Origin of the sequence: Bradyrhizobium sp. CB1717 (assembly GCF_029714325.1) — a bacterium.
In the GTDB taxonomy this organism is placed as follows: Bacteria; Pseudomonadota; Alphaproteobacteria; order Rhizobiales; family Xanthobacteraceae; genus Bradyrhizobium.
The window spans coordinates 1-115,013 of record NZ_CP121666.1 but is presented as its reverse complement, the minus strand read 5'-3'; the positions used below and the strand labels follow the sequence as shown (position 1 = coordinate 115,013).

97 protein-coding genes, 1 tRNA gene and 1 pseudogene are annotated in these 115,013 nt (G+C 65.5%); 31 read left to right on the top strand and 68 right to left on the bottom strand.

Annotated elements, in window-relative coordinates; all coding sequences use genetic code 11:
• Nucleotides 1-165 precede the first annotated feature (165 nt).
• Complete coding sequence (locus QA649_RS00495; RefSeq protein WP_283022505.1) at nt 166-1,368, bottom strand: CaiB/BaiF CoA-transferase family protein; 1,203 nt, start codon at nt 1,366-1,368, stop codon at nt 166-168.
• Between the two features lie 179 nt (nt 1,369-1,547).
• Complete coding sequence (locus QA649_RS00490) at nt 1,548-1,973, bottom strand: organic hydroperoxide resistance protein (protein ID WP_018645071.1); 426 nt, start codon at nt 1,971-1,973, stop codon at nt 1,548-1,550.
• A 156-nt stretch (nt 1,974-2,129) separates the two neighbouring features.
• On the opposite strand from QA649_RS00490, the gene QA649_RS00485 reads away from it, so the two are divergent.
• Entirely contained in the window at nt 2,130-2,588 is a 459-nt protein-coding gene (locus tag QA649_RS00485) for a MarR family transcriptional regulator (protein WP_283022504.1), read from the top strand.
• 108 nt (nt 2,589-2,696) lie between these two features.
• On the opposite strand, the gene QA649_RS00480 is transcribed toward QA649_RS00485, so the two are convergent.
• Together QA649_RS00480 and QA649_RS00475 are read right to left on the bottom strand one after the other, a co-directional pair.
• Nucleotides 2,697-2,772, bottom strand: a tRNA-Ala gene (locus QA649_RS00480).
• Nucleotides 2,773-2,868: 96 nt separating this feature from the next.
• Nucleotides 2,869-3,276 carry a TIGR02300 family protein gene (locus QA649_RS00475; protein WP_183250106.1) on the bottom strand — a complete coding sequence of 136 codons (408 nt, stop codon included), beginning with the start codon at nt 3,274-3,276 and terminating at the stop codon, nt 2,869-2,871.
• Between the two features lie 170 nt (nt 3,277-3,446).
• Here QA649_RS00475 and aroA point away from each other — a divergent pair, with 170 nt between their 5' ends.
• From aroA to QA649_RS00410, 13 genes are all read left to right on the top strand, one after another.
• Entirely contained in the window at nt 3,447-4,784 is a 1,338-nt protein-coding gene (gene aroA / locus QA649_RS00470) for a 3-phosphoshikimate 1-carboxyvinyltransferase (protein WP_283022503.1), read from the top strand.
• Nucleotides 4,781-5,419, top strand: a complete 639-nt coding sequence (cmk, locus tag QA649_RS00465) for a (d)CMP kinase (protein ID WP_283022502.1) — start codon at nt 4,781-4,783, stop codon at nt 5,417-5,419. The genes aroA and cmk overlap by 4 nt, the downstream gene beginning before the upstream one ends.
• 267 nt (nt 5,420-5,686) lie before the next feature.
• Entirely contained in the window at nt 5,687-7,393 is a 1,707-nt protein-coding gene (gene rpsA / locus QA649_RS00460) for a 30S ribosomal protein S1 (protein WP_026312314.1), read from the top strand.
• A 281-nt stretch (nt 7,394-7,674) separates the two neighbouring features.
• A complete protein-coding gene (gene sppA, locus QA649_RS00455; RefSeq protein ID WP_283022501.1) occupies nt 7,675-8,655 on the top strand; it encodes a signal peptide peptidase SppA in 981 nt (326 codons plus the stop codon).
• A 171-nt stretch (nt 8,656-8,826) separates the two neighbouring features.
• The gene (locus QA649_RS00450; RefSeq protein WP_007598410.1) at nt 8,827-9,132 is read left to right on the top strand and encodes an integration host factor subunit beta; all 306 of its coding nucleotides are present in this window, start codon (nt 8,827-8,829) and stop codon (nt 9,130-9,132) included.
• Nucleotides 9,133-9,203: 71 nt separating this feature from the next.
• Complete coding sequence (locus tag QA649_RS00445) at nt 9,204-9,596, top strand: lipopolysaccharide assembly protein LapA domain-containing protein (RefSeq protein ID WP_283022500.1); 393 nt, start codon at nt 9,204-9,206, stop codon at nt 9,594-9,596.
• Nucleotides 9,597-9,661: 65 nt separating this feature from the next.
• Complete coding sequence (locus QA649_RS00440) at nt 9,662-10,333, top strand: phosphoribosylanthranilate isomerase (RefSeq protein ID WP_283022499.1); 672 nt, start codon at nt 9,662-9,664, stop codon at nt 10,331-10,333.
• The gene (gene trpB / locus QA649_RS00435; protein WP_260387289.1) at nt 10,330-11,544 is read left to right on the top strand and encodes a tryptophan synthase subunit beta; all 1,215 of its coding nucleotides are present in this window, start codon (nt 10,330-10,332) and stop codon (nt 11,542-11,544) included. The genes QA649_RS00440 and trpB overlap by 4 nt, the downstream gene beginning before the upstream one ends.
• Nucleotides 11,541-12,377 carry a tryptophan synthase subunit alpha gene (gene trpA / locus QA649_RS00430; RefSeq protein WP_283022498.1) on the top strand — a complete coding sequence of 279 codons (837 nt, stop codon included), beginning with the start codon at nt 11,541-11,543 and terminating at the stop codon, nt 12,375-12,377. The genes trpB and trpA overlap by 4 nt, the downstream gene beginning before the upstream one ends.
• A 110-nt stretch (nt 12,378-12,487) precedes the next feature.
• Nucleotides 12,488-13,429: an acetyl-CoA carboxylase, carboxyltransferase subunit beta gene (gene accD / locus QA649_RS00425; RefSeq protein ID WP_018644157.1), complete on the top strand. Its 942-nt coding sequence runs from the start codon at nt 12,488-12,490 to the stop codon at nt 13,427-13,429.
• Nucleotides 13,426-14,769 (top strand): folylpolyglutamate synthase/dihydrofolate synthase family protein, encoded by a 1,344-nt coding sequence (locus tag QA649_RS00420; protein ID WP_283022497.1) that lies wholly within the window; start codon nt 13,426-13,428, stop codon nt 14,767-14,769. Before accD ends, QA649_RS00420 begins: the two co-directional genes overlap by 4 nt.
• Before the next feature lie 102 nt (nt 14,770-14,871).
• A complete protein-coding gene (locus tag QA649_RS00415) occupies nt 14,872-15,612 on the top strand; it encodes a metallophosphoesterase family protein (protein ID WP_283022496.1) in 741 nt (246 codons plus the stop codon).
• 154 nt (nt 15,613-15,766) lie between these two features.
• A complete protein-coding gene (locus tag QA649_RS00410) occupies nt 15,767-16,195 on the top strand; it encodes an SRPBCC family protein (RefSeq protein WP_283022495.1) in 429 nt (142 codons plus the stop codon).
• 72 nt (nt 16,196-16,267) lie between these two features.
• On the opposite strand, the gene trxA is transcribed toward QA649_RS00410, so the two are convergent.
• The 11 genes from trxA to ubiE form a co-directional block, all read right to left on the bottom strand.
• A complete protein-coding gene (gene trxA, locus QA649_RS00405) occupies nt 16,268-16,588 on the bottom strand; it encodes a thioredoxin (protein ID WP_008540017.1) in 321 nt (106 codons plus the stop codon).
• A gap of 69 nt (nt 16,589-16,657) precedes the next feature.
• The gene (gene addA, locus QA649_RS00400; protein WP_283022494.1) at nt 16,658-20,167 is read right to left on the bottom strand and encodes a double-strand break repair helicase AddA; all 3,510 of its coding nucleotides are present in this window, start codon (nt 20,165-20,167) and stop codon (nt 16,658-16,660) included.
• Nucleotides 20,161-23,307 carry a double-strand break repair protein AddB gene (gene addB / locus QA649_RS00395; protein ID WP_283022493.1) on the bottom strand — a complete coding sequence of 1,049 codons (3,147 nt, stop codon included), beginning with the start codon at nt 23,305-23,307 and terminating at the stop codon, nt 20,161-20,163. The genes addA and addB overlap by 7 nt, the downstream gene beginning before the upstream one ends.
• Before the next feature lie 221 nt (nt 23,308-23,528).
• A complete protein-coding gene (locus tag QA649_RS00390; protein WP_283022492.1) occupies nt 23,529-24,251 on the bottom strand; it encodes a nucleotidyltransferase family protein in 723 nt (240 codons plus the stop codon).
• 141 nt (nt 24,252-24,392) lie between these two features.
• Entirely contained in the window at nt 24,393-24,710 is a 318-nt protein-coding gene (locus tag QA649_RS00385) for a PilZ domain-containing protein (protein ID WP_018644163.1), read from the bottom strand.
• 87 nt (nt 24,711-24,797) lie between these two features.
• Nucleotides 24,798-26,330 carry a tRNA (adenosine(37)-N6)-threonylcarbamoyltransferase complex ATPase subunit type 1 TsaE gene (tsaE, locus tag QA649_RS00380; RefSeq protein ID WP_283022491.1) on the bottom strand — a complete coding sequence of 511 codons (1,533 nt, stop codon included), beginning with the start codon at nt 26,328-26,330 and terminating at the stop codon, nt 24,798-24,800.
• Entirely contained in the window at nt 26,327-28,831 is a 2,505-nt protein-coding gene (locus tag QA649_RS00375; RefSeq protein ID WP_283022490.1) for a PAS domain-containing sensor histidine kinase, read from the bottom strand. The genes tsaE and QA649_RS00375 overlap by 4 nt, the downstream gene beginning before the upstream one ends.
• 363 nt (nt 28,832-29,194) lie before the next feature.
• Entirely contained in the window at nt 29,195-29,653 is a 459-nt protein-coding gene (gene dut, locus QA649_RS00370; protein ID WP_283022489.1) for a dUTP diphosphatase, read from the bottom strand.
• On the bottom strand, nt 29,650-31,098 hold the full coding sequence (coaBC, locus tag QA649_RS00365) for a bifunctional phosphopantothenoylcysteine decarboxylase/phosphopantothenate--cysteine ligase CoaBC (protein WP_283022488.1): 1,449 nt from the start codon (nt 31,096-31,098) through the stop codon (nt 29,650-29,652). The genes dut and coaBC overlap by 4 nt, the downstream gene beginning before the upstream one ends.
• Before the next feature lie 57 nt (nt 31,099-31,155).
• Nucleotides 31,156-32,730, bottom strand: a complete 1,575-nt coding sequence (ubiB, locus tag QA649_RS00360; RefSeq protein ID WP_283022487.1) for a 2-polyprenylphenol 6-hydroxylase — start codon at nt 32,728-32,730, stop codon at nt 31,156-31,158.
• Complete coding sequence (gene ubiE, locus QA649_RS00355) at nt 32,727-33,488, bottom strand: bifunctional demethylmenaquinone methyltransferase/2-methoxy-6-polyprenyl-1,4-benzoquinol methylase UbiE (protein ID WP_283022486.1); 762 nt, start codon at nt 33,486-33,488, stop codon at nt 32,727-32,729. The genes ubiB and ubiE overlap by 4 nt, the downstream gene beginning before the upstream one ends.
• Nucleotides 33,489-33,569: 81 nt before the next feature.
• Between ubiE and mutM the strand changes: the two genes are divergently transcribed.
• Nucleotides 33,570-34,451, top strand: coding sequence for a bifunctional DNA-formamidopyrimidine glycosylase/DNA-(apurinic or apyrimidinic site) lyase (gene mutM / locus QA649_RS00350; protein WP_283022485.1), 882 nt, complete (start codon nt 33,570-33,572; stop codon nt 34,449-34,451).
• Between the two features lie 256 nt (nt 34,452-34,707).
• On the opposite strand, the gene QA649_RS00345 is transcribed toward mutM, so the two are convergent.
• Nucleotides 34,708-35,451, bottom strand: a complete 744-nt coding sequence (locus tag QA649_RS00345) for a ParA family protein (protein WP_283022484.1) — start codon at nt 35,449-35,451, stop codon at nt 34,708-34,710.
• Nucleotides 35,452-35,691: 240 nt separating this feature from the next.
• Between QA649_RS00345 and ggt the strand changes: the two genes are divergently transcribed.
• The gene (gene ggt, locus QA649_RS00340; RefSeq protein ID WP_283022483.1) at nt 35,692-37,365 is read left to right on the top strand and encodes a gamma-glutamyltransferase; all 1,674 of its coding nucleotides are present in this window, start codon (nt 35,692-35,694) and stop codon (nt 37,363-37,365) included.
• A 203-nt stretch (nt 37,366-37,568) separates the two neighbouring features.
• On the opposite strand, the gene QA649_RS00335 is transcribed toward ggt, so the two are convergent.
• Nucleotides 37,569-38,930, bottom strand: coding sequence for a peptidoglycan-binding protein (locus QA649_RS00335; protein WP_283022482.1), 1,362 nt, complete (start codon nt 38,928-38,930; stop codon nt 37,569-37,571).
• A 228-nt stretch (nt 38,931-39,158) separates the two neighbouring features.
• Between QA649_RS00335 and moeB the strand changes: the two genes are divergently transcribed.
• A complete protein-coding gene (gene moeB, locus QA649_RS00330; RefSeq protein ID WP_283022481.1) occupies nt 39,159-39,962 on the top strand; it encodes a molybdopterin-synthase adenylyltransferase MoeB in 804 nt (267 codons plus the stop codon).
• 323 nt (nt 39,963-40,285) lie between these two features.
• Here moeB and QA649_RS00325 read toward each other — a convergent pair whose 3' ends face one another.
• Nucleotides 40,286-41,287 (bottom strand): D-glycerate dehydrogenase, encoded by a 1,002-nt coding sequence (locus QA649_RS00325; protein ID WP_283022480.1) that lies wholly within the window; start codon nt 41,285-41,287, stop codon nt 40,286-40,288.
• Nucleotides 41,288-41,616: 329 nt separating this feature from the next.
• On the opposite strand from QA649_RS00325, the gene QA649_RS00320 reads away from it, so the two are divergent.
• Nucleotides 41,617-42,147, top strand: a complete 531-nt coding sequence (locus tag QA649_RS00320; protein WP_283022479.1) for an SH3 domain-containing protein — start codon at nt 41,617-41,619, stop codon at nt 42,145-42,147.
• A gap of 176 nt (nt 42,148-42,323) precedes the next feature.
• On the opposite strand, the gene irrA is transcribed toward QA649_RS00320, so the two are convergent.
• Complete coding sequence (irrA, locus tag QA649_RS00315) at nt 42,324-42,815, bottom strand: iron response transcriptional regulator IrrA (protein WP_027546833.1); 492 nt, start codon at nt 42,813-42,815, stop codon at nt 42,324-42,326.
• 352 nt (nt 42,816-43,167) lie between these two features.
• On the opposite strand from irrA, the gene fabA reads away from it, so the two are divergent.
• From fabA to fabI, 3 genes are all read left to right on the top strand, one after another.
• Nucleotides 43,168-43,689 carry a bifunctional 3-hydroxydecanoyl-ACP dehydratase/trans-2-decenoyl-ACP isomerase gene (gene fabA, locus QA649_RS00310; RefSeq protein WP_018644178.1) on the top strand — a complete coding sequence of 174 codons (522 nt, stop codon included), beginning with the start codon at nt 43,168-43,170 and terminating at the stop codon, nt 43,687-43,689.
• 41 nt (nt 43,690-43,730) lie between these two features.
• Nucleotides 43,731-44,954 carry a beta-ketoacyl-ACP synthase I gene (fabB, locus tag QA649_RS00305; protein ID WP_018644179.1) on the top strand — a complete coding sequence of 408 codons (1,224 nt, stop codon included), beginning with the start codon at nt 43,731-43,733 and terminating at the stop codon, nt 44,952-44,954.
• A 121-nt stretch (nt 44,955-45,075) separates the two neighbouring features.
• Entirely contained in the window at nt 45,076-45,873 is a 798-nt protein-coding gene (gene fabI / locus QA649_RS00300) for an enoyl-ACP reductase FabI (RefSeq protein ID WP_283022478.1), read from the top strand.
• A gap of 118 nt (nt 45,874-45,991) precedes the next feature.
• Here fabI and QA649_RS00295 read toward each other — a convergent pair whose 3' ends face one another.
• From QA649_RS00295 to QA649_RS00280, 4 genes are read right to left on the bottom strand one after another with little or no spacing between them, the layout of a single operon-like run.
• Nucleotides 45,992-46,588, bottom strand: a complete 597-nt coding sequence (locus tag QA649_RS00295; RefSeq protein ID WP_283022477.1) for a glutathione S-transferase family protein — start codon at nt 46,586-46,588, stop codon at nt 45,992-45,994.
• Between the two features lie 12 nt (nt 46,589-46,600).
• The gene (locus QA649_RS00290; RefSeq protein ID WP_283022476.1) at nt 46,601-47,449 is read right to left on the bottom strand and encodes a hypothetical protein; all 849 of its coding nucleotides are present in this window, start codon (nt 47,447-47,449) and stop codon (nt 46,601-46,603) included.
• A 47-nt stretch (nt 47,450-47,496) separates the two neighbouring features.
• The gene (locus QA649_RS00285; protein WP_283022475.1) at nt 47,497-47,964 is read right to left on the bottom strand and encodes a GNAT family N-acetyltransferase; all 468 of its coding nucleotides are present in this window, start codon (nt 47,962-47,964) and stop codon (nt 47,497-47,499) included.
• A gap of 9 nt (nt 47,965-47,973) precedes the next feature.
• Nucleotides 47,974-48,900, bottom strand: a complete 927-nt coding sequence (locus QA649_RS00280; protein ID WP_283022474.1) for a hydrogen peroxide-inducible genes activator — start codon at nt 48,898-48,900, stop codon at nt 47,974-47,976.
• Nucleotides 48,901-49,013: 113 nt separating this feature from the next.
• Between QA649_RS00280 and katG the strand changes: the two genes are divergently transcribed.
• A complete protein-coding gene (katG, locus tag QA649_RS00275) occupies nt 49,014-51,179 on the top strand; it encodes a catalase/peroxidase HPI (RefSeq protein ID WP_283022473.1) in 2,166 nt (721 codons plus the stop codon).
• Between the two features lie 115 nt (nt 51,180-51,294).
• Here katG and pnp read toward each other — a convergent pair whose 3' ends face one another.
• The 4 genes from pnp to rbfA form a co-directional block, all read right to left on the bottom strand.
• Nucleotides 51,295-53,457 (bottom strand): polyribonucleotide nucleotidyltransferase, encoded by a 2,163-nt coding sequence (gene pnp / locus QA649_RS00270; protein WP_283022472.1) that lies wholly within the window; start codon nt 53,455-53,457, stop codon nt 51,295-51,297.
• A 374-nt stretch (nt 53,458-53,831) separates the two neighbouring features.
• Entirely contained in the window at nt 53,832-54,101 is a 270-nt protein-coding gene (rpsO, locus tag QA649_RS00265) for a 30S ribosomal protein S15 (protein ID WP_018644188.1), read from the bottom strand.
• 2 nt (nt 54,102-54,103) lie between these two features.
• Nucleotides 54,104-55,222 carry a tRNA pseudouridine(55) synthase TruB gene (truB, locus tag QA649_RS00260; protein ID WP_283022471.1) on the bottom strand — a complete coding sequence of 373 codons (1,119 nt, stop codon included), beginning with the start codon at nt 55,220-55,222 and terminating at the stop codon, nt 54,104-54,106.
• Entirely contained in the window at nt 55,219-55,662 is a 444-nt protein-coding gene (gene rbfA / locus QA649_RS00255) for a 30S ribosome-binding factor RbfA (protein WP_283022470.1), read from the bottom strand. Before rbfA ends, truB begins: the two co-directional genes overlap by 4 nt.
• On the opposite strand from rbfA, the gene QA649_RS00250 reads away from it, so the two are divergent.
• On the top strand, nt 55,582-55,809 hold the full coding sequence (locus QA649_RS00250) for a hypothetical protein (RefSeq protein WP_283026257.1): 228 nt from the start codon (nt 55,582-55,584) through the stop codon (nt 55,807-55,809). The genes rbfA and QA649_RS00250 overlap by 81 nt on opposite strands.
• 9 nt (nt 55,810-55,818) lie before the next feature.
• Here the strand turns inward: QA649_RS00250 and infB are convergent, their stop codons facing one another.
• From infB to rimP, 4 genes are all read right to left on the bottom strand, one after another.
• A complete protein-coding gene (infB, locus tag QA649_RS00245; protein ID WP_283022469.1) occupies nt 55,819-58,527 on the bottom strand; it encodes a translation initiation factor IF-2 in 2,709 nt (902 codons plus the stop codon).
• Nucleotides 58,528-58,596: 69 nt separating this feature from the next.
• A complete protein-coding gene (locus QA649_RS00240) occupies nt 58,597-59,280 on the bottom strand; it encodes an RNA-binding protein (RefSeq protein WP_283022468.1) in 684 nt (227 codons plus the stop codon).
• A gap of 23 nt (nt 59,281-59,303) precedes the next feature.
• Nucleotides 59,304-60,914 (bottom strand): transcription termination factor NusA, encoded by a 1,611-nt coding sequence (nusA, locus tag QA649_RS00235; protein ID WP_080133769.1) that lies wholly within the window; start codon nt 60,912-60,914, stop codon nt 59,304-59,306.
• A 2-nt stretch (nt 60,915-60,916) separates the two neighbouring features.
• Nucleotides 60,917-61,672, bottom strand: a complete 756-nt coding sequence (gene rimP, locus QA649_RS00230) for a ribosome maturation factor RimP (protein ID WP_283022467.1) — start codon at nt 61,670-61,672, stop codon at nt 60,917-60,919.
• Between the two features lie 373 nt (nt 61,673-62,045).
• On the opposite strand from rimP, the gene QA649_RS00225 reads away from it, so the two are divergent.
• Nucleotides 62,046-63,128, top strand: coding sequence for a DUF2336 domain-containing protein (locus QA649_RS00225; protein ID WP_283022466.1), 1,083 nt, complete (start codon nt 62,046-62,048; stop codon nt 63,126-63,128).
• 88 nt (nt 63,129-63,216) lie between these two features.
• Here the strand turns inward: QA649_RS00225 and trmB are convergent, their stop codons facing one another.
• From trmB to murJ, 16 genes are all read right to left on the bottom strand, one after another.
• Nucleotides 63,217-63,927: a tRNA (guanosine(46)-N7)-methyltransferase TrmB gene (gene trmB, locus QA649_RS00220; protein WP_283022465.1), complete on the bottom strand. Its 711-nt coding sequence runs from the start codon at nt 63,925-63,927 to the stop codon at nt 63,217-63,219.
• Nucleotides 63,924-65,081, bottom strand: coding sequence for a M20 family metallopeptidase (locus QA649_RS00215; protein WP_283022464.1), 1,158 nt, complete (start codon nt 65,079-65,081; stop codon nt 63,924-63,926). The genes trmB and QA649_RS00215 overlap by 4 nt, the downstream gene beginning before the upstream one ends.
• An 83-nt stretch (nt 65,082-65,164) precedes the next feature.
• On the bottom strand, nt 65,165-65,578 hold the full coding sequence (locus tag QA649_RS00210) for a helix-turn-helix transcriptional regulator (protein WP_008131807.1): 414 nt from the start codon (nt 65,576-65,578) through the stop codon (nt 65,165-65,167).
• Nucleotides 65,579-65,799: 221 nt separating this feature from the next.
• The gene (gene lnt, locus QA649_RS00205) at nt 65,800-67,413 is read right to left on the bottom strand and encodes an apolipoprotein N-acyltransferase (protein ID WP_283022463.1); all 1,614 of its coding nucleotides are present in this window, start codon (nt 67,411-67,413) and stop codon (nt 65,800-65,802) included.
• Nucleotides 67,410-68,528 (bottom strand): hemolysin family protein, encoded by a 1,119-nt coding sequence (locus QA649_RS00200; RefSeq protein WP_026312175.1) that lies wholly within the window; start codon nt 68,526-68,528, stop codon nt 67,410-67,412. The genes lnt and QA649_RS00200 overlap by 4 nt, the downstream gene beginning before the upstream one ends.
• A 1-nt stretch (nt 68,529) precedes the next feature.
• On the bottom strand, nt 68,530-69,039 hold the full coding sequence (ybeY, locus tag QA649_RS00195) for an rRNA maturation RNase YbeY (RefSeq protein WP_283022462.1): 510 nt from the start codon (nt 69,037-69,039) through the stop codon (nt 68,530-68,532).
• 61 nt (nt 69,040-69,100) lie between these two features.
• Complete coding sequence (locus QA649_RS00190; RefSeq protein ID WP_283022461.1) at nt 69,101-70,096, bottom strand: PhoH family protein; 996 nt, start codon at nt 70,094-70,096, stop codon at nt 69,101-69,103.
• Between the two features lie 64 nt (nt 70,097-70,160).
• Complete coding sequence (gene miaB / locus QA649_RS00185) at nt 70,161-71,555, bottom strand: tRNA (N6-isopentenyl adenosine(37)-C2)-methylthiotransferase MiaB (protein ID WP_283022460.1); 1,395 nt, start codon at nt 71,553-71,555, stop codon at nt 70,161-70,163.
• A gap of 190 nt (nt 71,556-71,745) precedes the next feature.
• Complete coding sequence (locus QA649_RS00180; protein WP_283022459.1) at nt 71,746-72,426, bottom strand: HAD family hydrolase; 681 nt, start codon at nt 72,424-72,426, stop codon at nt 71,746-71,748.
• A gap of 4 nt (nt 72,427-72,430) precedes the next feature.
• Nucleotides 72,431-72,886, bottom strand: coding sequence for a Fur family transcriptional regulator (locus QA649_RS00175; RefSeq protein ID WP_283022458.1), 456 nt, complete (start codon nt 72,884-72,886; stop codon nt 72,431-72,433).
• Between the two features lie 37 nt (nt 72,887-72,923).
• The gene (gene rimI, locus QA649_RS00170; protein ID WP_283022457.1) at nt 72,924-73,409 is read right to left on the bottom strand and encodes a ribosomal protein S18-alanine N-acetyltransferase; all 486 of its coding nucleotides are present in this window, start codon (nt 73,407-73,409) and stop codon (nt 72,924-72,926) included.
• On the bottom strand, nt 73,406-74,098 hold the full coding sequence (tsaB, locus tag QA649_RS00165) for a tRNA (adenosine(37)-N6)-threonylcarbamoyltransferase complex dimerization subunit type 1 TsaB (protein WP_283022456.1): 693 nt from the start codon (nt 74,096-74,098) through the stop codon (nt 73,406-73,408). The genes rimI and tsaB overlap by 4 nt, the downstream gene beginning before the upstream one ends.
• A 193-nt stretch (nt 74,099-74,291) precedes the next feature.
• Nucleotides 74,292-74,861, bottom strand: coding sequence for a NifU family protein (locus tag QA649_RS00160; RefSeq protein WP_283022455.1), 570 nt, complete (start codon nt 74,859-74,861; stop codon nt 74,292-74,294).
• Between the two features lie 284 nt (nt 74,862-75,145).
• A complete protein-coding gene (locus QA649_RS00155) occupies nt 75,146-75,640 on the bottom strand; it encodes a universal stress protein (RefSeq protein WP_283022454.1) in 495 nt (164 codons plus the stop codon).
• A gap of 105 nt (nt 75,641-75,745) precedes the next feature.
• A complete protein-coding gene (trpS, locus tag QA649_RS00150; protein WP_283022453.1) occupies nt 75,746-76,798 on the bottom strand; it encodes a tryptophan--tRNA ligase in 1,053 nt (350 codons plus the stop codon).
• An 81-nt stretch (nt 76,799-76,879) separates the two neighbouring features.
• Nucleotides 76,880-78,412 (bottom strand): murein biosynthesis integral membrane protein MurJ, encoded by a 1,533-nt coding sequence (gene murJ / locus QA649_RS00145; protein ID WP_283022452.1) that lies wholly within the window; start codon nt 78,410-78,412, stop codon nt 76,880-76,882.
• Between the two features lie 124 nt (nt 78,413-78,536).
• Here murJ and QA649_RS00140 point away from each other — a divergent pair, with 124 nt between their 5' ends.
• The gene (locus QA649_RS00140) at nt 78,537-79,538 is read left to right on the top strand and encodes an adenosine kinase (RefSeq protein ID WP_283022451.1); all 1,002 of its coding nucleotides are present in this window, start codon (nt 78,537-78,539) and stop codon (nt 79,536-79,538) included.
• 258 nt (nt 79,539-79,796) lie between these two features.
• Here the strand turns inward: QA649_RS00140 and QA649_RS00135 are convergent, their stop codons facing one another.
• On the bottom strand, nt 79,797-80,990 hold the full coding sequence (locus QA649_RS00135) for a serine hydrolase domain-containing protein (RefSeq protein ID WP_283022450.1): 1,194 nt from the start codon (nt 80,988-80,990) through the stop codon (nt 79,797-79,799).
• Nucleotides 80,991-81,334: 344 nt separating this feature from the next.
• On the opposite strand from QA649_RS00135, the gene QA649_RS00130 reads away from it, so the two are divergent.
• The gene (locus tag QA649_RS00130; protein ID WP_157337101.1) at nt 81,335-81,655 is read left to right on the top strand and encodes a hypothetical protein; all 321 of its coding nucleotides are present in this window, start codon (nt 81,335-81,337) and stop codon (nt 81,653-81,655) included.
• A gap of 110 nt (nt 81,656-81,765) precedes the next feature.
• On the top strand, nt 81,766-83,259 hold the full coding sequence (locus QA649_RS00125; RefSeq protein WP_283022449.1) for an NAD-dependent succinate-semialdehyde dehydrogenase: 1,494 nt from the start codon (nt 81,766-81,768) through the stop codon (nt 83,257-83,259).
• A gap of 262 nt (nt 83,260-83,521) precedes the next feature.
• Here QA649_RS00125 and QA649_RS00120 read toward each other — a convergent pair whose 3' ends face one another.
• The 3 genes from QA649_RS00120 to QA649_RS00110 all read right to left on the bottom strand — a co-directional run bounded on the left by QA649_RS00120 (nt 83,522) and on the right by QA649_RS00110 (nt 88,090).
• Nucleotides 83,522-85,738, bottom strand: coding sequence for a SulP family inorganic anion transporter (locus QA649_RS00120; protein ID WP_283022448.1), 2,217 nt, complete (start codon nt 85,736-85,738; stop codon nt 83,522-83,524).
• Between the two features lie 442 nt (nt 85,739-86,180).
• The gene (locus tag QA649_RS00115) at nt 86,181-87,095 is read right to left on the bottom strand and encodes a phosphoribosylaminoimidazolesuccinocarboxamide synthase (protein ID WP_283022447.1); all 915 of its coding nucleotides are present in this window, start codon (nt 87,093-87,095) and stop codon (nt 86,181-86,183) included.
• Nucleotides 87,096-87,172: 77 nt separating this feature from the next.
• A complete protein-coding gene (locus QA649_RS00110; protein ID WP_283022446.1) occupies nt 87,173-88,090 on the bottom strand; it encodes a pirin family protein in 918 nt (305 codons plus the stop codon).
• Nucleotides 88,091-88,372: 282 nt separating this feature from the next.
• Between QA649_RS00110 and QA649_RS00105 the strand changes: the two genes are divergently transcribed.
• From QA649_RS00105 to QA649_RS00095, 3 genes are all read left to right on the top strand, one after another.
• Entirely contained in the window at nt 88,373-89,434 is a 1,062-nt protein-coding gene (locus tag QA649_RS00105; protein WP_283022445.1) for a helix-turn-helix domain-containing protein, read from the top strand.
• 362 nt (nt 89,435-89,796) lie between these two features.
• The gene (locus tag QA649_RS00100; RefSeq protein WP_283022444.1) at nt 89,797-91,224 is read left to right on the top strand and encodes a serine hydrolase; all 1,428 of its coding nucleotides are present in this window, start codon (nt 89,797-89,799) and stop codon (nt 91,222-91,224) included.
• A gap of 96 nt (nt 91,225-91,320) precedes the next feature.
• Nucleotides 91,321-92,286, top strand: coding sequence for an IS5 family transposase (locus QA649_RS00095; protein ID WP_283020138.1), 966 nt, complete (start codon nt 91,321-91,323; stop codon nt 92,284-92,286).
• Between the two features lie 269 nt (nt 92,287-92,555).
• Here the strand turns inward: QA649_RS00095 and QA649_RS00090 are convergent, their stop codons facing one another.
• Nucleotides 92,556-93,923: an MmgE/PrpD family protein gene (locus QA649_RS00090; protein WP_283022443.1), complete on the bottom strand. Its 1,368-nt coding sequence runs from the start codon at nt 93,921-93,923 to the stop codon at nt 92,556-92,558.
• A 125-nt stretch (nt 93,924-94,048) separates the two neighbouring features.
• Between QA649_RS00090 and QA649_RS00085 the strand changes: the two genes are divergently transcribed.
• Nucleotides 94,049-95,164 carry an FUSC family protein gene (locus QA649_RS00085; RefSeq protein WP_283022442.1) on the top strand — a complete coding sequence of 372 codons (1,116 nt, stop codon included), beginning with the start codon at nt 94,049-94,051 and terminating at the stop codon, nt 95,162-95,164.
• Nucleotides 95,165-95,168: 4 nt separating this feature from the next.
• On the opposite strand, the gene QA649_RS00080 is transcribed toward QA649_RS00085, so the two are convergent.
• From QA649_RS00080 to dnaA, 16 genes and pseudogenes are all read right to left on the bottom strand, one after another.
• Entirely contained in the window at nt 95,169-96,482 is a 1,314-nt protein-coding gene (locus tag QA649_RS00080; protein ID WP_283022441.1) for an SMI1/KNR4 family protein, read from the bottom strand.
• A gap of 66 nt (nt 96,483-96,548) precedes the next feature.
• A complete protein-coding gene (locus tag QA649_RS00075; RefSeq protein ID WP_283022440.1) occupies nt 96,549-97,214 on the bottom strand; it encodes a 2-hydroxychromene-2-carboxylate isomerase in 666 nt (221 codons plus the stop codon).
• Entirely contained in the window at nt 97,211-97,702 is a 492-nt protein-coding gene (locus QA649_RS00070) for a DUF2867 domain-containing protein (protein ID WP_283022439.1), read from the bottom strand. The genes QA649_RS00075 and QA649_RS00070 overlap by 4 nt, the downstream gene beginning before the upstream one ends.
• Entirely contained in the window at nt 97,699-99,093 is a 1,395-nt protein-coding gene (locus tag QA649_RS00065; protein WP_283022438.1) for an MATE family efflux transporter, read from the bottom strand. The genes QA649_RS00070 and QA649_RS00065 overlap by 4 nt, the downstream gene beginning before the upstream one ends.
• A 453-nt stretch (nt 99,094-99,546) precedes the next feature.
• Nucleotides 99,547-100,512 carry an IS5 family transposase gene (locus QA649_RS00060; protein ID WP_283020138.1) on the bottom strand — a complete coding sequence of 322 codons (966 nt, stop codon included), beginning with the start codon at nt 100,510-100,512 and terminating at the stop codon, nt 99,547-99,549.
• Nucleotides 100,513-100,710: 198 nt separating this feature from the next.
• On the bottom strand, nt 100,711-102,006 hold the full coding sequence (gene murA, locus QA649_RS00055; RefSeq protein WP_283022437.1) for a UDP-N-acetylglucosamine 1-carboxyvinyltransferase: 1,296 nt from the start codon (nt 102,004-102,006) through the stop codon (nt 100,711-100,713).
• Between the two features lie 261 nt (nt 102,007-102,267).
• Entirely contained in the window at nt 102,268-102,732 is a 465-nt protein-coding gene (locus tag QA649_RS00050) for a hypothetical protein (RefSeq protein WP_283022436.1), read from the bottom strand.
• A gap of 79 nt (nt 102,733-102,811) precedes the next feature.
• On the bottom strand, nt 102,812-103,450 hold the full coding sequence (locus tag QA649_RS00045) for a phospholipid scramblase-related protein (RefSeq protein ID WP_283022435.1): 639 nt from the start codon (nt 103,448-103,450) through the stop codon (nt 102,812-102,814).
• A 275-nt stretch (nt 103,451-103,725) separates the two neighbouring features.
• A complete protein-coding gene (gene gyrB, locus QA649_RS00040; RefSeq protein ID WP_283022434.1) occupies nt 103,726-106,161 on the bottom strand; it encodes a DNA topoisomerase (ATP-hydrolyzing) subunit B in 2,436 nt (811 codons plus the stop codon).
• Nucleotides 106,162-106,443: 282 nt separating this feature from the next.
• Entirely contained in the window at nt 106,444-107,130 is a 687-nt protein-coding gene (locus QA649_RS00035; protein WP_283022433.1) for a hypothetical protein, read from the bottom strand.
• 117 nt (nt 107,131-107,247) lie between these two features.
• Nucleotides 107,248-109,404 (bottom strand): hypothetical protein, encoded by a 2,157-nt coding sequence (locus tag QA649_RS00030; RefSeq protein ID WP_283022432.1) that lies wholly within the window; start codon nt 109,402-109,404, stop codon nt 107,248-107,250.
• A gap of 159 nt (nt 109,405-109,563) precedes the next feature.
• Nucleotides 109,564-110,306 (bottom strand): annotated as a pseudogene (locus QA649_RS00025) (hypothetical protein).
• Nucleotides 110,307-110,419: 113 nt separating this feature from the next.
• A complete protein-coding gene (gene recF, locus QA649_RS00020) occupies nt 110,420-111,556 on the bottom strand; it encodes a DNA replication/repair protein RecF (RefSeq protein ID WP_283022431.1) in 1,137 nt (378 codons plus the stop codon).
• A gap of 89 nt (nt 111,557-111,645) precedes the next feature.
• The gene (locus QA649_RS00015; protein ID WP_283022430.1) at nt 111,646-112,011 is read right to left on the bottom strand and encodes a DUF559 domain-containing protein; all 366 of its coding nucleotides are present in this window, start codon (nt 112,009-112,011) and stop codon (nt 111,646-111,648) included.
• Nucleotides 112,012-112,221: 210 nt separating this feature from the next.
• A complete protein-coding gene (gene dnaN / locus QA649_RS00010) occupies nt 112,222-113,340 on the bottom strand; it encodes a DNA polymerase III subunit beta (protein WP_018644236.1) in 1,119 nt (372 codons plus the stop codon).
• Nucleotides 113,341-113,600: 260 nt separating this feature from the next.
• A complete protein-coding gene (dnaA, locus tag QA649_RS00005) occupies nt 113,601-115,013 on the bottom strand; it encodes a chromosomal replication initiator protein DnaA (RefSeq protein ID WP_283022429.1) in 1,413 nt (470 codons plus the stop codon).

Genomic DNA, 115,013 nt, shown 5'->3' with positions numbered 1-115,013 from the left:
CGGCATTGGATATTTGAAGCGGACGATCGGCTCCGGTCTTCCTTAACCTCTCCCGCTTGCGGGAGAGGTGATCCGGGTGAGGGCTCTATCCTCTGGGGGTTGTCCCGTTGCGGAGACAGCCCTCTCCCCGACCCTCTCCCGCAAGCGGGAGAGGGAGTGCACCGTCTAGCGCTTGCGCTCGGGGCCGCAGACCGTGCCCTTCTCGACCATCGCGTCGATCTCGGACTTGGAGTAGCCGAACTCGCCCAGCACCTCGGCTGCGTGCTGGCTGAACTTCGGCGGCACGAGGCGCAGGCTCGGCTTGCTGCGATCGAGCCGGATCGGCGAGGCCACGCCCTTGTACCAGTCCTTCTCGATAATATCGCCGCGGTAGATCGTGTGCGGGTTCGTCAACGCCTGGTCGATCTTCTGCACCGGACCTGCGGGCAGGCCGGCCGCGAGCAGGCGATTGCACAGCGGCTCGGCCTCGTGCTGGCTGAACACCGCGGCAAGCTCGGCGCGCAGCGCCTCGCGATTGGCGATGCGGTCCTTGTTGCGGGCAAAGCGCGGATCGGTGCCGAGCTCGGGCTTGCCGATCTCCTTGGCGAGCTTGCGGAAGGTGCCGTCATTGCCGACGCCGATGAAGATGTTGTCGGTCTTGGTCGGGAAGATCGCATAGGGCACGAGGTTGGGATGCTCGTTGCCGGTGAGGCCAGGCGGCTTGCCATGCATGAAATAGTTCGCGGTGTGCGGATGCATGATGGCAAGGCCGGTCTCGTACAGCGTGGTCTCCAGGAACTGGCCCTTGCCCGAACGCTGTCGCTCCGACAGCGCCATCAGGATGCCGATCGCGGCGTAAAGGCCCGTGGTGATGTCGACCAGCGGCACGCCGATCCGCATCGGCCCGCTCTCGGGCGAGCCGGTTGCCGCGATCATGCCGGTCATGGCCTGGATGATGGCGTCATAGCCGGGATTGCCGCCGCGTGGGCCGTCGGCGCCGAAGCCGCAGATCCGGCAATGCACGAGGCGCGGAAATTTCTCGCGCAACACCTCGTTGCCGATGCCCCATTTCTCCAGCGTGCCCGGCTTGAAATTCTCAATGAGGACGTCGGCCGTCTCCAGCATCTTCAGCAGCACGACGCGGCCGCCCTCGGAGGCGAGGTCGAGGCCGATCGAGCGCTTGTTGCGGTTGATGCCGACGAAATAGGCTGCGTCCTCCTCATGGAAGGGAGGGCCCCATTCGCGCACCTCATCGCCCGCGGGCGGCTCGACCTTGATGACGTCGGCGCCGTGGTCGGCGAGGATCTGGGTGCAGTAGGGACCGCCGAGCACGCGCGTGAGATCGATGACGCGCAGTCCGCTCATTGCGCCCGTTGCTGCTTCAGTCATGCCTTCGCTTCCCCTGTGTCGATCATTGGATCACAGGCCTAGCGAGGTTTGTTTGCGCCAGCAATGGGCCCTCGCGTGGAGCCGTATGCGCCGCCGCGCTGCCATCCCGCGGGATGGCAAATTCAATCGGAGGCGGCCGGCCCGAGGGGGATCCCGGGCCAGCCAATCCGCACCGCCGATCAGACGACCGTCAGGCGAACGTCGACATTGCCGCGCGTGGCATTGGAGTACGGGCACACCTGGTGCGCCTTGGCGACCAGTGCCTCGGCCTCCGCGCGGGCAAGGCCCGGCAGCGAGACGGCGAGGTCGATGTCGAGGCCGAAGCCGCCCTCGGAGCGCGGGCCGATTCCGACCGTCGAGGTGACGGAGGCATCGGCCGGAACCTTCGGGCCGCCCTGGGAGGCCACGAACTTCATGGCGCCGATGAAGCAGGCGGCATAACCGGCCGCGAACAGCTGCTCGGGATTGTTGCCGGCGCCGCCGCCGCCACCGAGCTCCTTCGGCGTGGTGAGCTTGACGTCGAGCGCGCCGTCGAGGGTCGCAGCATGGCCGTCGCGGCCGCCGGTGGCCTTGGCGCTGGTCTTGTAGAGGACGTTCACGGACATTTTCGTCTCCTCGGGTCTTTCCGGGTTGGGGTGCGATCTTTATCGCAGGCAATTAGATTGTGCGCAATCTAAATCGGCATGCCTCACATTTAATTGTTCGCAATTGAATGTGTCGCCGGCCGGCCCCAGAATGGAGCAAACGATGTGAGATTCTCGATGGCCCGGAAATTATCGGCGCTGGACCCGCAGCGCCTCGACAACCAGATCTGCTTCGCAGTCTATTCCGCCGCGCATGCCTTCAACCGCGTCTACAAGCCGCTGCTCGACCGGCTCGGCCTGACCTATCCGCAATATCTGGTGATGCTGGTGCTGTGGGAGCGCGACGACGTGCCGGTCAAGGAGATCGGCGAAAAGCTGTTCCTGGATTCGGGCACGTTGACGCCGCTGCTCAAGCGCCTCGAGGCCGCCCATCTGGTCAAGCGCACCCGCTCGCGCGAGGACGAACGCCAGGTCCTGATCGCGCTGACGTCACAGGGCCATGCGCTGAAGGAGAAAGCGCGCAGCGTGCCGCAGTCGATCCTCGCGGCATCGGACTGCTCGGTATCGGAACTGGTGACGATGAAAGACGAGATCGTCGCGCTACGCGACCGGCTGAATGCAGTGATCGGGGAGTAGTTGGGATTTAATTCAAAGCCCGTCGCCCTTCGGGCTATGGCGGGGCGGCCTTCGCTCACTTCGCTACGAGGGACTTCCCGGGCTTGCCGAGCCGAAGCTGGCGAAGGTTGGTGGAGCCAGGCGGGATCGAACCGCCGACCTCTTGCATGCCATGCAAGCGCTCTCCCAGCTGAGCTATGGCCCCTTAGTCCTTAAATGGGACGATCCCGGAGGATCCCCCACAGACCGGCGAGCCTGGTGACTCGCGCGGTGCACCCTTTTTCACAGATCAGGACTGATCTCAAGTCTCTTCATCACCTCCGACATCACCAATGATGTCGGTCACGTCCTCATCGCCCTCTTCTTCGTCGGCAATGAAGGTCGAATCATCGTCATCGTCGTCGTCGAGGGTCTCGTCGACCTCGATATCGTCCTCCGATTCGGGCACGGCGGCCTTGACCTTGCCGGTGTTCTCCTCGGCGTCGGCCTCCTCGAGCGAGACCTCCTCGACCTCTGCCGGCTCCGGCGCGGTATCCGCTGTCGCGGCGTGCCGGGCTTCGGCGCCGCGGGGGACGCGAGCGGGCGCCACCGGGGCGATCGGCACCACTTCGCCGGTATAGGGCGAGATCACCGGATTCTTGTTGAGGTCGTAGAACTTCTTGCCCGTGGTCGGGCAAATACGTTTGGTTCCGAGTTCGGACTTGGCCACGGCAGGAATCCTGGGAATGTCTGAAAAGCGGTGCTTCACTTGGCTAGTTGGCGGCCCGCTGTCAATAGCGCATTACGGGAGAACGACATGCCCGTGACGGGGGCCAGACCATGTGGTACCTGCGCGCCAGCCCAAAGGATGCATCCAAGGGCCTATCCAAGGACACAATCTTGACCCATTCCGACCAACCGAGACCGCTCCAGTCTCGCGCCAGCGGCCCCCTGACCGGGAAAGTACGGGTGCCCGGGGACAAGTCGATCTCCCACCGCGCCCTCATCCTGGGTGCGCTCGCGGTCGGCGAGACCAGGATTTCGGGCCTGCTGGAGGGCGAGGACGTCCTCAACACCGCCAAATCGATGCAGGCGCTGGGCGCCAGGGTCGAGCGCACCGGTGATTTTGCGTGGAAGGTCAATGGCGTGGGCGTCGGAGGCTTCGCCCAGCCCAAGGCGCCGCTGGATTTCGGCAACTCTGGCACCGGCTGCCGGCTGGTCATGGGCGCCGTCGCCGGCTGCCCGATCTCGGCGGTGTTCGATGGCGATGCCTCGCTGCGCAGCCGTCCCATGCGTCGGATCCTCGATCCGCTCGAAAAGATGGGCGCGAAGGTCGTCTCCGGCAGCGAGGGCGGGCGTCTGCCGCTGACCCTCCTGGGCGCGCGCGATCCGCTGCCGATCACCTACAAGACTCCCGTTGCCTCGGCCCAGATCAAATCGGCCGTGCTGCTGGCGGGCCTCGCCGCGCCGGGCACGACCACTGTCATCGAGAGCGAGGCCAGCCGCGACCACACCGAGCTGATGCTGAAGCATTTTGGCGCCGACATCACGTCAGTGCAGGAAGGTCAGCACGGCCGCCGCATCACGCTGGTGGGCCAGCCCGAGCTGCATGGCGCCAACGTCGTCGTGCCCGCCGATCCCTCTTCGGCGGCGTTCCCGATCGTCGCAGCACTGATCGTCGAAGGCTCCGACATCGTGCTGTCCGACGTCATGACCAATCCGCTGCGCACAGGCCTGTTCACGACGCTGCGCGAAATGGGCGGCTTCATCGAGGAGAGCGAAGTGCGCGGCGATGCCGGCGAGCCGATGGCGCGCTTGCGCGTGCGCGCGTCAAAGCTGCGCGGCGTCGAGGTGCCGCCGGAGCGCGCGCCCTCTATGATCGACGAATATCTGGTGCTGGCGGTGGCAGCCTCCTTCGCCGAAGGCACGACCATCATGCGCGGCCTGCAGGAGCTGCGCGTCAAGGAATCCGATCGCCTGGAGGCGACCGCCGCCATGCTCCGCGTCAATGGCGTGAAGGTCGAGGTGTCCGGCGACGATCTGATCGTCGAGGGCCGCGGCCATGTCCCCGGCGGCGGCACCGTCGCCACCCACATGGACCATCGCATCGCGATGTCGGCGCTGGTGATGGGCTGCGCCTCCGACCATCCGGTGACCGTCGACGACACCGCCTTCATCGCCACCAGTTTCCCGGATTTCATTCCGATGATGCGTTCGCTAGGGGCCGAGTTTTCATGATTATCGCCATCGACGGGCCCGCGGCCTCGGGCAAGGGGACGCTCGGCAAGCGTCTCGCCCACCATTACGGCTATCGTCATCTCGATACCGGCGTGATCTATCGCGCGGTCGCCTATGCCCTGATGCAGTCCGGTCATGATCTCCGGGACGAGGCGGCCGCGGTGCAGGCCGCCTTGGAGCTCGATCCCGAAAAGTTCGGCAATCCCGCCCTGAAGACCCAGGAGGCCGGCGAGGGCGCCTCGATCGTCTCGGCGATCCCGAGGGTTCGCGAGGTCCTGGTCAATTTCCAGCGGCAATTCGCCGCCGATCCGCCCGGCGCCGTGCTCGACGGCCGGGATATTGGAACCGTGATCTGCCCTCATGCCGACGTGAAGATCTTCGTTGTGGCCGACCCCAGGGTGCGCGCGCGCCGCCGCACCATGGAGGCCAAAGCCAGGGGCGAGGAGGCCGATGAGGCAGCCGTGCTCGCCGACATCATCCGGCGCGACGAACGCGACAAGAACCGGCCGATTGCGCCTTTAAAACCGGCCTCGGATGCTTACTTGCTAGATAACTCCCAACTGGATATAGAAGGCGGCGTCCGGGCCGCCATCGACATTATCGAGGCCGTCCGAGCGGGCCGGTCGCGGGGTTAAGCCGCAGCCGTCATTGGAGGAAGCGCCCGCTCCCGCTCTTTGAGGTCGATACTTCCGGTCCCTGTTTTGGGGCCGGCGCGATCCAGGCTCCGGACATAAGATTTTCACGTATCGAACGCGCGGGCTCAGCCGGCCCGCTTCCGCTGTTCCGCCTTTGAGGCCGGAGCAGCGAGCGGTCGCTCGAAGGTTTTGCGGACCTTCCGACACTGCGTGTGCGATGCGCCCATGAACCCAACGGCCGGCAAGACTTCCGCAACTGGAGAACAAATGGCTTCGACTTCTGCTGATACCTATAGCCCGTCGCGTGACGATTTCGCCGCGATGCTCGACGAGTCCTTCGCAGGTGGCAACCTGCAGGAAAGCTCCGTCGTCAAGGGCAAGGTGGTTGCAATTGAAAAGGACATGGCCGTCATCGACGTCGGCCTGAAGACCGAGGGCCGCGTTGCCCTTCGCGAATTTTCCGGCCCCGGCCGTGACAGTGAGATCAAGGTCGGCGACGAGGTGGAAGTGTTCCTCGATCGCATCGAGAACGCCCTCGGCGAAGCCGTGCTGTCGCGCGACAAGGCGCGCCGCGAAGAGAGCTGGGGCAAGCTCGAGAAGGCGTTCCAGAACAACGAAAAGGTCAACGGCGTCATCTTCAACCAGGTCAAGGGCGGCTTCACCGTCGACCTCGACGGTGCCGTGGCCTTCCTGCCGCGCTCGCAGGTCGACATCCGTCCGATCCGCGACGTTGCGCCGCTGATGAACAACTCGCAGCCGTTCCAGATCCTCAAGATGGACCGCCGCCGCGGCAACATCGTCGTGTCTCGCCGCACGGTTCTCGAAGAGACCCGCGCCGAGCAGCGTCAGGAGCTGGTACAGAACCTCGAAGAGGGTCAGGTGATCGACGGCGTGGTCAAGAACATCACCGATTACGGTGCGTTCGTTGACCTCGGCGGCATCGACGGCCTGCTGCACGTCACCGACATCGCGTGGCGCCGCGTCAACCATCCGACCGAGGTGCTCTCGATCGGCCAGACCGTGAAGGTCAAGATCATCAAGATCAACCACGAGACGCACCGCATCTCGCTGGGCATGAAGCAGCTGCTGGACGATCCGTGGCAGGGCATCGAAGCCAAGTACCCGCTGGGTGCCCGCTTCACCGGCCGCGTCACCAACATCACCGACTACGGTGCGTTCGTCGAGCTCGAGCCGGGCATCGAAGGCCTGATCCACGTCTCCGAGATGTCGTGGACCAAGAAGAACATGCACCCCGGCAAGATCGTGTCGACCTCGCAGGAAGTCGACGTGCAGGTGCTGGAAGTCGATTCCGTCAAGCGCCGCATCTCGCTCGGCCTCAAGCAGACCATGCGCAACCCCTGGGAGGTCTTCGTCGAAGGTCACCCGACCGGGTCGGTGGTCGAGGGCGAGGTCAAGAACAAGACCGAGTTCGGTCTGTTCCTGGGTCTCGAGGGCGACGTCGACGGCATGGTCCACCTCTCCGACCTCGACTGGAAGCTTCCGGGCGAGCAGGTGATCGACAACTACAAGAAGGGCGACATGGTGAAGGCCGTGGTGCTCGATGTGGACGTCGAGAAGGAGCGTATCTCGCTTGGCATCAAGCAGCTCGAAGGCGACCCCTTCGCCGAGCCGGGCGATGTCAAGAAGGGCGCGGTCGTGACCTGCGAAGTGCTCGAAGTGAAGGAGAGCGGTATCGAGGTGAAGATCGCCGGTACCGACTTCACCACCTTCATCAAGCGCTCGGAGCTCGCCCGTGACCGCAACGACCAGCGCGCCGAACGCTTCGCCGTCGGCGAGAAGGTCGATGCCCGCGTGATCCAGTTCGACAAGAAGGCCCGCAAGGTCCAGGTGTCGATCAAGGCGCTCGAAGTCGCCGAAGAGAAGGAAGCCATCGCGCAGTACGGCTCCTCGGATTCGGGTGCGACGCTGGGCGACATCCTGGGCACCGCGCTCAAGAACCGCGACAACAAGTAAGCGAAACTTCCGTTTCGCTGGCAATCGAAGCCCCGGCGCAAGCCGGGGCTTTTTTGTTTGGCTTGGCGCCCGTATTGCCCGTAGCCCGGATGGAGCGCAGCGCAATCCGGGAAAGTCTTTCCGCGACGTGAAGGCCCCGGATTACGCTTCGCTCCATCCGGGCTACGAGGGTTTCCAAGCCTTCATTTCTTCAAATTGCGCCGCAATTGATGTATCCAGACAAGCCAATGCTTACGTTGTGACGGCACAACGCCTCTGGCCTTTCATTTGGAGATATTCCGATGTCGCTCGATTCGGACATCATCGTCGATCGCCGCAGGATCCGCCGCAAGCTGACGTTCTGGCGCGTCATGGCCGCGCTCATTGCGATTGCGGCGATTGCGAGCTTTGCGCTGATCGCGACACCCGGTGCGCGCGGCACGTTCGCATCCGCCGGCTCGATCGCGCGGGTCCAGATCGAAGGACTGATCCGCAGCGATTCCGATCGCACGCAGGCGCTGGAGCGGCTGGAGAATTCGCAGGCCGCCGCCGTCATCGTTCACATCAATTCGCCGGGCGGCACCACCGCCGGCTCCGAGCAGCTCTATGACTCGCTCGTGCGGCTCAAGGCGAAGAAGCCGCTCGTCGTCGTGGTCGAAGGTCTCGCCGCCTCCGGCGGCTACATCACGGCGATCGCGAGCGATCACATCATCGCCCAGCAGAGCTCGCTGGTCGGCTCGATCGGCGTGCTGTTCCAGTACCCCAACGTCACCGAGCTCTTGAAGACCATCGGCGTCAAGGTCGAGGAGGTGAAATCCTCGCCGCTGAAGGCTGCGCCCAACGGATACGAGCCGACAAGCCCCGAAGCGCGCGCCGCACTCGATGCGCTGGTGAAGGACTCCTACGCCTGGTTCAAGGGACTGGTGAAGGAACGGCGTGGCATGGATGACGCACAGCTCGAAAAAGTGGCTGACGGCCGCGTCTTCACCGGACGCCAGGCAATCGATCTCAAGCTGATCGACCAGATCGGCGACGAGAAGGCTGCGGTGACCTGGCTGGTCGAGCAGAAGGGCGTCAAGAAGGGACTTCCCGTTCGCGATTACAAGCTCCAGCCGCGCTTTGGCGATCTGCCGTTCCTCAAGACTGCAGCCGCCGTCACGCTGGAAGCGCTTGGTTTGGGCTCGATCGCGCATCAAATCGGGCAAACCGGCGTCGCGCAGGCGGTCGACCGCCTCGGAATGGATGGAATGCTGGCGTTGTGGCAGCCGGCCGCATCGAACTGACGGGGGCGGGCGAGTTCCCGAAGTTTTTCTCGCACTGCGAGTGTCGGGGCAGCCCGCTTTTTCGGCATTTGTCACGCACTTTCACGACGCTCAACCTTGATTTAGCGTCTTGACAGATCACGGTATTTTCACGGAAATGGTCATCCGCACGCTTCCGGGTCCTATCTCTCGATGATCAAATCCGAACTTGTTCAGCGTATCGCCGAGCACAACCCGCATCTGTACCAGCGGGATGTCGAGAACATTGTGAATGCGATTCTCGAAGAGATCGTAGCGGCCCTCGCACGCGGTGACCGCGTCGAGCTGCGCGGCTTCGGTGCCTTCTCGGTCAAGCATCGCCCGGCGCGCGCCGGGCGCAATCCACGCACTGGCGCCCATGTGCCCGTCGACCAGAAGAGCGTTCCGTTCTTCAAGACGGGCAAGGAAATGCGCGAGCGGTTGAACCGCGACCATCCGGATCCCGGCGCGCCGGACTGAGGCCGGCGCCAGGGTTTTTCGCGGCTGCACAAGACGCGGCCGGCAGCTTGATTCAAGGCGAGCGAAGCGAGATGCGAAAGTTCCTGACCGCGCTGATCGTGATTCCGCTGGCCCTGATCCTGGTGACCTTTGCGGTGGCCAACCGGCATTTCGTCACGGTCTCCTTCGATCCCTTGATCTCCGACGACCCCTCGTTCTCGGCCACAATGCCGCTGTTCCTGCTCCTGATCCTGGTGGCGGCGCTGGGCGTCGTGGCGGGCGGCTGTGCGGTCTGGCTCGCGCAGCGGCACTGGCGGCGGGCCGCGCGCCGGCACGAGGCCGATGCCAGGGCTGCGCGGGGCGAACTGGCCGATCTGCGCGCTCAGGTGACCGCGGCAAGACCCGAGGCGCAGCGGCTTCCCGTTCCCTCCGGGGTCGGCCTTTACGGGCCCATCGGGCGAGACAAGCAGCGCGCGACGTTGTAGAAGCGGCCCCGACCGAAAACCCCGTTTTCCGGCCGCACCCTGCGGCCGCTACCCGCTTCGAGACCATGTCCCTGCTCGTCAAAATCTGCGGCCTGTCCACGCGCGAGACGCTTCAAACAGCGCTCGACGCCGGCGCCGACATGGTGGGGTTCGTGTTCTTTCCGCCGTCGCCCCGACATCTCTCTTTGGAGCTTGGCCGGGACCTTGGCCGGCAGGTGAAGCAGCGCGCGCTTAAAGTGGCGCTCACGGTCGATGCCGACGACGCCACGCTCGACAACATCATGGACGCGCTCTCGCCGGATATTTTCCAGCTCCACGGCAAGGAGAGCGTCGCCCGGCTGCGCGACATCAAGCAGAAGTACGGCCGCCCGGTGATGAAGGCCGTGCCGGTCGCAATCGCCGCCGATCTTGCCGTGCTGCCCGGCTATGCCGCGGTCGCCGACCGCATCCTGTTCGATGCCCGTGCGCCGAAAGACGCGACCCGTCCCGGTGGCCTCGGCGCGCCCTTCGACTGGCACCTGCTGGAAAATCTCGATCTGAAACTGCCCTACATGGTCTCGGGCGGGCTGCACGCCGACAACGTCGCGGAAGCGCTTCGCGTCACCGGCGCCGGTGGCGTCGACGTGTCCTCCGGTGTCGAGAGCGCCCCTGGCGTCAAGGACCCCGAGATGATCAAGGCCTTCATTCGCGCCGCGCGCGCTACCCAAGATGCAAGTCAAGAGTTGAGCGTTCGATGAACATCGCCAAACCCAATTCCTATCGCAGCGGCCCCGACGAGCGCGGTCATTTCGGCATCTTCGGCGGACGCTTCGTCGCCGAAACCTTGATGCCGCTGATCCTCGATCTGGAGAAGGCGTACACCGCGGCCAAGGCCGATCCGGCCTTCCAGGCCGAGATGAACGGCTATCTCAAGAACTATGTCGGCCGGCCCTCGCCGCTGTATTTCGCGGAACGTCTGACTGAGCATCTCGGCGGCGCCAAGATCTATCTGAAGCGCGAAGAGCTCAACCACACCGGCTCGCACAAGGTGAACAACGTGCTCGGCCAGATCATGCTGGCGCGGCGCATGGGCAAGAAGCGCATCATCGCCGAGACCGGCGCGGGCCAGCATGGCGTCGCCACCGCGACGCTGTGCGCGCGCTTTGGCCTCGAATGCGTGGTCTATATGGGCGCCGTCGACGTCGAGCGGCAGCAGCCCAACGTCATCCGCATGGAGATGCTGGGCGCAACGGTGGTCCCGGTGCAGTCCGGGACCCGCACGCTGAAGGACGCCATGAACGAGGCGCTGCGCGATTGGGTCACCAACGTGCACAACACGTTCTATTGCATCGGCACGGTGGCGGGACCGCATCCCTATCCGACGCTGGTGCGCGACTTCCAGTCCATCATCGGCAACGAGACCAAGGCGCAGATGCAGGAGATCGAAGGCCGCCTGCCGGACTCGCTGGTCGCCTGCATCGGCGGCGGCTCGAACGCGATGGGCCTGTTCCATCCGTTCCTCGACGATTCCTCGGTCGAGATCTTCGGCGTCGAAGCGGCCGGCCACGGGCTCACGCAGCTGCATGCGGCGTCGATCGCGGGCGGCCGCCCCGGCGTGCTCCATGGCAACCGCACTTATCTCTTGATGGATGCGGACGGCCAGATCCAGGACGCGCATTCGATCTCCGCCGGCCTCGACTATCCCGGCATCGGCCCCGAGCATTCCTGGCTGCACGAGGTCGGCCGCGTCAATTATCTCTCCGCGACCGACGACGAGGCGCTCGCTGCGTTCCAGCTGCTGTCGAGGCTCGAAGGCATCATCCCCGCGCTCGAACCGGCGCATGCCATCGCCAAGGTGATGGAGCTCGCACCGAAGCGGCCGAAAGATCACCTGATGGTCGTCAATCTCTCCGGCCGCGGCGACAAGGACGTCCCGCAGGTCGGCGACATCCTGAGGGGCAAGAAGTGACCACGCGTATCGATACCCGTTTTGCCGAGTTGAAGAAGCAGGGCCGCTCGGCCTTCGTCACCTATGTGATGGCCGGCGATCCCGATCTCACAACGTCGCTCGAGATCGTCAAGGCGCTGCCCAAGGCAGGCGCCGACGTCATCGAACTCGGCATTCCCTTCACCGATCCGATGGCGGATGGTCCCTCGATTCAGGCCGCAGGTCTGCGCGCGCTCAAGGTCGGCATGACCTTGAAGAAGACGCTGGAACTGGTGCGCGACTTCCGCAAGGACGACAACGTCACGCCGCTGGTGCTGATGGGCTATTACAATCCGATCTACATTTACGGCGTCGACAAGTTTTTGGCTGATGCCAAGACATCAGGCGTTGACGGCCTGATCATCGTCGATTTGCCGCCGGAGGAAGACGATGAGCTCTGCATTCCCGCGCTGAAGGTGGGTCTGAACTTCATTCGCCTCGCGACCCCGACCACCGACGACAAGCGCCTGCCCGCGGTGCTCGCGAACACATCAGGCTTTGTCTATTACGTCTCTATCGCCGGCATCACCGGTGCAGCGGCGGCAGACGCCAATGCCGTTGGCGAAGCTGTCGCGCGCATCAAGCGGCATACCAAGCTGCCGATCTGCGTTGGTTTTGGCATCCGCACGCCGGAGGCGGCGCGCGCCATTGCCGAGAAGGCCGATGGTTCGGTGGTCGGCACCGCGCTGGTGGATGCGCTCAAGAACAGCCTCGACGCCGAGGGGCGTGCGACCGCCAAGACCGTTAACGCCGTCGCAGAGCTGACGGCGGCCCTGGCCCAGGGCGTCAAGGGTGCGAAACAGGCGGCGGAATAGGTCATAATTCCGCTTCCGGGGCGGGCGACACGGCGGCTTGCCGGGCAGGGGCCCGGCCGCCATATATTCCTTCAGGCGATTCCCAGCGGGATCGCACATCGGAGCAAACCATGAACTGGCTTACCAATGTGGTCCGGCCGAAGATCCGCAACATGCTGCGGCGGGAGACGCCGGAGAATCTTTGGATCAAGTGCCCGGATTCCGGACAGCTCGTGTTCTACAAGGACGTCGAGGCCAACCAGTTCGTCATCCCCGGCTCGAACTACCACATGCGCATGAACTCGGTGGCGCGTCTGAAGTCGATCTTCGACAACGAGACCTGGTACGACGTCGCGCTGCCCGAGGTCTCGCCTGATCCGCTCAAGTTCCGCGACGAGAAGAAATACGTCGACCGCATCAAGGATGCGCGGGCGCGCACCAACCTCAACGACGCGATCAAGGTCGGCTACGGCAAGCTCGAAGGCGCCGCCGTCGTCGTCGCCGTGCAGGATTTCGATTTCATGGGCGGCTCGCTCGGCATGGCCGCGGGCGAGGCCATCGTGCGTGGGCTGGAGCTCGCAGTCGAGAAGAAATCGCCCTTCATCGTGTTCGCCGCATCCGGCGGCGCGCGCATGCAGGAAGGCATCTTGTCGCTGATGCAGATGCCGCGCACCACCGTCGCGGTGCAGATGCTGCGCGAGGCAAAGCTGCCCTACATCGTCGTGCTGACCAACCCGACCACCGGCGGCGTCACCGCCTCCTACGCTATGCTCGGCGACGTGCAGATCGCCGAGCCCGGCGCGCTGATCGGTTTTGCCGGCGCGCGCGTGATCGAGCAGACCATCCGCGAGAAACTGCCTGAGGGTTTCCAGCGCGCCGAGTACCTGAAGGAACACGGCATGGTCGACATGGTCGTGCATAGGCACGATCTGCGCCCGACCCTGGCGCGGCTCTGCCGCCTGCTGACCAAGGCGCCGGCTCAGGAAGGCGCATCGAAGCCAGCGCAGCCGGTGACGAGCCCGGCGCAGATCGTATCGGCCGCCGAGACGGCGCCGGCCGCGCCGCACGCGTGAACGCCTCCTCTGACAGTGCAAAGACACCGCTCGACGAAGTGATCGGGCGGCTGTCGGCCCTGCATCAGAAGCGCATCGATCTCGGGCTGGAGCGGATGCACCGCCTGCTCGAGCGGCTCGGCCACCCCGAACGCAAGCTGCCGCCGGTGATCCACATCGCCGGCACCAACGGCAAGGGCTCGACGGTCGCCTATCTGCGCGCGACGCTGGAGGCCGCTGGCCTGCGCGTCCACACCTACACCTCGCCGTATCTCGTCCGCATCAACGAATGTTTTCGCCTTGGCCGCGTCGGTGGCGGCGTGCTGGTCAGCGACGACGAACTGCGCGCCGCGCTGGAGGAGGTCGAGCGCGTCAATGCGGGCGAAGCCGCAACCGTGTTCGAGCTGAAGACCGCTGCGGCGTTTCATCTGTTCGCGCAGAACCCGGCCGACGTCGTGCTGCTCGAAGTCGGCCTTGGCGGCCGGCTCGATTCGACCAACGTGGTCGATCAGCCTGCGGCCTGCGTGATCACGCCGGTCAGCATGGACCACATGGATTTCCTAGGGGACACGCTCACATCGATCGCCGGCGAAAAGGCCGCGATCATCAAGCGCGGCGTGCCTGTGATCTCGGCCGAGCAGTCGCCGGAAGCGATGGCCGTGATCGAGGGGCAGGCCAAGCGCATGCGCGCACCGCTGTTTGCCGCGAACGAGAGCTGGCACGTCAATGTCGAGCACGGACGGCTGGTTTACTCCGACGACCGCGGCCTGATGGATCTCGCCGCGCCGCGCCTGTTCGGCCGCCACCAGTTCGACAATGCCGGTCTTGCGATCGCGACGTTGCGCGCAATTCCGACCTTCAAGGTCAACCAGGCCGCCTTCGAGGCCGGCGTCGTCGGTGCCGAATGGCCGGCGCGGATGCAGCGCCTCACTTCGGGCGAGCTGCTTTCGTGGGGGCCGCAGGGCTCGGAGATCTGGCTCGACGGAGGCCATAATGCCGAGGGCGGGCGCGTTGCCGCCGCGGCACTCGGCGATCTCGAAGAACGGGTGTCGCGGCCGCTGGTGGTGATCGCGGGCATGATGGCCAACAAGGATGCGCGAGGCTTTCTCGCCAATTTCGCCGGCCTCACCCGCCACATCATCGCGGTGCCGATCCCCGACACCGAGAATGCGATGCCGGCCGACCGTCTCGCGGATGCGACGCGCAGCCTCGGCATGCGCGTCGAGATGGCGCCCGGCATCGAGGCCGCGCTGCGCGCCCTGTCGAAGCTGGCTTACGAGGTGCCGCCGCGCATTCTGATCACCGGTTCGCTATATCTCGCCGGCCACGTGCTCGCCCTCAACGGCACGCCTCCTGCATAGAGGTTGCGTAGCCCGGATGGAGCGAAGCGCAATCCAGGATCTCGCCACACGCCATCAATGCCCCGGATTGCGCTTCGCTCCGTCCGGGCTACAGGAATCCTAATGCGTTTTGCCGCGATTGCCGACGTCCACGGAAACTATCTCGCACTTGAAGCGGTGCTCGCCGACATCCGCGCGCATGACATCGCCGACATCGTCAATCTCGGCGACATGCTGAGCGGGCCGCTCGATGCGCGCCGGACCATCGAGATCCTGATGAAGCTCGATGCCGTGCATGTGCTCGGCAATCACGACCGCTATCTGCTCGATCGTCCGCCCGAAAAGATGGGCTCGTGGGACCGCCCCGCGCATGCGCAGCTCAATGCCGCGCAACTCGACTGGCTGCGCACGCAGCCGATGACGCGCGTGTTTCGGGACCAGGTCCTTCTCTGTCATGCGACGCCAGAGAACGACGAAGTCTATTGGCTCGACACCGTGCACCCTGATGGCACCGTCGCGCTGTCGCCGCTCGACCGCATCGAGCAGTTCGCGCAAGGCATCACGCAATCGCTGATCCTGTGTGCCCACACCCATCTCGCCCGCGCGGTGCGGCTTCGCGACGGAAGGTTGATCGTCAATCCCGGCAGCGTCGGCAGCCCCGGCTATCGTGACAAGCATCCGTTCCCGCATGTCGTCGAAGCCGGCACACCGCACGCGCGCTATGCGATCCTCGATCTGGCCAATGGTGCCTGGCAGGTGACGTTCCGCCACGTCGCCTATGATCACGAGGCGATGGCCGCGCTCGCGCGCCGCAACAATCAGCCGGAGCTGGCGAACGCGCTGGCGACGGGCTGGATCAAGTAGCTCTCACTTCGTAGCCCGGATGGAGCGCAGCGCAATCCGGGAATCGCGCCACAAACGACGTCGGCCCCGGATTACGCTTCGCTCCATCCGGGCTACGGGTTTGACTTCGTGATACGTGCGCTTGTTATAAGCGTGAATATCAAAGGAGCGCGCAATGGACGACGGACATGTCTGGCGCAACGAATATGCCATCGAGACGTCTGCAACCGCAGAGACGATCTGGGGCATCTTTCGCGATGTGCCCGGTTGGAAAACCTGGAACGCAGGTATCGAGCAGATCGACATCGACGGGCCATTTGCGGCCGGCACCTGGTTCACGATGAAGCCGCCCGGTGAGGAGGCACTGCGCTCGCAACTGATCGAGGTCCGCGAGAACGTGTGCTTCGTCGATGAAACGCGAGTCGGCGACCTCGTCATCACAGTCGCACATCGCATCGAGTCGCTTGGCCCGGCGCGCACGCGCATCGTTTACGCCGCGGACGCGCGAGGGCCGCAAGCGTCCGAGATCGGTCCGGCTGTCGCGTCGGACTTTCCCGATGTTCTGGCCAGTCTCGTCAAGCTCGCCGAAACGAGATCGGCATGATTGCCGCCGACAAAAAGCAGAACGGCCGGCGTGACGCCGGCCGTTGCACAAATTCTTCGGAAACGCCGCGGATCAGACCGCTGACGTGATCCACTGCTGCAGCTTCGCCTTCGGCGCGGCGCCGACCTGGCGGGAGGCCATCTCGCCGCCCTTGAAGATCATCAGGGTCGGGATCGACATCACGCCGTACTTGGACGCGGTCTTCGGGCTCTCGTCGACATTGAGCTTCACGATCTTGACCTTGTCGCCCATCGCGCCGGCGATCTCGTCGAGAGCGGGCGCGATCATGCGGCAGGGGCCGCACCATTCGGCCCAGAAATCGACGACCACGGGGCCGTTCGCCTTGAGCACTTCGGCTTCGAAATCGGCGTCGGAAACCTTGCTAACGGCCATTGGAGTACCTCACTCGGTTGAAAGAGAATCGGCGCGACGTGGAATCGCGCCCGGGATCATGGGGTGAACCTATGAACGGCTCCTTGCCGGGTCAAGGACGCTCACACCGAGATGAAGGGATGCCAGCGCCGCGTCCAGCGCGGGGGCCGAAATCTCCATATATTCAAGGGCCTCGGTCCAGAGCAGGACCGCCCTGACCGGCTTTTGGGGATAAAGCCGCGCCAGCACCGCCCGGTACAGCGCAAGCTGCCGGACATAGGTTGCCGGCGCCTCGGCGGCGCTCTTGGGGGCCGCCTGGTTGGTCTTGAAATCGACGATCAAAACCTCGTCCGGACGCACGACCAGCCGGTCGATCTGTCCCGACACCAGCGCTGGGCTGCGACCGGGCCGCTCCAACCGGCCGGCAATGGCCACCTCCGCCCGGCTGCCGGCGGCAAAGACCGGGGCAAAACGCGGCTCCGTGATCAAGGCAAGCACCTTGTCGGCGAGCGCGATGCGGTCGGCTTCCGGCCAGTCCGCGGCGTTGCGCGCCATGAAGCCGAGCGCGGCCTCGCGCCGGCGCTCGGTGGCGATGTCGGGCAGGGATTGCAGCAGCCGGTGCACCAGCGTGCCGCGTTGCAATGCCAGCGCGCGGGATTGGACCGATTCGCCTGATCGCACCGAACGGCCTTCCTCGGTCGACTGCCCGGAGGGACGCACCGCATCGTCCTCGGTCATGTCGCTCGGCGCTGGCGTCCGCAGCCAGTCCGGCAGCGCGATGGTCTGCTCCACCGACGTCGCCGGCGTGCCCAGCGCCGCGGCATCCTCCAGCCGGGCGAATCGCGTGACCTTGCCGAGCGGCGTCTCGGTCGTCTGCTTGTCGAGGCCCGAGCCGGCAAGGCCGGTGTCGATGAGGTCGTACCAGCTCAGCTTGCGCACTGTCCTCATGTTGCCGGGCATGCAGCCGCCGACGATGAGCCGATCGGCCGCGCGCGTCATCGCGACATAGAGCAGGCGGCGATACTCGTCCTCGGTCTCCTCGATCATGGCCTTGCGCGCCTCGACGACGGGCTTGGGTTCGTCCGCCTTGCGGCCGGCCCAGACCACAACCTCGCCGCCATTGCCGCGCGGCACCTGGATCAGCCGCAGCCGCTGCGAGTCCGCCGGCGAGGACGTGGTGTCGACCATGAACACGACCGAGGCCTCGAGGCCCTTGGCGCCGTGCACGGTCATCACCCGCACCTCGTCGCGCGAGATCTCCATGTCGCGCTTCACCTCGGTGTCGGCCGAGCGCAGCCAGGCCATGAAGCCCTGCAGCGAGGCCGGCGCCTTGCGCTCGTAGTTCAGCGCCAGCTCCAGGAATTCGTCGAGCGCGTCATTGGCCTCGTGGCCGAGCCGGCGCAGGATGCGCGCACGGCCGCCGTCGCCTCCGAGCAGCCAGGCGTAGAAGGCGAACGGCGTTTCCTCGCGCGCGCGGATCTCGCAGGCTTCCAGACGTCGCAACACTGTCGCGAATTTTTCGCTTCCGGCCGCATGCTCGCCAAGCGCGCGGCGCAGCGAGCCCTTGCGATCCCAGGCGAGCTGGAACAGATCGTCGTCATCGAGCCCGAACAGCGGGCTCTTCAGCGCCACCGCCAGCGCGAGATCGTCCTGCGGCAGCAGCAGCGCGTCCGCAAGGTTCATCAGATCGATGATGCCGATGTGCTCGGTGAGCTTGAGCCGGTCGGCACCGGCGACGGGGATGCCTGCGTGCTTCAGCGCCTGGATCACGGCGTCGAACGCATTGCCGCGCCGGCGCACCAGGATCAGCATGTCGCCGTAGCGCAGCGGACGGCGCTCGCCTTCGTGTCCGGTCAACGTGCCGCTCTCGACCAGCCGCTTGATCTCGGCCTGGATGCGCCGGGCAAGCTTGACCTCGGGGCTGGTGACGGCGACGCCGTCGAACGGCGCGCGCCAGCCCTCGATCTCCTGCCGATCGTCGGCCTCAGCCAGGTCCCACAACTCGATCACGCTGGGGCCTGCATCGGCCAGCGCATTGTGCAGGGGATGGCCGATCTCGACCGAATGGATGCTCTTGTAGATCTGGGGCTCGCGGAAGACGTGGTCGACCGAGTGCAGGATCGCGGCGCCCGAGCGGAACGAATAGGTGAAGGCGACCGGATCGAATTTCAGCCCTGCCGCGGTGAACCTGCGGTGCAGCTCGCGACGCCGCGCGTCGAACTCGTGCGGAGCTGCGCCCTGGAATGAAAAGATCGACTGCTTCTCGTCGCCGACCGCGAAGATGGTGCGGTTGAGCCCGTCGCGCGCGCCTTCACCTGCGGTGAACTCCGAGATGATGTGCGCGACGATGTCCCATTGCCGCGGGCTCGTGTCCTGGGCCTCGTCGATCAGCACGTGATCGACGCCGCGGTCGAGCTTGTAATGCACCCAGCCCGAGGAGACGCGGTTCAGCATCGCCAGCGTCTTGTCGATGAGGTCGTCATAGTCGAGCAGGCCGCGCTCCTGCTTCTCGCGGCGGTAGTTGGCGGCGGCCGCGGTCGCGATGTGCAGCAGGGCCGCGGTGCGGTCGCGCATGGTCACCGCGCGGCGCTTCTCGATCAATCCGCCGAGGCGCTGCACCTCGGCTTCGAACAGGCGTGCGACGGACGGATTGTGGTCGCAAAATTTCTTGGTCAGCACCGCCTTGCGCGGCAGCTTGTCGTCGGTGAGGAAGACGCAGAGATAGGCATCGACCTGCGCGCTGCCGGAAAACACCTTCGCCTCACGCAGCCGGCCTGCCTGGTCGTTGTCGGACTTGCTGCCGTCCTCCAGTGCGAAGGCGATGTCGTCCCAGCGCGACCGCGGCAGGAACGGCCCGTCGAGGATCTCGGTCTCGACGTCCTCGATACGATCGCTCGCATCGACGCCAAGCACCGCAGCCAGCTGCGCCGCTGCGGCTTCCGCGTTACCGGCCTCATCGGTCCAGGCCATGAAATGATCGCGGCTGAGGCAGGCCTCGCGCACGACCTCCTTGAAGGTGACGTCGGCGGCGCTCGCCATCGCCGTCAGCAGTGCCCGGCCGGTGACGCTGTCGGGGTCGCGCGCGGCCTCCAGCAGCACCTTCAGATTGGCGCGCTCCATCATGTCGGTCTGGTCGCGCTCGTCGATGACCGAGAAGCGCGCGGGCACATTGGCCTCGAATGGAAACTGCTGAAGCAGGCGCGTGCACAGCGCGTGGATGGTCTGCACCTTCAGCCCGCCGGGCGTCTCCAGCGCGCAGGCGAACAGTTTTCGCGCTTCGCGCCGCAATTTTCGATCAGGATGCGGGATGCCGACGGCGCGGATCGCGGCGTCCAGCCCGGCATCATCCAGCGTCACCCAGTGTCCGAGCGTCGTGAACACGCGCTCGGCCATGTTGGCGGCGGCAGCCTTGGTGAAGGTGATGCAGAGGATCTTTTCCGGCGGCACGCCCGACAGCAAGAGGCGGATCACCCGCTGCACCAGCACATGCGTCTTGCCCGAGCCGGCATTGGCCGACACGAAGGCCGACGCGGTCGGATCGGACGCGCGCGCCTGCCGCGCGCGCACCTCATCCGGGATGGGACGCGGAAGCTTCACCATTCCTCGATCCCCAATCCGCCGGCCGCGGACCATTCCTTGATGCGGGCGAGGTCGTCATAGGCGCCGTACCGGTTGGTCCACATCGGCAGGTTCAGCGAGGTGTAGGGCTGGTTCTCGTCCTCGAAGGCGCGGATCAGTGCTTCCAGCTTGGCCCGCGCCTCAGTGGCGGCCGTATCCGGCGGCTGCGGCTCGTCGCCCTGCTTGTATTTGAGCTCGAGGATGCGTTCCTCGCCCGGCGGATTGTTGCCGCTGAGGCGGACATAGACGAGCTGGCTCACCGATGCTCCGGCGTCGATATCCGGGAAGCCGCCCTCGCGCAGGATCGCCGCCTCCAGCGTGAGCTGCGGCGACAGGCCCATGCGCACCTGCTTGCCGGTCGGTGGCTGGCCGGTCTTGTAGTCCAGGATGGCGTAGCCGCCGCCCTGGCGCCGCTCGATGCGGTCGGCGCGGGCGGAGAGATAGAAAGTGCGCCCATTATCGAGCCTGATCGGAATCTCGCCACGGATTTCCGCCGTGATCGCCTCGATCCCGTCGCGCCGCACGGTCTCCCATTCGCCGAACCAGCGCGCGATACGCTGGAAACGCGGCCACCACAGCGCGCGGGCCTCGGGCCGTTCCATCAGCGGCGCAAAATGCTTCTCGCCGATTGCGCGCAGCACGCGCGCGGGATCGTCGGGCAGACGCGTCGCATAGCTTTCCGTGAACTCGCCGACCGCATCGTGAATCGCCGAGCCGCGATCGGCGGCCGACAGCGGCATGTCGACGGGATCGAGCGCATCCAGCCGCAAAATGTACTTGGCGTAGATCGTGTAGGGATCGCGCAGCCAGTCCTCGATCGCGGTCACGGACATCTTGAGCGGCCGCGTCGCGCGCGGCGGCCGTGGCTCGGGCTGCTTGATCGGTCGGACCTCGTCGGGCTGGTCCAGCGCGCCTGCGAACTGCACGTATTTTTCGCCGGCGCGAACGGCCGTCTTCCAGAGTTCGTCGCCCGCCACCGCCTCCAGCCGATGCAGGAAGCGTGAGGCGACGGCCGGCGCGCCGCCGGCCTTGGCGGAATGGGTGAGGATCACCTCGTCGCCGCCGAGCAGCTGGGCGAAGTCGTGCGCGGAGAGCCCGATACGGCGCTCCGGCAGGTCGAGACCAAGCTCGTGCCGCATCGGCCGGCTCAGCCAGGGATCGATGCGCGGCGCCGGCGGCCAGACGCCCTCGATCAGGCCGCCGACGATGATGCGGTCGGCCTGCATCAGGCGTGATTCCAGCGGACCGTAGATCTGCAGCCGCGCGCCCGGCCTGTCGCGACGCCGCACCGCGCGGTCGCCGAAGGCGGTCTGGAAGACGTCCGCGTAGTCGGGCAGTGGCACCATCAATCCGCTGGTCGTGCCGCCGCGCAGGAGATCGTCGAAGGCGCCCGCGAGCGCGAGCCCTTCGCGGTCCTCGAAGGCGAGCGGGATGCCCTGCTCGTCGCGCGACAGCTCGATCATGACCTCGCGATGCCGGTGCGCGAGCTCGGCGAAGTCATATGGTTTTGATGGCGGCAGGCTCTCGATCGGCGCCAATGCTTTTTGCAGCGTATCGATCAGCGCCTGGATACGATCGAGATCCTCGGCCTTGAGACGCGCACGGGGCTCTGCCTTATGGAGCACGGAGACTTCGCTGCGCCACAGCTTTGCCAGCTCTTCGCGAAAACGGTTGAACTCGCGCAAGAGACCGGCCGTGCCCGCAGGCGGGCGTGTGCCGCGCAGGACCGCGAGCTCGAGATCTTCGATCGCCGCCTTCCATGCGCCGGGTGCGCGGCCGAGCCGGCACAGCGGATGCTTCAGCATCGCCAGCAGCGTTGGCGGCTCCAATCCCTTGGTCGCGGCCTCCGCCGCGAGCCGCGCAAAGACGCCGGCTGAGGTTTCCATCAGGACGTCGCCGCCGGAATCGTCGAAGGCGAGATCCCATCGCGTCAGCGCGGCCATCACCCGCCGCGCCAAGGCGCGGTCAGGCGTCACCAGCGCCGCTGATTTGTCGAGATGGCGAGCCTCGCGCATCGCAATGGCGATCGCGAGCGCTTCCATTTCGGGATTGGGCGCCTCGACGACCGCGAGATTTGTCATGCCACCGGCGATCTTGGCGGCGACATCCGGCTGCTTCAGCCGGTCGTGCCAAACCTCCGTCTTGGCAGATGGCCGCATCGATTCCGATGCGAGGATGTCACGGCCGCCTTCCACCGGTGGCTGAAGAATCTCGACGTCGCTGCGCTTGATGCCAAAGCGCTCCAGCAGCGCGTGCATCGCATATTGCGGATGGTTCGAGGCCGGATGCTCGGCGAACTTGCCCAGCGAGTCGCGTACGCCGCCGATGGTGCGCCAGGCGTCGTCGTCGAGATCGGTATCGAGGCCCGGCAGCACCACCGCGCCATGGGGCAGCGCGGCGACCACATGGAGAAACTTCGCGGTGGCCGGCATCGAGCCGGTCGAACCGGCCGCGATCACCGGCCCATGCGGATGCGCGGTCAGGCGCCTTGCTTCCGCCGCGATCAGGAGATCGCGCCGCGCCGCCGGCTCGATCCGGTTGATCTCGGCGAGATGAGCGGGCCAGGCGATGCGCGCGATGCGCAAAAAGTCGAGCGAGTGCTGCCAGTAGCGATCGAGGTTATCAGGCACGAGGCCGTCGAGTGCGCTCCAGTCGACGCCACGCGTGACCATGTCGTCGATCAGGCGTGCGAGGTCGCCGGCGAGAGCAAGCGTCGAGGCGGGGCCGCCGACCACCAGCGGCGCCAGCACCGGGCCCTTGGCCCAGGCGGCGACGAGTTGTGCCAGCGTCAACCGCCGTTCCAGCTCGCCAAGTCGTGGCGGAATGTCGAGCGGCGTTGCGCCGGAAAACTGTTCGCCCTCGTCTGCGAAGGCGAGCTCGTCCTCGTCGATGTCGCCGAGCGCGACGATGCGCGGCAGCACCACCGCGTCCGCCTTCATCTCGTCGAGGAAGATCTCGCGGACGACGCGCATGGCGCGCCTTGTCGGCAGATACAGCGTGGCGTCGGCCAGCCGCGCCGGTTCCTTGCGGGCCTCGAAGCCGTCCACCAGCCGGCCGTCGAGCAGGGCCGTGACGACCGTGCGCAGGAACGGAACTGAGATGGGAACGCTGAAAACACGCATGGGCTGCCTGATTCGGGAATCAGGGCAATATAGGCAGGCGGACTCGAATGGTCATGGGTGCGGGTAGGGTCTTTCCCCGCTGTTCGCCGGGCTGGAGCAGGTGCCGTAGGGTGGGCAAAGCGAAGCGTGCCCACGCATTTTTGCGATCGAGAGAGAGGGTGGGCACGGCGCAAGGGCGCCTTTGCCCACCCTACGGCTCTGCCGTGGTGGCCAGAGGCTGGCTACGCCACGCTCTCCAAAAACGCCTCTTCCGCGGCGTGCACCGCATCGGGGGTGCCGACATGCATCCAGACGCCGTCGAGACGGAGGCCGAACAGCCGCTCCTGCTCGTTGGCGCGGTCGAACATCTTTGTCAGCGAGAATTCGCCCTGCGGCGCACCGGCGAAGATCGACGGCGACAGGATCGCCGCTCCGGCATAGACGAACGGGACGACCTCTTTCTCCTTGCGCTTGCGCAAGGCGCCGTCGGGCAGCATGCCGTAATCGCCGCGGCCGCTATAGCCGATGCTGGTCGCGGTCGGCGCCATCAGCAGCAGGATGTCCATGCGCTCGGGGTCGAAGTTTTCGGCAAGGCGGGTCAGATTGGAGCGCACGCCGTCGATCCACAGCGTGTCGGAGTTGACGTGAAAGAACGGCGCGTCGCCGAGCAGCGGCAGCGCCTTGACCACGCCGCCGCCGGTGCCGAGCACCTGGTCGCGCTCGTCCGAGATGGTCACGCGCGGAATCTGACGCGATGCGACGTGGTCGATGATCTGGTCCGGCAGATAGTGCACATTGACCACCGCCTCGCTCACGCCGGCATGGCCGAGCTTGTCGAGCACGTGGTCGAGCAGCGGCTGCCCGGCGACCGGCACCATCGGCTTCGGCATCTTGTCCGTCAACGGACGCATGCGCAGGCCGAACCCTGCGGCGAGCACCATGGCTTTGGTCGGCTTGACGGACATCCTTTGCCTTCTCAAAACTCTTCTGTCTCGGACCCACTGGTTTTGCGTTTGCAGCAAATCCTAGCACGAGACTTCATCAGCCGCACCGCGTCTCAACCGCCTTAACCACCCGCCGTGACGGTTGTACGACGGGTGTTGCCGTTACGCCCCGACGGATGCGGAACGCGCCTTTTTCTTCCTGTCGCCGACCTTGAGGAAATTGACGCCGATCTGGTCGCCATTGACCCAGGCCAGTTCGCAGCGCCGGTACGCAAGTCCCGTGGACGAGAGCAGCAGAAAGAATTCCTTCAGATGCAGGCCTTCGACCGAACCGTCGATGGTCAGCTTGGCGCCGCTCTCGGAGACGTCCTCCATGGTGCAGTCGCGCCGCCAGGTGCCGTCGATTCCCATCATCTGGGCCGGTATCCCGCGCTCGAAAACAACCCGGCTGTTGCCGCGCTGATCCGTCTTTACCGCCATCTGCCCCGCTCCAGCCCCGTATTTATCCGGCTGCCTCGCCGCCAGAATAGCGACGTCTTGGCTAACAGCCGGTAAATCGGGCCCGAATCAGGCCTGTGGCGGGCCCTGGGGTGGCGGCACGTTGGCGAGATACCACTCGCGCAAGACGCTGAGCGCGGGATGCGCCAGCGAGCGCTGGAGATAGGTCCAGATCCGCGGCTGGTGGCGCAGATAATGCGGCTTGCCGTCGCGGCGGTTGAGCCGCGCGAAGGTGCCGAGCAGACGCGTGTTTCGCTGCGCCGACATGATCGCGTAGAGCTCGGCGAAGCCGGCGGCATCGAAGCTCGCGTCATGAGCGCGCCGCGCCTTGATGTAGCGCGACAGCAGCGTCAGCTCGATGTTTTCAGGCACGTCGATGCGGGCGTCCTGGAGCAGCGACACCACGTCGTAGGAGTGCGGCCCGAGCACGGCGTCCTGGAAGTCGATCACGCCGACGCGCTCGATACCGCTGCGCATCCCGAGCCAGATCAGATTGGGTGAGTGATAATCGCGGATGATCCAGGTCCTCGGCGTGGCCAACGGCTTCTTCAGCAGCTCGCGCCACATCGCGAAGAATTCCGCGCGCTTCTCGTCGCTCAGCGGCGCGTTGCGATCGGGCAGATACCATTCCGGCATCAATCCGATCTCGATCAGAAGCGCCTCGACGTCGAAGACGGGGATGTCGTAGGTCTGCCCGTCCAGCGACAGCGTCTCCGGCAGCGCCTTGCCGTGCAGCATCGCCAGCACGTCGGTCGCGGCCTCGTAGCGCTCGGCGATCGGGCGCGGCGGATCGCCCTCGATCACGCCCTCGCTGCCGAAATCTTCGCTGATCAGAAAGCCGTGGTCGAGATCGACATGGTGGATGGCCGGCGCCGAGATGCCTTGCGCGCGTAGGCCCTCGTCGATGGCGACGAACGGCCTCACGTTCTCGGCGAGATGCACCGCGGCGCTATAGGACTTTCCGTTGTAGAGGGCCGCGCCGTCGGGGCGCTGCGGGAAGTTCATGAGGATGACGATCTCGTCGTCGCGGATCAGTCGCGCATAAGAGCGGGTCGAGGCATCACCGTTCATGCGCTTGCGCGTTGCATCGATATAGCCGGATGCATCGAGGAATTCGCGCAGCGCCTGCAGCCGCGCGACCTGCGCGGCACCCTTGCCGAAACCGGTGATGTCGGCGGCGCGCGCATTCGAGCCCAGCGCCGGCCGATGTGTCAGGGCGATGTCGATGCGATCCGCGGGCATGGCCGACGGCGCGCGCTCCGGCCATTCGATCAGCACGAGCGTCGCCTCGGGAAGCGGCGACAGCCCGATCTCCTCGAGCTCGCCCTCGTCCTCGACGCGGTAGAGATCGGCATGCATCACCGGGAAAGGCGGCAGCTCGTAGCCCTGCACCAGCGTGAAGGTCGGGCTCGGCACCTCCAGCTCCTCGTCGCCGGCGAGGTAGCGGATCAGCGCGCGGGCGGCGGCGGTCTTGCCGGCGCCGAGATCGCCGGTGAGGGTGATGAGGTCGCCCGGGCCGACCAGCAGGGCGAGATCGGCCATCAGTTGCGCGGTGGCCGTCTCGTTGTGAAGCGCGACGGAGAATGTCGTTGGCGCGGTCATTCGGCGGCGTCGCGATGCGCCGCCTGGTCGGTCGGGAAGTCGCAGATCACGACCGTGCCCCGGCCGACGATCGAATCCACCCGCACCTTGCCGCCATGCAGCTCGACAAAGGAGCGCACCAGCGACAGGCCGAGCCCGGCTCCGCGGTGACGCGAGCCCTGCGAGCGGCTTTCGAACCAGTTGAACACCTTGTCCTTCATGTCGGCAGGTATTCCAGGCCCGGAATCTGTCACAGTGAAGACCACGCTGCGTTCGGTGCGCCGCGCGCTGATGCCGACGGTGGAATCCTGTGGAGAAAACCCGACGGCGTTGGCGAGGAGGTTATAGAGCACCTGCACCACGCGCTTCTCGTCGCCGATGAAGCTGCCGACATCGGGCGCGATCTCGACCTTGAGGCGGATGCGGTCGGTGGCGAGGCGGTCCTGGATGCCTTCGGCGGCGAGCTCGATGGTCTTGCTGACGTCGACGGGCCCGAGTTCCAGCTTCATCGCGCCGGCGTCGATGGTGGCGAGATCGAGGATGTTGTTGGTCAGCGCCAGCAGTGCGTTGGTCGATTTGGTGACGTAGTCGAGATATTCGGCCTGCTTCGGCGTCAGCGGCCCGGTCGAGGGGTCGCTGAGGAAATGCGCGAAGCCGATGATGGTGGTGAGCGGCGAGCGCAGCTCGTAGGAGACGTGGTGGACGAAATCCACCTTCATCTGGTCGGCGGCTTCCAGCGCCTCGTTGCGCTCGCGCAGCGCGCGCTCGACATTCTCGGTGTCGGTGATGTCCTGGAACGTCAGCATGGTCGCGCCGTCATGCAGCGGACGGATCATGCCGTCGAGCACGCTGCCGTCCTTGCGCTCCAGCTTGATCGGCACGTCGGCGCGGTTCTCGATCGAGGTGATGGCCTCGCGGATCTGCCGCCAGACCTGCGGATCGTCGAACAGCTGATGGCACCAGCCTTCGACGGTCTGGATGTGCGGCTCGTCGCGCATGGCATCGCTCGACAGCTTCCACATCCGCACGAAAGCCGGGTTGAACAGCTGCGCCTTGCCGTTGCTGCCGAACACGGCGACACCCTCGGCGAGGCTGTCCAGCGTCTCGCGCTGGACCCGGATCATGCCGTCGAAGCGGCGGGCCAGCTCCAGGCTCTCGGTGACGTCGTCGAACAGATAGGTGACGCCGCCTTCCGGGTTCGGCGTGGTGACGACGGAGAGCGCGCGGCCGTCAGGCAGATACCAGGTGTCCTTGGCGGTCTCGACCGCGCGATAGGCCTCGTGCAGCTTGGCTTTCCAGGCGCGGAAATCCGGCTGCTCCGGCAGCTTGCGCGCGGCGCGAAGCTGGTCGAGCACGCTGGAATCATCGGGATTGGCGTCGAGGAAGTTGCGGTCGAGGTCCCACAGCCGGCGGTAGGAATCGTTGTAGAAGGCAAGGCGCCGATGGCCGTCGAACACGGCAACGCCGGAGGAGAGCTGGTCGAGCGTGCGGCGATGCGCCTCCGCCATCCGCACCAGGGCCGAGCTCAGCGCATCCGCCTCGCTGGCATCGATGGCGGCGCCGACGCTGCCGCTGCCGACATTGACGGCGCGGACGTCGTACATGCGCCGTTCGCCGCCGATCACGATCGGCAGCCGCGAAGTGAAGCTGGCGGCATCCTTCAGTCCGCGCTCCATCGCGGTGCGGTCGGCGCTGTCGAGCAGCTCGAGCTTGCGCTCATGGGCATCAGTGATGCTGGCCGCCTCGGTGGCGCGGACATAGGCCGGATTGGCATAGGTGAGCGCGCCGTTCTCGCCCTTGGCCCAGATCGGCCACGGCGCGGCGGCGGCGAAGCCGCGCAGCATCTCGGTCTCGTCCAAGAGCGCCTTGTAACGCAGATGGGTCTCGGCCAGATCGCGCCGCAGACCGGAGAGCTCGCGAATCCGGACGATGGCCTGGCCGCCGATGGCGCGGCCGATGGCTTCCAGCGTGTGACCATGCGCGGTGGTCAGCGTCAGCTGGAACCCGTCGCCACGGTCGCGCAGCGCGTCGACGGCGTGGTCCATCTGCAGCGCGGGTTCCGGCGGCAGCCAGGTTCCGAACGCCAGCACGCGCTGCGGTGAGGAATCCCGCGGCAGCACCATCGCGATGTCGCCGGAGATCTGCGCGCGGTTGTCGCCGGCCGGCCAGGAGATCAGGATCTGCGGCTCGGCGAACAGCAGCGCGCCGAAGCGGTCGGACTGCAGCTGCAGCTCCCCGATCCGCGCCCGCAGCTGCGCCTCGTTCTTCGCCGTGCGCACCCGCGTGCGCATCAGCAGGATCGCGGCCATGACCGAGAAGCCGAGCAAGGCCAGCGCGGTGGCGAGCACCGCGAGTTCCTGCCGGTTGAAGTCCAGCAATATGGAGAGTGTGTCGACGAGGTCGGCGGCCTCAGCCGGCGCAGCCGGCAGCAGCGCTGCGAGAGCGCCGCCCAACAAGCTGTTGCGCGCCAACGATGTGCACGACAGCAGCGTCCGACGCATCGACACGATCACGCCTGACATAGTTGCCCCAAGACCGCACGGATTTACGCGCGGCGACCCCCGCCGCACGCGAATCAAAAGACAATACCCCTACCGCGACTCCACCGGTAAGAGTCCAGATCGTGAACGCAAACGCGGCTCCAAAAAAATGACGGCCGCGCGGTTCCATCTGCACGTAATTCTGCGGGTGATTCGGCTGGAATTGCCGTGTGTTAGCGAGCTCGCGAACCGCGAAGCAGGTGCGCTTCATCCCCCGCCTGCGGGGGAGGGTTGGGGAGAGGGTGTCTCCGCAACGGGACCATCCCCCAGAGGAAAGAACCCTCACCCGGCACTACGTGCCGACCTCTCCCGCAAGCGGGAGAGGCGTACCCACTCACAGCTCGGCTAGCGGCCCGTCGAGCCGAAGCCGCCGGCGCCGCGATCGGTCGCGGACAAGGTCGCCACCGGGACCAGCGCGGCCTGCACCACGGGCGCGATCACCATCTGCGCGATGCGCTCGCCGCGCGTGATCACGAACGGGGCAGCGCCGTGATTGATCAGGATCACCTTGATCTCGCCGCGGTAGTCGGCGTCGATGGTTCCAGGCGAGTTCAGCACGGTGACGCCGTGCTTGGCGGCAAGCCCCGAGCGCGGCCGCACCTGTGCCTCGTACCCTGGCGGCAGGGCGATCGCGAGCCCCGTCGGCACCAGCGCATATTGGCCGGGCGCGAGTGTCATCGGCTCGGCGTCCGGCACCGCGGCCATCAGGTCGAGGCCGGCGGCCTCCGCGGTCTGATAGGCCGGCAGCGGCAGGCCATCGGCATGGGCGAGGCGCTGCAGTTCGACGGTGACCTTCGTGCTCAAGATGCCGGCTCCGGGGATTTGTCGGTCACGCTTCTGGCGATGTGCGCGACCAGTTCGATGGCGACCTGTTCCTTGGTCATCACGGGCCAGGAATCAACTGTGATCTCGCCGTTCTTCGCAGCATTCTTGCTGATGAGATGGACAGTGTTGCGGTCGCCGCCCATCACGCCGGTCGCCGGCGAGACGTCGTTGGCGACGATCCAGTCGCAGCCCTTGCGGGCGAGTTTTGATTTGGCGTTGTCGATGAGATGCTCGGTCTCGGCGGCAAAGCCGATCACCAGCGGCGGGCGTTTGTCGGCGAGCTTCGAGATCGTTGCGAGGATGTCGGGGTTCTCGACCAGCTGTAGCGGCGGCATGCCGGCCGCGGTCTTCTTCAGCTTCTGCTCGCCCTCATTGGCGACGCGCCAGTCGGCGACCGCGGCGGCGAAGATCGCGATGTCGGCGGGCAGCGCCGCCTGCACCTGCTCCAGCATCTGCCGCGCCGATTCCACGTGTTTCACTGTGACGCCGGCGGGGTCGTCGAGATCGACCGGGCCGCTCACCAGGATCACCTCGGCGCCGGCGGCCTGCGCGGCGGCGGCGATGGCAAAACCCTGCTTGCCGGAAGAGCGGTTGGCAATGTAGCGCACCGGATCGATCGGCTCGTGCGTGGGCCCAGCGGTGATCAGCAGACGCTTGCCGGCGAGCGGCTTCGGCACCGGCGGCCGCAGCAGTCGCTCGGCGGCATTGGCGATCTCGATCGCTTCCGACATGCGGCCGACACCGGCTTCGCCCGCCTCGGCCATCTCACCGGAATTCGGTCCGACCAGCACCACGCCGTCGCGCTGGAGCTGGGCGAGGTTGCGCCGCGTCGCCACGTTGTTCCACATCAGCGGATTCATCGCCGGCGCCAGCAGGATTTTTCGGTTGGTCGCGAGCAGGATCGCGCTGGCGAGATCGTCGGCATGGCCGTTCGCCATCTTCGCCATCAAATCGGCCGTCGCCGGCGCCACCACGATCAAATCGCAGTCGCGCGCGAGGCGAATATGGCCGGCGTCGAACTCGCTCTGGGGGTCGAACAGGTCGGTGTAGACGCGCTCATGCGAGAGCGCGCTCACCGCCAGCGGCGTGACGAATTGCTGCGCCGCCTTGGTCAGCACGCAGCGAACCTCGACGCGTCGTTCCTTCAGCCGGCGGATCAGGTCGAGCGATTTATAGGCCGCGATCCCGCCGCCGATGATCAGGGTGACGCTGGCCTCGGGGAGCGCGCCGGTGCGCTGGGGCGTCGGGGCGATGGATTGGGCCGGGGGCGCCGAAAACGGCGTCAGCGGCTCCTCGCGGCCCTCGATCAGCTCCCGCAGGATGACCCGGACCTCTTCCTCGACCGACCTGTGGTTCTTGGCCGAGCGCAGCCGCAAATAGGTTTTGACGGCATCGTCGAGCTTGCGGATGGTCAGGCTTGCCATGACGCCCCTCCAGCACGGAATGATGGCGATGCTATCACTCGCATGATTGCAGTGCAATCACAGATTCCGGACGGCGATCAGGATCCCGATGAAGGTCGCGGCGATGATCCAGAGCGCCACGGTGCGCCAGCGGTTCTTGCGGCCTTCGCTGCGGCCCATGGCCGCGATGCTCTCCGGCGACAGTTTTAACCCCTCCCGGGTCATGGTCTCGAGCTGCTCGAGGACCTTCACCGAGCGCTCGGCGATCTCCGGCAGGCGCATCAGCACGCGCGCAATGTCTCCGGTCCCCGCAAGCGCACCTTCGATGCGGCCGATCGGGCCGAGATTACGCTCGATCCATTCGCGCACCACGGGGTCTGCGACCTTCCAGATGTCGAGCCGGGGATCGAAGCCGCGTGCCACGCCCTCGACCACCACCATGGTCTTCTGCAGCAGGATCAGTTCGGGCCGCGTCGTCATGTCGAACAGGCCGGTGACCTCGAGCAGCAGCGTCAGGAGCCGCGCCATCGAGATCTCCTCGGCGGTGCGGTTATGGATCGGCTCGCCGATGGCGCGGATGGCTTGCGCGAAATTCTCGACCGAATGGTGCGCGGGCACATAGCCCGCTTCGAAATGCACTTCCGCCACGCGGCGATAGTCGCGGGTGATGAAGCCGAGCAGGATCTCGGCGAGGAAGCGCCGCTCCTTCATCCCGAGCCGGCCCATGATGCCGAAATCGACCGCGACGAGGCGGCCGGCCTCATCGAGGAACAGATTGCCCGGATGCATGTCGGCGTGGAAGTAGCCGTCGCGCAAGGCGTGCCGCAGGAAGCTCTGGATCACCTTGCGGCCGAGATCGGGCAGATCGACCTGCGCCTCTGCAAGGCGCTTGTGATCGTTCAGCGCGATGCCGTCGATCCACTCCATCGTCAGCACGTTGTGCGTGGTGCGGTCCCAGTCGACGGTCGGCACGCGGAAATCGGGATCGCCCTGCGTGTTCTCCGCCATCTCCGACAGCGCGGCTGCTTCGAGCCGCAGGTCCATCTCCATCGCGACCGAGCGCGACATGGTGTTGATGACTTCGATCAGGCGCAGCCGGCGCGCCTCGGACGAATAGGCCTCGGCGTTGTACGCGACGAAGAAGAAATCCGAGAGGTCGCGGCGGAAGCGGGCGGCGACGTTCGGCCTCAGCACCTTGATCGCGACCGGCCTGCGAATACCGTCGCGCTCGACCTCGCCGCGATGCACCTGCGCGATCGAGGCGGCGGCGACGGGCGGGCCGAAGCTCGCGAACACGTCCTTCAGCGGCCGCTCCAGCGAGGTGGTGATTGTGGCTTCCGCCTCGGCCTGCGAAAACGGCGGCAGGCGGTCCTGGAGGCTTTCGAGGTCGCGCGCCATGATGACGCCGACCACGTCGGGGCGCGTTGCCAGGAATTGGCCGAGCTTGAGATAGGCCGGGCCCATCCGTGTCAGCGCGCGCGAGATTCGCGGCCCGTGCTTGACGCCGCGCCGCTCGACGATGCGCGCAAGCTTCAGCGCAAGCTGGCCGGGTGGCGGTACCAGGCTTGGGTCGACGGAGCCGAACACGCCCTCGCGCGCAAACACGAACGCGGCGCGGATGAGGCGCGCAATGTGGGTGAAAGCAGAGATCACAAACGCCAGCCCGAATGCAGTGCGACGATGCCGCCGGAGAGTGTCTGCCAGCTCACGCGGGAAAAGCCGGCCTCGCGGATCATGTCGGCGAAGGCGGCAGGCTTCGGAAACTTGCGGATCGATTCGACGAGATATTGGTACGATTCGGCGTCGCCCGTGACCATGCGGCCGAGCGGCGGGATCACCTTGAACGAGAACAGATCATAGAGCTTGTCGAGGCCGGGCATCTCGACGGTGGAGAACTCCAGGCACAGGAAGCGGCTGCCGGGCCTCAGCACGCGATAGGCCTCGCGCAGCGCAAGGTTGATCTGCGGCACGTTGCGAATGCCGAAAGCGATCGTATATGCGTCGAAGCTGCGGTCGGCGAAGCCGAGCGATTCGGCATTGCCTTCGACGAAATCGACCTGGGTCTCGAGATGGCGCTTGGCGGCGCGCTCGCGCCCCACCGCGAGCATGTCGGAATTGATGTCGCAGACCGTGGCGTGGAAGCCGGGACCGGCCGCCTTGGCGGCGCGGAACGAGATATCGCCGGTGCCGCCGGCGACGTCGAGCAGGGCGAACGGCCGGTCGCTCCGCGGCGGGTCCAGCGCGTTGATCATGATGTCCTTCCAGACCCGGTGCAGGCCACCGGACATCAGGTCGTTCATCAGGTCATAGCGCGACGCCACGCTGTGAAACACATCGTTCACCAGCGTCTGCTTGTCCCCCAGGGGAACGTCTTTGAAGCCAAAATGCGTGGTTTCGCCCGGCCGATCCATTACTCTACTCCACGAGGCGGACCATAGCCTGCCCGCCGCAATGGCGCTATCACACCGCCCTCATAAGGTGAATGCCTGACCATGCCTGAATTGCCCGAAGTCGAGACTGTCCGCCGCGGCCTTCAGCCCGTCATGGAGGGTGCGAAAATCCTGGTCGCGGAGGCCCGCCGGCCGGACCTGCGCTTCCCCTTCCAGCCGGATTTCGTGGCCCGGCTCAAGGGGCAGGTCGTCACGGGTCTCGGCCGCCGTGCAAAATATCTCATGGCCGATCTTGCCTCCGGCGATGTGCTGCTGATGCATCTGGGCATGTCGGGCTCGTTCCGCGTCATCAAGCCGGACAACGGCACGGTGCCCGGCGAGTTTCACTATCCGAAGGCCAAGGATTCAGCGCATGACCACGTGCTGTTTCGGATGTCCTCCGGCGCCGACATCGTCTTCAACGATCCGCGCCGCTTCGGTTACATGAAAGTGATCGCGCGCAATGCGCTCGAGGACGAGCCGCTGCTCCGCGGGCTCGGACCCGAGCCGCTCGGCAACGAGTTCGACGCCGCGATGCTGGCGCGCTCCTGTGAAGGCAAGACCACCAGCCTGAAGGCCGCGCTGCTCGACCAGCGCGTGGTCGCGGGCCTCGGCAACATCTATGTCTGCGAGGCGCTGCACCGCTCGCATCTGTCGCCACGGCGCATTGCGGCGACGCTGTCGACGAAGAAGGGCGAGCCGACCGATCATGCGAAGCGACTGGTCGGTGCGATCCACACCGTGCTGAACGACGCCATCAAGGCCGGCGGCTCGTCACTGCGCGACCATCGCCAGACCTCGGGCGAGCTCGGCTATTTCCAGCACTCCTTCAAGGTTTATGACCGCGAGGGCGAAAAATGCACGACGCCGCGCTGCGGCGGCACGGTCAAGCGCGTCACCCAGAACGGCCGTTCGACCTTCTGGTGCCCGAAATGTCAGAAGTGAGAGGGATCGCAGCCGGGAGGTTGTGAATCTCTGTAAGACGACTAACCCACCACGTCATTGCGAGCGCAGCGAAGCAATCCAGAATCCCTCCGCGGAAAGACTCTGGATTGCTTCGCTGCGCTCGCAATGACGAGGAGGATAGTTTCTCGTGCTCAAAACCGCGACGCGAAGCAATCCGGCCGGGCTGGGGGCCGGATTGCTTCGTCGCTGGGGCCCTTCCGGATGGAGAAGGGTGCCGTCTGAGCGATCGCTCCGCTCAGGACGCCAGGGTCGTGGTCTCGTCCGCCGCAATCTCGCTGGCGACGTGCAGCATGCCGTCCGCAGCGGAGATGACCTGGTCGATCAGGACATTGGTCGTGGCTTCGAGCTCGAGCCGGGTCTCGACCCAGCGCCAAAGGCCGCGGATCTCGTCAGCCGATTTGCCGTTCGGCGCGAACTCGCTGACGGCGAGGCCGCTCGCGAGCGAGTCCTGATGGTCGTTGCGCATCACGATCAGCGGGCGCGCGAGCACCTCGGACAGATCGAGTGCGGCTTCCTCGGCGAGCGCGCCTGCGGCGTTGTCGATGCGCTGGCCGCGGATCGGGGTCTGGTTCAGCACGAAGCTGTAGGGCCGCTTCCAGGCGCGCGCGACGCTCAGCGTCGAGACGGTCGCCTCGATGTCGGCGACGCTCGGGCGGGCCGGGATCAGGCAGAGATCGGAATGGCGGATCGCGGCGGTGGTGGCGGCGGAAAGGCCGGCCGCAGTGTCGACGATCGCGAGCTGGAGGCCGCTGTCGGCGAGCATCTTCAGGCGCGGCGCGATATCGGCGGCGTGATAGATCGGCTCGACCACGAGATCGTCGGTGGTGCGGCGGCGCTGCCAATTGGAGAGGGTGCCCTGCGGATCGGTCTCGATCAGGCGGACGGTAAAGCCGGCCTGCTTGGCTGCCAGCGCGAGGCCGATGGCAAGCGTGCTCTTGCCACTGCCGCCCTTTTGGGTGGCCAGTACGATCGTGTGCATTGGAAGATGATTCCTTTGGAGTGCTGGGTCAGGGATACGCCAGGCGAACGTGCATCGCTTCTGGATGCTGAGCTCTTCTCGCTCAGGACGTGCCCTGCCCGATCCAAAGGGGACCGCGGATGTCCGAATCAACGGTAACGATGATGGCAGAATCGGGAATGCCAGCTAATCCGTACCAATACTGGACCCGTAATTGCGCGTGTGGTGTGCTCGCCACCTTGAATAGAAAGGGCAGGCGAGATGAGCGGCAACTGGCGCGACCGGACGGCAACCACCTTTGACTGCCAGAAGATGCCGGCGGTCTCGAGCCGAGGCATGGTGGTCAGCAACCATCCGCTCGCCTCCAGTGCCGGCGCCGAGATGCTGGCCGCCGGCGGCAACGCCATCGATGCCGCGATCGCAACCCTGTTCACGCTCACCGTGGTCGAGCCGATGATGGTCGGCATCATCGGCGGCGGCATGGCGCGTCTGGCTGACGGCAGCCATCGCTTCATCGACGGCCAGAGCACGGTCCCATCGACGGTGCGCGACACCACCTTTTCCTCCAAGCCAGGCTCCGCGCATGACGTGTTCGACGCCGTCGGCAACGAGAACCTCAACGGTCCGAAGGCCGTCGCGGTGCCGGGCTCGCTGAAGGCCTGGTGCGAGACGCTGCAAAGGTTCGGCACCATGAGCCTCGCCGACGTGATGCAGCCTGCGATCAAGCACGCCGCGCGCGGCTATGCGGCGACGCCCTATTTGCATGAATGCATCAGCGAGTGCGTCGCCGAGATGCGCAAGGATAAGCCGATCGCGGCGGTCTTTCTGCCGGACGGCGAGCCGCTGAAGGTCGGCGAGCGCGTGGTGCAATCGGAATATGCCGAGACGCTGCGCTATATCGCCGACCACGGGGAGACCGCGCTCTACGAGGGGCCGCTCGGCGATATCCTCGCCGACTACATGGAGAAGGCCGGCGGCTTCATCCGCCGCAACGATCTCACCGGCTACAAGACCGTCGAGCGGCAGCCGATCCGCGCCGACTATCGCGGCTGGACCATTTTGGGGCCGCCGCCTCCCGCGGCGTCCGGCGTGCATATCGCGCAGATGCTGAACATCCTGGAAGGCTACGATATCGAAGCCCTCGGCTTCGGCACATCGGAGACGATCCACTATCTCGCCGAGGTCCTGAAGATCGCCTTCGCCGATCGCGCCGCGGCCAGCGGCGATCCCGATCATGTCGGCGTGCCCGTCGAGAAGCTGACGTCGAAAGCTTATGCCGAGGAACGCCGCCGTGCGATCGATCCGGCACGGGCGCAGGCCTGGGGCGCCGGCGTGTCGCAGCTCGAAGGCGCGCACACCACGCATATGACGGCGGCAGATAGTTTCGGCAACGTCGTGGCGACCACGCAGACCATCAACAATCTGTTCGGCGCCAAGATCATGATCCCGGGCTTAGGTGCCATCGCCAACAATTACATGAACCTGTTCGATCCGCGTCCGGGCCACGCGCTGTCGCTGGCGCCGGGCAAGCGCGTGACGACCTCGATGTCGCCGATGATGGCGCTACGTGACGGCAAGCTGCGCTATGCGCTGGGGCTGCCTGGTGGAAAGCGCATCTTCCCCAGCGCGATGCAGGCGCTGATCAATCTGATCGACCACGGCATGACCCTGCAGGAAGCGGTCGAGGCGCCACGCGTCTGGACCGAGGGCAATGCGCTCGAAGTCGAGCAGAGGGTGCCGGAGAGCGTGCGTGCGAAGCTCGCAGCGCTCGGGCATAAGGTGCAGCCCGTCGCAACGGTCGCCGGCGGCATGAATGCGATCGCGTTCAACGACGACGGCACCATGACCGGCGCCGCCTGCTGGCGCGCGGATGGGACGCCGGTAGGGATTTCGGGCGGGCTTGCGAAGAGCGGGGTGAGGTTCAGGCTGAGCTAGATCCTGATGGAGTTCGCTGAGCTAGCCGCGGGCTCCACCTCTCCCGCTTGCGGGAGAGGTCGGCGCGTCCCGGGCGATGCGAAGCATCGTCCCGCGCGCCGGGTGAGGGCTCTCTCCTCTTGCGGGTTCTCGATTGAGGCGACACCCTCTCCCCAGCCCTCCCCCGCAAGCGGGGGGAGCGCACCTCCCGCGCCGCGCGCGCTCTATTTCCGCACGCAGATCACGCGCACGACGGCGGCTCTCGCATCCGTCGAGCTTCCGTTCGCGGTAACGCCATTCGCCTTCAGGAAATCGCGCGCCGTTTCTGCCGAGACCATCACCGCCTGCGAGGCCGGCACCGACGTCGCGGGCCCGGCGACCATCGCTGGTTTCAGCAGCGCGACGCCGGCGAACTTGCCGTCGCCATCGATGGCCAGGCCGCCGGAGAATCCGACCGCCGGTGGCGGCGATAGTGCGGAATCGCTTGATGTGACCGGCGCCAGCGCGCCCTTGACGCTCGATACGCCGGCCGCGCCGCCCTGGCTCTGGGGATCCGCGATGCCGATGACATCGACACTCGCCTTCGCTGCGCCACTGGCGAGGCTGAGCGGCTTCAGGCCGCGCGCGCCGTAGATGTGCAGCAGCGCGAGATCGTGCTCCTTGTCCTCGGCGAGACGGTCGGCGCTGCCGAAGCCTGCGATGGTGATCGCAAGGCAGCTGTCGGTGACGAGGCGGTCGGCCAGAATCGCGCCGTCATCGCTGACGACGATGCCGGTGCCGTATTCGACAGTCTTGCGCGGTGGCGGCCCGGCCATCGGGGTGGACGGAAATGCATTGAACGCGCTCGACATCGCGATCACGACCGGCTCGACCGTATTCTCCATCGCCTGGTCGTAGAGGATCGTCATGATGCGGACCTCGTCGCCCCGGAAGGTGCCGCGCACGTAGAATTTCTTCAGGCCTTGAAGTCCCGACAGCACGAAGAAGTCGGGCTTCACCACGGTGTAGTCGACCTTGCGTCCCGCGGGTTCCTTCTTCTCGGCGTCCGCGAGCTTTGCGGTGGTCGGGTTCGGCTCCTTGCGGCGGCTGAGCAGCACCTGCACGGTTCCGGTCGGCGAGGCCCATTTCGAGCCGTTGGCGTCGCTCGCCTGCTGCGGCACCAGCTTTGAGGGAATGCCGAGCCGCGCGCCGCTGGTCGGCTCCATCACGATCTTCCAGCCGACGCTGTCCTGCTTCCGCCTTGCGGTCTCTGCGAGTGCCGCACGCTCCTGCGGATTGAGCACGCCGGTCGGCTTGCCGCCCTTGGCCTTCTGGTATTCCTTGATGGCGTTGACCATGCGCTCGCTGACGTCGCCGGTGATGGCGCCGTTATATTGGCCGACCCAGGCGAGGTCGGACTGCAGCGACAGGCGCTCGCCTTGGGTCATACCGTCCGCCGTCTCCGACGGGGTCTGGACCGCGGGCGGCTTGATCGGCACGGTCTGGACCGGTTTCGGCTTGGTGCCGGCGATCGGTGCCGTCGTCATCTGCGCGTTCGCGGCTGTGGCAGCCGCCAACATCAGTGTTGCCGCAAGCATCGATCTCATGACAAATCCAGCCAGCCCATTGAACGTGCTGCCATTCAAGCACATCTCGTTGGTCGCGAACACTATTGGGGTGGTTCAGGCCTGCGAGGGCCGCGAACTCAAGTCCTCATCCTGAGGAGCCGCGCAAGCGGCGTCTCGAAGGATGGCCACAGGCGATATCGGGGCCTTCATGGTTCGAGACGCGCGTTCCGCGCTCCTCACCATGAGGGTTGAGAGGAACGTAGGACGATGCTGAGCCCGGATGAACTCGAACGCTATGCCCGCCATATCGTGCTGCGCGATGTCGGTGGCCCCGGCCAGGCCGCGCTGAAAAAGGCCTCCGTGCTGGTGGTCGGTGCCGGCGGGCTCGGCGCGCCAGCCCTGATGTATCTGGCCGCGGCCGGCGTCGGCACGCTCGGCGTGGTCGATGACGACGTGGTGTCGCTGTCCAATCTGCAGCGCCAAGTCATCCACACGACGCCCGATATCGGCCGGCACAAGGTCGAAAGCGCGGCCGAGCGCATCGCGGCGCTCAATCCGCATGTGCGTTTCGTCGGCCATGCCACCTGGCTCAATGCCGACAACGCGCTGAGCCTGATCGGCGACTACGACCTCGTGCTCGACGGCTCCGACAATTTCTCGACGCGCTATCTCGTCTCGGATGCCTGCTTCTTCGCGAAGCGGCCGTTGATCACGGCGGCACTCGGCACCTTCGATGGCTCGCTCACCACCATCCGCGCGCATGAGACCAACGAAGCCGGCGAATTCAATCCGACCTATCGCTGCCTGTTTCCGGAGGCGCCGCCGCCGGGCACGATACCGGCCTGTGCCGAGGCCGGCGTGATGGGCGCGCTCGCGGGCGTGCTCGGCTCGATGATGGCACTGGAGGCGATCCGCGAGATCGTCGGTTTCGGCGACGGCCTGGTCGGCCGCCTGCTGATGATCGATGCACGCGCGATGCGCTTCGAGACACTTCGCTATGCCCGCGATCCCGCCAATCCGCTCAATGGCGAAGGGCCGGTATTCGATGATCTAAGCATCCATCGCGAGTAGCGCGTGTGCAAACAGTAGAACTCAACGCAACTAGTTGGAAAACAGCTCAAGACTTTCGATCAGCCCTCAAGGCAGCGATAGGGGCACCGGAATGGCATGGGGATATGGTGGCCGCTTTCTTGGATTCAATTTTCGGGGGCGGAATGAATACCCTTAAGCCTCCTTACGTCATCAAGGTCGTGAATACGGGTCAACTCGCACCAGAGCTTATGGACCTCATCCGAGATCTTTCGTCAGCGATGGAGGAGACGCGACTGCGTCGGCTTGCCCGCACAGGGGAGGATGTGGCGGCTAGTCTTGAAATCGCGAATTAGCCGCGCCCCTCACAGCATGCTCGGCAGCACGCGATCCGGCGGCTTGTGGGCGTCGAGGAAGGTGCGGATGTTGATGATCACCTTCTCGCCCATCTCGACGCGGCCCTCGATCGTGGCCGAGCCCATATGTGGCAGCAGCGTCACCTTGCCCGCCTTGGCGAGCCGCACCAGCTTCGGGTTCACTGCGGGCTCGTGCTCGTAGACGTCGAGGCCGGCGCCGCCGATCTCGCCGCCTTCGATCAGCTTGATCAGCGTGTCCTCGTCGGTGACCTCGCCGCGCGCGGTGTTGACGATATAGGCGTCCTTGCGGATCAGCTTCAGCCGCCGCGCCGAGAGCAGATGATAGGTCGCCGGCGTGTGCGGACAGTTCACCGAGATGATGTCCATCCGCGCCAGCATCTGGTCGAGGCTTTCCCAGTAGGTCGCGCCAAGCTCTTCGGCGATCTTCGGGGCGACGGGACGGCGGTTGTGGTAGTGGATCTGCAGGCCGAAGGCGCGGGCGCGCCGCGCCACCGCCTGGCCGATGCGGCCCATGCCGACGATGCCGAGACGTTTTCCCCCGATGCGGTGGCCGAGCATCCAGGTCGGCGACCAGCCGGGCCAGGATTTTCCTTCGGTCAGGATCGAGGCGCCCTCGATCATCCGGCGCGGTACGGCCAGGATCAGCGCCATGGTCATGTCCGCGGTGTCCTCGGTCAGGACTTTTGGCGTGTTGGTGACGGTGATGCCGCGGGCATGCGCGGCCTCGACGTCGATATTGTCGACGCCGTTGCCGAAATTGGCGATCAGGCGCAGCTTGCAGTCGGGCTGGTTGACGATGTCGGAAGTGATGTGGTCGGTCACGGTCGGAACCAGCACTTCGGCGGTGCGCGCGGCTTCCGCGATCTGCTCAGGCGACATCGGCGTGTCGTCGAGATTGATCCGCGCGTCGAACAGCTCGCGCATCCGCGTCTCGATCGAATCCGGCAGCTTGCGCGTCACCACGACGAGGGGCTTTTTCTTCACCGACATGTCCTGCTCTCATGAGGCGCCGCACGCCGCCCCTGTCGCCAAAGGCCGGTCGTTCAGGCCTCATTAACCCGGTTGTTCGACACTGCCCTTGCCGTGTCGTCCCCGGCGTTTCCTTCAAGCTCTCCCGACATTTCCAGGCCGGAAAATCGGGACAAACTGGTTGTTCAAGCGTCCGTCCTCTCTAGCAGAAGGCCGGGCCAAGACAAGAACCACGGGTCAAGGCTTGGCGGAACACCCGCGTGGGGCGGGGAAGGGACCGACAGGGCAGGTTTTTGGAGTTTGGGGTGAGGATTCGGCGCGTGGCCGGGTCCTCGACAGGAGACGGGTTGATGGCGTTGGGGCGTTTTTGTGCGGTGATGGCGCTCGTGTGTACCTGGTTGAGCGCCTCGGTCGGCCCCTCGCATTCGGCGAAGGACAATAGCCCGCAGACCGCCAGCGGCTTGCCGGTGCCGCGCTATGTCAGCCTCAAGTCGGATCACGTCAACGTCCGCGCCGGCCCGACCAAGGACAATGATGTGGCCTGGGTCTATACCCGCGCCGGCCTGCCCGTCGAAATCACCGCCGAGTTCGAGAACTGGCGCCGGGTGCGCGATTCCGAGGGCGCCGAGGGCTGGGTCTATCACTCGCTGCTATCGGGCCGCCGCACTGCGGTCGTCACCATGAAGCACAAGGACGATCTCGCGCCGATCTACGACCGGGCCGATCCCGACAGCGCGGTTGCGGCCAGGCTCCAGGCCGGTGTGGTCACGCAAGTGAAGAAGTGCACTGCAAACTGGTGCCGCGTCACCGGCAACGGTTTTGACGGCTGGATCCAGCAGGAACGCCTCTGGGGCGTCTATTCGGACGAGCAGGTGAATTGACCCGAAGGGTCATCCCGGAGCGATGCGCAGCATCGAATCCGGGATCTCGAGATTCTCAGGTGCGCAAGGGCGCACCGGAGCTCGGTGCTCCGCACCGCCCCGGAATGACAGCTTAAAACGACAATAGCCGGGACAAGCCCGGCCATGACGACAAAGTTCAGCAGTTTAGACCGATCTCAGCGCTTCTTGCGCAGGCGCACGACCATGTCGATGCGGGAGATCTCGTAGCCCTCCGGCACCTCCGGCATCTTGGACAGCGCCAGATGCGGATCCTCGATGTCGACCAGCTCATGGCTGTTCTCGAGGTAGTAGTGGTGATGGGTGGTGACGTTGGTGTCGAAATAGGTCTTGGTGCCGTCGACGCTGACCTGGCGGAGCAGGCCGGCATCGGTGAGCTGGTTCAGCGTGTTGTAGACGGTCGCCAGCGACACCGGGACCTTGGCGAGGGTTGCTTCCTCGTACAGCATTTCAGCCGTGAGGTGGCGTGCACCCTTGCCGAACAGGAGCCAGCCGAGCGCCATCCGCTGGCGCGTCGGACGCAGCCCGGCGGACTGGAGCATTTCGTTGACGTCGTGCCAGGGGCAGCCGGTCAGGGCCGGCTGGCGGCCGGACAGGAGGGCTGCAGCATGGACGTCGTCGTCGTGGTGGGGCGCGGTATTCTCGCTCATTTCCAGTTTTCGGGCACGCGTGAACAATATCTCCCTGCAATATAAGAATAGAAAGATGCAGATGCAAGTTTCTCGCAACTAGAGAGGTTCTAATCAGCTCTGGAACCGGGCGAGGATGCCGTCATTTTACCTTCATGAGAGCGCTTTGCCACTGAAATGGCCTGTGTTAGAGAGCCCGCGGTTCCGCTTAGCCGATTTTGGCGCAACCGGGCATGGAAGCCCGGTCCGCCGTCCATCCGGGGCTTGCGGGAGCTGCGCCTGACGACGGCAATTGGCGTTGCTCTCCGACCGAGACGGGGCCCATTTTCGCCAAAGAACGCCGCTCAACCGGTATTTGAACAGAGGCTCGTGCATGCTGAACAGGCGCAACGGTTACGAATACGAGGATTTGCTGGCATGCGCGCGCGGCGAGATGTTCGGCCCGGGCAATGCCCAGCTGCCGCTGCCGCCGATGCTGATGTTCGACCGCATCACGGAAATCAACGACAAAGGCGGCGAGTTCGGCAAGGGGCTGGTGCGCGCCGAGCTCGACGTGAAGCCCGACCTCTGGTTCTTCGGCTGCCATTTCAAGAACGATCCCGTCATGCCCGGCTGCCTTGGCCTCGATGCGTTGTGGCAAATGGTCGGCTTTTATCTGGGCTGGATCGGCGGCGAAGGTCGCGGTCGCGCGCTCGGCCTCAACGAGCTGAAGTTCAGCGGCCAGGTGCTGCCCGAGGCCCGCAAGGTTGTGTACAACGTCGACATGAAGCGCGTGATGCGCTCAAAGCTCGTGCTCGGTATCGCCGACGGGTGGCTTTCGGTCGATGACCAGATTATCTATCGCGCCAAGGATCTGAAGGTCGGCCTGTTCAAGCAGGGTACGAGCCTGGGCTGAGGCGCATCACCAAGAAAGACAACGATTTAGGCGAGGCTGTCATGAGGCGGGTTGTGGTCACCGGAATGGGCATCGTTTCGTCCATCGGAAACAACACCCAGGAAGTGCTTGCGAGCCTTCACGAGGCGAAGTCGGGCATTTCGCGGGCTGAGAAATATGCCGAGCTCGGCTTCCGTTCGCAGGTGCAAGGTGAGCCGACGCTCGATCCTTCGACGGTGGTCGACCGCCGCGCCATGCGCTTCCTCGGTCAGGGCGCGGCGTGGAATCACATCGCGATGGAGCAGGCGATCCAGGATTCCGGTCTGTCGCCCGACGAAGTCTCCAACATCCGCACCGGCATCATCATGGGTTCGGGCGGTCCCTCCGCGCGCACCATCGTCGAATCCGCCGACATCACCCGCACCAAGGGGCCGAAGCGCGTCGGACCGTTTGCAGTGCCGAAGGCGATGTCGTCGACGGCCTCCGCGACGCTCGCGACCTGGTTCAAGATCAAGGGCGTGAACTATTCGATCTCCTCGGCCTGCGCGACGTCGAACCACTGCGTCGGCAATGCCTATGAGACGATCCAGATCGGCAAGCAGGACGTCATCTTCGCCGGCGGCTGCGAGGAGCTGGACTGGTCGCTATCGGTGCTGTTCGACGCCATGGGCGCGATGTCCTCGAAATACAACGATACGCCGGCCACCGCGTCGCGCCCCTACGACGTCAACCGCGACGGTTTCGTCATCGCCGGCGGCGCCGGCGTGCTGGTGCTGGAAGAGCTCGAGCATGCCAAGGCGCGCGGCGCGCGCATCTATGGCGAGATCGTCGGCTATGGCGCGACCTCAGACGGCCACGACATGGTCGCGCCGTCTGGCGAAGGCGCCGAGCGCTGCATGCGCATGGCGATGTCGACGGTGAAGACCAAGGTCGACTACATCAATCCGCACGCGACCTCGACGCCGGCCGGCGATCCGCCGGAGATCGAGGCGATCCGCAGGGTGTTCGGCGTCGGCGAGAAGTGCCCGCCGATCTCGGCGACCAAGGCGCTGACCGGGCATTCGCTGGGCGCGACCGGCGTGCAGGAGGCGATCTACTCGCTGCTGATGATGAACAACGGTTTCATCTGCGAGAGCGCGCACATCCAGGAGCTCGACCCCGTGTTCGCCGACATGCCGATCGTGCGCAAGCGCATCGACAACGTGAAGGTCGGCACCGTGCTGTCGAACTCGTTCGGCTTCGGCGGCACCAACGCCACGCTGGTGTTCAGCCGGCTGGATGTGTGAGCCCCCACACCGCGGCTTCTCGGCCCGTAATTGCCGTCACTGGAATACTGGATCGCCCGCCCAGTGCGCGAGCGCGCACAAGGCGGGGCGATGACGCGGGAATGATAGGAGCCGCAAGGCAATGGAAGGACTGATGAAGGGCAAGCGCGGTCTGATCATGGGCATCGCCAATGATCATTCGATCGCCTGGGGCATGGCGAAGACGCTGCATGCCCACGGTGCCGAGCTTGCCTTCACCTTCCAGGGCGAGGCCCTGGGCAAGCGCGTCAAGCCGCTGGCTGAATCGCTCGGTGTCGATCTGGTGCTGCCCTGCGACGTCGAGGACATCGCCAGCGTCGATGCCACCTTCGCGGTGCTCCGTGAGAAATGGGGCAAGCTCGACTTCGTCATCCATGCGATCGGCTTCGCCGACAAGAACGAGCTGAAGGGCCGCTACGCCGACACCAGCCGCGAGAACTTTTCGCGCACCATGGTGATCTCCTGCTTCTCGTTCACGGAAGTGGCAAAGCGCGCCGCGGAGCTGATGACGGAGGGCGGCAGCATGATCACGCTGACCTTCGGCGCCTCTGAGCGCGCGATGCCGAACTACAACGTGATGGGCGTCGCCAAGGCGGCGCTGGAAGCCTCGGTCCGCTACCTCGCCTCCGATTTCGGACCGCGCGGCATCCGCGTCAACGCGATCTCCGCCGGCCCCATCCGCACCCTCGCGGGCTCCGGCATCGGCGAGGCGCGGGCGATGTTCGCCTTCATGCAAAAGCATTCGCCGCTTCGCCGCGGCGTCACGCTCGACGAGCTCGGCGGCTCGGCGCTGTATCTGCTGTCGGATCTCTCCGGCGGCGTGACCGGCGAGATTCACTATGTCGATTCCGGCTACAACATCGTCCTGATGCCGAGGCCGGACGATCTGAAGTCGGACTAGACGAAGGCTGCCGTAGGGTGGGCAAAGGAGCGCAAGCGACGTGCCCACGATCTCTCAGCGATCGCCATAGATAGAGGACGTGGGCACGCTATGCTTTGCCCATCCTACGAGAGTCCATTTAACCCGCCGCGATCTTTTCCGCGCGCCGGAACGCCGGCCGTGCCATGCAGCGCGCGAGATAGGCATCGAACGCCGGCCGCGATGGCACCATCTTGAACAGGCGCACCGCAAAATTCAGGCCCGATCCGATCGTGATGTCGGCGGCAGAAAATTCATCGCCGAGAATCCACGGTCCTTTCTCGAGCGCAGACTCCAGCACGTCGAACACCTGCGTCGCGCTGCCCCAGGCGGCGGTCGAGGTCGGGATCTCGATCTTGGTGAAGATCTGGATGACGGCGGGCTCGATGCAGCTCGGCGAGAAGAACAGCCATTGCAGATAACGCGCGCGGCGCGGATCGCTCACGGCTGGCGCGAGCCTCGTCTCGGGATAGCGGTCGGCGATGTAGGCGCAGATCGCCGCGGCTTCGCCGAGCGCGGCATCGCCGTCACTGAGCGCCGGCACCTTGCCCATCGGATTGATCTTCAGATAGTCCGGCGCCTTGTGCGCGCCGGTCGAGATGTCGGTCAGCACGCGCTCATAGGGCAGGCCGCTCTCCTCCATCAGCCAGAGCGTCGTGAACGAGCGCGAGCGGGGCGACCAATAGAGCTTGATCATGGCGGGAACCCTTTATTGCCGGAGCAGTTGGGCTAGCGTCTTGTCGAGGCTAGTCGTCAGCAGCGTGCGGACACCATCTCGCAGTGCCTGGTTGCCCGCCACCTCATTGGCAGAAGCCGGAAAAGCCGTCTCATCCAATTCCTTGTTGGGGCCGCTGATCGGGTTGATCCCGATCAAGCGTGACATCATGGGTTCGTCATTCGTTGACGCCGCGGCCTTCTTGATGACCTCGAACGACTGTCCGTCGTACACGGTGATATAGGTCAGCGCGAACAGGAACGTGCGTCGCTTGATAGGGTTGCCCCATTTCACGATGCCAAACCCTTCGACGGATTGGTTGGTGTTGCTGAAGCCGTTCTGGAATCTCTCGATCAGGACATAGAGCTGGCATTTGGTGCCAGCGGCACTCTGCTGAACGAATTCCTGCCGCTCCGGGTTTCGCCTCAGCATCGGCGACCCCGATTCCCCTGTACGTGCCCAGGCGGGTGGCGAATACGCCAGTCGCCTGACGGATTTCCCGCCCGCGGCCGCGCGAACCCGCGACATGACGATGTCATCGAGTCCCCAACCATCGATCGCAACGGGAGCATACTCGTTGCCGAACATGGTGAAGCCGACCTGCTGAACACCGAATCGGTTGCCGACGACGGAAATGAGGCCAATCCCGCACGGACCTGCGTCCGCGGCGGCAAGCTGTTTGGAACTCGTGGCGCTCTTGGCTGGCCGAGCCGGTGCTGGAGCGGATTGGGCTGCCGCGCCTGCGATGAGCCCGAACAGGAAGATCGTAGTCAAGCAGATGCGAAACATGGGGCGGCTGATGCGGGTTGCGGCTTCCAGGATGTTCTCGTCGACGTGAGACATCTACTAGAGCGCGCCGATGACAACCGCAAGGTGAAGACCCGGTCCTCCTACCTGCCGCTGGGTCGTGGCCGCTTCCACCGGTAGTATTTCATCATGAACCCGTTCGACGGCTCGATCTCTTCCTTCTCGAACACAAAGCCTTCGCGCTCGTACCAGCGCCAGGCTTTCTCGTTCTCGCGCACGCAACGAAGGTGCATCTCGTCCGGCATTTGCATTCGCGTGAAGGCGAGCAATTGCCGCCCGACGGATTGCCCCTGATAGGCAGGCGCGACGAACAGCATATCGAGATAGAGTTTTGGCACGTGCAGCGCGAGCATCGCGCCGATCGTGCCGTGATCGTCGGCGACAAACAGGCTCCAGCCATTCTCCATCTCGCGCCGGATGCGCGCACGCAAATTGGCCAGCAGGAATTCGCTGGCCTCGCCAAGTCCGGTCGAGACCCAGCTCTCCATCCAGACGCGGCCGATCTCGTCATATTCGTCAGTGCGGGCGGGGCGGATGATCAAATCTGACATCGCGCTCTCTCAACCCCGTTGGCTGCGCACGGCTTGTTTCGCGCGCACCTTGCCGGCCGACAGGCACACCACCTCGGAAATCTGCAGCAGCTGCCGCGCCAGCGGGCTGGTCTTGCGCCAGACCATGCCGATGGTGCGCGAGGGCTGCGGGTCGCGGAAGCGCGTCAGCGAGACCGAGGCCGACCGCGTCTCCACCGGCACGGCCATCTCCGGGATCAAGGTGACACCGATGCCGGCGCTGACCATCTGCACCAGCGTCGACAGCGAATTCGCGTCCAGCATCTCGCGCGGCGGCGCCGACTGCATGTTGCAGAACGACAGCGCCTGATCGCGGAAGCAGTGCCCCTCCTCGAGCAGCAGCAGGCGCATCTCCCGCATCATCTCCCGCGAGGGTGCCGGTGTTCCCTCGTCCGCGCCGGGTCGCACCAGCAGGAACTTTTCCTCGAACAGCGCGACCTCGGTCAGCGAGGGCTCCGACACCGGCAGCGCGACGATGGCGGTGTCGAGCCGTCCCTCCACCAGCTCCTGGATCAGCCGCGGCGTCATCGTCTCGCGCACGCGGATGTCGAGCTCCGGATGCATGCGCGTGAGGTTCTTGGTGATCGTGGGCAGCAGGTATGGCGCGATGGTCGGGATCATGCCGATGCGCAGGCGGCCGGCGAAGCGGTCCTGCGAGGCCCGGGCGAAATCGCCGAGCTCGTCCACCGAGCGCAGGATCTCGCGGACGCGCTGGGCGAGCTCCTCGCCGAACCGGGTCAGCGCGACCTGGCGCGCGCTGCGCTCCAGCAGCAGGCCGCCGAGCGTCTCCTCCAGCTCCTTGATCTGCATCGACAGGGCCGGCTGCGAGATCGAGCAGGATTCAGCCGCGCGGCCGAAATGGCCATGGCGCGCCAGCGCATCGAAATACCGGAGCTGGCGCAGCGTCAGATTTATCATAAGAAAATCCTATCGCAGCGATCATTAAAGTCAACTTCACCTGATAGGAGGCGGCGCTTAGAGTGGTTCTACCTGGTCAAAGGCGCCGTCGGACGCCACCAGAGGAGGTAATCATGGACGACACTTCGAAGTGCCCGTTTTCGGGCGGAAAACCCACGCGCGTGAACCGCGACTGGTGGCCAACCCAGCTCAGCATCGAGATGCTGCACAAGAATTCCGACCTGTCCGACCCGATGGGCAAGGAGTTCGACTACGCCAAGGAATTCAAGTCGCTCGACCTGAACGCGGTCATCAAGGACCTGACCGCCCTGATGACGGAGTCGCAGGAATGGTGGCCGGCTGACTTCGGTCACTATGGCGGCCTGATGATCCGCATGGCCTGGCACAGCGCGGGCACCTACCGCATCACCGACGGCCGCGGCGGCGCCGGCGCCGGTCAGCAGCGTTTCGCGCCGCTCAACAGCTGGCCCGACAACGCCAACCTCGACAAGGCGCGCCGTCTGCTCTGGCCGATCAAGCAGAAGTACGGCCGCAAGCTCTCCTGGGCCGATTTGATGGTGCTCGCCGGCAACGTCGCGCTGGAATCGATGGGCTTCAAGACGTTTGGCTTTGCGGGTGGCCGCGCCGACGTGTGGGAGCCGGAAGAGCTCTATTGGGGTCCGGAAGGCACCTGGCTCGGCGATGAGCGCTACAGCGGCGAACGCCAGCTCGCCGAACCGCTCGGCGCCGTGCAGATGGGCCTGATCTACGTCAACCCGGAAGGCCCGAACGGCAAGCCGGATCCCGTCGCCGCGGCCAAGGACATCCGCGAGACGTTCGCCCGCATGGCGATGAATGACGAAGAGACCGTCGCGCTGATCGCCGGCGGCCACACCTTCGGCAAGACCCATGGCGCGGGTGATCCCTCGCTGGTCGGTCCGGAGCCGGAAGCGGGCGCACTGGAGGATCAGGGCCTCGGCTGGAAGAGCAAGCACGCGTCGGGCCTCGCGGGTGATTCCATCACCAGCGGTCTCGAGGTGACCTGGACGACGACGCCGACGAAGTGGAGCAACAACTTCTTCGAGAACCTGTTCAAGTACGAATGGGAGCTGACGAAGAGCCCGGGCGGTGCGAACCAGTGGACGGCCAAGGGTGCCGACGCGATCATTCCCGATGCGTTCGACAAGTCGAAGAAGCATCGGCCGACCATGCTGACGACCGACCTGTCGCTGCGCATGGACCCGGCCTACGAGAAGATCTCGCGCCGCTTCCTGGAAAACCCGGATCAGTTCGCGGACGCCTTCGCCCGCGCCTGGTTCAAGCTGACCCACCGCGACATGGGCCCGATCCAGCGTTATCTCGGCCCGCTGGTGCCGAAGGAAGCGCTGATCTGGCAGGATCGTATTCCGGCCGTGAATCACGAGCTGGTCGGCGATCAGGATGTCGCTGCGCTGAAGACCAAGATCCTGGCTTCGGGCCTCTCGGTCTCCGAGCTGGTCTCGACTGCCTGGGCGTCGGCCTCGACGTTCCGCGGCTCGGACAAGCGCGGCGGCGCCAACGGCGCGCGCATCCGCCTTGCTCCGCAGAAGGACTGGGAGGTGAACCAGCCGGCTCAGCTCTCCAAGGTGCTCGGCAAGCTCGAAGCGATCCAGAAGGACTTCAATGCGTCGTCAGGCGCGAAGAAGGTCTCGCTCGCGGACCTGATCGTGCTCGGCGGCTCCGCCGCGGTCGAGAAGGCCGCCAAGGATGCCGGCGTCGACGTGAAGGTCGGCTTCACGCCGGGTCGCATGGACGCCTCGCAGGAACAGACCGACGCGGAGTCCTTCGCGCCGCTCGAGCCCCGGGCCGATGGCTTCCGCAACTATCTCGGCAAGAAGCATCAGTTCCTGCAGCAGGAAGAAGCCCTCGTCGATCGTGCGCAGCTGCTCAAGCTCACCGGGCCTGAATTGACCGTGCTGGTCGGCGGCCTGCGTGTGCTCGGTGCCAATGCGAACGGTTCGAAGCACGGCGTGCTCACCGCGAAGGTGGGAACGCTGAGCAACGACTTCTTCGTCAACCTGCTCGACATGAGCGCGCAGTGGACGCCGGCGGCCGACGGCAGCTACGAGGCTCGCGACCGCAAGACCAACGCGGTGAAGTGGACCGGCACTCGCGCCGATCTCATCTTCGGCGCGCACTCGCAGCTCCGCGCCTTCGCCGAGGTCTATGCGACCTCGGACGCCAAGGAGAAGTTCGTCAAGGACTTCGCCAAGGCCTGGACCAAGGTGATGAACCTCGACCGCTACGACATCGCGGCGTGAGTTGCCGCTCCCTCTCCCGCAAGCGGGAGAGGGAGCGCATATCGCCCGGAGCGAACACAAACAAAAAGGGCGGCCTTTCGGCCGCCCTTTCGTGTTTCTGGCAGTGTCGCGAGGCTTATTCGCCGGCCGCTTCGCGCGGAGCCTTCTCGCCCTCGGCGGCCTTGTCCTTGGCCTCGAGGTCCTCGCCGGTGGTCTGGTCGACCACCTTCATCGACAGGCGGGTCTTGCCGCGGTCGTCGAAGCCGAGCAGCTTGACCTTGACCTTGTCGCCTTCCTTGACGACGTCGGAGGTCTTCTGCACGCGCGCCGAAGCGAGCTGGCTGATGTGGACGAGGCCGTCCTTGGAACCGAAGAAGTTCACGAAGGCGCCGAACTCCATCACCTTGACGACGGTGCCGTCATAGATCTGGCCGACTTCCGGCTCGGACGCGATCGACTTGATCCACTTGATCGCGGCCTTCATAGCCTCGCCATCGCTGGATGCGACCTTCACGGTGCCGTCGTCCTCGATGTTGACCTTGGCGCCGGTCTTCTCGACGATCTCGCGGATCACCTTGCCGCCGGTGCCGATCACTTCGCGGATCTTGTCGGTCGGGATCTTGAAGGTCTCGATGCGCGGCGCGTATTCGCCGAGTTCGGCGCGAGCGTTGGTGAGCGCCTTCGCCATCTCGCCGAGGATGTGGATACGGCCTTCCTTGGCCTGGCCGAGGGCGACCTTCATGATCTCCTCGGTGATGCCCTCGATCTTGATGTCCATCTGCAGCGAGGTGATGCCCTGCTCGGTGCCGGCGACCTTGAAGTCCATGTCGCCGAGATGGTCCTCGTCACCGAGGATGTCCGAGAGCACCGCGTAGCGCTTGTCTTCGAGGATCAGGCCCATCGCGATGCCCGCGGTCGGCCGCTTCAACGGCACGCCGGCATCCATCAGAGCGAGCGAGGCGCCGCAGACCGAAGCCATCGACGAGGAGCCGTTGGATTCGGTGATCTCCGAGACCACGCGGATCGTGTAGGGGAACTCGTGATGCGGCGGCAGCACCGGGTGGATCGCGCGCCAGGCGAGCTTGCCGTGGCCGATCTCGCGGCGCTTGGTGCCGCCGAGGCGGCCGGTCTCACCGACCGAGTAGGGAGGGAAGTTGTAGTGCAGCAGGAACGTCTCTTTGTACGTTCCCGACAGCGCGTCGATGTACTGCTCGTCCTCGCCGGTGCCGAGCGTGGTCACGACCAGGCCCTGGGTCTCGCCGCGGGTGAACAGGGCCGAGCCGTGGGCGCGGGGCAGCACGCCGACTTCGGCGATGATGTTGCGCACGGTCTTGCTGTCACGGCCGTCGATGCGCTTGCCGGTGTCGAGGATGTTCCAGCGAACGATCTTCGCCTCCAGCTCCTTGAACACGGCGCTGATGCGCAGCTTGTCGTATTTCGGCTCCTGCCCTTCGGGGAAATAGTGAGCGATCACCTTTTCCTTGACCTTGCCGACCGCAGCGTAGCGATCCTGCTTGACCGGAATGGCGTAGGCGGCACGCAGCTCCTGCTCGACGATGCCGAGCATCTCCTTTTCGAGCGCGGCATTGTCGATCACGGTGACTTCGCGCGGCTCCTTGGCGGCCTTCTCGGCGAGCTCGATGATCGCGTTGATGACCGGCTGGAAGTGGCGGTGACCGAACATCACGGCGCCGAGCATGATGTCTTCGTTCAGCTCCTTGGCTTCCGATTCCACCATCAGCACGGCGTCGGCGGTGCCGGCGACGACCAGGTCAAGCTGGGTGTCGACCATCTCGTCGAGCGTCGGGTTGAGGATGAACTCGTCATTGGCGAAGCCGACGCGCGCAGCGCCGATCGGGCCCTTGAACGGCGCGCCGGAGAGGGTCAGCGCAGCCGACGATGCCACCAGCGCGACGATATCAGGATCGTTCTCCATGTCGTGCGACAGCACGGTGGCGATCACCTGGGTCTCGTTGCGCCAGCCGTCGACGAACAGCGGACGGATCGGACGGTCGATCAGGCGGGAGACCAGCGTCTCCTTCTCGGTCGGACGGCCCTCGCGCTTGAAGTAGCCGCCGGGAATGCGGCCCGCGGCGTAGGTCTTCTCCTGGTAGTCGACGGTCAGCGGCAGGAAGTCGACGCCTTCGCGCGGCGCCTTCGCCGCGACGACGGTGGCGAGCACCACGGTCTCGCCATAGGTGGCGATGACGGCACCGTCGGCCTGACGGGCGATCTTGCCGGTTTCGAGCTTGAGAGGGCGTCCGCCCCAGTCGATCTCGACTGAATGCTTAGTGAACATAGAGGTCTTCTTTCATGGGTTCTCGAAAGAAGGGACGCTTCGAAAAACAAAAACCATGCGCAAGATTGCGGGACGTTGATCGGAGCGGGTGATCAGCGTCCTGCGATCCTGCCATGGTTTTTGGATGTCGGATGGCGTCCATCCTTTCGGGTCATACGGGCGCCTTGCCCGTTGTGCCCAGCCGCCGGATTGCTGCTGGGCTGTCAGTCGGCACGAACGCGAACACCGAACCGCGGTCTTCGGTCATGCCCCGGATGCGAGTAGTTGTTGGCCCGCATCCGACGCGCACGCAGCCTCGATCAAAAACCTTCAAATAAGTGCTTTCGTTCGAAACTACGCGCAAAAACGCGCGCCGGTGGCGCGCGCAGGAACTCTTAGCGACGAATGTTGTGCTTCTCGAGCAGCGCCTTGTAGCGCGCCTCGTCCCTCTTCTTGAGGTAATCGAGGAGCGAGCGGCGGGTCGAGACCAGCTTCAAGAGACCGCGACGCGAATGGTTGTCCTTCACGTGGGTCTTGAAATGGTTGGTGAGGTTGTTGATGCGTTCCGACAGGATCGCGACCTGAACCTCGGGCGAGCCGGTGTCGCCGGCCTTGGTGGCATTCGTCTTGATGACTTCCGCTTTGCGTTCTGCGGCAATCGACATCGTCAATTTCTCTCGTTGCGACCGGGGCTGGCAGTCAGGCCGGTCAGGTTGAACACACGCTTAGGGATGATTTCGCCATTGCCAACTTCGGCAAGCGCCAAAAGACGGCCTGCCACCGTGACATAGACTGTGCCGCTACAAGTGGGCGCATCCCGTCCGCGCAACAAAACGGCTTGGCCCCGATGGAGCCTTGCCGCATCAGCCCGAGTGACGGCCAGTGCCGGGATGTCGTCCAGCGCGGTCTCAACGGGCAAAAGCGCGTCGGCGAGGCTGCCCTCGCCGGACGCGGCTCTATCGCATAAAGCCTCCAACTGATCCAGCGGAATCATGTCGTTTTCGCCAAATGGGCCGACCAGGGTCCGCCGGAGCGCGCAGATATGGCCATAAGTGCCGAGAATCCGGCCCATATCGCGGGCGAGCGCGCGGACATAGGTGCCCTTGCCGCATTCGGCCTCGAACACGGCCCGGTCGTTATCTGGTTGATCTACAAGGGTTAAATGGTGAATCTCGACCGGGCGGGGGGCCAGCTCCACGACCTCGCCGTCGCGGGCGAGGTCATAGGCGCGCTCGCCCTGGACCTTGATGGCCGAATAGCGCGGCGGGATCTGCTCGATCACCCCGGTGAAGCGGGGCAGGAGGGCCAGGATGGCCTCCCGGGTCGGGCGCTGGTCCGAGGTCGCGGTCACCCGGCCCTCGATGTCGTCGGTGTCGCGCTCCTCGCCCCAGCACACGGTGAACTGGTAGCGCTTGCGGCCGTCCATCACAAAGGGAACCGTCTTGGTGGCCTCTCCGAGCGCGATCGGCAGGCCGCCGGAGGCGAGCGGGTCGAGCGTGCCGGCGTGTCCCGCACGCTTGGCATTGAACAGGCGCTTGAGCACGGCAACGGCTTGCGTCGAGGTCATGCCGATCGGCTTGTCGAGCACGACCCAGCCGTGGACGTCGCGGCGGTCGCGGCGGACCTGATTACCCTTCTGCTGCTTGGCGCGCGGGTCGTTGTTGACGCGGCGCGGCTCCTGATGCGGCTGAGAATTGCTGCCCATCTCCGCAAAATTATTTTTCTGCACATCGCACTGATCGGCATCGTTGCCGCCGATCGTGCCGTGAGCCGGGTCCATCGTCATTGCTCTTCTTCCCGATCCGAATCCGGATCCTGTTCCAAGTCCTGTTCGAGGTCCTTCTGCACCGCAGGTGTTCGCAAAAGCTTCTCGATCCGTTCCGCTTCGTCGAATCGTTCGTCGACGCGGAAGCGAATGTCAGGTGCAAATTTCAGGTTAACGCGCCGCGCGACTTCGCCGCGCAGAAATTTCTTGTTGCGCTCGAGCGCAGCGATGACGACCTCGGTGTCGCGGCCACCGAGCGGCATCACGTAGATTGTTGCGAGCTTAAGGTCGGGCGACATCCGTACCTCCGGCACGGTGATGATGTGGCCTTCCAGATCCGCATCATGCACGTTGCCTTGCGCCAGAATCTCGGCCATCGCATGGCGAACCTGCTCGCCGACGCGCAACTGACGCTGCGAGCCGCCGGGCGCGGAACTTTTTTTCTGGTGGTGGCGGGGCATGGTCGAAAATCACCTCGTCGTGCCCGCGTTTGGGACACGAGCATTGTCATTTGTCCTGTTGAAACGAATGAGGCGTGGATGGCCGGAAAAAATCCGGCCATCGCACTCCCGCAATTTCAGCTCAAAAAGATCCAGGCGCTTCGGTAAGATTTGGACTTACAGGGAGCGCTGGATCGTCTCCACGCGATAACACTCGATCACGTCACCCGCACGCATGTCGTGATAGCTCTCGAAGGCCATGCCGCATTCCTGACCGGACTGGACTTCCTTCACCTCGTCCTTGAAGCGCTTCAGCGTCGACAGCTTGCCTTCGTGCACGACGACGTTGTCGCGGATCAGGCGCACATTGGCGCCGCGTTCCACGGTACCGTCGGTGACGCGGCAGCCGGCGACCTTGCCGACCTTGGAGATGTTGAAGATCTCCAGGATCTCGGCATTGCCCAGCATGGTTTCGCGCAAGGTCGGCGCGAGCAGGCCGCTCATCGCCTTCTTCACGTCGTCCACGAGGTCGTAGATGATGTTGTAGTAGCGGATCTCGATGCCGTTGCGCTTGGCGGCCGCAGCGGCCTCCTTGTTGGCACGAACCGAGAAGCCGATGATCGCGGCGTTGAAGCCTTCCGCGAGCGTCACGTCGGATTCCGAGATACCGCCGACGCCGGCATGCAGGATGCGGGCGGCGACTTCGTCGGTGCCGAGCTTCTCCAGCGAGCCGAGGATGGCTTCGAGCGAGCCCTGCACGTCGGCCTTGACGATCAGCGGGAATTCCTTGCGGCCCGCCGTCTTCAATTGCGACATCATCTGCTCGAGCGAGCCGCGCATGCCGGAGATCGAGGCAGCCGCGTTCTCGCGCTTCTGGTGCGCGCGGTAGCTGGTGATCTGGCGGGCGCGGGCTTCGTTCTCCACCACGGCGAGACGATCGCCGGCTTCCGGCGGACCGTTGAAGCCGAGCACTTCGACCGGCACCGAGGGGCCTGCTTCCTGCACGGTCTCGCCCTGATCCGAGATCAGCGCGCGGACGCGGCCCATCTCGGCGCCGGCGACGATGATGTCTCCGACACGGAGGGTGCCGCGCTGGACCAGCACGGTGGCGACCGGACCACGGCCGCGATCGAGCTTGGCTTCGATCACGGTGCCTTCGGCCGGACGCTCCGAATTGGTCTTCAGGTCGAGGATTTCGGCCTGCAGCGCGATCATCTCGAGCAGCTTGTCGAGATTGGTCTTGTTCTTGGCGGACACCTCGACGTCGACGACCTCGCCGCCGAAGGATTCCACCTGCACCTCGTGCTGGAGCAGCTCGGTGCGCACGCGCTCGGGCTTGGCATCGGGCTTGTCGATCTTGTTGATGGCAACGATGATCGGCACGCCTGCCGCCTTGGCGTGGTTGATGGCTTCGACCGTCTGCGGCATCACGCCGTCATCGGCCGCGACCACCAGCACGACGATGTCGGTGACCTTGGCGCCGCGGGCGCGCATCGCGGTGAACGCGGCGTGGCCGGGCGTGTCGATGAAGGTGATCTTCTTGCCGCTCTCGGGCGACAGCACCTGATAGGCGCCGATATGCTGGGTGATGCCGCCGGCTTCGCCGGAGACCACGTTGGCGTGACGAAGCGCGTCGAGCAGCGAGGTCTTGCCGTGGTCGACGTGGCCCATCACGGTCACCACAGGCGAACGGGTCTCGGTGTCCGTGGAATCGTCGACCTGGTCGAACAGGCCTTCTTCAACGTCGGAGGCGGCAACGCGCTTGACGGTGTGACCGAGCTCTTCGGCGATCAGCTGCGCAGTGTCGGCGTCGATCACGTCGGTGATCTTGTGCATCGCGCCCTGCTTCATCAGCATGCGGATGACGTCCACCGCGCGCTCGGCCATGCGGTTGGCGAGCTCCTGGATGGTGATCGCTTCCGGAATGACCACCTCGCGGATGAGCTTTTCCTTCGGCTCATTCGAGGCATGCCCCTTCAGGCGCTGGGTGCGGCGACGGAACGAGGCGATCGAGCGCTCGCGCACCTCGTCGGCATTGAGCGCGGTGACGACGGTCAGGCGGCCGCGTTCCTTCTGCGGGCCGGGCTTGTGGGTGGTCTTGGGGGCTGCCGCAGGACGCGCAGCGCCGCCGGGACCGCGGCGGATCTGGCGCGGACCATCGTCCTCGTCCGGTCCGGCTGCGACTGCCGGAGTACGACCCAGCGGGCCGCCGCCGGCCGGCCGTTGCGTGGTCGTTCCGGGGCGCGCGGTCGTTGTTCCCGGACGTGCCGTCGCGGGGGCGCCGGGACGCGCTGCGGGCGCGCTGGTGGGACGCGGCGCGGGAGCGGCCGGCGTCGCCGCGGCGGGACGCGGAGCGGATTGCGGCTGCTCGCCTTCGCCGAAACGCTTCTTGGCCTCGGTCTCGGCCTTCCGCTTGGCTTCGTCCTCGTGACGGTGGCGCTCTTCCTCGGCCTTGCGGCGGGATTCGGCGGCTTCGCGCTCGGCGCGTTCGGCAGCCTCGCGGACCGCGCGGCGCTGGGCCTCTTCCTCGGCCTGGCGGCGCTCTTCGACTTCGCGCACCTTGGCATCGGCCAGCGCGCTCGCGCGGGCCGAGCGCTCGTCCTCGGTGAGGGTGCGCAGGACCACGCCGGAACCGGCATTGCGCGGCGGGGCCGGGCGGGCCGGAGCGGGCGTGGGGGCGGCCGGCGCGGGCTTCGCAACCTCGGCAGCCTGCGGCTCAGGGGTTCCGTCGATCCGGCGCTTGCCGCGCTTCTCGACCACGACCTGCTTGCTGCGGCCATGGCTGAAGCTCTGGCGCACGGTACCCGTTTCGACGCGCGGCTTGAGCGATAGCGTCTTGCTCGGAACGCTCAGCTTCTTGTCGCCAGGGGTCTTGGTATCAACCATTCAGCAGTCCTAATCCTGATTTATCAGTGTTGTGCGTTGCCGCACCTCAGATCGGTTCGTCGGTATCTCTCAGAAATCCTGGCCGTGCTTTTCGGCAGTCTTGTCATCGTCCGCCATCCGGTATCGGACCAGCATCTGGCTACGTGACAGGAATGACCTGCTCGCCGGGCCCGCGAGCAGCGCAGCATGTATCACATTTGACCGGGTCAGTGCCAAATCCAATTCTAACGATTTCAGTGCGGTGACGACGGGAATCGGCGGTTTGGCACCGCGATTTCCGGCATTTTGACGCGCCAGCATGTCCAATTTGCGGATTCCGTCCGCAGCCCCGTCACTGGCGTGGATCAGGACCTCGGCCGTGCCTTCCCGCAGGGCGCTCTCGACCTTGCCGAAGCCGGCCACGACCTGGCCCGCCTTGGCGGCGATCCCAAGGGCTTCCGTCACGCTCCTGACGAGGAGCGCCTCAATATCGGCGGGAAGCGTCTGGGGAACGCGCAGCTCGCGCTTGAAGGCTTTGTTAAATTGGTGACGCCGCACGGCTTCCGCAACCACCTCGCGTGAGGCGGTGACCCACATGCCGCGTCCGGGCAGCTTGCGCTTGAGGTCGGGAACTATGTCGCCTTGCGGCGAGACGACGAAGCGGATCAGCTTGTCGATCGGCCGGACCTGCCGGCTGACCGCGCACATCCGCACGGTCGCGGACCTTTCGGTCCGCGGTCCATGGTCGAGTTCGCTGTCAGTGCTGGCGAGCATCCGGGCGACATCCTCCGTCGCCCTTAAGCCGGCTGATCTTCGGTCGCTTCAGCCTCTTCAGCGGGCTTGGCGAGATCGGCCTCGGTGATCCAGCCGGCCTTGACGCGGGCCTGCATGATCATCGCCTCGGCATCGTCACGGGAGATGTCGATACCGTCGAGCGCACCCGGATATTTGGTCTGCTCGCCGCCTTCCTTGCGTTCGGTCCAGCCGACCAGATCGTCGGTGGCGCAGCCGGCGAGGTCGTCGACGGTCTTGATGTCGTTCTCGCCGAACTTCACCAGCATCTTGGAGGTGACGCCGGGCACGTCCTTGAGGGCATCCTCGACACCGAGCTCCTTGCGCCGGGCTTCGAGCTCGGCTTCCTGCTGCTCGAGATATTCGCGGGCGCGGTTCTGGAGCTCCTGTGCGGTCTCCTCGTCAAAACCTTCGATGCCGGCGAGCTCCTTGACGTCCACCATCGCGAGTTCCTCGACCGAGGTGAAGCCTTCGGACGCCAGCAACTGGCCGACCACCTCGTCGACGTTGAGCGATTCCATGAAGACGCGGGTGGAGTTCTCGAAGTCGGCCTGACGGCGCTCCGATTCCTCCTGCTCGGTCAGGATGTCGATGTCCCAGCCGGTGAGCTGCGAGGCCAGACGCACGTTCTGGCCGCGACGGCCGATCGCCAGCGAGAGCTGGTTGTTGGTGTCGGGCACCACGACCTCGATGCGCTCGCGGTCTTCGTCGATGACGACCTTGGAGACTTCCGCCGGCGCCAGCGCGTTGACCACGAAGGTCGCGATGTCGGGCGACCACGGGATGATGTCGATCTTCTCGCCCTGCAGCTCGTTCACAACGGCCTGCACGCGCGAGCCGCGCATACCGACGCAGGCGCCGACCGGATCGACCGAGGAATCCCGGGAAATCACGCCGATTTTCGCGCGAGAGCCCGGATCGCGGGCGACCGCCTTGATCTCGACGATGCCGTCATAGATTTCCGGCACTTCCTGCGCGAACAGCTTCGCCATGAACTGCGGATGGGTGCGGGAGAGGAAGATCTGCGGACCGCGCGTCTCGCGGCGGACGTCGAAGATATAGGCGCGGACGCGGTCGCCGTTGCGGAACACCTCGCGCGGCAGCATCTCGTCGCGGCGGATGATGGCTTCACCGCGGCCGAGATCGACGATCACGCTGCCATATTCGACGCGCTTGACGACGCCGTTGACGATGTCGCCGATGCGATCCTTGAATTCCTGATACTGCCGGTCGCGCTCGGCCTCGCGCACCTTCTGCACGATGACCTGCTTGGCCGACTGCGCGGCGATACGGCCATATTCCAACGGCGGCAGGGTGTCGGCGATGGTGTCGCCGACCTGGGCGCCGGGATTGGCGCGCTGCGCATCGACCAGCGAGATCTGGTTGGAATGATTTTCGACCTTGTCGACGACCAGCATGTGGCGCGACAGCCGCAGCTCGCCCTTCTTCGGGTCGATCTCGGCGTGAACGTCAGTCTCGCTGCCGTAACGGGCCCGCGCGGCCTTGGCGATGGCGTCTTCCATCGCCGCGATGACGATGCCGCGGTCGATCGATTTCTCGCGGGCAACGGCATCGGCGATCTGAAGCAATTCAAGTCGATTGGCGCTGACTGCCATGGCTAGTCTCCTTGGTCAGGCTCGAACTCGCCGCGCCGCGCGCGTTCGGCGGCAAGGCGATGTTTCTTGGTATTGGTCGGGGCCGGCTTCTTTTTCGGCTTGGTGTTCTTGGTGGTTTTTTCGCTGATTTTCGCGTGCGGCGCCTGCGGCGGCTCCAGGCCGAGATCCCGGCGCATCTGGCGCTCCTCGGCCTTGCCGCGGCGCATGGATTCGGCGATCAGCTCGTCGGTCAGCACCAGCCGGGCCTCGCCGATATCCTCCATCGTCAGGAGAACGTCGGCTTCGTCACCCGCCTTGACGTCGTCGCGATGCAGATGGACGCGGTCACCTTCGACGGCACCGAGCGTGCCGCGGAACCGCTTCCGCCCCTCGTGGGCGACGGCCATGTCGATCTTCACGAGATGGCCGGAATAACGCTCGAAATCGGAGCGCCGCACCAGGGGGCGGTCGATTCCCGGCGAGGAGATCTCGAGGCGATAGGCGCGGTCGATGGGGTCGGCGACATCGAGCACGGGCGACAGCGCCCGCGAGATCGCCTCGCAATCCTCGAGCTGCATCGAACCGTCCGGCCGTTCGGCCATGATCTGCACGGTACAGCCGGCTTCCCCGGAGATGCGGATCCGGACCAGGCGGTAGCCCATGCCCTCGAGCACGGGAGCCGCGACCGCAGACACCCGCGCCGCCACGCCAGGCTCGACCACGAGCCTCGGCTCGGCCAGCAGTTCGGCATCGGTGGAACCAGTGTTCGGTTCGGTCATATCAGCGGTCAAGGCGCTCGTTGGTTAACGCTTGGGTTAAGGCTTGGTTAAGACTTCAAAGCCCGCTTCGGAACTCTCCCGACAGCGCGTCGGGCCGGATCTTCCGCCAACCCGCGTTCAGGTAATAAAAAAGAGCGGGTCCTTTCGGGCCCACTCTCACTACGCGGATCGTATGAGAAGATGAATTGGCGCTGATATAGCCCTTTCCGCCCTCCCGGACAAGGCCCATCGGAGGCCGGACGAGGCTTTTTGCGCCCGATTCGCGGCTCCCCGCGCAACGCTTCCTTCATTTCCGAGGCCTAAATTCCTTGATTGTGGGGCGGCTTGGACCGAGGGCGCACCCGCGGCGTGCCCTGTACGAGTTTGTGTTTTCATGACCGCTGCCACGTCGCTCATTCCCGGACTGGACGCTATCGTCAAACGCGGCGACCCCCGCCGTCGCGGCGAGATTGCGCGCGCCATCGCCGACCTCTACTTCCAGGATCCTGCGAGGCTCCGTCCCGAACTCATCGATCTCTTCGACAATCTCCTGATCGATCTCGTCCCGCATGCCGAGCTCGCCTCGCGCGTCGATCTCGCCGAGCGCTTCTCGCGCCTGAACAACGCGCCGTCGCATCTGGTCAATCAGCTCGCGCGCGAAAACGAGATCATGGTCGCAGGTCCCGTGCTGCGCCGCTCGCCCGTGCTCGATGACGCCGCGCTGGTCGAGATCGCGCGGCTGAAAGGACAGGGTCATCTGCTGGCGATGACGGAACGCCCCGTCCTGCCGGCCGTCGTCACCGACGTGCTGGTCGAGCGCGGCGATCGCGATGTCGTGCGACGCGCCGCGGGCAATGCCGGCGCAGTGTTTTCGCCTGCCAGTTATTCCGAGCTGATCAAGCGTTCCGCGCAGGACGGCGTGCTGACGCTCAAGATCGGCCAGCGCAGCGATCTCTCCGGCGAACACCTGAAACAGCTTCTCGACGGCACGCTCGACGTCATCCGCCGCCGTCTCTCCACCGTGGTCAATCCCGTGCGCCAGGTCGAGATCAAGCGCGCCATGGCCGCGATCGAGGAGGCCGCGCTGCCGCCGGGGCCGCGACGCGATTTCTCCGCGGCCCAGCGCACGGTGCTCACCCTGCATCGCGAGGGCCATCTCGGCGAGAGCGCGCTGCTCGGCTTTGCCAAGGCACACAAATACGAGGAATCGATCGCCTCGCTCTCGGCGATGGCTGGTATCCGCATCTCGATTCTCGACCGCCTGATCGCGGGCGACCGTTACGATCCGATCCTGATCCTCGGCCGTGTGCTCAATCTCGGCTGGCCCACGGTGCGCGCGCTGATCCTGCTCTGGTACGGCTCCAATCGCACGCCCGCCGATGCCGACATCGAGGCCGCGCGCATGAACTTCGCGCGCCTGATGCCGACGACGGCCGAGCGCGTCGTGAATTTCTGGCGCAACCGGCAGACGATCTAAAATATTTCCTGTCGTTCCGGGGCACGCGAAGCGTGAACCCGGAACTTCGAGATTCCGGGTTCGCGCTACGCGCGCCCCGGAATGACGACTACACTCTCCTGAACCGCAAATAAGCCGCCTTGCGGCCTTCGCGCGCCGCCTTCCGGCCGTAGCGCGTCATGGTGTAGCCGGCCCATGGTTGCCGGAAATCGTCGGCGTGTTCCGCGAGCCATTTGAAGTCCGGCGAGCGCGCAAGATGCGACAGCGTCCAGGCGCAGTAATCGTCGATGTCGCAGACGAAGCGGAATTCACCATTCGGCTTGAGCACGCGCGCCATCGCGGCGATCGTCCTGTCCTGGACGAAGCGCCGCTTCCAGTGCCGCCGCTTCGGCCAGGGATCCGGATGGATCAGGTCGATCCGCGACAGCGAGGCCTTCGGCAGCCAGGCCAGCAGCTCGGCGGCATCGCCGGCGAACAGGCGGATATTGGCGATGTTGGCGGCTTCGATCTGCGCGAGGATTTTCGCCATGCCGTTGACATAGGGCTCGCAGCCGATGAAGCCGGTCGTGGCGAAGGCCTGCGCCTCGGCCGCGAGATGCTCGCCGCCGCCAAAGCCGATCTCGAGTCGCACGTCATCCGCTGCGGGATCGAAGATCTCGCGCGCATCCGCCGGCTTCTCGCCCTCGATGTCGAGTGCAAGATGCGGCAGCAGATTGTCGATCAGGTCGGCCTGATGCTGCCTGAGCTTGTGGCCCTTGCGGCGTCCGAAGAAGGCGCGCTCGCTGTCGTCGCGATCGGGGTCTGACTTGCGCTCGCTCATCGCAGCGTCTGATACAGCCGATAGAGCAGCCGCGCGCGCGGTTCGAGCGACGAGACGTAGAGCTGCTCATAATGGGTGTGCGCGCCCTTGCCGTCGACGCCGAGCCCGTCGAGCGTGGCGGTGTGGGGCGCGGTGAAATTGCCGTCCGAGCCGCCGCCGGTATAGGTGTCGATCAGCTCGAAGCCGATCTCGGTGGCGAGCGTCCTGGCGTGCTCGTAGAGCGAGGCGCCGGCATTGCCCTTCTCGTAAGGCGGACGGTTGAGCTCGCCGGTGACAGTGACGGTGACGCCGTCCGTCTTCGATGTCAGCCCGAGGATCTTGCCGACGAACTCGTCCGCGTCGGTGAAGCTCGGAACGCGCAGGTCGATTTCGGCATAAGCCTCTTCCGGCGTCACGTTGGGGCGCGTGCCGCCGCGCACCACGCCGACATTGACGGTGACGCCGCGCTTCAGGTCGTTCATTCCCTCCAGCGCATGGATGATGTTGGCGAGCTCGCGGATGGCGCTGCGGCCGTCTTCGGGCCGCGAGCCGGCATGCGCCGGCACGCCCTTGATGAACACCTCGAAGCGTCCGACGCCCTTGCGTCCGGTGACGATCTTGCCGCCGTCGCGCGCCGGCTCCGTCACCAGCACGTATTTGGCCTTGCGCCCCTCTTTCTCTATCAGCGCGCGCGAGGTGGGGCTGCCGATCTCCTCGTCGGAGGTGAACATGTGGGTGATGCCGAGCGGCGAACGCTTGCCGTCGGCGCAGAGCGCGGCGAATGCATGATGGGCGATGTAGGCGCCGCCCTTCATGTCGTAGATGCCCGGACCGAACGCGCTGTCGCCTTCGACCTTGAACGGCAGGCGCTCGATGAAGCCCTGGGGGTGCACGGTATCGAGGTGGCTCAGCACCAGGATGCCCGGCTGCTCCTGACCCCAGGTCGAGCGGGCCAGAAGGTGATCGCCGCAGCCGTCGACGCCGGCGACGCGCTCGAGCGTGACGGGCAGATCGCGGTGTTGATCCGCGACCAGCGACACGAGTTTGTTGACCTGCTCAGGCGCCTCTGTCGGCGTCTCGATCTCCACCCAGCGCCGGATGCCGTCGAGAATAGTTTGGGTATCGAACCAGTTGGCGTTCGTCATGAGCGCATCTATGCCTTTGAATCGCATCATCCGGGAGGGCGCGCGTCAACACACGGCCGCAAATGACGACATAGGCCAGATTTGGCGCAGCCTCAAATCGGATTGCGCTGGCGTCAGCGCTTGTCGGGGCCTTCGCGGGCCGCGATCTGCTCGACGAGATCGACGATCGAGCGGCGCATCTTCGAATCGGTGATTCGGGTGAAGGCCTTGGTCAGAGCGAGACCTTCGGAGGTCGCGAGGAAGTCGGAAACATAAGAGGGCGAAGCACCTTCAGCGAAGCCGTCCGGGCCGGCCACGCCGCTCGGGCCGCCTTCGAACAGGAACGACACCGGCACCTGCAAAATCTCGGCAATCTGCTGGATGCGGCTCGCGCCGACCCTATTCGTGCCCTTCTCGTATTTCTGAATCTGCTGGAATGTCAGGCCCAAAGCTTCACCAAGCTTTTCCTGGCTCATGCCCAACATGATGCGGCGCATACGCACGCGGCTGCCGACATATTTGTCAACAGGGTTGGGCGCTTTCGACATTTCCTCAGCCTCCAAACACCACCCTCAGCGCAATCGACCGGAATGCCTCAGGTGCCAGCAGCGTAAAAATCAAACCCTGTTATTGGGAAACATTGCGGAGAAATTTAGCAACGCCCACTGTCTTTCGCAGCGGGTGCAGAATGAGGAACCCGCGTGCAATCTGTCAACCGTGGGACTACGGTTGTCAAAGGATTCCGGCCACCTCGGCGGCGACGACGCGATCAGGGGTGCCGTTTGGCAACACGCCGGCGGACCGCAAGTATCGCGCCGAGCGCGACGAGCATGGCTGCGGGCACGTCGCCCAGCTGCGCGTAGACGGTCGGCGGGATTGCGGCAGGCAGGTTTGCATCCAAAATGCCTTCGATGCCGAGACCCAGGCTGGCGACGGTTCGTCCGACCGGATCGATCACCGCGGAGATGCCGGTATTGGCGGAGCGGACCAGCGGCAATCCGAGCTCGATCGCGCGCATGCGTGCCTGCTCCAGATGCTGATAGGGGCCGGTCGAGATGCCGAACCAGCCGTCATTGGTGAGGTTCACGATCCAGCCCGGACGTTCGTTGCGTCCTGCCACCTCACCGGGAAAGATGGCCTCATAGCAGATCAGAGGCAGCGCCGATGGTGCGGTGGGGATCGGCAGCGCATGCCGCACGCTGCCGGCGATGAAGCCGCCGCGCACACGCGTCAGCTGCTCGAAACCGAGCTTCTCCATCAACTCCTGGTAGGGAAGAAATTCGCCGAACGGCACGAGGTGCAGCTTGTCGTAGACCGCGAGCACGCCGCCGTCGTGATCGATCACGTAGATCGAATTGTAGGCGCGTGTGATCGGCGTCCCCCGCGGCAGGTCGGGCGCGCGCACCGAGCCCGTGATCAGCACCGTGCCCTTCGGCAACAGGTCGGCGATTTGCGCCATCGCGTCGGCTTCGCGGGTCAGGAAGAACGGGAACGCGGATTCCGGCCAGATCAGGATGGTGGCATCGCGCACGCCGGTCGATTGCGGCCCGGAGGCGCGGTCCGACAGCGCGAGGTATTTCTTCATCACCTCCGCCTTGGCGGCATAGTTGAACTTGGCGTCCTGCTGCAGGTTCGGTTGCATCAGGCGCAGCTTGGCGCCAGCGACCATCGTGGTCGGATGCAGCGACAGGCGGATCGCGCCGAAGATGCTCATGGCAATCAGAAGCGCGATTGCCGCGGCTGACGCGCGCCACGCCACGCGGCGATCGGGCGTGCGGTCAATCAGCGTCGCCGGGCTCGCAAAGATCGCAACCGTCAGGAAGGTCATGCCCCACAGGCCGATCAGCGAGGCCGTCTGCGCCAGCGGCAGCGGCTCGGACAGCGCATAGCCGAATGCGTTCCAGGGAAAGCCGGTCAGCGCATGACCGCGCAGCCATTCGGCGATGGTGAGGCTTGCCGCGAGCGCGAGCACGCGCGTGGCGTTCTTGGTCCAGAGCAGGCGCGCCAGCGCGAATCCGATCGCCGTGAAGATGGAGAGATAGGCCGGCAGGCCCAGCACGGCGAACGGTGTCAGCCAGGCGAAGATGTCGGCGTCGACGAAGAAGGCGTAGCCGATCCAGTAGAGGCCGGGAACGAAATAGCCGAGACCGAACCAGTAGCCTGTCAGCGCCGCGGCGGGGATGCCGCCATATCGTCCGGCGCCGGTGCCGTCGATCAGCCAGACCAGCACCGGAAAGGTGATGAACAGCACCGGGAAGAGGTTGAACGGCGCCAGCGCCAGCACCGACAGCGCGCCGGCGGCCATGGCGATGACGGCGCGCTTCCAGCCCCAGGTGAGGATGATGGCAAGCGCGATCTGACGAAGTCGCTGCAATGCGCTCACTGCGGGCCGGTCCCGTCGCTCGGCGGCGGGGTCGGCGTGTCACTGGCCGGCGGCGGGCTGCTCTCCGGCGCGGCCTCGCGGCGCCGGCTCTCGCGCTGGCTGCGCGGCGCCGGACGTTCCTTCCGCGTCGAGATGCGCAGCCGCTTGACGCGGCGCGGATCGGCATCGAGCACCTCGACCTCGTAATTGCCGGGACCCGAGATCACCTCGCCGCGCACCGGCAGGCGTCCGACGAAGCTGACGAGATAGCCGCCGAGCGTCTCGACCTCCTCACCGGCCTCACCGGTGACGAAGTCCGCGCCGATCACGGTGCGGACATCGTCGAGGCTGGCGCGGGCATCGGCGATGAAGGCGTTGTCCGGCAGGCGCACGATCGAGGGTGGCTCGTCGCTGTCGTGCTCGTCGTCGATCTCGCCGACGATCTGCTCGACGATGTCCTCGATCGAGACCAGCCCGTCGCTGCCGCCATATTCGTCGACGACCAGCGCGAGGTGGATGCGCGTGGCCTGCATCTGCGCGAGCAGGTCGATTGCCCGCATCGAGGGCGGCACGTAGAGCAGCTTGCGGATGATGCGCGCGTCCTCGAGCGGCATCGCCAGATCGACCGCGCGCAAATCGAGGCCGGCCGGCAGCGGCTTCTTGCGCTTGGTCTTGGTGGCCTCCGACACCCGCGCCCGCACGGTCATGAAAGCCAGCAGATCGCGGATGTGGACGATGCCGACGGGATCGTCGAGCGTCTCGTTGTAAACGACGAGGCGGGAATGGCCGGCGCTCTCGAAGCGGTCCATCAATTCGCCGAGCGGGATGTCGCGCTTCACCGCGATGATGTCGGCGCGATGCACCATGACGTCGGCGATGCGGCGCTCGTGCAGGCCGAGGATGTTGCGCAGCATCGTGCGCTCGACGGCGGAGAAGCCGGTGTCATCGGGCGTCGTGGCGTCGAGCACGACCTGGAGATCGTCGCGCACCGATCCCGCCTTCCAGCCGAACAGCGTGCGGATGGCGCGCAGTAGCCAGCTTTCGGCGGTCGGGCGCAGCACCTCGCCCGGTGTCACCACGGCCGGCAGGTTGGGCGTGTTGCGCGGATTGTCGTGGGTTGGCTCGGAATCCGGCATCTCAGTGCGTCCCCGGGCGGTCGGCATAGGGGTCGGGGATGCCGAGATGGGCGAGGATCTCAGTTTCCAGCGCTTCCATCTCCTCGGCGTCGTCGTCGTTCTCGTGGTCGTAGCCGATCAGGTGCAGGAAGCCGTGCACGGCGAGGTGGCTCAAATGATGGTCGAACGGCTTGTGCTCCTCGTCCGCCTCGCGCCGCATGGTCTCGTAGGCGATCGCGATGTCGCCGAGCATGCGCGGCGCATCGCCTTCCTTCCATTCGCCTTCCGGCTGGAGCGCGGGAAACGACAGCACGTTGGTCGGCTTGTCGATGCCGCGCCAGTTGCTGTTGAGGGTGCGGATGCCGGCATCATCGGTCAACATCACCGCCACTTCCGCGTCGGCAACATCTTCGTCGACGCTCTCGGCGGCGGCGGCGACCGCGCGCTGGATCACGGCTTCGGAATCGGGCTCGCGCTGCCAGCAATCGGCAACGACGAGGACCTCGGTCATGGGAAGGTTCGGATGTGACATTGTCTTTGTTCGGAACGATCAGGCGCCGCGTTCGCGCCCGTCTGGTCCGGCTGTTGTCCCGTCAGGATTTATCGGCGGCCGGCCGCTGCGGCGAACCTTCATAGGCGGCGACGATCCGCGCCACGAGCTCATGGCGGATCACGTCCTCGGCTTTGAAATGAACTTGGGCAATGCCTTCGACGCCGCTCAACAGGCGCGTTGCCTCGGCAAGACCCGAGGTCTGGCCGTTCGGCAAATCGATCTGCGAGGGGTCGCCCGTCACGATCATGCGGCTGTTCTCGCCGAGACGCGTCAGGAACATCTTCATCTGCATCGATGTGGTGTTCTGCGCCTCGTCCAGGATGATGGCGGCGTTGGTGAGGGTGCGGCCGCGCATGAAGGCGAGCGGTGCGATCTCGATCTCGCCGGTCTGCAGCGCGCGCTCGACGATGCGCGCATCCATGAGGTCGTAGAGCGCGTCGTAGATCGGACGCAGATACGGATCGACCTTCTCGCGGAGATCGCCGGGCAAAAAGCCGAGGCGCTCGCCGGCTTCGACCGCCGGGCGCGACAGGATGATCTTGTCGACCTCCTTGCGCTCGAACAGCTGCGCGGCATGCGCGACCGCGAGCCAGGTCTTGCCGGTGCCGGCGGGGCCGATGCCGAACACCAGCTCGTGGCGCTTCAGAGCGCGGATGTAGGAGTCCTGCGCGGCGGTGCGCGCGCGCACGGGGCGCTTGCGCAAGTTGATGCTGTCGAAGGTCGATTTCGCCGACTTGGCGTCGAACTCGAACAGCGAGCCCTGCGCGATCACGGCGCGGATCGCGCCTTCGACTTCGCCCTGGTCGACGTCCTGGCCCTTCGCGGCGTGCGCATAGAGCGTCTCAAGCACGCGGCGCGCGGCGTCGCAGCCGTCGCGGGTGCCACTGATGGTGATGTGGTTGCCCTTGGAGTCCACGACGACGCCGAGCCGCCGCTCGATCTGCGCCAGGTTCTGGCCATAGGGGCCGACCAGTGCGGATGCGGCGCGGTTGTCGTCGAAATCGATGACGACCTGGGTCTCGGGCGGAACTTGCATGTCGCGGTCAAATTTGCGGCTGGGAGCGATAGAAGACGAATCCGATGCACTTTTTGGCAAGGGTTCAGGCTCCAGTGGCTTGCGGTAAAGCGGGCTCGCGCGCGGTGCGCGGTGTCGCGAGCTCGCCGAGGAAGCTGTAGCGCTCGAGGCTGTCGATCCTGACAGGCAGGATCTGTCCGATGATGTCGGGCGAGGCCATCACATGGGCGGGCTGGAGAAAAGCGGTGCGGCCGACGATCTGGCCGTCCTTGCGCGCCGGACGCTCGAACAGCACATCGACCGTCGAGCCAATCGCGGCCCTGTTGAAGGCCGATTGCTGGCTGTCGATCAGTTCCTGGAGCCGCTCCAATCGCTGGTCCATCTCGGCGGGGGACACCGTCTCCTGCATGTCCGCGGCCGGCGTTCCCGGCCGGGCGGAGTATTTGAACGAATAAGCCGCAGCGTAACCGATTTGCGTGACAAGCGCGAGGGTGGCGAGAAAATCTTGCTCGCTTTCGCCGGGGAAGCCGACGATGAAATCTGATGAAAAAGCAATGTCTTGGCGCGCGGTACGAAAACGGTCGATGACGTCGAGATAATCATCGGCGGTATGTTTCCGGTTCATGGCGGCAAGAATCCGGTCCGAGCCCGACTGCACCGGCAGGTGCACGAACGGCATCAGGGCATCGAGATCGCGATGCGCCGCGATCAGACTGTCATCGACGTCGCGGGGGTGGCTGGTCGAATAGCGCAGCCGCGCGATCCCCGGAATCGCCGCCAGATGTTCGAGCAACCGGCCGAGCGGCCAGGTTTTTCCGTCCGGCCCCTCGCCGTGATAGGCGTTGACGTTCTGGCCGATCAAGGTGAGCTCGCGCACGCCGTTGTCGGCAAGCCGCTTCACGTCGTCGACGATCTTCGCGACAGGGCGGGAGACTTCCGAGCCTCGCGTGTAAGGCACGACGCAGAAGGTGCAGAACTTGTCGCAGCCTTCCTGCACCGTGACGAAGGCGGAAATGCCGCGCGCGCGGATCGCTGCAGGCTTCGGCTGGGCAAGGAAGCCGAACTTGTCCTCGGCCGGAAATTCGGTCTCGATCGCGCGGCCTTCACTGCCGGCGCGCTTCAGGAGCTCCGGCAGATGATGATAGCTCTGCGGTCCCACCACGACGTCGACGACCGGCGCACGGCGCACGATCTCCTCGCCCTCGGCCTGCGCCACGCAGCCCGCGACCGCGATCTGCATCGCGCGGCCTCCGCGCGCAGCTTCGTCCTTGGCGACGCGCAGCCGCCCGAGCTCGGAATAGACCTTTTCCGAGGCCTTCTCGCGGATATGGCAGGTGTTGAGGATGACGAGGTCGGCGTCCTCGGCGCTCGCCGTCTCCACGAATCCTTCCGGAGCCAGCGTGTCCACCATGCGCTGGGCATCGTAGACGTTCATCTGGCAGCCATATGATTTGATGTGCAGCTTGCGCGGCGGCGTCATGGAACCCGAAAATGGCGGTGGAGGACGGCCCTCAGATATAGGTTGGACGGGCGAAAATCCAGCGAATGGGGCCTGAACCCGTCATTCCGGGGCGCGACGCAGTCGCGAACCCGGAATCTCGAGCTAATTCCACTAGATTCCGGGTTCACGCGCCCTGCGCGTGCCCCGGAATGACTGCGAGGGGATGGAATCAGCCCGCCAGAGCCTCCGCCTCGACCCGCCGGACCAGTTCCGGCAATTGATGCATATCCGAGAAGGTCAGGTCGGCACCAGCCTGCCGCAGGGTCTCGGCATGGCCGGCCCCGCAATGGCTGCCGCCATAGAAGCCGAACACGGTCATGCCAGCCGCCCGCGCCCCGGCGATGCCGGCCAGGCTGTCCTCGATGACGACGCAGCGCTCGGGTGGCACGCCCATTTCCCTGGCGGCGAACAGGAACAGGTCCGGTGCCGGCTTGCCGTTCGTCACCTGCGAGGACGAGAAGATGTTCGGCGCGAGGCGTTCATAGAGCCCCGTGCTTCCGAGGCTCACGCGCATACGCGGATGCGAACCGCTCGAGGCAACGCAGACACGTTGCGTCACGACGTCGAGCACGTCGTGGATGCCGTGGATCGCCTCGAGGTCGGCCTCGAATGCGCGGAACAGCTCGTCCTGCAGATCGCCGTGATAGGCCTCGGGCAGCTTGCGGCCGAGCTCGGTTTCGATCTCGAGGTTGGCCTGTTTTGTCGAGCGGCCAAGGAAGCGCTCGGACACCTGCTCCGACGTGATCGGATAGCCGTGCCGCGTCAGCACATCCGCATGCGCGCGACAGGAGATCACCTCGCTGTCCACGAGCACGCCGTCGCAATCGAAGATGATGAGATCGATGGGCACTAAATCAATTCGTCGGCTTGTCGTCGTCGAGCGGGACGCAATAGAGCTCGAGCCGGTGGTCGACCAGCTTGTAGCCGAGCTTGCGGGCGATCTCCGCCTGAAGCTTCTCGATCTCTTCGGAGGTGAATTCGATCACCTTGCCGTCGCGCAGATTGATGAGGTGATCGTGGTGGCTGTCGCGCATCGTCTCATAGCGCGCGCGGCCCTCGCGAAAATCATGGCGTTCGATGATACCGGCGTCCTCGAACAGCTTGACGGTGCGATACACGGTCGAGATCGAGATCTTGTCGTCGACGGCAACGCAGCGCCGGTACAGTTCCTCGACATCGGGATGATCGACCGCCTCCGCGAGCACGCGGGCGATGACACGGCGCTGCTCGGTCATGCGCATGCCGGTGGCGGCACAGCGCGCCTCGATGCCGGACGCCTTGGTTGCGGAAGAGGGTTTCAGTGCGGTCATGATCTGTCTGCCTGAGGGGCGCTTTCTGCCATCGATGTTACGACAAGTCACGTCGCATCAGAAGGGCGTTCAATTGTTCCCCATTGGGCTGCTTATAGTAGCGTTCGCGGCGTCCGACCACCATGAATCCGGCCCGGTCGTAGAGCCGCCGCGCCGGCTGGTTATTTTCCTCAACTTCGAGAAATATCGTGCGCACGCCGCGCCCCGCGAGATGGCCGAGATGGGTCATCAGCAGCGTGCGGGACAGGCCGCGGCCGCGATGGGCCTGGTCGACCGCGACCGAGAGGATCTCCGCCTCGTCGGCGCCGATCCGCGAGACGGCAAAGCCGATGATCTTGCGGCCGAGGCGCAACCGATGCACGAGCGTGTTGCGCTCGCTCATCATGTTCTCGAACTCGGCTTCGCCCCAGCCCTGCGCGAAGGAGGCGCCGTGAAGCTGCGCCAGCCGCGCGGCATCGCGCAAGGAAACCGGCTCGACGGCGGCCGTGCCGCCGCGCCACCATTCCGACAGCCATCTCATCATGAGCTTGCGGCTTGTGCGAGCAGCGGAGTTGCGGCCGGCTTTGCGTCGGGCGCCTTCAGATAGAACGGCCGCGCCGGATTCGTTTCGGGATCGGCCGCAGCGCCGAGCCATGCGAGCCAGCCGATGTCGGGCGCGGGCTGCGCGTCGACCGCGACCGGCGGCGGCGCATCCTTCGGCCAGCGATCGGCCAGGATGTTCGCGGCATTGCCGACCAGATGCGGCGCGCCGAATTGCGAGGCTGCAATCGCATCATTGATGGGCGCGATGCCCGGCTGCACCAGCAGGCTGCCGTCGCCGGCGACGATCTGGAAATAGACGTGATCGTGCCGCGCATCGATGGCGGAGATCACCGGCGCCGTTCCGCTCTGGCCGACGACGGTGGCGGCATAGGCCGACAGCGTCGTCAGCCCGACCGCCGGCCGTTTCGCCGCAAGCGCAAGACCGCGCGCTGCCGAGATGCCGACGCGCAGGCCGGTGAAGCTGCCGGGGCCGACCGTGACGGCGACGCGGTCGAGCGAGGTGAAGGCGAGATTGGCAGATTGCATCACGCGCGCGATCATCGGCATCAGCGCTTCGGCATGGCCGCGCTTCATGAGAAGCTGCTCCTGCGCAAGGAGCTCGCCGGCGTCGGTGTCGAGCACGGCCGCCGCGCACGCCTCGAGCGCAGTATCGATGGCAAGGATCAGCATGGAAGAGCGAATGACGAGTGGCGAATGGAAAGCAGTCTAGCGAACCGAGCGTCTATTCGCCATTCGTCACGCACGATTTGCAGGCCTCCCAAATGCCTTACTTCGTAGGGTGGGGCAAAGCGAAGCGTCCCCACCACAACCGTTTCGGTGGGCACGGCGCAAGCGCGCCCTTGCCCACCCTACGACAGCTCGCTTACATCGGCCGGACTTCGACCACGTCGGGCACGAAGTGCTTGAGCAGGTTCTGGATACCGTGCTGGAGCGTTGCCGTCGACGACGGGCAGCCGGAGCAGGCGCCCTTCATGTTGAGATAGACGATACCGTCCTTGAAGCCGCGGAAGGTGATGTCGCCGCCGTCGTTGGCGACCGCCGGCCGCACGCGGGTTTCGATCAGGTCCTTGATCATGTCGACCGTCTCGGCATCGGCCTCGTCAAAGAACTCGTCCTCGTCGTCGAGATCGGCATCGGTGTGCGCTTCGCCGCCGGCGAGCAGCGGCGCGCCGGACATGTAGTGCTCCATGATGGCGCCAAGGATCGCGGGCTTGAGCTGCTGCCATTCACCGCTCGCCTTGGTCACGGTGATGAAGTCCGATCCGTAGAACACGCCGGTGACGCCGGGAACCTCGAACAGCTTTTCGGCCAGCGGCGAGCGCGCGGCCGATTCGCGGCTCGAAAATTCCATCGGGCTGCCGTCGACCACGACGCGGCCGGGAATGAACTTCAGCGTGGCGGGATTGGGGGTGGCTTCGGTTTGAATGAACATGGTTTTCTCCAGACGTCACCGGTTCAAGGCCGGCGCGTGCTCTATCACCTAGCAGATGGCGACGGGGAACGCACGGTCAAGGGGAGGATAGCAATTTCGCCTATAGGTTTCAGTGAGTTAGGGGCCGCTCACCCTCCCCTGGAGGGGGAGGGTCGGCGCGAAGCGCCGGGGTGGGGTGATCTCTCCGCACGGGCACTGTTGGATGGGGAAACACCGTCACCCCACCCCGCTCGCGCTGCGCGCGATCGACCCTCCCCCTCCAGGGGAGGGTAAGAGGCAGCGCCCTACGACAGCGAATCCACGCTTTGGTCGCTCAGCGCGCCGGAGATGATCGTCACCGGCACCGGGAATGTGCCGAGCTCATGCGCGAGCAGCGCGACCAGAGGTCCCGGGCCCTCCGCGCCGGGATTGGCGGCAAGGACCAGCATGGCGATATCAGGGTCCTCGTCGATGACAGCGAGCAGCTGTTCCATCGCGGCGCCCTCGCGGATCACCCGTTCCGGCGTGATCGCGGCGATGCCGTTGGCTCTCCCGGCGGCGCGGTCGAGCGCGGCCTCCGCCGCCTCCTGCGCCTCGGCGCGCATGATGTCGGCGACCCCCAGCCATTCCTGGGTCTGCTCCTCGGGCTCGATGATGCGCAGCATCACCACGCCGCCGCCGGCTCGGATCGCCCAGCGGCTGGCGTAATAGACCGCGCGATCCCATTCGGCGCTGTCGTCGACGACGACGAGGCATTTGGGCTTGTGACCCGGCTCAAAGCAAAGTCGCTTGCTGGTCATGCATGTCCCGGCATGTGCACGGCTCGCATGCTGCCACACTCCCGCAATGTTTGGGAGAGGCGAAGCGGCCGGCGCCGTGGCGCCGACCGGTGTTGCGATCGCGCCTTAGCGCCGACGGATGAAGCCGACGATGTCCTTCGACAGCTTCATGGTCTCGTCGGCGATGGCGCGGGCCCGGTCGGAACCCTCGTTCAGGATCGTGTCGATATGGCCGGGGTCGGCGACGAGGCGCTTCATCTCGCCGGCGATCGGCGCGAGCTTCGTCACGCACAGCTCCGCGAGCGCGTTCTTGAAGCTGGAGAACTGGCCGCCGCCGAAATCCCTGAGCACGTCGGCCTTGGGCCGGCCGGAGAGCGCGGCGAAGATGCCGACGAGATTGTCGGCCTCGGGACGGGCTTCCAGGCCCTTTTCCTCTGACGGCAACGGCTCCGGATCGGTCTTCGCCTTGCGGATCTTCTGCGCGATGGTGTCGGCGTCGTCGGTGAGGTTGATGCGCGAATTGTCGGAGGCATCCGACTTCGACATCTTCTTGGTGCCGTCGCGCAAGCTCATCACGCGCGTCGCCGGGCCCGTGATCAAGGGTTCCGGCAGCGGGAAGAACAGGCCGTCATTTGCGCCGTGGCTGCGGATCGAGTCGCCGAAATCGTTGTTGAACTTCTGCGCGATGTCGCGCGAGAGCTCGAGATGCTGCTTCTGGTCCTCGCCCACGGGAACGTGGGTGGCGCGGTAGAGCAGGATGTCGGCGGCCATCAGCACGGGATAGTCGAACAGACCCACGGACGCGTTCTCGCGGTCCTTGCCGGCCTTCTCCTTGAACTGGGTCATGCGGCCGAGCCAGCCCATGCGCGCGACGCAGTTGAAGATCCAGGCGAGCTCGGCGTGTCCCGAGACCTGGCTCTGGTTGAACACGATGTGCTTCTTCGGGTCGATGCCGCTGGCGATGAACGCCGCCGTCACCTCGCGGGTGTTGCGCGCGAGCTCGACCGGTCCACCCCAGACGTCGACGCCTTGCGTGATCGCGTGCATGTCGACGACGCAATAGATGCAGTTGTGGGTTTCCTGCATCTTCACGAAGTTGACGATCGCGCCGAGATAATTGCCGAGGTGCAGATTGCCCGTCGGCTGGACGCCCGAAAAGACCCGTTCAACGAATGGCATGGTCAGCCTTCCCATAGGTATTTGGCCGTCGTTTCCAACAGCGGCGCTGCTCCGTCAAGGGTAATTCGCTTATCCCATCCGCTAGGCGGGCCGTTTCAAGGCCGCAGCCGCCTCGCGCCAGGAGGCGGCGCCGAGGGTTTGCAGCAAGAGGCCATAGACCGCGATCCCGGCCGCGATCTGCACGCCCAGCACGATGAAGCGGATCAGGCCATGCGCCTCGGCGGGCATCAGAGCCGCGGACAGCCAGAGCAGGGTGCCCATCGCGGCCGCGGCGAGCGCGATCCGCGGCAGCCGTTTTCGCGCGGCGCCGTCGATCGAGAAGCCAAACTCGCTGGTGCCCTTCCGGAGCAGCGAAATCGCGCTGCTCCAGGCGCCGGCCGCGATACTCGCCGCGATCCCGCTGGCGCCAAAGAAATGCCCGAGCAGCACGGCGAGCGCGACCGCGACCACAAATCCTTTGGCCGTGGCCATGAGCGGCGTCATCGTGTCGCTGCGGGCATAGAACGCCGGCGACAGCGCCTTGATCAGCACGTGGGCCGGCAGGCCCAGCGCCAGCCACATCAATGCATGCGCCGTCGCCGCGCTGTCGTCCGCGCCGAAGGCGCCATGCTCGAACAGCAGCCGCACGATCGGCTCCGCCAGCACGACCAGGCCGAGCGTCGCCGGCAGCGCCAGCCCGGCTGCAAGCTCCAGCGCGCGCGATTCCGCATGTGCCACGGCGTCGCGGTCGCCGCTGGTGACGGCGCGCGTCAACTCCGGCACCAGCACGGTGCCCATCGCGACGCCGACGATGCCGAGCGGCAGCTCGATCAGGCGGTTGGCGAAATAAAGCCAGGACACGGCGGAGGGCGTGGCGGACGCGATGATCGCGCCCGCGACCATCAGCCATTGCGGCCCCGAGCTTGCGATCATGCCGGGGATCGCCTTGGCGAAGAAACCGCGCATCTCCTTGTCGAAGCTCACGCGCAACGGTGTCGCAAGATTCGCACTGCGCTGCGACAGCAGCATCAGCAATTGCAGCAGGCCGGCGATGCCGACGGTGGCCGCCAGCATCCACGCCGCGAAGGTCGCATCAGTATGCCCGACCAGGAGCGCGGCGATGGCGACGATCAGCGCGATGTTGAACAGCAGCGGCGAGAAGGCGGTCAGTGCAAAGCGCGCTTGCGCGTTGAGCAGTCCCATCAGCACCGTGACGGGTCCGGCGAAGGCGAGATAGGGGAGCATCAGCCGCGCATTCGCGACGGCGAGATCGAGCGTGGCGCTGCCGAGAAAGCCCGGTGCGATGATCGTGATGATCAGCGGCATCACGAGCGCGATGACCGCCGAGATCGCGATCAGGGCCACGCTGACCGTGCCGAGCACGCGGCCCGCGAAGGCGGATGCCGCCGCTTCGCCGTCGCGGTCACGGACGCGCAGCCAGGCCGGGATCAGCGCCGCATTCAGTGCCCCTTCGCTGAGCAGCCGTCGCACCACGTTGACGAGCTGGAACGCCGCCAGAAACGCATCCGCCACCGCGCCGGTGCCCAGCAGCGCGGCAATCATGGAATCGCGCGCAAAGCCGAGCAGGCGCGAGGCCAGTGTTCCCGTCGAAACTGTCAGGAAGGAGCGGATCATCGGACGTTATAATACCGTTGCTTGCCCGGGCAGGGCCGGTCGTGATAGGCCGCGAGCCAGATTTCAGACCGACAGGAAGCGGATTTCCGCAGGGATCGCAATCCGCCAAACAGGATCAAGGTGAATGGCTGACGTGAAATATGACGTTCTCGGGATCGGCAACGCGCTGTTCGACGTGCTGGTCAGGACCGACGAGGCCTTTTTGGCCAAGCACGGCATGACCAAGGGCAGCATGTCCCTGATCGACGAGGCGCGCGCCGCCGCCATTTACAAGGACATGGGGCCGGCAACGGAAGTCTCGGGGGGATCTGCCGCCAACACCATCGTCGGCATCGGCAGCCTGGGGGCGCGTGCCGCCTATGTCGGCAAGGTCAAGGACGACCAGATCGGCAAGCTCTACGTCCACGACATCCGCGCCGCGGGCGTTGCCTTCAACACGCCCGCCGCGACGGACGGCCCCGCCACCGGCTGCTCCTACATCCTCGTCACCGATGACGGTGAGCGCACCATGAACACCTATCTCGGCGCGGCGCAGGACCTGTCGCCCGCCGATATCGACCCGGCCGAGATCGCTGCCGCCGGCATCGTCTATCTCGAAGGCTATCTCTGGGACCCCAAGAACGCCAAGGATGCCTTCGTCAAGGCGGCCAAGATCGCCCATGACGCCAAGCGCAAGGTTGCGCTGACGCTGTCGGATTCCTTCTGTGTCGACCGCTATCGCGACGAGTTTCTCTCGTTGATGCGGGGCGGCACCGTCGACATCGTCTTCGCCAACGAGTCCGAGCTGCACTCGCTCTACACGACCTCGGATTTCGACACCGCGCTGAAGCAGCTGCGCAACGACGTCAATCTCGGCGTCGTCACCCGCAGCGAGAAGGGCTGCATGGTGGTGTCGTCGGAAGACGCCGTCGCCGCGCCGGCCTTCCCGGTCGACAAGGTCGTCGACACCACCGGCGCCGGCGACCTCTTCGCCGCCGGCTTCCTCTACGGTCTGTCGCGCAATCTCGCGTACAAGCAGTGCGGCGAGCTCGGCGCGCTCGCGGCCGCCGAAGTGATCCAGCACATCGGCGCGCGGCCGCTGGTGTCGCTCAAGGAGCTGGCCGGCCAGCGCGGGTTGACGGTTTAGTCCTCGCTCTCTCCGCCGTCATTGCGAGCGAAGCGAAGCAATCCAGAATCCCTCCGCGGAGACAGACTGGATTGCTTCGCTACGCTCGCAATGACGATGTGGATGCAGATGCGCGCCTCATCCTCCGCTGTCGTCGCCCGGCTTGACCGGGCGATCCAGTGCTCCGAAACGTCAGTGGTTTACCGAGAAGCCGCGGCGTACTGGATTCCCCGCCTTCGCGGGGAATGACAGTCGTTGTGCGGCAAAACACTCAGCGCCTCACGCCGCCTTCTGCCCGCTCCCCGCATCGAGCCCGGCATAGATCCCGCGCTCGAATCCCGTGAAGGCCTCGATGCATTTGGCGTCGACGAACGGCAGCACCTGCATCAGGATCACGCCGGAAACGTCGCGCGCCGGGTCGATCCAGAAATAGGTGTTGGCGAGACCAGCCCAGGCGAGGCTGCCGGCACTGCGGCCCTCCGGCGTTTTGGCGGTATTGATCAGGAAGGACAGCCCCCACTTCTTCACGATGTCAGGGAAGAGATCGACATCGTTGGTGTACACGGGCGCAACCGTCGTCATCTTGCCAATGGTGAGATCGCCGATGTGGTTCTGGCCCATCAGCGCGACCGTCTCGGGCTTCAGCACCTGATTGCCGTTGCCGCGGCCCTTGTTGAGGATCATCTGGGTGAACTTGATGTAGTCGCCGGCCGTGCCGTAAAGGCCGCCACCACCCATGCAAAATTCCGGATTCTGCTCGATCTCGAACGGGATCGGCGCCAGCGATCCATCCTCGCCGCGAGCATGGGTGGCGACCAGCCGCTGGCGCATGTTGTCGGTGATCTTGAAGCCGGTGTCGCTCATGCCGAGCGGGGTGAAGAGATTGTCTCGCAGATAGGCATCGAGCCGCTTGCCGCTGACGGCTTCCACTGCCTTGCCGACGAAGTCGATGTTGATGCCATATTCCCAGCGCGTACCGGGATCAGACATGATCGGCGTCTTCAGCGCGATGTCCTGGCAGGAGAAGATGTTCGGGATTCCGGTCTTCTCCAAGTAGAGCGCGAGATCGCCGTTCCACACATTGTAGGCAAAACCGGCGGTGTGGGTCATGAGCTGGCGCAGCGTGATCGCGCCCTTGGCCGGCCGCAGCTTCGGTTCGCCCTTGGCGTCAAAACCCTCGAGCACCTGTGGCTTGGCGAGATCGGGCAGCACGTCGCCGATCGGCGTATCCAGCGACAGCTTGCCCTGCTCGACCAGCTGCATCGCGCCCGCCGATGTCACCGCCTTCGTCATCGAGGCGATCCAGAACACGCTGTCCAGCGTCATCGCATCGGGCTTGGAGAGGTCGCGCTTTCCGAACGCGCCCTGATACAGCACGTCGCTACCGCTCGCGGCGATCGCGACGACGCCGGGAATCTCCTTGGCATCGCTGGTCTTGCGCAGAATCTCGTCGATCTGGGCCTGGCTTTGCATGCGCGTTTCCTCCGGTTTGATTATTGTTGGAAGTGATCGATTGTCCTCCTGGAGGTCGCGCGCGGCAAGCGCCCCAACCTTCACCCCGGTCGCGATGTCGTGACTTGACGGCCTGCGCCCTACGCAGGACGACAAGGCGGCTGGACGGCAACACTCCGTCACATTCTGCGGTGGATGACCGCAACGAGCCGTGACCATGGATGGGTCGTGGCGATATGTTTTGCGTGTTTGGAAGCACTTGAAACATTTTGTGCGTTGCGACGTTCAGCACTCGGCCAATCGACGGCCGACGTTAAGACTTGATGCAAATTTGGCGGCCGGCTCCCGGCCGCGGGGGACCTCAAATGATTTCGACCTGGAGCGAATGGAAGCGCTATCCCCGTCCCGGACGGGGCGACAACCTCGAGGCGCCGATCTCGCCCGGTATTTACGAGGTTCGTGTCGCCGGCACCGGCGCGCTCTATTCCTTCGGCGCGGTGGACAATCTGGCGCAGGCGCTGGCGCTGCTGCCGGTCGGCTCGAAGAGCTGGTTCGGCCGCCGCGACACCTCCGACGTTCCCGATCTCGAATACCGGACGTGCGCGACCTCCTCGAAGGCCGACGCCAAGGCCGCCGCCGAGCGCATGATCGGCCGGCGCGAGACCTATATGAGCGGCGCGGCGTAACCTCGCCGACCCGAATTTAGCTGCCATCAGCTGTGCGTTGCGGGGCGGTGCATTGCGCACCGTCTCTCCCTATATTCCGGGCCAATCTGATCGCCCTGAGGGAGAACGCCATGACCCCGACCGCCGCCGCCCGCGCCACGCAAGCCACTGCCACCCTGCGCGACCGGTTGAAGGACCCCTCGCTGCTGAAGGAGGCCTGCTACATCGACGGCGCGTGGGTCGGCACGCCGGTCTTCGCGGTGAACAATCCCGCCACCGGCGTCGAGCTCGCAAAGGTCCCGCAGCTTGGTGCGGCCGAGACCACCAAGGCGGTTGAAGCCGCCGAGCGCGCCTTCCCGGCCTGGGCCAAGCACACCGCCAAGCAGCGCTCCAACATTTTGCGCAAATGGTTCGAGCTGATTACGGCCAACCGTGAGGACCTCGCGCTGATCCTCACCTCCGAGCAGGGCAAGCCGCTCTCCGAGGCGCTCGGCGAGGTCGACATCGGCGCCGCCTATATCGAGTTCTTCGCCGAGGAAGCGCGCCGCGTTTATGGCGAGACCATTCCGACGCAGCGGCCCGATGCGCGCCTGCTCGCGATCAAGCAGCCGATCGGCGTCTGCGGCGCGATCACGCCGTGGAATTTCCCGAACTCGATGATCACGCGAAAGGTCTCGCCGGCACTCGCGGCTGGCTGCACCGTGGTGCTCAAGCCCGCCAACGAGACGCCGCTCTCCGCGCTGGCGCTCGCCGTGCTCGCCGAGAAGGCCGGCATCCCCAAGGGCGTGCTCAACATCATCACCGGCGATGCGCCGCCGATCGGCAAGGTGCTGTGCGAGCATCCCGCGGTGCGCTTCGTCGGCTTCACCGGCTCGACCGCGGTCGGCAAGATCCTCTATCAGCAGGCCTCGGTCGGCGTGAAGCGGCTCGGTCTCGAACTCGGCGGCAACGCGCCCTTCATCGTGTTCGACGACGCCGACATCGATGCTGCGGTCGAGGGCGCGATCGTCTCGAAATACCGCAACATGGGCCAGACCTGCGTCTGCGCCAACCGCATCTACGCCCAGGACAAGATCTACGACGACTTCGTGCAGAAACTCTCGAAGAAGGTCGCGGCGATGAAGATCGGCGACGGCACCGAGAGCGGCGTCACGCAGGGGCCGCTGATCAACATGAAGGCGGTCGACAAGGTCGAGCGGCACATCGCGGATGCCGTGAAGCGCGGCGCCAAGGTCGTCACCGGCGGCAAGCGCAGCGAGCTCGGCCGCTCATTCTTCGAGCCGACCGTGCTCGCCGACGTCAAGCCGGACTCGCTGGTGTCGCAGGAGGAAACCTTCGGCCCGCTCGCGCCTGTCATCCGCTTCAAGGATGAAGCCGATGTCATCGCGATGTGCAACGCCTCGCCGTTCGGTCTCGCCTCCTACTTCTATTCCCGCGATCTCGGCCGCGTCTGGCGCGTCGCCGAAGCGCTGGAGTCGGGCATGGTCGGCGTCAACACCGGCCTGATCACCACCGAAGTCGCGCCCTTCGGCGGCGTCAAGGAAAGCGGCCTGGGCCGTGAAGGCTCGCGTCACGGCATGGAAGAATATGTCGAGATCAAATACGTGATGATGGCGGGGGTGTGATTGGCAGGAGGCGGCTCGAAAGCCGCCTCGTCTTGCTCGCGCTGGTCTGGAACGGCGTGCAACCGAAGCCGTTTGCGCTCAGCGCAAGCGGCGGCGTTGGCGATTGCGATAGAAGAAGCTTGATCGGAGGCACGCCCGGTCGTGCTCGGAGAGCTGATTGCACGCAGGATCATATCGGGAAATCGGCGCCGAGACCTATTGTCCCAACGCACCGCAATGGGTCACGCCGACTGCCTTATCATAGGGCCTGGTAGCGCAAATCTTACCGCCGCAGCACCGCAATCGTCCGGTTCGCGAATGTCAGCCGCTCGGCCATGACCGACACGAAGTAGGTCAGCAACTTGTGGCTGAGCGCGGGGTCTTCATCCTTGATCGCGTCGAACTGGTGCGTGTTGAGCACGTAGAGCACGCTGTCGACCTCGGCCTGGATCGTGGCGCTGCGCGGGGTGTTCGACACCAGGCCCATCTCGCCGATCGTGGTGTAGCGGCCGAGGCTGCGTACGCGCGTGGTGCGGTCGTCGTCGGCGGGCACCATGATGCCGACGCGGCCGTCGAGAATGAAATGCATGGAATCGGCGGGATCGCCGGCCTGCACGATGATCTCGCCGGACTCGACCTCGATGCGCTGGCAGCGGCGGATCAGCTCGTCGGCGTCGTTCTCGCTGTCGAGGATTCGCGTGAACCAGTCGCGTAAGGAGGCTTCTTCCTGCGCCAGGCCCTGATGCTGCGAGATGATCTCGTTCTCGCACCATTCCAGCGCGTGATCGAGCTCGCCGATGATGATAACGCCTTCGCCGATGAAATCGCTGGAGCGCAGCACCTTCTCGGCGGTCGCCGACAGATGCACCAGGATCAGCTCGACACCGAGATCGGCCGCGCTGCGCTTGATCTGCGCGAAGCTGTAGGCGGCCGACGAATCCACGCCGGTGACGAGCTTGAAGTCGAACAGCAGATAGCGGCATTCGGGGCGCTCATGGAGCAGCCGCTTGACGTGCTGGTAAAGCCGGTTGGCGGAGCCGAAGAACAGATAGCTCTGCAGGTTGAGGCCCTGGATCTTGCCGCCATGGGCCAGCAGCACCTCCTGGTCGTCGCGCGAGCGGTCGAGCGAGGAGCGATATTCCGAGCCGTCGAAACTGTACTTGATCGATTCCACCCGCGCTGCGCTGAAAGCGAATGTGGCGCAGCCGATGATCACGCCGATCAGGATGCCCGGCACGAAGCCCCAGACCACGATGATCGCGATGATGGCGATCAGCGAGAGATATTCGAGCTTCGACAGCCGCTTGCGCGACTCGATGATCCATTTGTGCAGCTGGTCGGCGCCGAGATAGAGCAAAAGGCCGCCGAGCACGAATTTCGGAATGAAGCCGAGCAATTGCGGCGCGACCACGAGCATCAGCAGCGACATCACCGCGACCGTGAGGCCGGACAGGCGGCCGCGGCCGCCGCTGCTGAAGTTCAGGATCGAGCGGCTGACCGAGATGCAGCCGGCATAGCCGCCGAGCACGCCGGTCAGCATGTTGGCGGTGCCGGTGACGTTCAGCTCGCGCTCGAGGTTGGCCTCGCGATGAACGGCGACCTCGATGCCGGTGGTGTTGAACAGCGTGCTCGACGCGGTGACGAAAATCACGGCGACGAGATTGCCGAGCAGGTCCGGCACGGCGAACCAGGGATAGTGGACGAGGCCGTCGGTGTGCCAAGGCACCATGAAGGCCGCCTGCGGCGGCGGCTGGAATGTCCAGCCCAGACTGCGGGCCTCGCCGAGCGAGATGCCCGTGATCCAGAACGCCAGATGTGCCGTGAGCACGCCGGCGACCAGGATGATCGGCAGCCCGAACGGGCTGCGCGAGCGATGCCAGGTCAGATACAGCACCAGTGCCATGGCGCAGGCGGCACCGAGCTCCAGCAGCGTGGTGCCGTTGGTGAAATGCAGCAGCGTCGCAAATTGCACGGGGTGATCGGTGATGACCCGGATCGCACCCATGACGATCAGGAGCCCGGTGGCGCCGAGGAAGCCGCCGACCACGGGGTAGGGCACGTAGCGGATGGCACGGCCCATCCGCGTCAGGCCCAGTCCGCACAGCGCCACGCCTGTCAGTACCGTCGACAGGCCGAGCGTGATCAGGACCGGTGACAACAACGGCACCGACGGGCTCGCCGCCTCGATCCGTTCGACCAGCGAGGCTGCGAGGATTCCCGTCACCGCCGCGGTCGAGCTGTCGGGGGCGGCGACCGCGAAGGGCAGGGAGCTCCCGAGCGCGACGATCGCCGCAAGCACCGCAGAGCTGATGAAGGTCGCCGTGATCGCGTAGGACAGATAGGGCGACAGGGGACCTGCGAAGATCAGCAGCGCGTAGGAGAGCCCGAACGTGACGGTCAGGACGCTGGCGGCGCTGCCGCCCAATATGTCATTCAGCGCACGCTTGAGCGTCGGATTGAACCGCGGAGCCGGACTGAAGGTAATCGCTGGATCGGTCACGTGCTGGCGCTCGCCCCTTGGGACACTCCGTCTGAGACGTAGACGATTGGAGGCTTAGCGCAACAGGATTCGTGGAACTATGAAGTATCCGACAGTTTTCCTACGGTCCGGTGCGGAATCCCGTTCACGACGTGTGAATGGTCAATCATACGTGTGAAGATTGACGGTGCAGCCCCATACTCAACCGTCGTCCCGGCGAAGGCCGGGACCCATAACCACAGGGAGAAGTTTGACGAAGACTTGCAGTGAAATGGTCGGTACCGGGACCGAGCTTTATCGATAGATTCCGCGGTATGGGTCCCGGCTTTCGCCGGGACGACGAGGAACACCAATCCCTCCTCGTCATTGCGAGCGCAGCGAAGCAATCCAGTCTGTCTCCGCGGAGGGACTCTGGATTGCTTCGCTGCTCTCGCAATGACGGAGCGCGCGGAAACAGCCGGGCTTAAATCTTCAGCTCCGTCCCCGTCACGCGCCGATACGCTTCCAGATATCTTTTGCTGGTCGCCTCCACCACGCTCGCCGGCAGTGGCGGCGGCGGGGCGTCGCCGTTCCAGCGGCCGGCGCGGCGCTCGACATCGAGATAGTCGCGCAGCGGCTGCTTGTCGAAGCTCGCCTGCGGCTGGCCGGGCTTGTAGGCGTCGACCGCCCAGAAGCGCGAACTGTCCGGTGTCATCACCTCGTCGATCAGGATGATGCGGCCGTTCTTGTCGCGGCCGAACTCGAACTTGGTGTCGGCGATGATGATGCCCTGCTCGCGGGCGAGTTCCTCGCCGAGCGTGTAGATCGCGCGCGTCATGCTCTCGAGCGTGTAGGCGACCTCGTCGCCGACCACTTCGCGCATCTTCGCGATGGTGATGTTCTCGTCATGGCCGGTCTCGGCCTTGGTCGCCGGGCTGAAGATCGAAGGCTCCAGCTTCTCGCTTTCGACGAGGCCCGGTTTCAGCTTCTCGCCGGCGAGCGTGCCGGAGCCAGCATATTCCTTCCAGGCCGAGCCCGAGAGATAGCCGCGGATCACGCATTCGATCGGAAACACGGTGGTGCGGCGGGACAGCATGGCGCGGCCGAGGATCTCGGCGCGGTGCGGCTTCAAGGCCGGCACGGCCGCGATGATCTCGTCGGTGTCGGCGCTGATCATGTGATGCGGCACCACGCCCTCGAGCTTGCCAAACCAGAACGCGCTGATTTGCGTCAGCACCGCGCCCTTCATCGGAATGGTCTCGCCCATCACGACGTCAAAGGCGCTGATGCGGTCGGTGGTGAGCAGCAGCAGGCGATCATCGTCGACGGCGTAGATATCGCGCACCTTGCCGCGGCCGATCTTGGTCAGGGGCAGGTCGCTGGAGAGCATGGCGGTCATCGGCAGAGCTTTCGGGCAGACGGCTTGAAGACAGGACATCGGCCGCGCCTGATGGCACGGCCGGAGACCGGATTAGCCTATTCCGGCAGCGGAATGAACTCATGTTCCTGCGGAACCGCGGCGAAGCGGCCGGTTTTCCAGTCCTGCTTGGCCTGCTCGATCCGCTCCTTGCTGGAGGAGACGAAATTCCACCAGATGTGGCGCGGGCCTTCCAATGCATCGCCGCCGAGAAACATCATCCGCGTCGCTTTCAGCGCCTTCACGGTGATGCGGTCGCCGGGCCGGAAGATCAGCAGCCGCGGCCCCTCATAGCGCTCGTTCGCAATCTCGACCTCGCCGTCGACGAGGTAAATCGCGCGTTCCTCATGGTCGGGGTCGAGCGGCACGCTCGCGCCTGCCGCGGCCGTGACCTCGGTATAGAACCAGGGCGAGACCATCGACACGGGCGAGGTGATGCCGAAGGTCGAGCCCGCGATCACCCGCGCGGTAAAATCGCGCTCGGAGATCATCGGCAGATCGCCGGCCGCGTAATGCTGAAACGACGGCGCGATCTCTTCGGAGCCGGCCGGCAGCGCGATCCAGCTTTGCAGGCCCAGCATCTTCTGGCCCGAAGCGCGCTGCGTGTCGGGCGTGCGCTCGGAATGCGCGATGCCGCGCCCAGCCGTCATCAGGTTCATCGCGCCGGGCGCGATCTCCTGGACATTGCCTTCGCTGTCGCGATGCATGATCGCGCCGTCGAACAGATAGGTGACGGTGGCAAGCCCGATATGTGGATGCGGCCGCACGTCCATGCCCTTGCCGGAGACGAACTGCACCGGCCCGAAATGATCGAAGAAGATGAAGGGCCCGACCATCTGCCGCTTGCCATGCGGCAGCGCGCGCCGCACCGCGAATCCGTCGCCGAGGTCGCGGGTGCGCGGCACGATGACGAGGTCGAGCGCGTCGCAGGATTTGGGATCGCCGAGCACGGGATCGTTGTCGGGCATCCAGCTCATGGGTTGGCTCCTTTTTGGCTTTCTTGGCCGCGATGTTAGCAGGATTTCGCATCGCCGTCGCGACACATACTCCGCTGTCATGCCCCGCGAAAGCGGGGCATCCAGTATGCCGCGGCCCGTCGATTCCATCACAACCGTCTCGGAGTACTGGATCGCCCGGTCAAGCCGGGCGATGACAGCGGTGGGTGCCGCCGCTAACCCTGGCATGCGGATGGTCCTTGAAAAAAGGGACGCAACAAACGATGTTCGGCTGATTTCAACCGCGACCAATCGCATCGCCCGATGACACTCGCCGCAACCGAGCTTGCCTTTCGCGCCGCGTCCGTCGCGCTGCTGCTGATGCTGGCGGCGTCGCTGTTGCAGGACTTTCGCAAAGTGCTCACAGCTCGTCTTGCCGCGGCCTTCGCGCTGGGTTCGGCCGCGCACGCGGCGAGCTATTCGGTGGACGTCACGTCACCGATCCCGCTCCTGCATGCACCGCTGATCGCGTTGTCGACCGGCGGCATCGTGGTGTTCTGGCTGTTCACACGCTCCCTGTTCGACGACGAGTTTCGCCTCCGCTGGTGGCACGGATGGGTCTGGGCGCTGGTGACGGCCTTCAGCTTCGCAGGCTGCGTCTGGATTGCACCCAGCGGCCATGTGCGGTTCTCGGTGACGGTGGTCAATCTGATCGTGCTCGGTTTCATCGCGCTTGCGGTCGGGCAGATGATTGCCTCCTGGCCGGCCGACCTGGTCGAGCGACGTCGCCGCGTTCGCGGCTTCATCGTCTGCGCAACCGCGCTCTATGGCGGGCTGAACGCGGTGCTCCAGATCGCCGTCGCCGGCCACCACGTCGGCGATGTCGCCGAAACCATCAATGCCGGCGTGCTCGCCTGCATCGTCGCGGCGATCGTCTATGCCATGATGCGCGTTGACGGGGCGGATCTGTTTCCGATGGCGGCTGAGCCCGCACCGACGATCGCCTCGATCCAGCCTGTGGCCGAGGACGCCGCCGACCAAAATCTCATCGACGCCCTGATGCGCCTGATGGCGGACGAGCGGATCTATCGCCAGGAGAACATCACCATCGGCGCCCTGGCGGGCCGGCTGAAAATTCCCGAATACCGGTTGCGCCGGCTGATCAACCAGCGGCTCGGCTACCGCAACTTCAATGTGTTCCTGAACAATCACCGGATCGAGGAAGCCAAGGCTGCACTCGCCGATCCTGCCCAGGCCGAGGTCCCCGTCATCACCATCGCCATGGACGCCGGCTTCCAGTCGCTGGGGCCGTTCAACCGCGCCTTCAAGGCGGTGACGGGGGTGACGCCGACGGAGTATCGGCGGCTGAAGGCGAACGCGGCGTGACGCTTCTTTTTCACCTCTCCCCGCCTGGGGAGAGGCCGGAATTTGCGTGAGCAAATTCCGGGTGAGGGGGAGTTTCCGCGAGTCAAATGGCCAACGTGACGCGCCTCATCTCACGACGTCATTGCGAGGAGCGGAGCGACGAAGCAATCCAGACCCGTTCCGGGGAAACATTCTGGATTGCTTCGCTTCGCTCGCAATGACGGGGGAAGATCGCGCCAATGTGCCAAGCTATTGGAATGGCTATATAATTCCATAATCGACCGGGCCGTCGCGGTTTCAGCCAGGCCATTTTCCAAATCCGGCGAGCGCTGCTCCGCCCGTTCCGGCTTCCTCCCGGCATACGTCCCAGCCGGAGAAAGCCCGTGACCCGCCGCCGCAAGATTGTCCTCCTGACCACCACCATCGCCTGCATCGGTCTCGCGCTCGGCGCGACGCGCGCCCGCGACGTCCCGCAGATCGCCACCGGCTTCGTCGCCGACATCCTCTGCTCCGAGACGTTCGTCTCCGGCCTCGATCCCAGGCGCAACTTCACCGAGACCACCGATGCCATGCCCGGGACCGGCCTGATCACCTGGGCGATGGACACCCAGGTCGATCGCGAGCGCAAGGACGTCACGGTGACGCTGTTCGGCATCGGCCGCAGCCACGCGATCTATCGCGAGGGCCTCGGCTGCACGCTCGAGCACGGCGCCGGCGTCGCCGCCGTCGAGCCGCCGGTGGACGACGGGCAGCCGGCATTGTTGCCCGAGATCGCTGCGCCTTCGATCGTGCCGCCGCAAAGCCCCGAGCTGGCTGCCGCGCTCGACCGTGCCTTCACCGAACCCGCGCAGCCGCCTTACCGCCGCACCCGCGCCATTGTCGTGATGAAGGCCGGCCGCGTCATCGCCGAGCGCTACGTCGACGGCATCGGACTTGAGACGCCGCTGCTCGGCTTCTCCATGACGAAATCGGTGGTCTCCGCCCTGATCGGCGTGCTGGTGCGGCAGGGCAGGCTGAAGCTCGACGGGCCCGCGCCGGTCGCTGCGTGGACGGATCCGAACGATCCGCGCCATGCCATCACCGTCGATCAGCTGCTGCGCCACACCGCGGGTCTCGCGCTCGGCAGCTCATTGGAGGCCTCGCTCGGCTCGGTCTTCGAGCCGGTCAACCGGATGAAGTTCGTGGAGAAGGACATGGCCGCCTATGCCGAGACCATCCCGCTCGAGACCGCGCCCGGCACCGCGTGGAACTATCACGACGGCAACATCCTCATTCTCTCGCATCTGATCCGCGTTGCCGCCGGCGGCACACCGGAAAGCGCGCTGCGCTTTGCGCGCCGCGAATTGTTCGCTCCGCTCGGCATGCGCCATGTCGTCCTTCAGCTCGATGGCTCCGGCACGATCGAAGGGTCGGGCGAGATGCTGGCCTCCGCGCGCGACTGGGCGCGCTTCGGCCAGCTCTATCTCAATGACGGCGTCGTCGGCGGCAAGCGTATCCTCCCCGAGGGCTGGGTGAGTTATTCCGCGACGGCGACACCGAATGCGTGGGTCGGCATCGGCGCCGGCTTCTGGACCAACCAGGGCGACCGCTTTGGCGCAAGATTTCGCATCGAACACGGCTGGCCGCGCGATGCCTTCTTCGCCAAGGGCACGATCGGGCAGTACACCATCGTGATCCCGTCGGAGCGCCTGGTGATCGTTCGGCTCGGCCGCTCGCCGAACTGGCCGCCGCAAGCCGACGGCGTGTTCGATCTCGTGCGCGACGTGATTGCGGCGACGCGCGAGAAGGGGAAGATGGCGGGCATGAATTAAGGAGGGGAGCGTCAAGCGCCTCTCTCTTCCTTCTCCCCTTGTGGGCCTGTTGCGTAATTCGCCAGTTGTGATTCCCTAGGGCAAAGCCTTGAGGGGATGACGATGGCGGTTAAGCGGACGGGACAGCCGAGCTTTGTGGAAGCACTGATGCCGAAGGGGGCCGGCGCCAATGCAGCGCTGGATCGGCTGGCTGGCCTGGTCAAGTGGTACCGGTTCGAGAAGCTGATCGGCCATCTGCGGGATGAAGGGAGCCCCGGTCGTCCAGGCTATCCGGTGCTGGTGCTGTTTCGTGCGGTGCTGTTGCAGTCGCTCTATGGTCTTTCGGAACGCGAACTCGAGGAAGCGTTGGGCGACCGGTTGTCGTTCAAGCGCTTCGTCGGTTTGAGCCTCGAAGATGCGACGCCCGACCACACGGTTCTGAACCGCTTCCGGAACCAGCTCGTCGAACAAGGGCTGTTGGAGAAGCTGTTTGGCGAGCTGGATCGCCAGCTCGAGAATGCCGGGGTCATCCTCAAGCGCGGCACGATGCTGGATGCGACCTTGATCCAGGCGGTGTCAACCCCTCCGAAGCAGGATCGTCCCTCAAACGACCCAGATGCCCGGTTTACCAAGCGGCAGGGCAAGGGTGGTTCGACCTTCGGCTACAAGGCTCACATGGGTGTCGACGAGGGATCCGGCCTGATCCGCGCAGTCCTGACCACGCCCGCCAATGTCAACGACACAACGCCGGCCGACGAACTGATCCGTGGCGATGAAGCCGTGGTGTGGGCCGATGCAGCCTACGACACCCATGCCCGACGGGCTCGGCTGAAAGCGGAAGGCAAGAAGCCCCGCATCGCCCGTCGTCCCAACCGACATCACCCGGAGCTACCGCCTCGGCTCAAACGCTACAACCTCCTCATCGCGCGCCGACGAGCCCAGGTCGAGACCACCTTCGCCACTCTCAAACGCCGCATGCGGCTGACCTGCATCCGCTATGTCGGTCTCATGAAGGCAAGCGGGCAGGTCCTGCTTGCCTCCATCGCGTTCAACATGAGGCGCTGGGCCGCGCTCGCCGCCTGAGACGCCCGCCAAGGGCACCAAGTACAGATCTCGGCCTGACAATCGGCGTCAACACAGCCCTCTCTCCCTACGTCTCCTGCCTCAAAAGGCCGTAGCGCAACAGGCCCCTTGTGGGAGAAGGTGGCGCGAAGCGCCGGATGAGGGGTGTCTATCCGCGCATTCAAATGAGAGTTGGACTCGCGGAGAGAGACCCCTCACCCGGCTGCGCTCCGCGCATCCACCCTCTCCCACAAGGGGCGAGGGTGCACTGTCTGCGCAGCGAGAATTTGCTACCTCCCCAATTCCGTCGCCTTGGCCACGCGATCGAACCGCTCCAGCGTCATGATCGCGTCGGCGAACTTCTCCGCCCGCGCGTTCAGCACCGGGCGGGCCAACGTCAAAAACTTCTGCTGCATCGCCTGCGTATCCGGAAACGAATTCGGCTCTCCGGACGGATCCGCATAGAGCCGCTCATGCACGCCGTCATCCGTGGTGATACTCACCCGCGCGCCGAAGGGATGGGTGCGGCCGACCTCGAGCCGGTCGTCCTGCACCACGTCGAACTTGTCGGCGAGCGCGTCGATCGCGGCGTCCCCAAGGCGGCCATAGTCGTCCCAGCCGAACGAGCCCTGGTCGAGCGCGAGCGCGCCGGTGAAGAACATCGAGAACTGGCCACCGACGATCGAGCGCGGGTGGCGCTTGGTCGCGGCATCGCCGGTGAGCGTGATGCCGTTGCGGTGCAGGCCGATCTCGACGCGCTTGACCTGGTCCGGCGTCAGATTGTGCTCGCGCCGCATCGCGATCAGCGCGTCGATCGCGGCATGGGTGTAGCGGCAGCTCGGATACGGCTTCACGCCGATCTTCATGGTCTCGTAGGTCTTGCCGAGCTCGGCCACCGCCTTGTCCGGATGCGCATCATCGGTGTAACCCGCGAGCAGGCCATGCTTGCCTTCGACCGATTCCGTCGCGCCGACGAAATCGTTGCGCGCCAGCGTCGCGGCGATCACGCCGTTCATCGCGGCGGCGCCGACCTGATAGCGCTTGTTCCAGGCGCCGTTCATCAGGAACTGCAGCGAACCCGCGGCCTGGCTGCCGGAGACGCCGAACGCGGCGATCAGCTGCTGCTCGCTGAGGCCGAACAGCTTGCCGGCCGCCGCGGCCGCGCCGTAGGTGCCGGCGGTCGCGGTCGGGTGGAAGCCGCGCGCATAATGCGAGGTCGGGTCGAGCGCATTGCCGAGCCGGCAGCAGACCTCATAGCCCGCGACGATCGCAGTCAGCACGTCGCGGCCCGACGCGCCGACCATCTCGCCGACGGCGAAGGCGGCCGGAACCACCGGCGCGCTCGGATGCAGCGAGGAATCGGCGTGAGTATCGTCGAAGTCGAGGGAATGGCCGAGCGCGCCGTTGAGCAGCGCCGCGACCGCCGGCGTCCAGGTCTTGGCATCGCCGAACACGGTGGACTCGCCCCTGGTGTCGAGCGCCAGCGCCTCCAGCATCTTCAGCATCGACGGGGTCGATTCCGCCTCGCGCCGTGCCCGGATCGCGCTGCCGAGGAAGTCCAGCGTCAGCACTTTTGCGCGCTCCAGCACTTCCGCCGGAATATCCTGGTACTTCAGATTGAAGACATAGGCGGCGAGCGTTGCGGTTTCGTGGGCCATCGTGTTTCCTCGTTTTGGCGGGCAAGTTAGGCGGGCTGATTTGGCCTTTCAAGCGGCCTTGCGGCCGCGGGCATCAGCTATGCTTTTGCCTGGGCGTATGAGGATCGGACCCGGGATAGTCGAGCATGGCATTCGCAGCAAAGGTGTTCGAGCGGATCCGGTCGCGGCGAACGCAGATAGGGCTCGCGATCCGGGTCACGGTGGCCGCGGTCGCCGCCTATGCGATCGCCACCGCGCTGCACCTGCTATTGCCGCTCTGGGCGGTGCTGACCTCGCTGATCGTGACCCAGATGAGCGTCGGCCGCTCGCTGAAGGCGACGCGCGACTATGTGCTCGGCACCATCGGCGGCGCGATCTATGGCGGCGCCATCGCGATCCTGATCCCTTATTCTACCGAGGCGGGCCTGTTGGGGCTGCTGGTGCTTGCAGTCGCGCCGCTGGCGTTTGTCGCCGCAATCAACCCAAGTCTCAACGCGGCGACGGTGACCGCGATCATCGTGCTGCTGGTCCCGACCATGCATCACTCCGATCCCATGACCTCGGCGATCGACCGTGTCAGCGAGGTCGGCGTCGGCGCCATCACGGGCCTCCTGGTCTCATTCCTGGTGCTGCCCTCGCGCGCCGTGCGGCAGATCCGTGCCGCTGCGGCTGCGCTGCTCGAACTGATCGCGGATGCTTTCACCGAGCTGCTCGCGGGCCTGACGCGCGGCCGCGACAACGACGCGCTGCACCGGATCCAGGACGGCATCGGCACCGCGATGGTCGGCATGAATGCCATCGGCGCCGAGGCCGAGCGCGAGCGTGCCGCGCGGCTGTCGAGCGGGCCCGATACCGGCCCGCTGCTGCGCACCGTGCTGCGGCTGCGCCACGACGTCGTGATGATCGGCCGCGCCACCGTGGTGCCGCTGCCGGTCGAGGTGCAGATGCGGTTGGCTGCGCCCCTGACGGAAGTCTCGACCGTGATCGCGCGCTTCCTGCGTTCGGCCGCCGCGGCCTTGCGCGAAGGCGCGGGCGCGCCGCCGATCCATCCCGTCCACGTCGCGCTCCAGCATTACGCCGAGGCGGTCGCGGCCGTCCGTCATGACGGCCTGATCCGCGGCCAGCCCGGCGACACCGCCGAGCGCTTCTTCGCCCTCGGGTTCTCGCTGGAGCAGATGCACCAGAATCTCTGCGATCTCGACCGCGTCGTCGGCGAGTGGTCGGAGGCCGCAAGCGACAAGTCCGTGCGCGTGGCGGAGTGATTCTCTAGAGATCGAAAAACGCGAGCTGCGTTGCATCGCGCCGCTCGATGCCGTCCGTCAGCGCTTTCAGCGCGACGTCGAAACTCGGCTGCTTCTGCTCCAATTCCCAAGCGCCGTCATGGTCCCATTGGAAGCACCAGCCATAGCGCTCGCCGGGCTCGAGATGGAGCAGCAGGCAGCGGCTGAGCTGCGAGGGTTCGGCGATCGGAATCAGATGCTTCAATGAAACGCCGTACGCCTTTCGGAAATAGGCGCAGGCCTCTTCGAGCTCGTCCTCTGAATAGGCGATGAAGTCGAGGACATTGCGCAGCTGCGTGGCGAGCTCGCCCGGCGCATAGAAGCGCAGCTCGGAAGAGGATTCGGGCAGGCGAACCAGCAGTTCGGTCTCACCCCGGGTCCGCAGGAAGTCGCGATAGTCGTCGGGCAGCCGGACGCCGAGCGTCTGCTCCGCGGCGCTGATGTCCGCGTCGTTGATCGGCGTGGCGGGTCTCCAGCGCCAGCCCTTGGCTGACGTCCCAGCCTTGCGCCGCGCTACATATTCCGCATATTCGGGAAACTCCATGATGACGTCGTAGCCGCCGAAGCGCGACCATTGATAGGCGTCGTCGAAGGCCTCCTCCCGCCGCTCGGGAAAGAAGCCGCAGAGCAGCTCGGCACGCTGGCGAATGCGATCATGGCTCGGGCCGGTCCGGCACAAATGCTCGATGATCGCAAGCGCAGCGGCCGGGTTGCTGGCGAGAAGATAGAGGCCGCTCAGCAATTCCAGGATCTCTCCCTCGAGCTCTCGCTCCGAGATGGACCATGCATAATGCGCCTGTCCGGCGGCCCGCCGTGCGTTGAGTGCATCGCGCGCCTGCTCGGCATAGCGCAGGGTCTGCGCGAAGTCCTCGCCTGCGGTCTTGCCGTGATCGGCGGCGAGCAACAGATAAAGCGGCTGGTGCGCGGCCGGCGTGCCCCTGAGCGCTGCGATCTGCTTCGCCTGCTCGGCCAGCGGCGAACCGAGCACCAGGATCATCAGCTCATCGAGCCCCTTCTGCCAGTCCGGCTTGGCCTGCGGATCAGGTCCGAGGTCACGCAGCGTGTAGTTGGTATGATCGGTCTCGACATAGCCCGCCGCTACGAGCTCGGCGGCATGGCGGCGGAAGGCCGCGGCGGCGCCGTCAATGTCGGAAAACTCCTCGCGCAGAAATTGATCCGACTCCGGGTCGTCCTCCCGGTTCATGCGGACGCCGATCACCATGGGATCGCCGCCCGGGATCAGCATCAGCTCGCGATCGTCGTCGCCGGGCGGGCGGTGGAAGAATTTTGCCAGATGCATGCGACCTCCGAAGGCGCCGCCGGCATCGGGGCACCACGTCTCAGTCGCGATCTCGGGGAAACCGGTTCATGTCAGCCGGGCTTGGCGCCGCGCGAGGCCCTTCCCCTGCATGCGCCAGAGCAGCAGATCGATGCGGTCCTGGCCGAAGAACGGCTCGTTCTCGAACACGAAGGTCGGCACGCCCCAATGGCCGGACGCGGCGTGGTCCTTCTCGTTCTCCGCGATCACCTGCTCATAGCGATCCGGATCGGCGGTGATCGCTTCATCCATGGCGGCGAGATCGAAGCCGGCCTTCTCGGCCGCGCGCGCGAGATGATCGCCCTCGTTCCACCCCGAGACCGAACCGTCCCACAGCACGCGGGCGATCGCGTCGGTGAAGGCGAGCGAGCGCCCCTCGAGCTGCGCCATGGCGCCGAGCCGGGTCAGGCGGTGGATGTAGGGCTGTTCGGTCGCGACATCCAACGTCACCTTGTCCTGCACGATCGGATCGGGCCGGGGAAAGCGGAACGGAATGCCCTCGTGCTGCGCCACGCGCGTGCTGTCGAGCACCACATAGCGAATGAAGTTCGGGCTGGCCGTCTTGAAGAATCCGGGCACGCGGACCGCGAGCGGATAGACCGGCCGCAAATTCACCGCGAGGTCATACTCCGTGACGAGCCTCAGCGTCTTCGGCAGCGCCAGATAGCTGAACGGACTGCGGTAGGAGTAGAAGAGGTCGACGGAGAACGTCATCGGGCCGGCTCCACGATCCTGCCCATCATGCCGCGGGCCACGAGCTTGTGGAAGGGCGTGATGAGGGTGAGGTAGGTCCGGCCGAGCAGATTGTTGGTCCGCACCAGCGTGGTCAACGTCGCCTGGCGGCGTGCCGCATCGCCGGCGACATCGACCACGATACGGAAGTCGAGATGGGAATCGTTGAAGCCCGCGACCAGCCGCTCCGGCGTCTCGCTCAACACCGGAAACAAGCCGATCAGGCCGCCAGGCGCATGCTCGCCCTGGCCCGATTTCTTCAGCCCGAACGGCGTCACCAGGATGTTGCGCAGGCGCAGCAGCACGTCGATCCAGCGCGGCCCGTGCAGCACCATCCTGGTGCAGGCCTCGCGCGCGTTGATGACCGGCGCCGTGCCGATCTCCACGGTGAACGCGTCGATGAACTGCGCGCCTGCCAGCATCGTACCGGCGTCGACATTGGGGGTGACTTCGCGGACTGTCCCGATCATCCCGCCAGTTTGCGCGTCAGCATCCGGAAGCGCAAGATCAGAAGGCCGGCATAGACGAACGAGCCGATCGAGAATCCGATCCAGACCCCGACCGCGCCAAGGTGGGCGTTGAAGGCCAGCACCCAGCCGATGGGGAAAGCGACACACCAATAGCCGATCGCCGCGAACACCAGCGTCATCCGGGTGTCGTTGATGCCGCGCAGCGCGCCGCCCATGATGGTCTGCAGGCCGTCGGCGATGAAGAAGCTCGCGCCGACCAGCAGCAATGTCGCCGTCAGCTCGACCGTTGCCGCGCTGGCTTCGCTGCGGCCGAAGAACAGCCGTCCGAGCTCGTAGCGGCCGAGAACGATCGCGATGGTCAGGGCCGAGACGAAGGCGATCCCGAGCACCGCTGCGACGAGACCCGCGCGCCTCACCGCGACCATGTCGTCGCGGCCGAAGGCATGGCCGACGCGCACCGTTGCCGCCATGCCGATGCCAAGCGGCACCATGAACAGCACTGCCGTGACCTGCAGCGCGATCTGGTGCGCGGCCAGCGCCGTGGTCGAGATCAGTCCCATCAGCAGCGCGGCCGAGGAGAACAGGCCATATTCCAGCAGAAGGGAAAACGAGATCGGCGCGCCGACCGCGACGAGCTGGCGCATCAAGGGCCAGTCGATCCGCCAGAGACGGGCGAGCGGATGATAGTCGGCGAGCGGCTTGCGCAGCCCGGCGATGGCGAGCGCGGCGAGGAAGGTGCCGAGATTGACCAGCGTGGTCGCAAGGCCCGCGCCGAACAGGCCGAGCTCCGGCAGGCCGAACAGGCCATTGATCAAGGCGTAGACCAGCGCGGCATTGATCGGGATCGCCGCGACCGTGATCCACAGCGGCGCCTGCGGCCGGTTCACCGCGCTCATCATGCTGCGCAGCGCGATGAAGCCGAGCGCAGGTGCGATGCCCCAGGCAAGGCCGTTCAGGTAGCGCTGCGCCAGCGCGGCCGATTGCGGCACCTGGCCGAGCGCGAGCAGGATCTGCTCGCCATAGAGCGGCGAAGCCATCATCGGCAGCGAGATCAGCAGCGCCGCCCACAGCCCGACGCGCAGGGAGCGGCGGATCCGCCTGACGTCGCCGGCGCCGAACGCCTGCGCCGCCAGCGGCGACACCGCGGACATCAGTCCGAGCCCGAAGGTGAAGCTGACGAAATAGACCGTATGTGCCAGCGCGGCCGCGGCGACAGCGCTCTCGCCGAGGTGTCCGATCATCGCGAGATCGGTCGTGATCATCGCGATCTGCCCGAGCTGCGTCAGCATCATCGGCACGGCCAGCCGCAGCGTCTCGCCGAATTCCGCAGCGAGATGGCCCTGCGGCACGCCGGCTTGCGGCTGTGCATGATGTTGGACGGTGTCGAGCATGGCGGCTCACTAGCACAGCCACACGTCGAAAACATGGCCCACGTGTCCCGGACGCGCGCAGCGCGAGCCGGCACCCAGAAGCCCCAGGCGTAGCTCGTAGTCGCATGGGCCCCGGCTCAGCAGCGCATCACTGATGTGCTGTGCTGCGTCCGGCGCACGAGATTGATGCGCGAGGTTGCCGCTTCACGGTATCTCTCCGCGAACTCGGAATCGCAGGGTGGGCAAAGGCGCACTTGCGCCGTGCCCGCCACTATCAAATACAATAATGGAAGCCGTGGGCACGCTTCGCTTTGCCCACCCTACGATATTGTGCGAGGTGCGGGCTTCTTTTTCCCTCTCCCCTTGTGGGCCTGTTGCGCTACGGCCTTTTGAGGCAGGAGACGTAGGGAGAGAGGGCTGTGTTGACGCCGATTGTCAGGCCGAGATCTGTACTTGGTGCCCTTGGCGGGCGTCTCAGGCGGCGAGCGCGGCCCAGCGCCTCATGTTGAACGCGATGGAGGCAAGCAGGACCTGCCCGCTTGCCTTCATGAGACCGACATAGCGGATGCAGGTCAGCCGCATGCGGCGTTTGAGAGTGGCGAAGGTGGTCTCGACCTGGGCTCGTCGGCGCGCGATGAGGAGGTTGTAGCGTTTGAGCCGAGGCGGTAGCTCCGGGTGATGTCGGTTGGGACGACGGGCGATGCGGGGCTTCTTGCCTTCCGCTTTCAGCCGAGCCCGTCGGGCATGGGTGTCGTAGGCTGCATCGGCCCACACCACGGCTTCATCGCCACGGATCAGTTCGTCGGCCGGCGTTGTGTCGTTGACATTGGCGGGCGTGGTCAGGACTGCGCGGATCAGGCCGGATCCCTCGTCGACACCCATGTGAGCCTTGTAGCCGAAGGTCGAACCACCCTTGCCCTGCCGCTTGGTAAACCGGGCATCTGGGTCGTTTGAGGGACGATCCTGCTTCGGAGGGGTTGACACCGCCTGGATCAAGGTCGCATCCAGCATCGTGCCGCGCTTGAGGATGACCCCGGCATTCTCGAGCTGGCGATCCAGCTCGCCAAACAGCTTCTCCAACAGCCCTTGTTCGACGAGCTGGTTCCGGAAGCGGTTCAGAACCGTGTGGTCGGGCGTCGCATCTTCGAGGCTCAAACCGACGAAGCGCTTGAACGACAACCGGTCGCCCAACGCTTCCTCGAGTTCGCGTTCCGAAAGACCATAGAGCGACTGCAACAGCACCGCACGAAACAGCACCAGCACCGGATAGCCTGGACGACCGGGGCTCCCTTCATCCCGCAGATGGCCGATCAGCTTCTCGAACCGGTACCACTTGACCAGGCCAGCCAGCCGATCCAGCGCTGCATTGGCGCCGGCCCCCTTCGGCATCAGTGCTTCCACAAAGCTCGGCTGTCCCGTCCGCTTAACCGCCATCGTCATCCCCTCAAGGCTTTGCCCTAGGGAATCACAACTGGCGAATTACGCAACAGGCCCCTTGTGGGAGAGGGTGGCTCGCCGCGTAGCGGCGAGACGGGTGAGGGGTCTCTATCCTTACGAGCAATCTTGCGAGTGGATAGAACCCCTCATCCGGCGCTTCGCGCCACCTTCTCCCACAAGGGGAGAAGGAAGAAAGAGCCCTCAGCTCTTCCTTTCAGGCACGCGCTTGATCTTCGCGCCCAGCGCGTTCAGCCGTTCCTCGATGCGCTCATAGCCGCGCTCGATCTGGTCGGCATTGTTGATCGTGGAGGTGCCCTCGGCACACACGGCCGCGAGCAGCATCGCCATGCCGGCGCGGATGTCGGGCGAGATCATCGATGCGCCGCGCAGGCGGCTGGGGCCGGCGATGATGGCGCGGTGCGGGTCGCACAGCACGATGCGCGCGCCCATCGCGATCAGCTTGTCGACGAAGAACATCCTGGATTCGAACATCTTCTCGAACATCAGGATCACGCCCTCGCATTGCGTGGCGGTGACGATCGCGATCGACATCAAATCGGCCGGGAAGGCCGGCCAGGGCTGGTCCTCCAGCTTCGGCACATGGCCGCCGAAATCGTCCTGGATCTTCAATGTCTGGTTCGAGGGCACGATCAGATCGTCGCCCTCGACCCGGCAGACGATGCCGAGCCGCTCGAAACCCATGCGGATCGAGCGCAGGTGCTCGACGCCCGCCCGCACGATGCGAAGCTGTGAGCGCGTCACGGCGGCAAGGCCGATCAGCGAGCCGACCTCGATATGGTCGGGCTGGATCCGGTAGGTCGTTTCCCCGAGCGTCGCCGGCCCATGAATGACCATGGTGTTGGTGCCGATGCCCTCGATCTTCGCGCCGAGCGCGACCAGGAAGTTGGCGAGGTCCTGCACATGCGGCTCGGACGCGGCGTTGCGCAGGTATGTGACGCCGTCCGCGGCGACCGCCGCCACCAGCGCGTTCTCGGTCGCGGTCACGCTCGGCTCGTCCAGGAACACGTCGGCACCGGCGAGCCTGGCCGCGCGGAATTCGAGCCGGTCGGTCGCGGTGACCTTCGCGCCGAGCTGTTCGAGCGCCAGCACATGGGTGTCGAGCCGGCGCCGGCCGATGACGTCGCCGCCGGGCGGCGGCAGCATCACCTCGCCGCAGCGGGCCAGCAGGGGACCGGCGAGCAGGATCGAGGCCCGGATGCGGACGCACAGCTCGGGATCGAGGTCGGCGGCGCGGATGCTCTTGGCGTGGATATGAAGCGTGTTGCGCCCCGTCCATTCCGCGGACGCGCCGACCGAGCGGATCAGCTCGACCAGCGTCTCGGTGTCGCGGATCCGCGGCACGTTCTCCAGCGTCACCGGATGCTCGGTGAGCAGGGCGGCGGCGATGATCGGCAGCGCCGAATTCTTGTTGCCGGACGGCTCGATCGAGCCCGAGAGCCGGTGACCGCCCTCGACGATGTACTGGATGGGCGCCACGGGATTTCTCCGTCCTGATGGGTTGGGGCGGGCTGCTTTGGAGGCGGAAACTATAGGGAATTGAGCGCGGTAGCAATTGTGCTGGGCGGTGGTTCGAAGGCCCGGCGGCCAGCTCCGAGGCGGCTGCTAGCCCCTCATGGTGAGGAGCGCGGAACGCGCGTCTCGAACCATGCAGGCCCCTATGCCGCCCGCGGCCATCCTTCGAGACGCCCGCTGTCGCGGGCTCCTCAGGATGGGGACGGGAGCTTGTGGCAAATGGCCCTAGAGCAGGCCGATGATATTCCCCACCACATAGAGGATCGCGATCAGGATCAGCGCGCCGATCATGACGAAGGAGATTTCGATTGCGATGGCGCCGGTGCCGAGGACGGCCGCGACGCCGGCGAGGAGCCGCTCTTCCCGGAAGATCAGCGAGAGAACCGACAGCAAAATGGCGAGCAGGCCGAGCGAGATCGCAGTCGCGGAAGCGGTCTCGCTCCAGCTGCGTCCGGCGGATTTCTCGACCTTCGGCGCCTGATACTCGACGCCCTTCACCCGCGCCATCAGGCGGTCCTTGATGCGATGGCCGGTGTCGACGATGACCTGGTCCGCTGGCGGTGGCGGAAACACCATCGGCACCACCCAATGCGGCAACACGGCCGCCATCAGCGCCAGCACACCGACAATGCTGCCGATGATACCGAGCCGGCGGGAGGGCAGGGTGGGCCTCAATGCGGGGGCGCTCATGACATCACGTTTCCCGGCCGGAATTGGCCGATGGCCTTACGCTCTTTCGTCGTGACGGCAGGTGGCGAGGTTCAGGAGGTCAATTGCGGAGCCAATTGATTGCGCCGCCCTCGCCTTTGACCTCGAAGTACATGAGGTCGATGTAGATCGCGGCTGCGAGAACCAGCGCTCGCTCATCTTCGGTCAGGCCGGGGTCCAGATACTCCACGAGAAAACTATCGCGGTCTGTAAACAGCTCAGAGGCAAGGCCGGACCATTTTTTCGCAACGCGCGCGTGCTCGTTCGCTCCGCGCATGAACGGAAACGTCCACACGCGCCAAAATGGCGAGCTGACCTCGAGCACCACTCTGCCCTGCGCATCGATGACATGGAAGGTCTTGGTGAGGATCGAAAACTGACGCTCGATGGTGCCGATGAGGCGGCCGTCGCGCGAATGCAGCTCCAGACACTGAAAGAACCAGCGGAAGGGATGAACCCCGCGCATGACCTGCTGTCGGGCGTTGTCGAAAAAATGGATCTCAAAAGAGCGCCAATGGCCAAACACCTGGCGCCCCAGGAAGCCGAGAAGTCCCTTTTGCTGTTCGGCCGCATAGAGCAGATCGCGACCACTTTCGTCGCAGATACGATACTTGTTGCGGGTTTCGAGACCAAACAGCTCGGCCAATTCGAAGGCCTGCTGCACGTACATTTGGCGCTGGGCGGCTAACGTCGACAACATTGGCTTGGACCTCTTCCAGTGCCAGCTACGCCATTTTGTCGCGGTGCCCGGTGGGGAGGTTCAGGGAGGTGGTGTTGCCTTGAAGGTGGTGCGCCCCCTCTCCCGCTTGCGGGGGAGGGTTGGGGTGGGGTGCTTCAGCGGTGGGATTTGTTGAGGTTTGCGGAGAATATCCCCGCGAGGAGAAAGCCCCCACCCGGCGCTCCGCGCCGACCTCCCCCGCAAGCGGGAGAGGTTGCAGCGAGTGCGCCGCTAGCGAGCGTCCAAAGCCAACCGCCTCAGATATCGATCGTCGCGCTCAGCGAATGTTCCTGAATGAAGTCGCGGCGCGGCTCGACCACGTCGCCCATCAGCTTGGTGAAGATGTCGTCGGCCTCGTCGACCTCCTTGACCTTCACCTGCAGCAGCGAGCGCACCTCGGTGTCGAGCGTGGTCTCCCACAACTGCTCCGGATTCATCTCGCCGAGACCTTTGTAGCGCTGCAGCGTGATGCCCTTACGGCCGGAATCGGTGACCGCCTCGAACAGGTCGGACGGGCCGTGGACCACGTGCTCACTGTCCTTGCGCCGCAGCTTGCCGGAACGGGCGTAGACGTCCTGGAGCTTGGTCGTGTACTCGTCGAGCTTGCGGGCCTCGGCGGAGCCGAGCAGCGCATCGTCGATCATGGCCGCTTCCTTGACGCCGCGCACGGTGCGCTCGAACAGGAAACCCTGGCCCTCGACGAATTGGCCCACCCAGCCGCGTTCGACTTCCTCGGCCTGGTTGTCCAGCCGGCTCGCAATGTATTGCGCGGCGGCCGCGGCATTCTCCGGATTGCCGTAGATCGACTTGTTCAGCACGCCGGTGATTGCGGCCTGCTCGACCACCTTGCGGTTATAGCGGCTGTGCAGATTGCGCAAAATGCTGCGGACCACGCGGGCATCGTCGACCAGCGCGCGCAGATCGCGCCCGGAACGGTCGCCGCCGGTGCCGGGGATGTACACGCAGTCATCGAGCCCGGCGTCGATCAGATAGTCTTCCAGCGCGCGCTCGTCCTTCAGGTACTGCTCGGACTTGCCGCGCGAGACCTTATAGAGCGGCGGCTGGGCGATATAGAGATAGCCGCCGTCGATGATGTCGCGCATCTGCCGGTAGAAGAACGTCAGCAGCAGCGTGCGGATGTGAGCGCCGTCGACGTCGGCGTCCGTCATCACGATGATCTTGTGATAGCGCAGCTTCTCGACCGAGAAGTCGTCGCTGATGCCGGTGCCGAGCGCGGTGATCAGCGTGCCGATCTGCTCCGATGACAGCATCTTGTCGGGGCGGACGCGTTCGACGTTGAGGATCTTGCCGCGCAGCGGCAGCACCGCCTGGAATTCGCGGTTGCGGCCCTGCTTGGCGCTGCCGCCTGCCGAGTCACCCTCGACGATGAAGAGCTCGGACTTGGCCGGATCCTTTTCCTGGCAGTCGGCGAGTTTGCCGGGCAGCGAGGAGACCGAGAGCGGACTCTTGCGTGTCAGCTCGCGCGCCTTTCGCGCAGCTTCGCGGGCGGCCGCGGCCTGGATCACCTTGCCGACGATCATCTTGGCTTCGCTCGGGTGCTCCTCGAACCAGGCCTGGAGCGCCTCGTTGAGGACGTTCTCGACCACGGGACGCACTTCCGAGGACACCAGCTTGTCCTTGGTCTGCGACGAGAACTTCGGGTCCGGCACCTTCACCGACAGCACGGCGGTGAGGCCCTCGCGGCAGTCGTCGCCGGTCAGCGCGATCTTTTCCTTCTTCGCGTTGGCCTCGGCATAGCCGTTGACCTGGCGCGTCAGCGCGCCGCGGAAGCCGGCGAGATGGGTGCCGCCGTCACGCTGCGGGATGTTGTTGGTGAAGCACAGCACGTTCTCGTGGTAGCTGTCGTTCCACCACAAGGCGGCCTCGACGCCGATGCCATTGGCTTCCGAGCGCACCATGATCGGCGCCGGCACCAGTGCCTTCTTGTTGCGGTCGAGATATTTGACGAATTCCTCGACGCCGCCGGAATAGTGCATCTCCTCGCGCTTCTCGACCGCGTGGCGCATGTCGGAGAGGATGATGTTGACGCCGGAATTGAGGAAGGCGAGCTCGCGCAGGCGATGCTCGAGCGTGGCGAAGTCATATTCGATGTTCTTGAAGGTCTCGGTCGAGGCCAGGAACGTCACCTCGGTGCCGCGTTTGCCCGGAGCGTCGCCAACCACTTTCAGCGGTGCGACAGCATCGCCATGGGCGAACTCGATGTAGTGTTCCTTGTCGTCGCGCCAGATGCGCAAGCCCAGCTTGCTCGACAGCGCGTTGACGACGGAGACACCGACGCCGTGCAGGCCGCCGGAGACCTTGTAGGAGTTCTGGTCGAACTTACCGCCGGCGTGCAGCTGGGTCATGATGACTTCGGCCGCCGAGATGCCTTCGCCCTTGTGGATGTCGACGGGAATGCCGCGGCCGTCGTCGCGCACGGTGACGGAATTGTCGGCGTTGAGGATCACGTCGACGCGCGATGCGTGGCCCGCGAGCGCTTCGTCGATCGCGTTGTCGACGACCTCGTACACCATGTGGTGCAGGCCTGAGCCGTCGTCGGTGTCGCCGATATACATGCCCGGGCGCTTGCGGACGGCGTCGAGACCCTTGAGCACGCGGATCGATTCCGCACCGTATTCGCTCGGATTGGAGGGCTCGTTTTCGGCAGCGGGCTGCCGAGCAGGTTCTGTCATGAGAGGCCTTCGAAATGTCGCCCGAATCAGCGGCGCAAAAGGCGCTGATTTGCGAGCCTATTTGTGCCATGAAAGACCGCTTGCGCCTAGCGCAAAGTATCTTCCGGCAACCCTTTGAGCAGATAGGGTTTTTCTGCCGGTTTTCAAGGCGTGTGAAGGCCGATTCCGAGGCTCGCGAAAAGCCCGATTCGAGACCCTGTTTTTGGCCCTTGAAGGCGTAGATTTTACGGGGCGCAGGAGCCTGTCCCGAGGCGCCGTGGCGCCCCCGGAACGGCCTCGGGTTCAATAGATCTGGGACGGCTTCTTATCGTCGCTGAGGCCCCAAGCTTCGCCGGCGGCCACGGTAATGGTATCGGTGCGGACCCGATGGCCCGATACGAGCAGCGTGTAGGAATACGTGCCGGGCGGCAGATCCAGCATTTGTGGATGGTTGACGCCGCCCGCGATCTCGATGATCTGGCCGTTGATCGCGAGCGAGGCCACATCAGGTACAAGATAGCCGAAGATCAGCCGCGCTTGTCCTGCTATGGGCAGGAAGTTGGCCTTGGCCGCGACCTCCGTGTTTCGCTGCACAAGGTCGACAATGGTCTCGCCCTCGGCGCGGTCGAGCGTCAGCGTGCCTGGCCCCTTCGGGGAAGTGAAGACGAGCAGCGCGCGATCGGCCGCGACCTTCGCGCCATCAGGCTTCTCCTGCCAGCCGCGCTTTCCGAGTTCCGCACGGTAGAAGGCCAGTACGTCGCTGAGCTCTGCGGGCACCTGGGCCTTGAGCTCGCGCCGGAACGGGACTTCGATGCCGGACGCGTGCGAGGTGCTGAAGCTTGAGTGGCTGGCTCGCGTCGGCACGGGCATGTCGGCGTGGGGATCTGCGGCGGTCAGCGGCTCCTGCGAGCAGCTTGCAAGAAGAGTGAGGCTGCATACCAACAGCCGCCACCGTGCCGGGACCTTCGTCCCGCGCCTTACCATCGTCATGCCCACTCTCCGGGGATGTCGCGTTGAGATCTTCGCGTGATGCGGCGGCTGCGACACGCATCGCAGCCGCCTCCGACTAGTCGCCCCTCTGATCGGCCAGGTTCAACCTGGCGGCTCTCAATACATCTGCAACGGCAGCACGTCGCCGCTCGGGCCCACCATGAGGCCCCAGGCATCGCCTGCGGCGAGCGTGAGGGTCTCGGTGCGGGCCGGGCGCCCCGGCATGCGCAGCGCGTACTGGTATGTCCCGGGCGCGAGATCAAGCATCGGGCCCTTCGGTGATTGCGGGCCGCCGGCGCCGGCCGCGATCTTGATGGTCTGCTTGTTGATCGTGAGCGATGCTTCCTTCGGCCCGATATTGCCGAGCATGACCCTGGCCTGGCCCGGCTTGGGCATGATGTCGGCCTTGGTCGCGGCCTCCGGATTTTTCTGCGCCAGATTGACTGTGGTCTCGCCCTTGGCGCGGCCGAGCTTGAGCACGGCCGGGCCTTGCGGCGAGGTGAAGTCGATCTGCGCGCGCTCTGCGGAGACGGTCGCACCGTCGGTCTTTTCCTGCCAGCCGAGCTTGCCAAGCTCGGTGCGGTAGAACGCCAGCACGTCGCCGAGCGGGGCGGGGATGCTCGCTTCCAGCTCGCGGCGGAACGGGGTCTCCGTGCCCGGCAGTTTTGTGGTTGCGAGCGAGGTCGACGACCGCTGCGTCGGCACCGGCAGCTGGGATTCGGGATCGGGCTTGAGCGGCTCGGACGACTTGGCCTGCACCTCCGCAGGCTTATCCGCAGGCTTGGCGGCGGCCACGACCAGGCCGGAGCCGTTGGCGCTGACATTCACCTTCGGGCCCATCTGCATCACGGTCATCGAGATCGACTTGCCGGCCTTGGAGAACGTCATCACCGCCATGTTGGGCTGGTTGATGACGGAGGGCTGCTCCTTCCAGCCCGCATTCTTCAGCGACGCGCGGTAGAAGGTGCCGAGCGCCTTCACGCTCGAGGTGGAGGAGAATTCGAGCCGGCCGTCGCCGCCTTCGAACTTCACGCTCTCGGCGGTCTCCGGCAGCGCCACCGGCGTGTTGCTGTTCGCGAGCGCCTTGAGCGGCGCATCGGACAGCGCGGCCGCCTGCACCTTGCGCCTCGCTTCGTCGGCCGCGATCACCTGCTGTGCGGCTGCGGCGGCATCGCTGAAGAACTTCTCGTCGGCTTCCTTCTTCGCCTTGGCGCGCGCGGCAAGGGCGGATTCCTTCACCTGCGCGGTCAGGCTGACCATGGTGAAATCGTATTTGCGGCCGAGCCGCAGCACGCCGGTTTCCTCGGTGTTGGAGATCTTGATCGCCACCTCGTCGCCGGGCGCGAGCGGCGCGCTGCCGTCCTCCTGCCAGCCGCGCGCGGCGAGCTCGCGATGATAGAAGGCCAGCACCGCGGGCAGCTCGGCCATCGCGGCCGCCGACATCTCGCGCTTGTTGGAGCTCGCGCTGCCGAGGCTCTTGGCCGTCTTGGTCGGATTCGGCCGCGGCAGGCCGGCAAGATCGTCATCGGCCTTGAGCTCGCTGGGCAAGGCGAAGGGCGCGATGCGGATGTCGACATTGGTGCGGCCGTCGTCACGGCGCGTCAGCGTCAGCATGACGGGCTTCTGCCTGTAGAAGCCGGTGGCCTCGCTGTCGGGATGCTCAAAGAACGCGCGCACCCCGTTCGGAACGGTCTCATCCAGGCTGCTCGTCCAGCGCGCGGCCGTTTCCGGCGTGAGCTTGCGCCAGCCGATCGCATCCATCTGGCTCTTGTAGAAGTCCGCCGTCGCATCGAGCGCGCTGGGCGCGATGCAGCCGAGATAGGGCCGCGTGCCGTCGAACATGATGTCGCTGGCGCCTTCTGGAAACGGAACGTTCGAATAGATCCGGTCGTGCGAGTAATAGACCACGGACTGGTCGGGCCGGCCGAGGGCTTGCGTGAAATGAACGGACAGGCCCTGCCGCCCCTTCCTGAAATTCAGCGTGGTGCTCTTCTCCTCCAGCGGGCGCACATAGGGCACCCAGCCGGCCGCGCTGAGGAGCTTCTTCACCGCCGGCGATGTCACGGCCTCCGGCGTCGGCATGCGATATTCGACGCGGTAGGGATCGGGCCGCGACGTATTCTCCACCGCGCCCTCGAGCTGCGGCAGCGCGTGGACGTCGACGATGCCGTCGTCGGCGCGCGCCGGCAGCGAAGCGCTTGCCATCAGCAGAAGGCCGCAGGCAAGCAGCCGCCAGCGTGCCGGGACCTGCGTCCCGCGCTTGATCATCGACATCGCCAAAACTCCTGGATTTCGCGCGGGTCGATCCCTCGCGCAATTGCAGGCTGCGACACCGTCGGCGCGGCCTCGGATGAGAAGTCGCGGCAGGAACCGGGCAGGTTCAACCGGGGTACCATGGTAGCGGGCGGGGAGGGCCGACCGAGAGCAGGCAGCTCAATACAGATGAAGCGGTGACCACGCATCGCCGTCGCGTCCGACCGTGAGCTCCCAGGTATCGCCGGCCGCGATCACGAGGGTGTTGGTATGGGCCGCATGCCCCGGCACGTTCACTTCGTATGGATATTTGCCGGGCGGCAGATCCAGCGCGACGGCGTTGGCGCCACCGGCGCGCGTGATGGTCCGCGCGTCGATCGTGAGCGCGGCATCCGTCACGCCGATATTGGAGAACACCACCTTGGCCTGGCCGGGTTCGGGCATGACGTTCGCCCTGGTCGCCGTGTCCGAATTCTTCTGCACCAGCTCGACCGCGGTGCTGCTGTCCTTGCGGTGGAGCTCCAGCAGCGCCGGTCCCAGCGGGGAGACGAAAGCGAGCTGCACGCGATCGGCGGCGATCACCGCGCCGTCGTGCTGCTCTTGCCAGCCGAGCTTGCCGAGTTCGGTGCGGTAGAAGGCGAGCACGTCGCCGAGGTCAGCGGGTACGGTCGCCTCCAACCTGGTGCGGAGTGGGGCTTCGATGCCGCTCACCACGGTGGTGTGGATGCCCCTGTAGCTGTAACGGGTCGGCGCGGGCAGTTTTGTCTCGGGATCCGGCGTGAGCGCGGCCGAGAACAGCACGGAGATATGCGGGCCCAGGCGCTGGCGGTTGCCGCAAGCAGGCAGCTTGCGAGGAAAACGAGGCCGCACGCAAACGCCCGCCATCGTGCCGGGGCGTGCGCCCCGGTCCTTACCGTTCGCATCTCACTCTCCAAGAGATTGCGCGTCATCTGATCGCGCGATAACGGCTGCGACACCGTCGGCGCGGCCTCTGGCAGCTAGTCGCTGACGGAACCGGGCGGGTTCAATGCGGCGGTTAGCGCCGGGCCGATACGCGTCCGCTCTCGACGTCAAACACTTCGCCGCCGGCGCCAATCTCGGCGAAGGCGGCCGGGTCCGCGCCGGTCAGCCAGACCTGCGCGCCGAGCTTGCGCAGCTCGTCGAACAGCGCGGCGCGCCTGCTGGGATCGAGATGGGCGACGACCTCGTCGAGCAGCAGCAGCGGCACGATGCCGGTCATCTCGGCGACCAGCGTGGCGTGCGCCAGCACGAGGCCGATCAACAGCGCCTTCTGCTCGCCCGTGGATGCGTCGCGCGCGGGCATGCTCTTCGGCGCGTAGATCACCTGCAGATCGGTGAGATGCGGGCCGTCGGTGGTGCGGCCGGCGATGGCATCGCGTGGACGGTTGTCGCGCAGGATCTGGCGATAGCGGTCCTCGACCGAGGTCGCGGTCTCCTGGAGCAGCGCGTTCTCCATCCAGCCGTCGAGCGCGATCTGTGCCGATGGAAACGCAGATTGCTTTGCGCGTGTGTTGAGCATGCCGGTCAGCCGCGCCGCGGTCTGGCCGCGTGTTGCGGCGACGGCGACGGCGAGCTCGGCGGTCTCGCGCTCGATCGCGTCACACCAATGGTCGTCGTAATTGCGCGTCTCGAGCAGACGGTTGCGCGAGCGCAGGGAACGTTCGAGCGCGTTGATGCGGCTGGAATGCTCGTTGTCGATGGCGAGCACCAGGCGGTCGAAGAAGCGCCGCCGCTCGGAGGCCGCGCCCATGAACAGCCCGTCCATCGCCGGCGTCAGCCACACCATGCGGATGTGGTCGCCAAAGCTGGCGGCGGAACTCACCGGCTCGCGGTCGATGCGGCAGCGCCGGCTGACGGCGCTGTCGGCTCGCGGCGCATCGATGCCGGTGCCGAGCGTCGCCAGCCCCAGCGCGCCCTCGACCTGCGCCGACACCGCCCAGGAGCCGTCGCCCTGGTTGTCGGCGACGTCTTCCAGCGTGGCGCGCCGCAGGCCCCGGCCCGGCGACAGGAACGAGATCGCCTCGATGCAATTGGTCTTGCCCGCCCCGTTCGGTCCGACCAGCGCCACCATGTCAGCCGCCGTCTCGAGCCCCGCCGCCCGGTAATTGCGAAAATGCGTCAGCGTCAGGCGATGAATGCGGGAGGGGGTCATGAGTTGTTCGTCGTGGAGGCGATTCTTCCCCTCTCCCCTTGTGGGAGAGGGTGGCGCCTCACGAAGTGAGGCGACGGGTGAGGGGTATCTTACCGCCCGGCAAGCTTTGCAAGGATATCCTCCAATACAGAGGTGGGCTGCTGTAGTACGTCGTTGTTCCAATAGCGGGCGATGGCGAAACCTTCGGAGGCAAGTGCGGCATCCCGAACTGCGTCATGCCGCAATTCCGCGTGCTGACCGCCGTCGATCTCGATCACGAGGCGCTTCTCGAAACAGACAAAGTCGAGAATGTAGTGCTTGAACGGCACCAGTCGGCGAAACTTGAATGTGGAGAGCCGACGATCCCTCAGCAAGCGCCACATTGCGGCTTCCGCATCCGTTGGTTCGTGTCGCATGTTCTTCGCGAATTGGCGGAGACGCTTGGCGATTGGCCGATGGGATGGCTCCTGCGGCACGAACCCCTCACCCGACTGAGTGTGTATCCGTCAGCGGAGATGCCCTCGCCCACAAGGGGAGAGTGCACAGCAACGCGCATCGCGCTTGTTTCGACGGGGAAAGCTGCAGCTTCACCCTCTCCCCTTGTGGGAGAGGGTGGCTTCGCGCAGCGAAGCCGGGTGAGGGGTTGTCTCCACACAGAAGGTGTCGCGAGAGGAGGACCACGTCCCTCACACCCGCATCGGCATCAGCACGTACAGCGCGCTCTTGTCGTCGCGGTCCTGGACCAGGGTGGGCGAGCCGGGGTCGGCGAGCCTGAGCGTTGCGACGTCGCCTTCGATCTGGGCGGCGATGTCGAGGAGGTAGCGGGAGTTGAAGCCGATATCGAGGGCGTCGGAGGCGTATTCGACCTCGAGCTCTTCGGTCGCGCTGCCCGAGTCCGGGTTGGTCACCGACAGCACCAGCTTGCCCGCCGACAGCGACAGTTTGACGGCGCGCCCGCGCTCGCTGGAGATGGTGGAAACGCGGTCGACTGCGTTCTCAAAGTCCTTCTTGTCGACGACGAGCTCCTTGTCGTTGCCCTGCGGAATGACGCGGCCATAGTCGGGGAAGGTGCCGTCGATCAGTTTCGAGGTCAGCACCACGTTGCCGATGGTGAAGCGGATCTTGGCCTGCGACAGCTCGATCGTCATCTCGGCGTCGGTGTCCTCGATCAGGCGCTGCACTTCGCCGACGGTCTTGCGCGGCACGATCACGCCGGGCATGCCCTCGGCGCCCTTGGGCTGCACCAGGTCGAGCTGGGCGAGGCGGTGGCCGTCGGTGGCAACGCCGCGCAGGGTCGCAGCCTTCGCGGTGCCGGCGGCGTGCAGATAGATGCCGTTGAGGTAGTAGCGCGTCTCTTCGGTCGAGATCGCGAACTGGGTGCGGTCGATCAGCCGCTTGACGTCCTTGGCGGCGAGCGAGAACGAATGCGACATGTCGCCGGCGGCCAGATCCGGGAAATCATTCTCCGGCAGCGTCTGCAGCGTGAAGCGCGAGCGGCCGGCGCGGATCGCCAGCACGGCGCGGTCGCCGTCGGCTTCCAGCACGATCTGCGAGCCGTCAGGCAGCTTGCGCACGATGTCGTAGAACATGTGCGCCGGCACGGTGGTGGACCCGGCGGTCGCGGTTTCCGCCGCGAGCGTTTCCGTCACCTCGAGATCGAGGTCGGTCGCCTTCAGCGACAATTTGGCGTTCTCGGCCCGCACCAGCACGTTGCCGAGGATCGGGATCGTGTTGCGGCGCTCGACCACGCGGTGGACATGGCCCAGTGATTTCAGAAGTTGCGCGCGTTCGACCGTAACCTTCATTGCACTACTCGCCCGATCCCCAAGGAAAACTCAGCGTTGAGAACGCCGGGCAGCCGAAAAGCGCCGCGGCACCGAAGACCCCGGCAGGCCGGGTTTCCAGCCGATATGACCAAAGCCGTCAGGGTCGCGCAAGGTGTCTCGGATGGCCCCCGGTTTCAAGGGATCGGGGGCAGTTCCCCACGATTTACCCCTGGATACGCGCACCGCCGCCCAGGCGTGGCCGGGGCGGCGGGAGAATGGCAGGAGATGGCCTTAGGCCTTTATTCCTGAAGCTGGCGCTTCAGCGACTCCACTTCCTCCGACAGCGCGGTGTCCTTGGAGACCAGCGCCTCGATCTTGCGCACGGCGTGCAGCACCGTGGTGTGGTCGCGTCCGCCGAAGCGGCGGCCGATCTCGGGCAGCGAGCGCAGGGTCAACGTCTTGGCGAGGTACATCGCCACCTGGCGCGGGCGGACCACGTTGGCGGTGCGGCGCGAGGACAGGAGGTCGGAGCGGCTGACATTGTACTGCCGGGCCACCACGCGCTGGATGTCCTCGATCTTGATCCGCTTCGGCTCCTGCGGCCGGACCAGGTCGCGCACCTCGCGCTCGGCCATCTCCAGCGTCACCGGCTGGTTGTTGAGCTTGGAATGCGCCAGCAGGCGGTTGATCGCGCCTTCGAGGTCGCGGCCGTTATGGGTGATCGTGCGCGCCAGATAATGCAGCACCTCCTCCGGCACGTCGAAAGTCGCATGATGCGTGCGGGCCGCGGCGACGCGCGACTTGAGGATGCCGTGGCGCAGCTCTTCGCCGAGCGAGCCCATCTCGACCACGAGGCCGCCGGCAAGGCGCGAGCGGACGCGGTCATCCAGGCTCTCGAGATCGGACGGCGGACGGTCGGCCGCGATCACGACCTGACGGCCGGCATCGATCAGCGCGTTCAGCGTGTGACAGAACTCGGCCTGCGTCGACTTGCCCTGCAGGAACTGCAGATCGTCGATCACGAGCACGTCGATGCCGCGGAGCGCTTCCTTGAAGGCCAGCGCCGTCTGCGTCTTCAGCGCGGCGACGAAGCCGTACATGAATTTCTCAGCCGTGAGATACAGCACCTTGCGCTCGTTGCCGGAATTGCCGGCCCAGGTCACGGCCTGAAGCAGATGCGTCTTGCCGAGGCCGACACCGGCATGGATGTAGAGCGGGTTGAACATCACGGGGTCGCCGCGGCGTCCCTCGGCGACCTGGCGCGCGGCCGCATGGGCCAGCGTGTTGGAGCGGCCGACGACGAAGCTCGCAAAGGTCAGGCGCGGATCGAGCGGCGAGCCGCCGAGCGCATCATGATTGGCCGAGACCGGTGCGGTCGCGGTCGAACGCAGCTCCGGCGCAGGCGCACGGCGCGCCTCGACCGGCGCGGGCGCTTCCTTCGGCGGCGCCACCGGGCGCACGGCGGAACGGACAGTGAGGTCGATGCGATGCACTTCCGGCATCTCGGCCTGCCAGCACGACAGCACGCGCTCGGCATAATGGGCCTGGATCCAGCTCTTCAGGAAGCGGGTGGGCACCGAGAGCCGCACGCTTTCCTCCTGCACGCCTTCGAGATCCATGCGCGCAAACCAGCTCGTATAGACGTCTTCGCCAACGTTCGAGCGCAGCCGATTCTTCACGCGTGACCAGCGATCTTGTTCCGATGTGTTCAT

Excerpts from the sequence above, each read along its gene's own strand:
- QA649_RS00495 (WP_283022505.1), bottom strand. The coding sequence starts at position 1,368 with ATGACTGAAGCAGCAACGGGCGCAATGAGCGGACTGCGCGTCATCGAT.
- QA649_RS00490 (WP_018645071.1), bottom strand. The coding sequence starts at position 1,973 with ATGTCCGTGAACGTCCTCTACAAGACCAGCGCCAAGGCCACCGGCGGC.
- QA649_RS00485 (WP_283022504.1), top strand. The coding sequence starts at position 2,130 with ATGGCCCGGAAATTATCGGCGCTGGACCCGCAGCGCCTCGACAACCAG.
- cmk (WP_283022502.1), top strand. The coding sequence starts at position 4,781 with ATGATTATCGCCATCGACGGGCCCGCGGCCTCGGGCAAGGGGACGCTC.
- rpsA (WP_026312314.1), top strand. The coding sequence starts at position 5,687 with ATGGCTTCGACTTCTGCTGATACCTATAGCCCGTCGCGTGACGATTTC.
- sppA (WP_283022501.1), top strand. The coding sequence starts at position 7,675 with ATGTCGCTCGATTCGGACATCATCGTCGATCGCCGCAGGATCCGCCGC.
- QA649_RS00450 (WP_007598410.1), top strand. The coding sequence starts at position 8,827 with ATGATCAAATCCGAACTTGTTCAGCGTATCGCCGAGCACAACCCGCAT.
- QA649_RS00445 (WP_283022500.1), top strand. The coding sequence starts at position 9,204 with ATGCGAAAGTTCCTGACCGCGCTGATCGTGATTCCGCTGGCCCTGATC.
- QA649_RS00440 (WP_283022499.1), top strand. The coding sequence starts at position 9,662 with ATGTCCCTGCTCGTCAAAATCTGCGGCCTGTCCACGCGCGAGACGCTT.
- trpB (WP_260387289.1), top strand. The coding sequence starts at position 10,330 with ATGAACATCGCCAAACCCAATTCCTATCGCAGCGGCCCCGACGAGCGC.
- accD (WP_018644157.1), top strand. The coding sequence starts at position 12,488 with ATGAACTGGCTTACCAATGTGGTCCGGCCGAAGATCCGCAACATGCTG.
- QA649_RS00415 (WP_283022496.1), top strand. The coding sequence starts at position 14,872 with ATGCGTTTTGCCGCGATTGCCGACGTCCACGGAAACTATCTCGCACTT.
- QA649_RS00410 (WP_283022495.1), top strand. The coding sequence starts at position 15,767 with ATGGACGACGGACATGTCTGGCGCAACGAATATGCCATCGAGACGTCT.
- trxA (WP_008540017.1), bottom strand. The coding sequence starts at position 16,588 with ATGGCCGTTAGCAAGGTTTCCGACGCCGATTTCGAAGCCGAAGTGCTC.
- addA (WP_283022494.1), bottom strand. The coding sequence starts at position 20,167 with ATGGTGAAGCTTCCGCGTCCCATCCCGGATGAGGTGCGCGCGCGGCAG.
- addB (WP_283022493.1), bottom strand. The coding sequence starts at position 23,307 with ATGCGTGTTTTCAGCGTTCCCATCTCAGTTCCGTTCCTGCGCACGGTC.
- QA649_RS00390 (WP_283022492.1), bottom strand. The coding sequence starts at position 24,251 with ATGTCCGTCAAGCCGACCAAAGCCATGGTGCTCGCCGCAGGGTTCGGC.
- QA649_RS00385 (WP_018644163.1), bottom strand. The coding sequence starts at position 24,710 with ATGGCGGTAAAGACGGATCAGCGCGGCAACAGCCGGGTTGTTTTCGAG.
- tsaE (WP_283022491.1), bottom strand. The coding sequence starts at position 26,330 with ATGACCGCGCCAACGACATTCTCCGTCGCGCTTCACAACGAGACGGCC.
- QA649_RS00375 (WP_283022490.1), bottom strand. The coding sequence starts at position 28,831 with ATGTCAGGCGTGATCGTGTCGATGCGTCGGACGCTGCTGTCGTGCACA.
- coaBC (WP_283022488.1), bottom strand. The coding sequence starts at position 31,098 with ATGGCAAGCCTGACCATCCGCAAGCTCGACGATGCCGTCAAAACCTAT.
- ubiE (WP_283022486.1), bottom strand. The coding sequence starts at position 33,488 with ATGGATCGGCCGGGCGAAACCACGCATTTTGGCTTCAAAGACGTTCCC.
- mutM (WP_283022485.1), top strand. The coding sequence starts at position 33,570 with ATGCCTGAATTGCCCGAAGTCGAGACTGTCCGCCGCGGCCTTCAGCCC.
- QA649_RS00345 (WP_283022484.1), bottom strand. The coding sequence starts at position 35,451 with ATGCACACGATCGTACTGGCCACCCAAAAGGGCGGCAGTGGCAAGAGC.
- ggt (WP_283022483.1), top strand. The coding sequence starts at position 35,692 with ATGAGCGGCAACTGGCGCGACCGGACGGCAACCACCTTTGACTGCCAG.
- QA649_RS00335 (WP_283022482.1), bottom strand. The coding sequence starts at position 38,930 with ATGAGATCGATGCTTGCGGCAACACTGATGTTGGCGGCTGCCACAGCC.
- moeB (WP_283022481.1), top strand. The coding sequence starts at position 39,159 with ATGCTGAGCCCGGATGAACTCGAACGCTATGCCCGCCATATCGTGCTG.
- QA649_RS00325 (WP_283022480.1), bottom strand. The coding sequence starts at position 41,287 with ATGTCGGTGAAGAAAAAGCCCCTCGTCGTGGTGACGCGCAAGCTGCCG.
- QA649_RS00320 (WP_283022479.1), top strand. The coding sequence starts at position 41,617 with ATGGCGTTGGGGCGTTTTTGTGCGGTGATGGCGCTCGTGTGTACCTGG.
- irrA (WP_027546833.1), bottom strand. The coding sequence starts at position 42,815 with ATGAGCGAGAATACCGCGCCCCACCACGACGACGACGTCCATGCTGCA.
- fabA (WP_018644178.1), top strand. The coding sequence starts at position 43,168 with ATGCTGAACAGGCGCAACGGTTACGAATACGAGGATTTGCTGGCATGC.
- fabB (WP_018644179.1), top strand. The coding sequence starts at position 43,731 with ATGAGGCGGGTTGTGGTCACCGGAATGGGCATCGTTTCGTCCATCGGA.
- fabI (WP_283022478.1), top strand. The coding sequence starts at position 45,076 with ATGGAAGGACTGATGAAGGGCAAGCGCGGTCTGATCATGGGCATCGCC.
- QA649_RS00295 (WP_283022477.1), bottom strand. The coding sequence starts at position 46,588 with ATGATCAAGCTCTATTGGTCGCCCCGCTCGCGCTCGTTCACGACGCTC.
- QA649_RS00290 (WP_283022476.1), bottom strand. The coding sequence starts at position 47,449 with ATGTCTCACGTCGACGAGAACATCCTGGAAGCCGCAACCCGCATCAGC.
- QA649_RS00285 (WP_283022475.1), bottom strand. The coding sequence starts at position 47,964 with ATGTCAGATTTGATCATCCGCCCCGCCCGCACTGACGAATATGACGAG.
- QA649_RS00280 (WP_283022474.1), bottom strand. The coding sequence starts at position 48,900 with ATGATAAATCTGACGCTGCGCCAGCTCCGGTATTTCGATGCGCTGGCG.
- katG (WP_283022473.1), top strand. The coding sequence starts at position 49,014 with ATGGACGACACTTCGAAGTGCCCGTTTTCGGGCGGAAAACCCACGCGC.
- pnp (WP_283022472.1), bottom strand. The coding sequence starts at position 53,457 with ATGTTCACTAAGCATTCAGTCGAGATCGACTGGGGCGGACGCCCTCTC.
- rpsO (WP_018644188.1), bottom strand. The coding sequence starts at position 54,101 with ATGTCGATTGCCGCAGAACGCAAAGCGGAAGTCATCAAGACGAATGCC.
- truB (WP_283022471.1), bottom strand. The coding sequence starts at position 55,222 with ATGACGATGGACCCGGCTCACGGCACGATCGGCGGCAACGATGCCGAT.
- QA649_RS00250 (WP_283026257.1), top strand. The coding sequence starts at position 55,582 with ATGGCGAACCTGCTCGCCGACGCGCAACTGACGCTGCGAGCCGCCGGG.
- rbfA (WP_283022470.1), bottom strand. The coding sequence starts at position 55,662 with ATGCCCCGCCACCACCAGAAAAAAAGTTCCGCGCCCGGCGGCTCGCAG.
- infB (WP_283022469.1), bottom strand. The coding sequence starts at position 58,527 with ATGGTTGATACCAAGACCCCTGGCGACAAGAAGCTGAGCGTTCCGAGC.
- QA649_RS00240 (WP_283022468.1), bottom strand. The coding sequence starts at position 59,280 with ATGCTCGCCAGCACTGACAGCGAACTCGACCATGGACCGCGGACCGAA.
- nusA (WP_080133769.1), bottom strand. The coding sequence starts at position 60,914 with ATGGCAGTCAGCGCCAATCGACTTGAATTGCTTCAGATCGCCGATGCC.
- rimP (WP_283022467.1), bottom strand. The coding sequence starts at position 61,672 with ATGACCGAACCGAACACTGGTTCCACCGATGCCGAACTGCTGGCCGAG.
- QA649_RS00225 (WP_283022466.1), top strand. The coding sequence starts at position 62,046 with ATGACCGCTGCCACGTCGCTCATTCCCGGACTGGACGCTATCGTCAAA.
- trmB (WP_283022465.1), bottom strand. The coding sequence starts at position 63,927 with ATGAGCGAGCGCAAGTCAGACCCCGATCGCGACGACAGCGAGCGCGCC.
- QA649_RS00215 (WP_283022464.1), bottom strand. The coding sequence starts at position 65,081 with ATGATGCGATTCAAAGGCATAGATGCGCTCATGACGAACGCCAACTGG.
- QA649_RS00210 (WP_008131807.1), bottom strand. The coding sequence starts at position 65,578 with ATGTCGAAAGCGCCCAACCCTGTTGACAAATATGTCGGCAGCCGCGTG.
- QA649_RS00200 (WP_026312175.1), bottom strand. The coding sequence starts at position 68,528 with ATGCCGGATTCCGAGCCAACCCACGACAATCCGCGCAACACGCCCAAC.
- ybeY (WP_283022462.1), bottom strand. The coding sequence starts at position 69,039 with ATGTCACATCCGAACCTTCCCATGACCGAGGTCCTCGTCGTTGCCGAT.
- QA649_RS00190 (WP_283022461.1), bottom strand. The coding sequence starts at position 70,096 with ATGCAAGTTCCGCCCGAGACCCAGGTCGTCATCGATTTCGACGACAAC.
- miaB (WP_283022460.1), bottom strand. The coding sequence starts at position 71,555 with ATGACGCCGCCGCGCAAGCTGCACATCAAATCATATGGCTGCCAGATG.
- QA649_RS00175 (WP_283022458.1), bottom strand. The coding sequence starts at position 72,886 with ATGACCGCACTGAAACCCTCTTCCGCAACCAAGGCGTCCGGCATCGAG.
- rimI (WP_283022457.1), bottom strand. The coding sequence starts at position 73,409 with ATGATGAGATGGCTGTCGGAATGGTGGCGCGGCGGCACGGCCGCCGTC.
- tsaB (WP_283022456.1), bottom strand. The coding sequence starts at position 74,098 with ATGCTGATCCTTGCCATCGATACTGCGCTCGAGGCGTGCGCGGCGGCC.
- QA649_RS00160 (WP_283022455.1), bottom strand. The coding sequence starts at position 74,861 with ATGTTCATTCAAACCGAAGCCACCCCCAATCCCGCCACGCTGAAGTTC.
- QA649_RS00155 (WP_283022454.1), bottom strand. The coding sequence starts at position 75,640 with ATGACCAGCAAGCGACTTTGCTTTGAGCCGGGTCACAAGCCCAAATGC.
- trpS (WP_283022453.1), bottom strand. The coding sequence starts at position 76,798 with ATGCCATTCGTTGAACGGGTCTTTTCGGGCGTCCAGCCGACGGGCAAT.
- murJ (WP_283022452.1), bottom strand. The coding sequence starts at position 78,412 with ATGATCCGCTCCTTCCTGACAGTTTCGACGGGAACACTGGCCTCGCGC.
- QA649_RS00140 (WP_283022451.1), top strand. The coding sequence starts at position 78,537 with ATGGCTGACGTGAAATATGACGTTCTCGGGATCGGCAACGCGCTGTTC.
- QA649_RS00135 (WP_283022450.1), bottom strand. The coding sequence starts at position 80,990 with ATGCAAAGCCAGGCCCAGATCGACGAGATTCTGCGCAAGACCAGCGAT.
- QA649_RS00130 (WP_157337101.1), top strand. The coding sequence starts at position 81,335 with ATGATTTCGACCTGGAGCGAATGGAAGCGCTATCCCCGTCCCGGACGG.
- QA649_RS00125 (WP_283022449.1), top strand. The coding sequence starts at position 81,766 with ATGACCCCGACCGCCGCCGCCCGCGCCACGCAAGCCACTGCCACCCTG.
- QA649_RS00115 (WP_283022447.1), bottom strand. The coding sequence starts at position 87,095 with ATGACCGCCATGCTCTCCAGCGACCTGCCCCTGACCAAGATCGGCCGC.
- QA649_RS00110 (WP_283022446.1), bottom strand. The coding sequence starts at position 88,090 with ATGAGCTGGATGCCCGACAACGATCCCGTGCTCGGCGATCCCAAATCC.
- QA649_RS00105 (WP_283022445.1), top strand. The coding sequence starts at position 88,373 with ATGACACTCGCCGCAACCGAGCTTGCCTTTCGCGCCGCGTCCGTCGCG.
- QA649_RS00095 (WP_283020138.1), top strand. The coding sequence starts at position 91,321 with ATGACGATGGCGGTTAAGCGGACGGGACAGCCGAGCTTTGTGGAAGCA.
- QA649_RS00090 (WP_283022443.1), bottom strand. The coding sequence starts at position 93,923 with ATGGCCCACGAAACCGCAACGCTCGCCGCCTATGTCTTCAATCTGAAG.
- QA649_RS00085 (WP_283022442.1), top strand. The coding sequence starts at position 94,049 with ATGGCATTCGCAGCAAAGGTGTTCGAGCGGATCCGGTCGCGGCGAACG.
- QA649_RS00080 (WP_283022441.1), bottom strand. The coding sequence starts at position 96,482 with ATGCATCTGGCAAAATTCTTCCACCGCCCGCCCGGCGACGACGATCGC.
- QA649_RS00075 (WP_283022440.1), bottom strand. The coding sequence starts at position 97,214 with ATGACGTTCTCCGTCGACCTCTTCTACTCCTACCGCAGTCCGTTCAGC.
- QA649_RS00070 (WP_283022439.1), bottom strand. The coding sequence starts at position 97,702 with ATGATCGGGACAGTCCGCGAAGTCACCCCCAATGTCGACGCCGGTACG.
- QA649_RS00065 (WP_283022438.1), bottom strand. The coding sequence starts at position 99,093 with ATGCTCGACACCGTCCAACATCATGCACAGCCGCAAGCCGGCGTGCCG.
- QA649_RS00060 (WP_283020138.1), bottom strand. The coding sequence starts at position 100,512 with ATGACGATGGCGGTTAAGCGGACGGGACAGCCGAGCTTTGTGGAAGCA.
- QA649_RS00050 (WP_283022436.1), bottom strand. The coding sequence starts at position 102,732 with ATGAGCGCCCCCGCATTGAGGCCCACCCTGCCCTCCCGCCGGCTCGGT.
- QA649_RS00045 (WP_283022435.1), bottom strand. The coding sequence starts at position 103,450 with ATGTTGTCGACGTTAGCCGCCCAGCGCCAAATGTACGTGCAGCAGGCC.
- gyrB (WP_283022434.1), bottom strand. The coding sequence starts at position 106,161 with ATGACAGAACCTGCTCGGCAGCCCGCTGCCGAAAACGAGCCCTCCAAT.
- QA649_RS00035 (WP_283022433.1), bottom strand. The coding sequence starts at position 107,130 with ATGACGATGGTAAGGCGCGGGACGAAGGTCCCGGCACGGTGGCGGCTG.
- QA649_RS00030 (WP_283022432.1), bottom strand. The coding sequence starts at position 109,404 with ATGTCGATGATCAAGCGCGGGACGCAGGTCCCGGCACGCTGGCGGCTG.
- recF (WP_283022431.1), bottom strand. The coding sequence starts at position 111,556 with ATGACCCCCTCCCGCATTCATCGCCTGACGCTGACGCATTTTCGCAAT.
- dnaN (WP_018644236.1), bottom strand. The coding sequence starts at position 113,340 with ATGAAGGTTACGGTCGAACGCGCGCAACTTCTGAAATCACTGGGCCAT.
- dnaA (WP_283022429.1), bottom strand. The coding sequence starts at position 115,013 with ATGAACACATCGGAACAAGATCGCTGGTCACGCGTGAAGAATCGGCTG.